At 55.0% G+C, this 110,327-nt stretch carries 94 protein-coding genes and 2 pseudogenes (1 of these 96 cut by a window edge); 57 read left to right on the plus strand and 39 right to left on the minus strand.

The genetic code is table 11. The features are described from left to right. The 6 genes and pseudogenes from JWF83_RS12890 to JWF83_RS12915 form a co-directional block, all read left to right on the plus strand. Positions 1 to 850: the 3' portion of an ABC transporter permease gene (locus tag JWF83_RS12890; protein ID WP_413650618.1), read on the plus strand. Its footprint begins 2 nt before the window's first position; 850 of the gene's 852 nt are visible here — the last part of the coding sequence; its start codon straddles the left edge of the window (only 1 of its three bases is visible, at position 1); it ends in the stop codon at positions 848 to 850. After that, complete coding sequence (locus JWF83_RS12895; RefSeq protein ID WP_413650619.1) at positions 850 to 1,611, plus strand: ABC transporter ATP-binding protein; 762 nt, start codon at positions 850 to 852, stop codon at positions 1,609 to 1,611. Before JWF83_RS12890 ends, JWF83_RS12895 begins: the two co-directional genes overlap by 1 nt. A gap of 14 nt (positions 1,612 to 1,625) precedes the next feature. Continuing rightward, positions 1,626 to 2,959, plus strand: a pseudogene (gene hisD / locus JWF83_RS12900) (histidinol dehydrogenase). Beyond that, positions 2,952 to 4,238 (plus strand): hypothetical protein, encoded by a 1,287-nt coding sequence (locus JWF83_RS12905; protein ID WP_413650620.1) that lies wholly within the window; start codon positions 2,952 to 2,954, stop codon positions 4,236 to 4,238. Before hisD ends, JWF83_RS12905 begins: the two are co-directional and overlap by 8 nt. Positions 4,239 to 4,248: 10 nt before the next feature. Beyond that, on the plus strand, positions 4,249 to 5,214 hold the full coding sequence (locus JWF83_RS12910; RefSeq protein WP_413650622.1) for a zinc-dependent alcohol dehydrogenase: 966 nt from the start codon (positions 4,249 to 4,251) through the stop codon (positions 5,212 to 5,214). Then, positions 5,211 to 5,972 (plus strand): SDR family NAD(P)-dependent oxidoreductase, encoded by a 762-nt coding sequence (locus JWF83_RS12915; protein WP_413650623.1) that lies wholly within the window; start codon positions 5,211 to 5,213, stop codon positions 5,970 to 5,972. Before JWF83_RS12910 ends, JWF83_RS12915 begins: the two co-directional genes overlap by 4 nt. Positions 5,973 to 6,007: 35 nt before the next feature. Here JWF83_RS12915 and JWF83_RS12920 read toward each other — a convergent pair whose 3' ends face one another. From JWF83_RS12920 to hutH, 4 genes are all read right to left on the minus strand, one after another. After that, positions 6,008 to 7,144, minus strand: coding sequence for an alpha-hydroxy acid oxidase (locus JWF83_RS12920; protein ID WP_413650624.1), 1,137 nt, complete (start codon positions 7,142 to 7,144; stop codon positions 6,008 to 6,010). After that, the gene (gene hisC, locus JWF83_RS12925; protein WP_413650625.1) at positions 7,141 to 8,253 is read right to left on the minus strand and encodes a histidinol-phosphate transaminase; all 1,113 of its coding nucleotides are present in this window, start codon (positions 8,251 to 8,253) and stop codon (positions 7,141 to 7,143) included. Before hisC ends, JWF83_RS12920 begins: the two co-directional genes overlap by 4 nt. Before the next feature lie 70 nt (positions 8,254 to 8,323). Beyond that, positions 8,324 to 10,009: a urocanate hydratase gene (gene hutU, locus JWF83_RS12930; RefSeq protein WP_413650627.1), complete on the minus strand. Its 1,686-nt coding sequence runs from the start codon at positions 10,007 to 10,009 to the stop codon at positions 8,324 to 8,326. A gap of 26 nt (positions 10,010 to 10,035) precedes the next feature. Further along, positions 10,036 to 11,580, minus strand: a complete 1,545-nt coding sequence (gene hutH, locus JWF83_RS12935; RefSeq protein ID WP_413650628.1) for a histidine ammonia-lyase — start codon at positions 11,578 to 11,580, stop codon at positions 10,036 to 10,038. Positions 11,581 to 11,932: 352 nt separating this feature from the next. On the opposite strand from hutH, the gene hutC (JWF83_RS12940) reads away from it, so the two are divergent. Beyond that, a complete protein-coding gene (gene hutC, locus JWF83_RS12940; protein WP_413650630.1) occupies positions 11,933 to 12,688 on the plus strand; it encodes a histidine utilization repressor in 756 nt (251 codons plus the stop codon). A gap of 44 nt (positions 12,689 to 12,732) precedes the next feature. On the opposite strand, the gene JWF83_RS12945 is transcribed toward hutC (JWF83_RS12940), so the two are convergent. Together JWF83_RS12945 and JWF83_RS12950 are read right to left on the minus strand one after the other, a co-directional pair. Next, positions 12,733 to 13,269, minus strand: coding sequence for a HutD family protein (locus JWF83_RS12945; protein WP_413650631.1), 537 nt, complete (start codon positions 13,267 to 13,269; stop codon positions 12,733 to 12,735). Then, complete coding sequence (locus JWF83_RS12950; RefSeq protein ID WP_413650632.1) at positions 13,266 to 14,621, minus strand: formimidoylglutamate deiminase; 1,356 nt, start codon at positions 14,619 to 14,621, stop codon at positions 13,266 to 13,268. The genes JWF83_RS12945 and JWF83_RS12950 overlap by 4 nt, the downstream gene beginning before the upstream one ends. Before the next feature lie 84 nt (positions 14,622 to 14,705). Between JWF83_RS12950 and hutI the strand changes: the two genes are divergently transcribed. Both hutI and hutG read left to right on the plus strand, forming a co-directional pair. Next, complete coding sequence (gene hutI / locus JWF83_RS12955) at positions 14,706 to 15,923, plus strand: imidazolonepropionase (RefSeq protein ID WP_413650633.1); 1,218 nt, start codon at positions 14,706 to 14,708, stop codon at positions 15,921 to 15,923. Continuing rightward, on the plus strand, positions 15,920 to 16,723 hold the full coding sequence (gene hutG, locus JWF83_RS12960; RefSeq protein WP_413650634.1) for an N-formylglutamate deformylase: 804 nt from the start codon (positions 15,920 to 15,922) through the stop codon (positions 16,721 to 16,723). The genes hutI and hutG overlap by 4 nt, the downstream gene beginning before the upstream one ends. Before the next feature lie 37 nt (positions 16,724 to 16,760). Here the strand turns inward: hutG and hutC (JWF83_RS12965) are convergent, their stop codons facing one another. Beyond that, a complete protein-coding gene (gene hutC, locus JWF83_RS12965; protein ID WP_413650635.1) occupies positions 16,761 to 17,516 on the minus strand; it encodes a histidine utilization repressor in 756 nt (251 codons plus the stop codon). A 421-nt stretch (positions 17,517 to 17,937) separates the two neighbouring features. Between hutC (JWF83_RS12965) and JWF83_RS12970 the strand changes: the two genes are divergently transcribed. The 7 genes and pseudogenes from JWF83_RS12970 to JWF83_RS13000 all read left to right on the plus strand — a co-directional run bounded on the left by JWF83_RS12970 (position 17,938) and on the right by JWF83_RS13000 (position 23,324). Beyond that, the gene (locus JWF83_RS12970; RefSeq protein WP_413650636.1) at positions 17,938 to 18,795 is read left to right on the plus strand and encodes a transporter substrate-binding domain-containing protein; all 858 of its coding nucleotides are present in this window, start codon (positions 17,938 to 17,940) and stop codon (positions 18,793 to 18,795) included. A 13-nt stretch (positions 18,796 to 18,808) separates the two neighbouring features. Then, entirely contained in the window at positions 18,809 to 19,528 is a 720-nt protein-coding gene (locus tag JWF83_RS12975; protein ID WP_413650638.1) for an ABC transporter permease, read from the plus strand. A gap of 14 nt (positions 19,529 to 19,542) precedes the next feature. Beyond that, entirely contained in the window at positions 19,543 to 20,283 is a 741-nt protein-coding gene (locus JWF83_RS12980; protein ID WP_413650639.1) for an ABC transporter permease, read from the plus strand. Beyond that, positions 20,276 to 21,052, plus strand: a complete 777-nt coding sequence (locus tag JWF83_RS12985; protein ID WP_413650641.1) for an ABC transporter ATP-binding protein — start codon at positions 20,276 to 20,278, stop codon at positions 21,050 to 21,052. The genes JWF83_RS12980 and JWF83_RS12985 overlap by 8 nt, the downstream gene beginning before the upstream one ends. A 23-nt stretch (positions 21,053 to 21,075) precedes the next feature. After that, positions 21,076 to 22,563, plus strand: coding sequence for an HAL/PAL/TAL family ammonia-lyase (locus JWF83_RS12990; protein WP_413650728.1), 1,488 nt, complete (start codon positions 21,076 to 21,078; stop codon positions 22,561 to 22,563). A 101-nt stretch (positions 22,564 to 22,664) separates the two neighbouring features. Continuing rightward, positions 22,665 to 23,028 (plus strand): annotated as a pseudogene (locus JWF83_RS12995) (type II toxin-antitoxin system RelE/ParE family toxin). After that, a complete protein-coding gene (locus tag JWF83_RS13000; protein ID WP_413650643.1) occupies positions 23,025 to 23,324 on the plus strand; it encodes a helix-turn-helix domain-containing protein in 300 nt (99 codons plus the stop codon). Before JWF83_RS12995 ends, JWF83_RS13000 begins: the two are co-directional and overlap by 4 nt. A gap of 3 nt (positions 23,325 to 23,327) precedes the next feature. Here JWF83_RS13000 and JWF83_RS13005 read toward each other — a convergent pair whose 3' ends face one another. Beyond that, positions 23,328 to 23,960 (minus strand): flavin reductase family protein, encoded by a 633-nt coding sequence (locus JWF83_RS13005; RefSeq protein WP_413650644.1) that lies wholly within the window; start codon positions 23,958 to 23,960, stop codon positions 23,328 to 23,330. A 178-nt stretch (positions 23,961 to 24,138) separates the two neighbouring features. Between JWF83_RS13005 and rlmF the strand changes: the two genes are divergently transcribed. After that, on the plus strand, positions 24,139 to 25,068 hold the full coding sequence (gene rlmF, locus JWF83_RS13010; protein WP_413650645.1) for a 23S rRNA (adenine(1618)-N(6))-methyltransferase RlmF: 930 nt from the start codon (positions 24,139 to 24,141) through the stop codon (positions 25,066 to 25,068). A 1-nt stretch (position 25,069) separates the two neighbouring features. Here rlmF and JWF83_RS13015 read toward each other — a convergent pair whose 3' ends face one another. The 7 genes from JWF83_RS13015 to rhtA form a co-directional block, all read right to left on the minus strand. After that, positions 25,070 to 25,408, minus strand: a complete 339-nt coding sequence (locus tag JWF83_RS13015; RefSeq protein WP_413650646.1) for a hypothetical protein — start codon at positions 25,406 to 25,408, stop codon at positions 25,070 to 25,072. Between the two features lie 16 nt (positions 25,409 to 25,424). Then, entirely contained in the window at positions 25,425 to 26,147 is a 723-nt protein-coding gene (gene glnQ / locus JWF83_RS13020) for a glutamine ABC transporter ATP-binding protein GlnQ (RefSeq protein ID WP_413650647.1), read from the minus strand. Further along, positions 26,144 to 26,803, minus strand: a complete 660-nt coding sequence (gene glnP, locus JWF83_RS13025) for a glutamine ABC transporter permease GlnP (RefSeq protein WP_413650649.1) — start codon at positions 26,801 to 26,803, stop codon at positions 26,144 to 26,146. Before glnP ends, glnQ begins: the two co-directional genes overlap by 4 nt. A 149-nt stretch (positions 26,804 to 26,952) precedes the next feature. Next, entirely contained in the window at positions 26,953 to 27,699 is a 747-nt protein-coding gene (gene glnH / locus JWF83_RS13030) for a glutamine ABC transporter substrate-binding protein GlnH (protein ID WP_413650730.1), read from the minus strand. A 294-nt stretch (positions 27,700 to 27,993) separates the two neighbouring features. After that, positions 27,994 to 28,257: a DksA/TraR family C4-type zinc finger protein gene (locus JWF83_RS13035; protein WP_413650650.1), complete on the minus strand. Its 264-nt coding sequence runs from the start codon at positions 28,255 to 28,257 to the stop codon at positions 27,994 to 27,996. 94 nt (positions 28,258 to 28,351) lie between these two features. Continuing rightward, the gene (gene dps / locus JWF83_RS13040) at positions 28,352 to 28,855 is read right to left on the minus strand and encodes a DNA starvation/stationary phase protection protein Dps (RefSeq protein WP_413650731.1); all 504 of its coding nucleotides are present in this window, start codon (positions 28,853 to 28,855) and stop codon (positions 28,352 to 28,354) included. A gap of 392 nt (positions 28,856 to 29,247) precedes the next feature. Continuing rightward, positions 29,248 to 30,150 carry a threonine/homoserine exporter RhtA gene (rhtA, locus tag JWF83_RS13045; RefSeq protein ID WP_413650651.1) on the minus strand — a complete coding sequence of 301 codons (903 nt, stop codon included), beginning with the start codon at positions 30,148 to 30,150 and terminating at the stop codon, positions 29,248 to 29,250. Between the two features lie 365 nt (positions 30,151 to 30,515). Between rhtA and ompX the strand changes: the two genes are divergently transcribed. Next, entirely contained in the window at positions 30,516 to 31,025 is a 510-nt protein-coding gene (ompX, locus tag JWF83_RS13050) for an outer membrane protein OmpX (RefSeq protein WP_413650652.1), read from the plus strand. Positions 31,026 to 31,113: 88 nt separating this feature from the next. On the opposite strand, the gene JWF83_RS13055 is transcribed toward ompX, so the two are convergent. Then, on the minus strand, positions 31,114 to 32,694 hold the full coding sequence (locus tag JWF83_RS13055; RefSeq protein WP_413650653.1) for a sulfatase-like hydrolase/transferase: 1,581 nt from the start codon (positions 32,692 to 32,694) through the stop codon (positions 31,114 to 31,116). A gap of 673 nt (positions 32,695 to 33,367) precedes the next feature. On the opposite strand from JWF83_RS13055, the gene mntR reads away from it, so the two are divergent. The 8 genes from mntR (at position 33,368) to JWF83_RS13095 (ending at position 45,801) form a co-directional block, all read left to right on the plus strand. Further along, positions 33,368 to 33,829: a manganese-binding transcriptional regulator MntR gene (mntR, locus tag JWF83_RS13060; protein ID WP_413650654.1), complete on the plus strand. Its 462-nt coding sequence runs from the start codon at positions 33,368 to 33,370 to the stop codon at positions 33,827 to 33,829. 29 nt (positions 33,830 to 33,858) lie between these two features. Next, a complete protein-coding gene (locus JWF83_RS13065; RefSeq protein ID WP_413650655.1) occupies positions 33,859 to 34,974 on the plus strand; it encodes an SLC13 family permease in 1,116 nt (371 codons plus the stop codon). 116 nt (positions 34,975 to 35,090) lie between these two features. Next, the gene (locus tag JWF83_RS13070; protein WP_413650656.1) at positions 35,091 to 36,230 is read left to right on the plus strand and encodes an HlyD family secretion protein; all 1,140 of its coding nucleotides are present in this window, start codon (positions 35,091 to 35,093) and stop codon (positions 36,228 to 36,230) included. Next, positions 36,227 to 37,795 carry a DHA2 family efflux MFS transporter permease subunit gene (locus tag JWF83_RS13075; protein WP_413650657.1) on the plus strand — a complete coding sequence of 523 codons (1,569 nt, stop codon included), beginning with the start codon at positions 36,227 to 36,229 and terminating at the stop codon, positions 37,793 to 37,795. Before JWF83_RS13070 ends, JWF83_RS13075 begins: the two co-directional genes overlap by 4 nt. Position 37,796: 1 nt before the next feature. Next, the gene (locus tag JWF83_RS13080) at positions 37,797 to 39,326 is read left to right on the plus strand and encodes an efflux transporter outer membrane subunit (RefSeq protein WP_413650658.1); all 1,530 of its coding nucleotides are present in this window, start codon (positions 37,797 to 37,799) and stop codon (positions 39,324 to 39,326) included. A gap of 355 nt (positions 39,327 to 39,681) precedes the next feature. After that, the gene (locus tag JWF83_RS13085; protein WP_413650660.1) at positions 39,682 to 41,166 is read left to right on the plus strand and encodes a sugar porter family MFS transporter; all 1,485 of its coding nucleotides are present in this window, start codon (positions 39,682 to 39,684) and stop codon (positions 41,164 to 41,166) included. Between the two features lie 264 nt (positions 41,167 to 41,430). Further along, on the plus strand, positions 41,431 to 44,070 hold the full coding sequence (locus tag JWF83_RS13090) for a hypothetical protein (RefSeq protein ID WP_413650661.1): 2,640 nt from the start codon (positions 41,431 to 41,433) through the stop codon (positions 44,068 to 44,070). Between the two features lie 135 nt (positions 44,071 to 44,205). Beyond that, positions 44,206 to 45,801, plus strand: a complete 1,596-nt coding sequence (locus JWF83_RS13095) for an ABC-F family ATPase (RefSeq protein ID WP_413650663.1) — start codon at positions 44,206 to 44,208, stop codon at positions 45,799 to 45,801. A 72-nt stretch (positions 45,802 to 45,873) separates the two neighbouring features. On the opposite strand, the gene moeB is transcribed toward JWF83_RS13095, so the two are convergent. After that, positions 45,874 to 46,635 carry a molybdopterin-synthase adenylyltransferase MoeB gene (gene moeB, locus JWF83_RS13100; RefSeq protein WP_413650664.1) on the minus strand — a complete coding sequence of 254 codons (762 nt, stop codon included), beginning with the start codon at positions 46,633 to 46,635 and terminating at the stop codon, positions 45,874 to 45,876. 1 nt (position 46,636) lies between these two features. Next, positions 46,637 to 47,872 (minus strand): molybdopterin molybdotransferase MoeA, encoded by a 1,236-nt coding sequence (gene moeA / locus JWF83_RS13105; protein WP_413650665.1) that lies wholly within the window; start codon positions 47,870 to 47,872, stop codon positions 46,637 to 46,639. 277 nt (positions 47,873 to 48,149) lie between these two features. Here moeA and JWF83_RS13110 point away from each other — a divergent pair, with 277 nt between their 5' ends. The 8 genes from JWF83_RS13110 to JWF83_RS13145 all read left to right on the plus strand — a co-directional run bounded on the left by JWF83_RS13110 (position 48,150) and on the right by JWF83_RS13145 (position 58,515). After that, positions 48,150 to 49,115, plus strand: coding sequence for an isoaspartyl peptidase/L-asparaginase (locus tag JWF83_RS13110; RefSeq protein ID WP_413650666.1), 966 nt, complete (start codon positions 48,150 to 48,152; stop codon positions 49,113 to 49,115). A 9-nt stretch (positions 49,116 to 49,124) separates the two neighbouring features. Next, complete coding sequence (gene gsiA, locus JWF83_RS13115; protein WP_413650667.1) at positions 49,125 to 50,987, plus strand: glutathione ABC transporter ATP-binding protein GsiA; 1,863 nt, start codon at positions 49,125 to 49,127, stop codon at positions 50,985 to 50,987. Positions 50,988 to 51,115: 128 nt separating this feature from the next. Further along, positions 51,116 to 52,654: a glutathione ABC transporter substrate-binding protein GsiB gene (gene gsiB, locus JWF83_RS13120; protein WP_413650668.1), complete on the plus strand. Its 1,539-nt coding sequence runs from the start codon at positions 51,116 to 51,118 to the stop codon at positions 52,652 to 52,654. A gap of 53 nt (positions 52,655 to 52,707) precedes the next feature. Further along, the gene (gene gsiC / locus JWF83_RS13125; RefSeq protein WP_413650670.1) at positions 52,708 to 53,628 is read left to right on the plus strand and encodes a glutathione ABC transporter permease GsiC; all 921 of its coding nucleotides are present in this window, start codon (positions 52,708 to 52,710) and stop codon (positions 53,626 to 53,628) included. 9 nt (positions 53,629 to 53,637) lie between these two features. Beyond that, positions 53,638 to 54,543: a glutathione ABC transporter permease GsiD gene (gene gsiD, locus JWF83_RS13130; protein WP_413650671.1), complete on the plus strand. Its 906-nt coding sequence runs from the start codon at positions 53,638 to 53,640 to the stop codon at positions 54,541 to 54,543. A gap of 837 nt (positions 54,544 to 55,380) precedes the next feature. Continuing rightward, positions 55,381 to 56,373 (plus strand): sugar phosphate isomerase/epimerase family protein, encoded by a 993-nt coding sequence (locus JWF83_RS13135; protein WP_413650672.1) that lies wholly within the window; start codon positions 55,381 to 55,383, stop codon positions 56,371 to 56,373. 287 nt (positions 56,374 to 56,660) lie between these two features. Then, a complete protein-coding gene (locus JWF83_RS13140) occupies positions 56,661 to 57,329 on the plus strand; it encodes a DUF3313 domain-containing protein (protein WP_413650673.1) in 669 nt (222 codons plus the stop codon). Between the two features lie 79 nt (positions 57,330 to 57,408). Further along, positions 57,409 to 58,515, plus strand: coding sequence for a PQQ-dependent sugar dehydrogenase (locus JWF83_RS13145; RefSeq protein WP_413650674.1), 1,107 nt, complete (start codon positions 57,409 to 57,411; stop codon positions 58,513 to 58,515). A gap of 45 nt (positions 58,516 to 58,560) precedes the next feature. Here JWF83_RS13145 and JWF83_RS13150 read toward each other — a convergent pair whose 3' ends face one another. Then, positions 58,561 to 59,217, minus strand: a complete 657-nt coding sequence (locus JWF83_RS13150) for an HAD family hydrolase (protein ID WP_413650675.1) — start codon at positions 59,215 to 59,217, stop codon at positions 58,561 to 58,563. Between the two features lie 280 nt (positions 59,218 to 59,497). On the opposite strand from JWF83_RS13150, the gene JWF83_RS13155 reads away from it, so the two are divergent. Beyond that, on the plus strand, positions 59,498 to 60,703 hold the full coding sequence (locus JWF83_RS13155; RefSeq protein ID WP_413650676.1) for a serine hydrolase: 1,206 nt from the start codon (positions 59,498 to 59,500) through the stop codon (positions 60,701 to 60,703). 37 nt (positions 60,704 to 60,740) lie between these two features. Here JWF83_RS13155 and JWF83_RS13160 read toward each other — a convergent pair whose 3' ends face one another. The 4 genes from JWF83_RS13160 to JWF83_RS13175 form a co-directional block, all read right to left on the minus strand. Further along, on the minus strand, positions 60,741 to 62,027 hold the full coding sequence (locus JWF83_RS13160) for an HAAAP family serine/threonine permease (RefSeq protein WP_413650677.1): 1,287 nt from the start codon (positions 62,025 to 62,027) through the stop codon (positions 60,741 to 60,743). A 575-nt stretch (positions 62,028 to 62,602) separates the two neighbouring features. Beyond that, on the minus strand, positions 62,603 to 63,208 hold the full coding sequence (ybjG, locus tag JWF83_RS13165; protein WP_413650678.1) for an undecaprenyl-diphosphate phosphatase: 606 nt from the start codon (positions 63,206 to 63,208) through the stop codon (positions 62,603 to 62,605). Between the two features lie 3 nt (positions 63,209 to 63,211). Continuing rightward, positions 63,212 to 63,946 (minus strand): phosphatase PAP2 family protein, encoded by a 735-nt coding sequence (locus JWF83_RS13170; RefSeq protein ID WP_413650679.1) that lies wholly within the window; start codon positions 63,944 to 63,946, stop codon positions 63,212 to 63,214. A gap of 310 nt (positions 63,947 to 64,256) precedes the next feature. Then, positions 64,257 to 65,945 carry an aspartate:alanine antiporter gene (locus tag JWF83_RS13175; protein WP_413650680.1) on the minus strand — a complete coding sequence of 563 codons (1,689 nt, stop codon included), beginning with the start codon at positions 65,943 to 65,945 and terminating at the stop codon, positions 64,257 to 64,259. 272 nt (positions 65,946 to 66,217) lie between these two features. Between JWF83_RS13175 and ybjM the strand changes: the two genes are divergently transcribed. Further along, on the plus strand, positions 66,218 to 66,592 hold the full coding sequence (gene ybjM, locus JWF83_RS13180) for an inner membrane protein YbjM (RefSeq protein ID WP_413650681.1): 375 nt from the start codon (positions 66,218 to 66,220) through the stop codon (positions 66,590 to 66,592). A 61-nt stretch (positions 66,593 to 66,653) separates the two neighbouring features. On the opposite strand, the gene JWF83_RS13185 is transcribed toward ybjM, so the two are convergent. After that, entirely contained in the window at positions 66,654 to 66,917 is a 264-nt protein-coding gene (locus JWF83_RS13185; protein WP_413650682.1) for a GrxA family glutaredoxin, read from the minus strand. A 236-nt stretch (positions 66,918 to 67,153) separates the two neighbouring features. Here JWF83_RS13185 and JWF83_RS13190 point away from each other — a divergent pair, with 236 nt between their 5' ends. From JWF83_RS13190 to rlmC, 10 genes are all read left to right on the plus strand, one after another. Then, positions 67,154 to 67,444 carry a YbjC family protein gene (locus JWF83_RS13190; RefSeq protein WP_413650683.1) on the plus strand — a complete coding sequence of 97 codons (291 nt, stop codon included), beginning with the start codon at positions 67,154 to 67,156 and terminating at the stop codon, positions 67,442 to 67,444. After that, the gene (nfsA, locus tag JWF83_RS13195; RefSeq protein WP_413650684.1) at positions 67,428 to 68,150 is read left to right on the plus strand and encodes an oxygen-insensitive NADPH nitroreductase; all 723 of its coding nucleotides are present in this window, start codon (positions 67,428 to 67,430) and stop codon (positions 68,148 to 68,150) included. The genes JWF83_RS13190 and nfsA overlap by 17 nt, the downstream gene beginning before the upstream one ends. A gap of 23 nt (positions 68,151 to 68,173) precedes the next feature. Further along, the gene (gene rimK, locus JWF83_RS13200; protein ID WP_413650685.1) at positions 68,174 to 69,076 is read left to right on the plus strand and encodes a 30S ribosomal protein S6--L-glutamate ligase; all 903 of its coding nucleotides are present in this window, start codon (positions 68,174 to 68,176) and stop codon (positions 69,074 to 69,076) included. 87 nt (positions 69,077 to 69,163) lie between these two features. Further along, entirely contained in the window at positions 69,164 to 69,643 is a 480-nt protein-coding gene (locus JWF83_RS13205) for a YbjN domain-containing protein (RefSeq protein WP_413650686.1), read from the plus strand. Positions 69,644 to 70,141: 498 nt separating this feature from the next. Continuing rightward, positions 70,142 to 71,251: a spermidine/putrescine ABC transporter substrate-binding protein PotF gene (gene potF / locus JWF83_RS13210; RefSeq protein WP_413650687.1), complete on the plus strand. Its 1,110-nt coding sequence runs from the start codon at positions 70,142 to 70,144 to the stop codon at positions 71,249 to 71,251. A 177-nt stretch (positions 71,252 to 71,428) separates the two neighbouring features. Beyond that, complete coding sequence (gene potG / locus JWF83_RS13215) at positions 71,429 to 72,562, plus strand: putrescine ABC transporter ATP-binding subunit PotG (protein WP_413650732.1); 1,134 nt, start codon at positions 71,429 to 71,431, stop codon at positions 72,560 to 72,562. Between the two features lie 12 nt (positions 72,563 to 72,574). Continuing rightward, complete coding sequence (potH, locus tag JWF83_RS13220) at positions 72,575 to 73,531, plus strand: putrescine ABC transporter permease PotH (RefSeq protein WP_413650688.1); 957 nt, start codon at positions 72,575 to 72,577, stop codon at positions 73,529 to 73,531. Continuing rightward, positions 73,528 to 74,373 (plus strand): putrescine ABC transporter permease PotI, encoded by an 846-nt coding sequence (gene potI, locus JWF83_RS13225; protein ID WP_413650690.1) that lies wholly within the window; start codon positions 73,528 to 73,530, stop codon positions 74,371 to 74,373. The genes potH and potI overlap by 4 nt, the downstream gene beginning before the upstream one ends. A 116-nt stretch (positions 74,374 to 74,489) precedes the next feature. After that, positions 74,490 to 74,969: a YbjO family protein gene (locus tag JWF83_RS13230; protein WP_413650691.1), complete on the plus strand. Its 480-nt coding sequence runs from the start codon at positions 74,490 to 74,492 to the stop codon at positions 74,967 to 74,969. A 61-nt stretch (positions 74,970 to 75,030) separates the two neighbouring features. Further along, on the plus strand, positions 75,031 to 76,161 hold the full coding sequence (gene rlmC, locus JWF83_RS13235; RefSeq protein ID WP_413650692.1) for a 23S rRNA (uracil(747)-C(5))-methyltransferase RlmC: 1,131 nt from the start codon (positions 75,031 to 75,033) through the stop codon (positions 76,159 to 76,161). Between the two features lie 109 nt (positions 76,162 to 76,270). Here rlmC and JWF83_RS13240 read toward each other — a convergent pair whose 3' ends face one another. Beyond that, a complete protein-coding gene (locus tag JWF83_RS13240; RefSeq protein WP_413650694.1) occupies positions 76,271 to 77,002 on the minus strand; it encodes an arginine ABC transporter substrate-binding protein in 732 nt (243 codons plus the stop codon). Positions 77,003 to 77,878: 876 nt separating this feature from the next. Between JWF83_RS13240 and JWF83_RS13245 the strand changes: the two genes are divergently transcribed. Next, on the plus strand, positions 77,879 to 78,619 hold the full coding sequence (locus tag JWF83_RS13245) for a hypothetical protein (protein WP_413650695.1): 741 nt from the start codon (positions 77,879 to 77,881) through the stop codon (positions 78,617 to 78,619). A gap of 150 nt (positions 78,620 to 78,769) precedes the next feature. Beyond that, the gene (locus JWF83_RS13250) at positions 78,770 to 81,943 is read left to right on the plus strand and encodes a hypothetical protein (protein ID WP_413650697.1); all 3,174 of its coding nucleotides are present in this window, start codon (positions 78,770 to 78,772) and stop codon (positions 81,941 to 81,943) included. A 38-nt stretch (positions 81,944 to 81,981) separates the two neighbouring features. Here JWF83_RS13250 and artM read toward each other — a convergent pair whose 3' ends face one another. The 5 genes from artM to JWF83_RS13275 all read right to left on the minus strand — a co-directional run bounded on the left by artM (position 81,982) and on the right by JWF83_RS13275 (position 85,605). Beyond that, the gene (gene artM, locus JWF83_RS13255) at positions 81,982 to 82,653 is read right to left on the minus strand and encodes an arginine ABC transporter permease ArtM (RefSeq protein ID WP_413650699.1); all 672 of its coding nucleotides are present in this window, start codon (positions 82,651 to 82,653) and stop codon (positions 81,982 to 81,984) included. After that, positions 82,653 to 83,369, minus strand: a complete 717-nt coding sequence (artQ, locus tag JWF83_RS13260) for an arginine ABC transporter permease ArtQ (RefSeq protein ID WP_413650700.1) — start codon at positions 83,367 to 83,369, stop codon at positions 82,653 to 82,655. Before artQ ends, artM begins: the two co-directional genes overlap by 1 nt. A 4-nt stretch (positions 83,370 to 83,373) precedes the next feature. Then, a complete protein-coding gene (gene artJ / locus JWF83_RS13265) occupies positions 83,374 to 84,105 on the minus strand; it encodes an arginine ABC transporter substrate-binding protein (RefSeq protein ID WP_413650734.1) in 732 nt (243 codons plus the stop codon). 14 nt (positions 84,106 to 84,119) lie between these two features. Beyond that, positions 84,120 to 84,848 (minus strand): arginine ABC transporter ATP-binding protein ArtP, encoded by a 729-nt coding sequence (gene artP / locus JWF83_RS13270; RefSeq protein ID WP_413650701.1) that lies wholly within the window; start codon positions 84,846 to 84,848, stop codon positions 84,120 to 84,122. A 214-nt stretch (positions 84,849 to 85,062) separates the two neighbouring features. Next, positions 85,063 to 85,605: a lipoprotein gene (locus JWF83_RS13275; protein ID WP_413650702.1), complete on the minus strand. Its 543-nt coding sequence runs from the start codon at positions 85,603 to 85,605 to the stop codon at positions 85,063 to 85,065. Positions 85,606 to 85,731: 126 nt separating this feature from the next. Here JWF83_RS13275 and JWF83_RS13280 point away from each other — a divergent pair, with 126 nt between their 5' ends. Beyond that, complete coding sequence (locus JWF83_RS13280) at positions 85,732 to 86,565, plus strand: N-acetylmuramoyl-L-alanine amidase (RefSeq protein ID WP_413650703.1); 834 nt, start codon at positions 85,732 to 85,734, stop codon at positions 86,563 to 86,565. A gap of 501 nt (positions 86,566 to 87,066) precedes the next feature. On the opposite strand, the gene ltaE is transcribed toward JWF83_RS13280, so the two are convergent. The 3 genes from ltaE to JWF83_RS13295 all read right to left on the minus strand — a co-directional run bounded on the left by ltaE (position 87,067) and on the right by JWF83_RS13295 (position 90,910). After that, positions 87,067 to 88,068: a low-specificity L-threonine aldolase gene (gene ltaE / locus JWF83_RS13285; RefSeq protein ID WP_413650704.1), complete on the minus strand. Its 1,002-nt coding sequence runs from the start codon at positions 88,066 to 88,068 to the stop codon at positions 87,067 to 87,069. Positions 88,069 to 88,127: 59 nt separating this feature from the next. After that, positions 88,128 to 89,849: a ubiquinone-dependent pyruvate dehydrogenase gene (gene poxB, locus JWF83_RS13290; RefSeq protein ID WP_413650706.1), complete on the minus strand. Its 1,722-nt coding sequence runs from the start codon at positions 89,847 to 89,849 to the stop codon at positions 88,128 to 88,130. A gap of 161 nt (positions 89,850 to 90,010) precedes the next feature. Continuing rightward, a complete protein-coding gene (locus JWF83_RS13295) occupies positions 90,011 to 90,910 on the minus strand; it encodes a lysine exporter LysO family protein (protein WP_413650707.1) in 900 nt (299 codons plus the stop codon). Positions 90,911 to 91,051: 141 nt separating this feature from the next. Between JWF83_RS13295 and JWF83_RS13300 the strand changes: the two genes are divergently transcribed. After that, positions 91,052 to 92,713 carry a DUF2813 domain-containing protein gene (locus JWF83_RS13300; RefSeq protein WP_413650708.1) on the plus strand — a complete coding sequence of 554 codons (1,662 nt, stop codon included), beginning with the start codon at positions 91,052 to 91,054 and terminating at the stop codon, positions 92,711 to 92,713. Between the two features lie 128 nt (positions 92,714 to 92,841). Here JWF83_RS13300 and cspD read toward each other — a convergent pair whose 3' ends face one another. After that, a complete protein-coding gene (gene cspD / locus JWF83_RS13305) occupies positions 92,842 to 93,069 on the minus strand; it encodes a cold shock-like protein CspD (RefSeq protein WP_413650709.1) in 228 nt (75 codons plus the stop codon). Positions 93,070 to 93,388: 319 nt separating this feature from the next. Between cspD and clpS the strand changes: the two genes are divergently transcribed. After that, positions 93,389 to 93,709 (plus strand): ATP-dependent Clp protease adapter ClpS, encoded by a 321-nt coding sequence (gene clpS / locus JWF83_RS13310; RefSeq protein ID WP_413650710.1) that lies wholly within the window; start codon positions 93,389 to 93,391, stop codon positions 93,707 to 93,709. A gap of 58 nt (positions 93,710 to 93,767) precedes the next feature. After that, positions 93,768 to 96,044 carry an ATP-dependent Clp protease ATP-binding subunit ClpA gene (gene clpA / locus JWF83_RS13315; protein WP_413650711.1) on the plus strand — a complete coding sequence of 759 codons (2,277 nt, stop codon included), beginning with the start codon at positions 93,768 to 93,770 and terminating at the stop codon, positions 96,042 to 96,044. Between the two features lie 140 nt (positions 96,045 to 96,184). Here the strand turns inward: clpA and infA are convergent, their stop codons facing one another. The 5 genes from infA to trxB form a co-directional block, all read right to left on the minus strand. After that, complete coding sequence (gene infA, locus JWF83_RS13320; protein WP_002211347.1) at positions 96,185 to 96,403, minus strand: translation initiation factor IF-1; 219 nt, start codon at positions 96,401 to 96,403, stop codon at positions 96,185 to 96,187. A gap of 359 nt (positions 96,404 to 96,762) precedes the next feature. After that, positions 96,763 to 97,455 (minus strand): leucyl/phenylalanyl-tRNA--protein transferase, encoded by a 693-nt coding sequence (gene aat, locus JWF83_RS13325; protein ID WP_413650712.1) that lies wholly within the window; start codon positions 97,453 to 97,455, stop codon positions 96,763 to 96,765. 35 nt (positions 97,456 to 97,490) lie between these two features. Beyond that, positions 97,491 to 99,221: a heme ABC transporter ATP-binding protein/permease CydC gene (gene cydC / locus JWF83_RS13330; protein ID WP_413650713.1), complete on the minus strand. Its 1,731-nt coding sequence runs from the start codon at positions 99,219 to 99,221 to the stop codon at positions 97,491 to 97,493. Further along, positions 99,218 to 100,990, minus strand: coding sequence for a heme ABC transporter permease/ATP-binding protein CydD (cydD, locus tag JWF83_RS13335; protein ID WP_413650715.1), 1,773 nt, complete (start codon positions 100,988 to 100,990; stop codon positions 99,218 to 99,220). The genes cydC and cydD overlap by 4 nt, the downstream gene beginning before the upstream one ends. A 156-nt stretch (positions 100,991 to 101,146) precedes the next feature. Beyond that, positions 101,147 to 102,115, minus strand: a complete 969-nt coding sequence (trxB, locus tag JWF83_RS13340; protein ID WP_413650716.1) for a thioredoxin-disulfide reductase — start codon at positions 102,113 to 102,115, stop codon at positions 101,147 to 101,149. A gap of 525 nt (positions 102,116 to 102,640) precedes the next feature. Between trxB and lrp the strand changes: the two genes are divergently transcribed. The 5 genes from lrp to serS all read left to right on the plus strand — a co-directional run bounded on the left by lrp (position 102,641) and on the right by serS (position 110,110). Next, positions 102,641 to 103,135: a leucine-responsive transcriptional regulator Lrp gene (gene lrp, locus JWF83_RS13345; protein ID WP_006118610.1), complete on the plus strand. Its 495-nt coding sequence runs from the start codon at positions 102,641 to 102,643 to the stop codon at positions 103,133 to 103,135. A 119-nt stretch (positions 103,136 to 103,254) separates the two neighbouring features. Further along, positions 103,255 to 106,614, plus strand: a complete 3,360-nt coding sequence (locus JWF83_RS13350; protein WP_413650717.1) for a DNA translocase FtsK 4TM domain-containing protein — start codon at positions 103,255 to 103,257, stop codon at positions 106,612 to 106,614. Between the two features lie 137 nt (positions 106,615 to 106,751). After that, positions 106,752 to 107,363: an outer membrane lipoprotein chaperone LolA gene (lolA, locus tag JWF83_RS13355; RefSeq protein ID WP_413650718.1), complete on the plus strand. Its 612-nt coding sequence runs from the start codon at positions 106,752 to 106,754 to the stop codon at positions 107,361 to 107,363. Positions 107,364 to 107,370: 7 nt separating this feature from the next. Next, positions 107,371 to 108,714 (plus strand): replication-associated recombination protein A, encoded by a 1,344-nt coding sequence (locus JWF83_RS13360; RefSeq protein ID WP_413650719.1) that lies wholly within the window; start codon positions 107,371 to 107,373, stop codon positions 108,712 to 108,714. Positions 108,715 to 108,817: 103 nt separating this feature from the next. After that, positions 108,818 to 110,110: a serine--tRNA ligase gene (serS, locus tag JWF83_RS13365; protein WP_413650720.1), complete on the plus strand. Its 1,293-nt coding sequence runs from the start codon at positions 108,818 to 108,820 to the stop codon at positions 110,108 to 110,110. Positions 110,111 to 110,327 lie beyond the last annotated feature (217 nt).

Here is a 110,327-nt window from a genome sequence, read left to right on the forward strand (position 1 = left end):
GAGTTCGTTAAAGCTGGAGGGCGCCAGCCCGCCATCAAAGAGCAGGCCGCGTCGCCGTCGCTGGAGTCTGATGACTATCGGCAAAGCGCCGACGCAGAGTCAGTTTCTGACGATTGCCATTCTGGTGTTTGTGCTGCTGATTGGCAGCTGGTGGCTGGCGACCAGTAGCGGGGCGATCCCGCCACTGTTTCTGCCGGGACTGGATCGCGTCTGGCAGCGCATGATGGCCTTAGTGGCTAACGGTACGCTGTGGGGCGATGTACAAAGCAGCCTGTACCGCATTGTGATCGCCTTTGCCATCTCATCGCTGATGGCGGTGGTCATTGGCGTGCTGGCGGGATGCTATGGGCTGTTTAAAGCGATTGTCGAACCGCTGGTGGACTTTATTCGTTATATGCCGGTGGTGGCGTTTGTGCCGCTGACCATTCTCTGGAGCGGTACCGATGACTTCCAGAAGTTTCTGGTGATCTGGATCGGCACCTTTTTCCAGCAGGTACTGATGATGATTGATGCGGTAAAACGGGTGCCGATCGATTTTATCGGTCTCGGCCGCACGCTGGGGATGCCGGATCGCAAAATCCTGTTTCGTATTGTCCTGCCGGCGGCGTTTCCGGCGATCTGGGATGCGTTGCGCATCAGTCTCGGCTGGGCGTGGACCTGGCTGGTACTGGCCGAGCTGGTGGCTTCCACTTCCGGTCTCGGCTACCGCATTGTGGTGTCACAGCGCTACTTCCAGACCGACACCATTATCGGTTATATCCTGCTGCTGGGGTTACTCGGTTTGATCACCGACCAGTTGATGCGTGCCGCCGAGCGCGTGCTGTTCCGCTATAACCGGAGACGTTCCTGATGGCGACATTAACCTTAAATAATCTCGATAAGAGCTTCTCATTGGGGAAAACGCGGCGCCAGGTACTGCACGGTATCGATCTAACCCTCAATGATAACGAATTTGTGTCGATTGTCGGCTCCTCAGGCTGCGGGAAAAGCACTCTGTTATCGATTGCTGCCGGGCTGGAAGAGTTCGACAGTGGCGATGTGCTGGTTGATGGCCGCCCGATTACCGGCCCCGGCATTGACCGTGGCGTGGTTTTCCAGTCCTACACTCTGCTGCCATGGCTGACCGCCCGCCAGAATATTGAATTTGCCCTGAAAGCGGCGGGTACCCCTGGCAGCCAGTGTCGCGATATTGCTCAACAGCATCTTGAGCTGGTCAAGCTGGGTAATTCCGGCGATCGCTGGCCGGGCGAGCTTTCCGGGGGGATGAAACAGCGCGTTGCCATTGCGCGCGCGCTCTCTTACCGGCCAAAAATCCTGCTGATGGATGAGCCTTTTGGCGCGCTGGACGCCATGACGCGCCATCAGATGCAACAGTTGCTGATTGAGATCTGGGAAAAGCATCGTCTGACGGTGATGTTTGTGACCCATGATATCGAAGAGGCGGTCTGGCTGTCGGACCGTATTGTGGTGATGGGACCTGGGGTTATTGATTCCACGTTTGATGTCAATCTGCCACGTCCGCGTCTGGAAACCATGAACCGCGAAGCGGAATTTATTGACCTGCAACATCGCGTGCTGGATCGCATTCGCCAGCCTGCGCTCGCTAACTAATGAAGGAATTGATGATGTCTGTAACTTTTCACGATCTTTCGGCCGCCGATCATCTGCCGGCCGCGCTGTTTAAACGTACTGAATCGGACCTTTCTTTTTTCAGCGAGCGCGTCACGCCGATTATTGCCGCGGTGAAGGCGGAAGGCGATGCGGCGCTGATCCGCTTTGGTCGCGAGTTTGATGGCGTGCAGCCGGCGCATTTTGCGCTGCGCGCGCAAGAGAGCGAGTTTGACGAAGCCTTTGCCCGTATGGATCCACAGGTGATTGAGTCGATTCGCTTCTCGGTAGAGAACGTACGCGCCTTCCACGAAGCGCAGAAGCCGGAAGAGATGTGGCTGAAAGAGATGCGGCCGGGCGCTTTTGCCGGTGACCGGCATGTGCCAATTGATGCCGTCGCCTGCTATGTGCCGCGTGGGAAAGGTTCATTCCCCAGCGTGCTGATTATGACCGCCGTACCGGCGGTGGNGTGGTGGCCGGTGTGCCGCGCGCCATCGTGATTACTCCGCCCGGCCCGGACGGCAAAGTTGACGATGCCACCCTGGTGGCCGCGCGGCTGGTAGGGATTAAAGAAATTTATAAATGCGGCGGCGCGCAGGGCGTGGCGGCGGTGGCATACGGTACCGAAAGCGTGCCGAAATGCCTGAAAATTGTCGGTCCCGGCAGCCCGTGGGTGGTTGCCGCCAAGCGTCAGCTTACTCATCTGCTGGATCCCGGCGTGCCGGCTGGCCCGAGTGAGAGCCTGATCCTGGCGGATGACAGCGTCGATGGCGCGCTGGCGGCACTTGATCTGCTGATCGAGTCCGAACATGGTCCGGACTCTTCCGCTTATCTGGTGACCTCCAGCCGGCGGGTGGCGGAACAGGCGATTGCCGCACTGCCTGGCTACTGGGCGCAGCAAACCGAGAAACGTGCGGAGTTCTCGCAGAAAGTACTCTGCGGCGAGCACGGCGGCGTGGTACTGACCAAAGATTTCGCCACCGCGGTGGAGTTTGTTAATCAGTACGCCCCCGAACATCTGGAGATCCTGACGGCGGAACCGATGGCGGTAATGACGCAGATCCGCAATGCCGGTGAGATCCTGCTGGGTAAATATACCCCGATCACCCTCGGCAACTTTGTGCTCGGACCTAATGCGGTGCTGCCAACCAATGGCGCGGCGAAGACCGCCGGACCCTTGTCGGTGTTCGATTATATGAAACGTATCTCGGTCGGGTATGTCACCGCTGCGGGTTACCAGCCACTGGCTGATAAAGCCAAATGCTTTGCCGAGTATGAGGGCTTTCCGGGCCATGCGCTGGCGGTTTCTTCACTGCGCAATACCCTGCTGGAAGGGGATAAGGATGCCTGAAAACCATCGCGAGCCGCTCGCCGCGCAAGCCCGCACGCTGGCGCGCGCCGGTGAGTGGCAACAGGCCAGCGATAAATTGTGTCAGTTAATTGGCGAAGTGACCGGCACCCGCGCGCTGGCGTTGCAGATTAACCGTGACCAGTACAGCCTGAACTCGCTTAATGGCCGCGTTACGCTGGCTGACGATCGCACGCTGTTTTTTAAATATCACCACGAAGAGGGTGAAGACCACACGATTGAGGAGTATTACCGCGCGGAGCTGTTACGTGAACATGGCTTTCGCGTGGATGTTCCGCTGTATGCCTGTGGCGAGCCGGGGCGGCAGATTCTGCTATACCGTCTGCGTGACGATCGGCGTCTGGCGGATGTGTGCCGCGATATTGAAATGCAGCCGTCGGAGGCGACTGAGCAGCAGGTGATCGCTGCCCAGCGGCGTGCCGATGCGGAAATCCTGCAACATACCTTGCCGACGCTGAAGCCGGGACGCGCCGCTGAAGTGGCCGCCGAGCCGATTCATCAGCTGTTTTATCACCGGCTGATCACCGCTGGCGAGCAGCCGGGGCTGGGTGGTCGGGTAAAGCAGTTCTATGTCGATAAAAGCTTTCAGCTCGCCGATCGGCAACTGAGCTGGCAAACCCTGAGCAATCTGCAATGGGAAATTAACGGCGTACGTTACAGCCATACGCTGCGACAGCTGTTTCTCGAAGCCGCCACCCTGCTGGCGCCCGCCGCGCTGGCGCAGCATGGCGTGCTGGTGGCCCATGGCGATGCCCACAATGCCAATGTCTGGTTTGAAACCCGCGGCGGCGCGGCCGAACTGGTCAGTTTCGACCCGGCTTTTGCCGGCAGCCATATTCCGGCGCTGCTGGCGGAGATTAAAGCCACTTTCCACAATATCTTTGCCCATCCCTGCTGGTTATATGAACCGGCGCTGGCTGGCGACCTGTATCAGGTACAGGTGGCGCGCGTCGGCGATACTCTGCAGGTAAACCATAACTGGCAGCTGACTTCATTGCGTGCGGCGTTTTTGCGTAGCAAAGGGGAGCTGTACTGGCAGCCGTTGCTGGCTGAGCTGAAAGCGCGCGGGCTGCTGCCGGCTAACTGGCAACGGATTATGCGGCTGGCGCTGTTTTGCTGTCCGACGCTGGTGCTCGATCTGCGCGCCGGCGGCGCCAGCGGGCATACGCCGACCAGTTCGGCATTAGGGCTGGCGCTGGCGGTGATGCTGGGCAGTGAAGGCGATGATGAATTTCAACGCTGGCTGCAGCAGCTGGTGTGAGGAGAACCTGATGAAAGCAGTACGCTTATATGGCGTTGGCGATCTGCGCGTTGAGTCGGTGGCGCTGCCTGAAATGGCCGCCGATCGGCTGCGTCTGAAAGTGCTGGCAGCGGGGATTTGCGGTTCCGATTTGCATAATTATCGCAGCGGAAAATGGCTGGCTCAACTGCCGGTGACCCCGGGCCATGAACTCTGTGGCGAAGTGCTGGAAGTGGGCGCTGAGGTGACCGGTTTTCAGCCGGGCGATCGGGTGGTAGCCGATTCCCGCGTCTGGTGCGGTGAATGTCCTGCCTGCCAGCGCCACAGCTTTAATCTTTGTACCCGGCTGGGTTTTGTCGGCGAAGTCTGTGATGGTGGTTTTGCCGAACAGGTCGTCTTGCCGCCTCAGGGGCTGCTGAAAGTCCCGGCGGATATCCCACCGGCGGTAGCGGTACTTAGCGAACCGCTGGGGGTAGCGCTGCGCGTGGTGAATCAGCTGCGCATTCCCGCCGGTGCGCGGGTGCGGGTGGCCGGCGGCGGGACTATTGGCGGCCTGACGGCGCTGTTATTACATGAAGTGGCGCATTGTCAGGTGCAGTTATCAGAACCTAATCCGGCACGTTTTCAGCTGCTGGCGGATTTAATCCCGCTACAGCCGCTGGGGGAGTTTGACTATGCGGTGGAAGCGACCGGCATTAGCCATGTATTGCAGCAACTGGTGACGGAGATCACTGCCGGCGGGCGGATTGCGCTGGTTGGACTGTTTCATCACCACGCCGACTTCGATTTTAATACGCTGGTGGAGCGTGAGATCGCTCTGGTCGGCTGCAGCGTATTTGCCGACGAGCAGCGTCAGGCACTGGCACTGTTGCCGCAACTGGCGGATAAACTGGCGACGCTGACGGCGCCTGCTGTCGCGCTGGATGAGCTGCCGCAAACCTATGTTGATCTGCTTGCCGGCAATAGCCGCTGGTTAAAATCCTGGGTGCAACCATGAATGCGACGATGCAACGCTTTTCATTATCCGGCAAACGGGCGCTGATTACCGGCGGTACGCGCGGCATTGGCTTTGCGCTGGCCGCGGGGCTGGCGCAGGCCGGGGCACAGGTCATTATCAGCGGCCGGCAACAGTCGACGCTGGATGCTGCTGTGGCGCAGTTACGGCAGATTGATGTTACCGCCAGCGGTATTCTGCTGGATGTGACGCAACCTGACCGGATCCGTGCCGCCTTTGCGACGCTGGATGCGCCGGATATTCTGATCAATAACGCCGGAACCGAGCAGATTTGTCCGTCGCTGGAGGTGGATGAAGCGCTGTGGCAGCGGATTGTCGATACCAATCTGAAAGGGGCATTTTTCTGCGCGCAGGCCGCCGCGCGGCTGATGGCTACTAACGGCGGTGGTGCGATAGTTAATCTCTGTTCCCTGACCAGTAAGGTGGGCGTCCCCGGCGCGGCAGCCTATGGCGCGTCAAAATCCGGTCTGGTCGGCCTGACCCATACGCTTAGCAGCGAGTGGGCTACGCTGGGGATCCGGGTCAACGCTATTGGTCCGGGCTATTTCAGCACCGATATGACTGAAGTGTTTTATCAGGACCGCGCATGGTGCACGGCGATGCTGGCGAAAATTCCGCTGGGCCGGTTTGGTGAGCTGGAGGATCTGACCGGCGCGGCGATTTTTCTCTGTTCCGATGCCGCGCGTTATATCACCGGACAGGTACTGTACGTCGATGGCGGCTATTTAGCGTCGATCTGAGTACTGACCAGCTTAACCGGCCAGTACTCAGCCAATCAGCGCTGGCGCAGCAAATGCGGCCCGAGTTGCGCCAGATGAGTACAACCGAGCTGCGCCATGGTGCGGTCGATTTCGGCGCGCAACAGCGATAACGCCTGTTCCACGCCGGCTTCGCCGCTAACCGCCACCGCATACAGTAGCGGGCGGCCAATCAGCACCGCACTGGCGCCCAGCGCCAGTGCTTTCACCACCTCGCTGCCACGACGAAAACCACTGTCGATTAAAATCGTGGCGGCAGCGCCCAATGCGGCGCGGATTTCTGCCAGCATCAGCAGCGGGCTGATGCTGCCGTCCAGCTGACGACCGCCGTGGTTAGACAGCACAATCCCCTGTGCGCCGCTGGCCATCGCCTGCTGTGCATCTGCTACCGTCAGAATCCCTTTAATCAACAGTGGTCCCTGCCACTGGCTGCGCAGCCAGCTAATCGTCTGCCAGTCCAGCCGGGTATCCATCTGCGCGGCGAAATAGCTCGCGCCGCCGACGCCGCGCTGATACTGCGGCGGCAGATAGGGCTGCAGATTGCCAAAACCGGGCATGCCCTGTGGTTTCAGCGTACGCCACACCCAGCCAGGTTTGGTGGCGACATTCAGCAGGCTGGGAACGGAGAGTTTCATTGGGCGGCGATAATGACGTTTATCGCGCTCGCGATTACCAAAATGCACCGCATCGACGGAGACCACCAGCGTGCTGCAACCGGCTTTACGCGCCCGCTTCAGCAGGTCGCTGGTAACCTCGCGATCCTTTAACACATACAGCTGAAACCAGTGGTTACCGCTACCGTCAGCAGCAATTTCCTCCATCGCTGCTGTCGATACGGTACTCTGAATATAAGTAATACCGGCTTTGCGCGCGGCGCGCGCCAGCATCAGATCGGCCTGGTAGCGTAGCATGCCGTTGTAACCGGTCGGCGCAATCAACAGCGGCGCGCTGAGTTTTTCGCTGCCAAGCTGCAGGCTGAGATCGCGCTGGCTGGCATCCTGTAGTACCGGCGGCACAAACTGCCAGCGGTCAAAGACCTCACGGTTATGCCGCAAGGTGATCTCATCTTCCGCGCCGCCATCGACGTAGCTAAAGGCGAAGGCGGGCAGTACGCGTTTTGCCTGCTGGCGCCAGTCGTTAAGGTTAAGGATCATAGTATCTGCCTGAGCGCGGTGATAAAACGCTGGTTATCGGCCGCGCTGCCTATCGATACGCGGACCCAGTCGCGGTAGCCGGGTTCCAGCCAGGGTTTCACAATAATGCCAAAGGCTAACAGTTTTTTCGCCAGCTCAGCGCCGTCACCGGCGACGCGGAAAAACAGAAAGTTGGCTTCCGACGGCGCGATTTGCCGCACCAGCGGTTTCAGCTCTGCCGCCAGCCAGTGGCGTTGCTCAACTACCCAGGCGGCGCTGTCGCGCACATGTTGCTGATCGTCGAGTGCCACCAGGGCGGCGGCCTGCGCGGCGCGATTGATATTAAACGGCGTGCGCACACGATTTAGCAGATCCACCAGCAGCGGATCGCTGGCCAGACCATAGCCGATGCGTAAACCGGCAAGGCCATAGGCTTTGGAGAAGGTACGCAGCACAATCCACGGGCGTGATTGCTGGCGCAGCAGCGTCAGGCTGTCCGGGTAATCTTCCCGCTGGGCGCAGTATTCGAAATAGGCTTCATCCACCACCAGCAGCGCATTCTGTGGCGCGGCGTCAATCAGGCGCTGAAAGCCGCGCCGATCGAGCATGCAGCCCACCGGGTTGGAGGGATTACTGAAGATCACCAGTTTTGCCGGCGCCGCCAGTGCGCTTTCCCATGCCGGAAGGTCATACTCCATCTGCTGATTAACCGCCACCAGATCGACCTGCGCGCCCATCAGCTGTGGATAGATCTGATGCAGACCAAAAGAGGGCAGCAGGGTGACGACGCGGTCACCGCGATTAACAAAGGCGAGACACAGTAACTTCAGTAGCTCTTCCGAGCCGTTGCCGATGGCAATGCAGTCGGCGGCAATCGCGGTTTGCGCTGCCAGCGCAGCTCGCAGCTCGCTGCTGGCGGCATCGGGATAGATGGCGCTGCGCTGATTGCTGTGGTTTAGCGCTTCCAGCACTCTGGCGCTGGCGCCTAACGGGTTTTCATTACTGGCGAGGCGGGAAATGGTCTCCACTTGCCAGGTTTTTCTTACTGCTTCATCTGAAAGCCCGGCGTTGTACACGCCGAGTTCCAGCACATCCTTGCGTGCTAAAGAGTGGAGTGTGTTGCTGAGCATAAAACCCCCGAAGCAACGGGCCGGCCAGTGCCGGCCCGTGAGGAAAGTGTGGCAATTGTCAGCGGCTGGGCTATTTCACCATTGGCAGATTGAGCTGATGCTGCTGCGCACAGGATTGCGCCAGCGGGTAACCGGCATCCGCATGGCGCATAACGCCGGTGGCCGGGTCATTCCACAGCACGCGTGACAGACGCACGTCGGCCTCTTTACTGCCGTCACAAACGATAACCATCCCGGCATGTTGCGAGAAGCCCATCCCGACGCCGCCACCGTGATGCAGGCTCACCCAGGTGGCGCCGCCTGCGGTATTCAGCAGGGCATTGAGTAACGGCCAGTCGGATACCGCATCGGAGCCATCTTTCATCGCTTCGGTTTCGCGGTTCGGCGAAGCCACGGAGCCGCAGTCGAGATGGTCGCGACCAATCACGATCGGCGCTTTCAGTTCGCCATTGCGCACCATTTCGTTAAAGGCCAGACCGGCAAGATGGCGTTCGCCAAGGCCCAGCCAGCAGATCCGCGCCGGTAAACCCTGGAAGGCGATGCGTTCCTGCGCCATATCCAGCCAGCGGTGCAGGCTGGCATGGTGCGGGAACAGCTCTTTCAGTTTAGCGTCGGTTTTATAGATATCTTCCGGGTCACCGGAGAGCGCCACCCAGCGGAACGGTCCTTTGCCCTCGCAAAACAGCGGACGAATATAGGCGGGTACAAAGCCCGGGAAATCAAAGGCGTCTTTGACGCCCTCATCCAGCGCCACCTGACGGATATTGTTGCCGTAGTCAACGGTAGGGATCCCCATATGACAGAAATCGAGCATCGCCTGTACATGGACCGCCATCGATGCCCGCGCGGCTTTCTCTACCGCTTTCGCATCGCTGATACGCTCGCTGGCCCAGCGTTCGGTATCCCAGCCGATCGGCAGATAGCCGTTAATCGGGTCATGAGCGGAAGTCTGATCGGTGACGATATCCGGCTTCATCCCGCCGGCTTTGGCGCGTTTTACCAGTTCCGGCAGAATTTCCGCCGCATTACCCAGCAGACCTACGGAGATGGCGCGTTTTTCACTATTGGCATCGGCGATCATTTGCAGCGCTTCATCAATGCTGAAGGCTTTATAATCGAGATAGCGGGTACGCAGACGGAAGTCGATACGTGACTCCTGGCACTCTACCGCCAGTACCGATGCGCCGGCCAGAACCCCGGCCAGCGGTTGCGCGCCGCCCATGCCGCCCAGTCCGGCGGTCAGGATCCATTTGCCGCTCAGATCGCTGTTGTAATGCTGACGTCCCGCTTCGACAAAGGTTTCATAGGTGCCCTGCACAATGCCCTGCGCGCCAATATAGATCCATGAACCGGCAGTCATCTGGCCATACATCATCAACCCGGCTTTATCCAGCTCGTGGAAGTGATCCCATGTTGCCCAGTGCGGCACCAGGTTGGAGTTGGCAATCAGTACGCGTGGCGCATCGGCATGGGTGCGGAACACACCAACCGGTTTGCCGGACTGTACCAGCAAGGTCTCTTCCGGCTGTAAAGCCCGCAGCGAACGCAGGATCTGCTCAAAGCACTCCCAGTTACGCGCCGCTTTACCAATGCCGCCGTATACCACCAGATCTTCCGGGCGTTCGGCGACATCGGGATCAAGGTTATTCTGGATCATGCGATACGCGGCTTCGATCAGCCAGTTGGCACAGTGCAGTTCATTACCGTGCGGGGCGCGGACTTCACGGGCAACGGCCTGGCTTAGGGATTCACTCATTATTTCCTTCTCCTGAATAGGTTGGCTTAGCGTGTGTGGCCTGGCAGCAGGGCGGCGATATGCGCTGGCCAGCTGTCGCTGCTTGCCCAGAGGCGCATCTGTTCGATATCCGGCGCCATCAGACGATCTTTATCGAGGAAGGCGACGCGCTTACGCAGCCGTGTCATCTCATGTTCAATCATTGGCGAGCTTTGCAGCGGACGATGAAAATCAATCCCCTGTGCTGCCGCCATCGCTTCTATCCCCACTACGGCGGCGGTGTTAAAGCACATGTCGCCTAAGCGACGTGCGGCATAGGTCGCCATGGAGACATGATCTTCCTGATTGGCGGAGGTTGGCAGGCTGTCGACGCTGCCCGGATGGGCCAGCGATTTGTTTTCTGAAGCCAGCGCCGCGGCGGTGACCTGGGCAATCATAAAGCCGGAGTTGACGCCGCCGTCATTGACCAGGAATGGCGGCAGGCCGGAAAGGCCGGTATCCAACAGCAGCGCCATACGACGTTCAGAAATGGCGCCGATCTCCGCCACCGCCAGCGCGATAATATCGGCGGCAAATGCCACCGGTTCGGCATGGAAGTTACCACCGGAGATCACCTCGCCGCTGTCCGGAAACACCAGCGGGTTATCCGAGGCGGCATTGGCTTCAATCTGTAATATGCGGGCGGAGTGGTTGAGGTTATCAAGGCAGGCGCCCATTACCTGCGGCACACAGCGAATTGAGTAGGGGTCCTGTACGCGGCCGCAATTGGCATGGGAATCAAGGATTTCGCTGCCTGCCAGCAGTTCAGAGACCGCCGCGGCAACCGCTATTTGTCCACTCTGGCCGCGCGCCTGGTGAATACGACTGTCGAAAGGTTTAATCGAGCCTTTAATCGCTTCCAGGGAGAGCGCACCGGCCACCAGTCCGGCGGCAAACACTTTTTCCGCTTCAAACAGGCCGCGCAGCGCCAGCGAGGTGGAGACCTGGGTGCCATTCAGCAGTGCCAGTCCCTCTTTCGGGCCGAGGACAAACGGCTCCAGTCCGGCCAGTTTCAGGCCGTCAACCGCAGGGATCAGTTCACCGTTAACGCGTACTTCGCCTTCGCCGAGTAGCATTAATGACAGATGCGCTAACGGCGCCAGATCGCCGGAGGCGCCGACCGAACCTTTTTCCGGAATGCAGGGCATGATGCCGGCGTTAAACAGGCTAATCAGCGCATCAATCAGGGCGATACGCACCCCGGAGTGGCCGCGGGCCAGGCTGATAACTTTGGTCGCCATCACCAGACGCACCACATTATCCGGCAACAGATCGCCCAGACCCACACTGTGCGACAACACCAGATTGCGCTGTAATTCGGCCAGACGTTCTGCCGGAATGGTGGTTTGCGCCAGTTTGCCAAAGCCAGTGTTAATGCCGTAAGTAACCTTGCCCGAGCTGACGATGGCGGTGACGGTATCGTGTGCTTTCAGCACTTCATCACGCGCGCCGTCATCAAGCCGGAGGGTTACGCCGCCATGGTAAATGGCGTTGAGCATCGCCAGATCAACCGCACCGGGTATCAGACGACATTCTTGCGTACTGAGCGACATAGTATACTCCTGTCTATACAAGTTCTGCGAAGAGAAAACCCGGACATTGCCGGGTCTCACCGGCTGCTGGCATCAGCAACAGGTTAAGTAAATGTTGAACTATACTAAGTGAAGCATAAGTGTATAGTCTTGTCTATACAACCAAGCAATCACTGTGCCAACCCGATCACAAAACCGATTTGGCGCCAGGCGCGGGTTGTCAGGGGCATTGGCAGGGTTCACAGCAGGAAATTGCACCAGCATAAGGCAACGGTTGCACATTATGCGGGCATGACTGCACAATTCAGATGTATATACATTTGCGCTGCCAACCAGTAAACTGATGTTATTACGTTTATTAAGGATTTCTCATATGGTCGAGCAGACTGCCATTTCGCAACTCGCAGCAGCCATGAGCGATCAGCCTGCGCCGATCTATCAGCGAGTCAAACAGGCGATCGTCAGCCAGATCAGTGAAGGCGTGTGGAAAGCGAATCAGCGGGTGCCGTCGGAAAGCGAGCTGGTGAACCGGCTGGGCGTCAGCCGCATGACCATCAACCGTGCGCTGCGTGAACTGACCAGCGAAGGCTATCTGATCCGTATGCAGGGGGTCGGCACTTTTGTCGCCGAGACCAAAGGCTATACCGCAATGCTGGAAGTGCATAATATCGCCGAAGAGATCGCCCAGCGTGGCCATAAACACAGCAGCAAAATCCTCTCACTCAGCGAAATAAAAGCGGATCCGGAGCAGGCGGCGGTGCTGGGGCTGGCCACCGGCCAGTCGATTTTCCATTCGCTGATTATTCATTATGAAAATGAGTTGCCGGTACAGCTGGAAGATCGGCTGGTGAATCCGTTAATGGCGCCGGATTATCTGCAACAGGATTACGCTAATCAAACGCCTTACACCTATCTGATGCATGTGGCGCCGCTGACCGCCGGTGAGCATATTGTCGAAGCGGTACTGCCGGATATGCGCCAGCGTAAGCATCTGGCGCTGGATGAACATGAACCCTGTCTGTTGATCCGCCGTCAGACCTGGAGCGATGCGAAAATCGTTACCTACGCCAAACTGCTCTATCCCGGCTCACGCTATAAGCTGCTGGGGCGTTTTAAAGGGCATGGCTAAGGCGGTACGGGTCGCATTAAGGTGGCCCGTACCAATGTATGGCACTAACCGCGAATATCGGCAAATAACAGTAAGGCACCGGCAGAAAGTGGAGTGATAGCATCACCGATTTCCGTCCACCAGGCGCCCTCCGCGCGCGACAAGCGTTTTTCGCCCGCCTGCCACTCCCCGGCAATCACCCAGCACACGCCCATCTCACTGCGCTGCGCCGTACTGCTGACGACCACCCTGGCACTGAATTGCTCACGCCGGGTCATAATATTAAAGTCGAGACTGGCGTTGCCGAATAGCTGTGCGCGTATCGCTTCCTCACCGCGAAAGCAAAATGGCTGATTCAGCAGCAGCGCCTGCGGCGGCCGATGCGGCGTATGCAGTTCAACCTTTTCGCCTTCAATCAGGGTGATCACCCGATCAACGCCGGGAAACCGCGAGAAGTCGCCGCTGGCGGCGATAGTGGCAATGCTGGCGCGCCAGCCAAACTCGCCGCTGTCCGGTGGAAAGCTGACGATTTCACGGGTTTCGCCGCCGCCGTTGCGCCATTTACTGACCGGCAGTGTCGCCGTCTGGTAGAAATTCATCATTGCAACGCCTTCATCACGGCGGCAAAACGGCGATCGCTTTCTGCCTGTAGCGCATGCTGACCTGCGGCGATCTGTTGTTTACCGGCGACCCAGACATCGCGGATCTGCGAACGGTTACCGGCAAACAGCCAGCGATTCAGCAGGGCGTGGTCCGGGCAGCTGTCCAGCCAGCCATCCTGCTCCAGCACCAGCCAGTCGGCGCGCTGCCCCACCGCCAGCGTGCCAATATTGACGCCACAGGCTTGCGCGCCGCCGGCCGCGGCCTGAGTATATAGCAGGTCGCCCACCGAGTTTTGCTGTGGGTTAACGATGCGGTTGCGGCGGCGATCGCGCAGGCGCTGGGCATACTCCAGCCAGCGCAGCTCTTCGACCACATCCAGCGAAACATGGCTGTCGGAACCAATGCCCCAACGGCCGCCCTGCGCAATATAGTCGCTGGCCGGGAAAATACCGTCGCCAAGGTTGGCTTCGGTGGTGGGGCACAGCCCGGCTACCGCGCCGCTGCGCGCAAGGCGGTCGATCTCTCCCTGATCGAGATGGGTGGCATGGATCAGGCACCAGCGCGAATTAACCTCAAAGCGGTCCAGCAGCCAGTTAACCGGGCGTTCGCCACTCCAGGCCAGCGAGTCATTGACCTCTTTCTCCTGTTCGGCAATATGAATATGTACCGGCAGCGACGCGGAGCTGGCGGCCAGTACCTCTGCCATTTGCTGCTGTGATACCGCCCGTAGCGAATGGAAACAGAGCCCCTGATTCTGCAGCGGCTTGTGCTGCAGCAGGGCGCTAAGATTTTCCTGCTGACGCAGATAGCGCTCCGCATCCTGAATAAAGCGTTTTTGCCCGGCCTGCGGCGGCTGCGCGCCAAAACCGGCATAACTGTACAGCACTGGCAAGAGCGTCTGACCGATACCGACTTGCTCCGCCGCGGCGATCAACTGCTGCAGCATTTCATCCTGCGGATAGGGGGCACCGTTAAGGTCATGATGCAAATAGTGGAATTCGGCTACCTGGGTATAACCGCCTTTCAGCATATCGATATACAGATGCCGGGCAATATCACCCACCTGTTGCGGAGAGAGGCGTTGCACCATGCGGTACATCAAATCGCGCCAGGTCCAGAAGCTATCCTGCGGATCGCCCGCCACTTCGGCCAGTCCGGCCATGGCGCGCTGGAAGGCATGCGAGTGCAAATTGGCTATCGCCGGGATCACGCTACCGGGCAGGGTGATGGCCCCGGCGGCCTCACTGTTGTCGCTGATGCTGGAGATAACACCCAGCGCATCGACTTCAATACGTACCGCGTGTTTCCAGCCGGTGGCCAGCAGTGCGCGCGACGCAAAATAACTCGACATGGTTGATCCTCAGGCTATGTGGTTGTATATACATATACATACTTTAGCAGTTTCTGTAAATGGTACGACAGACGGGGAGAGCAGATGGCAGCCAAATTAGAGTGTGACAGTTTGTGGTACGGGGCCGATCTGGTCACCATGCGTGACGGCCAGTATAACCTGATCGCTGATGGCGCCATGGCGGTCGCTAACGGGCAGATCGTGTGGATCGGCGCGCGCGCAGAGGCGGCGGCGATTCAGGCCAGCGAGCGCACGGATTTTGGCGGCGGCATCATTACGCCCGGACTGATCGACTGCCATACGCATCTGGTATTTGGCGGCGATCGCAGCGCCGAGTTTGAACAGCGCCTGAATGGCGTCAGCTATGCCGAGATTGCCGCCCGCGGCGGCGGGATTATTTCCACGGTGCGCGCCACCCGCGCGGCGTCGCTGGATGAGCTGGTCAGCAGCGCACGCTGGCGTATCGATCGTCTGCTGGCGGAAGGGGTCACCACGCTGGAGATCAAATCCGGCTATGGTCTCGATGAAGCGAGTGAACTGCGCATGTTGCAGGCTATCCGCCTGCTGGCGCAACAGATCCCGGCCGATGTGCAGGCTACCTGCCTGGCGGCGCACGCCTTCCCGCCGGAATTTAAACATAATCCTGATGGCTGGATCGATATTATCTGTCAGCGTCTGTTACCTGAGGTCAAAGCGCGGCAACTGGCGGATGCCGTTGATGCCTTTTGTGAGCACCTGGCATTTTCTCCGGCGCAGGTTAGCCGGGTATTTGCACGCGCCCACGAACTGGGTCTGCCGGTAAAACTGCATGCCGAGCAGTTGTCATCCCTCGGCGGCAGCGCGCTGGCGGCGCGTTTTAATGCGTTATCGGCCGATCATCTTGAGTATGCCAGCGAAAGTGATGTGCAGGCGATGGCGCAACATGGCACGGTGGCGGTACTGCTGCCGGGCGCTTTTTATCTGTTGCGCGAAACGCAGCGTCCGCCGGTGGAACTGTTCCGTCAGTACCAGGTGCCGATGGCGCTGGCCAGCGATGCCAATCCCGGGACCTCACCGGCATTATCGCTGCGCTTAATGCTGAATATGGCCTGCACGCTGTTTGGTTTTACCCCGGAAGAAGCGCTGGCGGGGGTTACCCTCAACGGTGCGAAAGCGCTGGGGCTGGAGAAAAGCCACGGCACGCTGGAAAGCGGTAAAGTCGCCAATTTCGTCCATTGGCCGCTGGCACGTCCGGCGGAGTTAGTTTACTGGCTGGGCGGACAACTGCCCTGTCAGGTTATCTATCGAGGAGAAGCGCAATGACCCCTTATCAGTTCTCAGCCGGCACGCTGCCGTTGCTGATCAGCATTCCCCACGCCGGTACCGCACTGACGCCTGAAGTTGAAGCCGGGCTCAGTGATGCTGCGCGCGGTTTACCGGATACCGACTGGCATATTCCGCAACTGTATGATTTCGCGCAACAGATGGGCGCCAGCCTGCTGGTCGGCAACTATTCGCGGTTTGTTATCGATCTTAACCGTCCGGCGGATGATCAGCCGCTGTATAGCACCGCCACCACCGGGCTGTATCCGGAAACCCTGTTTGACGGTACGCCGACGTTTAAGCCGGGTATGACACCCGGCGCAGAGCAACGTCAGGGCTACCTGCGGCAACTGTGGACGCCTTATCACGACAAACTTCAGCAGGAGCTGGCCCGGCTGAAACAGCAGTTTGGCTATGTATTGCTGTTCGATGCCCACTCGATTGCTTCGGTGATCCCGCGCCTGTTTGATGGCCGTCTGCCGGATCTCAATCTTGGCACCAATGGCGGCGAGAGCTGTAGCCCGGAGATGAGCGCGGCCTTTACCCGCTGTTGCGCCGCACAGTCACGTTTCAGCTGGGTGCTCAACGGACGCTTTAAGGGCGGTTATATTACCCGTGCTTACGGCCAGCCGGCGGCACAGCAGTATGCGTTACAGCTGGAGCTGGCACAGTGTAATTATATGGATGAGCAGCCGCCGTTTGGCTGGCGCGGCGATCGGGCAGCAGAATTGCAGCCGCTGTTAAAACAGTTAATTGACAGCATGCTGGAGCAGGGGGCACAACAGCACAAACGCGCGTAAACTGCGGTTGGGGAGGCCGGGTGCCTCCCATACTGCTTCAGCTTTGTTGCTGAAAACGACCAAACATTTTATAGCGTGCGCCCGGATAGAGCAGCCGTGCCGAGGTGACCACCGCCTGATGATGCCAGGTGCGACGCTGAATCTGCAGACAGGGTTCGGTGGTGTCAATATGCAGCAGCCGCTGCTCTTCCGCACTGGCATTTACCGCCTCAACCACATGCTCGCCGGCGGTGAGTGGCGCAATCTGCGTCAGATAGGCAAACGGCGTGCTGCGGGTAAAATCCTGCGCCAGATACAGCGGCGCCACCTGCGGATTCACCAGCCGATCTTCCAGCTGTACCGGCAACGCATTTTCAAAATGCACCATGCGCGAGCGAAACAGCAGCGCGCCAATCTCCAGCCCGAAAGCCTGGGCGGTAGCGGCAGTTGCCTGTTCGCTACGCAGCAGCAATACCTCGCTGGTATGACGGTGGCCGCGATTTTCAATTTCATCGGCAATATTGTGCACCTCCAGCATCGGGGTGAAAGCTTTGATCTCGGCGACAAAGGTGCCAACCCCCTGTAAACGCAGCAGATAGCCTTCGGTGGTTAACTCGCGCAGGGCACGATTAATGGTCATGCGGCTGACGCCCAGTTCACTCACCAGATCACTTTCCGATGGCACGCGCTGGTTGGGTTGCCAGTGGCCGCGGCGAATAAGATTGATAATGCCCTGTTTCAGTTGCTGATACAGCGGGGCGGGTTCGTCGCTGGCGAGGCGAATCATTGCCGATAATCTTTGATACTCAGACACAGCGTTAACCTTTTCAGAGGGTTTGTTACAGAGTCTACACCAGATATGGTGTCTGTATATGTCTATACAACAACGCTCGCGGCCTGCTTTTCCCGATGATTTATTGCAGTGCATCCTGCCTTATATTGGTGCAAGGCAACGCGCGGACGGCGGCGGCCACACGGCGATAATATGGTTAAAATAAATATAAATCATATGGTTATAATGTATTAATGAAACTGGCATAGTAATTGCTGAGCTTGTATGTACAAGACATAACAACTAATGTTAACAAGTTAATAACAGAACCTGAGTCACAACTTTATCTCTTAGCGAGTGAATTATTGGGTGTTAGGTTGTATATACATGACATAACACCCGCAACCCGTGACAGTTATACCCATACGGTCATCCGACCCCCATTGATATCCAGGAGCGCTTGATGAAACACACTTTGTTATTCCGTCGATTACTGGTCAGCAGTCTGGTGACTTCGGCGTTACTCTGCGCACTACCGGCTCAGGCCAAAGAGTGGAAGTCGATCACTATCGCCACCGAAGGGAGTTACGAGCCGTGGAACCTGACGCTGCCGGGCGGCAAGCTGAGCGGTTTTGAGCCGGAACTGATAGCCGATCTCTGTCAGCGTATGCAGATGGAGTGCAAACTGGTGGTGCAGAACTGGGATGGCATGATCGCCGGGATGCAGGCGGGAAAATATGACGTGATTATGGATGCGATTGTCATTACGCCGGACCGTAAAAAAGTGATCGATTTCACCGTGCCTTATGCCTCAACCCCGGCCAGCTTTATCACCCGTAAAGGGCAGCTGTTGCCGGAAGCCACCGGCCCGGCGGCGACGATTAAACTGCATGATGACGCCAAAGAGATCGAACCCGCCATTGCCAGTCTGAAGCAGGCGCTAAAGGGTAAAACCATTGGTATTGCTTCCGGCACCGTCTATACGCCATTTATTGATGCCTATTTTAAAGATGTCGCCACGGTGCGTGAATATAACGCATCTGCTGACGCGATCCTTGATTTGCAGGCGGAACGTATTGATGCGGTATTTGATGATGTGACATTTGCTCAGTCGATTCTTAGCAAAGCGGAAAATAAGGATCTGGCCTTCAGTGGTCCGAAGTTAAGCGGCCCGATCTGGGGCGAGGGCGAGGCGCTGGGGATCCGCAAATCGGATGGCGCTTTAAAAGCCAAACTGGATGCAGCCATCAGGGCGGCGCTGGCCGACGGCACGGTGAAAAAGTTAAGCGAGAAGTGGTTTAAAACTGACGTAACGCCATAAGCGAGGTGCGGTAATGATGGCCATGTTGGGTTTTGGTGAGAATGGCTGGGGCGGTTTACTCCTCAGCGCGACGTTAACCACCTTACTGCTGTCGATGGTTGCCCTGTTGATCGGGGCAGTTGTCGGTGCCGGTGTGGCGGCAACGCGGCTATCACCCCGACGTCCGGTGCGCTGGTTAGGCGACAGCTACTCGGTGATTTTTCGCGGTATACCCGAGCTGCTGATTATCTATCTGTTTTATTTTGGCGGCTCCGGGCTGGTATCCCAAATTGGTCAGCTGTTTGGCGCCGAGGGCTTTATCGAAGTACCGCCGTTTCTGATTGGCGCGCTGGCGATTGGTCTGATCTCCGGTTCCTATCAGGGCGAGGTTTATCGCGCGGCCAGACTGGCGCTGGCCGCAGGTGAAATCGAAGCAGCATATGCCATTGGGATGCCAAAGTGGCGCGTGCTGCAGCGGATTATTGTGCCGCAGGTGGCGCGTTATGCGCTGCCGGGCCTGTCTAACGTCTGGCAGATGAGCCTGAAAGACTCGGCGCTGATTTCCGTCACCGGCATTGTTGAGCTGATGCGCGCCAGTCAGGTGGCCGCCGGATCAACCCGGCAATATTTTACCTTCTATATGATTGGCGCGGCCTGCTATCTGGTGCTGACGGTGTTGTCGAACAGTGCGTTTCGTCGGGCTGAGAAACGCCTTGGCCGCGCCCATCAAAGTCGCACTGCGGCGCAGAACTGAGTCAGGAGTCTCCGATGATTGATTTGCCGTTTCTTACCGACACCTTGCTAAAACTGTCGGCGGCGCTGCCGGTGACCCTCGGGCTGTTTTTTGCCTCGTTTCTGGTCGGCGGTGTGCTGGCGCTGCTGATCCTGGCGCTAAGGATGAGTAAAAACTGGCTGCTGAGTGGTTTTGCCCGGGCTTATATTCTGGTGTTTCGCGGTTCACCACTGCTCATTCAGCTGTTTCTGATCTACTACGGCCTCGGTCAGTTCGACGTCATCCGCCACAGCTTTGTCTGGCCGGTGTTACGCGAACCCTTTGCCTGTGCGGTGGTGGCGCTGGCGCTGTGCACTGCCTCCTATACCGCGGAGATTTTCCGTGGCGGCCTGCTGGCGATCCCGTCCGGACAGATTGAAGCCGGGCTGGCTTGTGGTATGTCGCGCTGGCTGCTGCTGCGGCGCATTATTGCGCCGATTATGCTGCGTTATGCCTTGCCGGCGTATTCCACCGAAGCGATCCTGCTGGTGAAGTCCACCGCGCTGGCCAGCCTGGTAACGGTATGGGATGTCACCGGTGTGGCGCAGCAGATTATTCAGCGCACCTATCGCACCATGGAAGTATTTATCTGTGCTGCGCTGATCTATTTGATTCTTAACTTTATTATCGTCCAGGTTTACGCCTGGATTGAGCGTCGTCTGTCGCCACGTCTGCGCCCACTGCACGGGGCGCCGCAGCCAGCCACGACTGTGATTGCCGGAGATAAACATGACTGATACCCCCCCGATTACCCTCTCAATGCTGGATATCCGTAAGTCATTTGGACAACTGGAGGTGCTAAAGGGCATTTCCCTTGAGGCACGTAAAGGGGATGTGATCTCGATTCTGGGCGCCAGCGGATCGGGTAAAAGTACCTTTCTGCGCTGTATCAACCTGCTGGAGACGCCGGATTCCGGCGTGGTCAGCGTCAGTGGCGAAACCATTGAGATGAAACGGCACAGTCGTGGTCACCAGCTGGCGGCCAGCCATAAACAGGTTGAACTGATCCGCTCGCGGCTGGGGATGGTGTTCCAGGGGTTTAATCTGTGGTCGCACATGACGGTGCTGCAGAATGTGATTGAAGGGCCGCACTATGTCCTGAAGAGAAGCCGCAAGCAGTGTATTGAGCAGGCAGAGCAGATTCTTGATCGCGTCGGTTTACTCAACCGCAAAGACTTTTATCCTGCTCAGCTGTCAGGCGGCCAGCAGCAGAGGGTGGCGATTGCCCGCGCGCTGGCGATGGAACCGGAGGTGATGCTGTTTGATGAGCCCACCTCCGCACTGGATCCGGAGCTGGTAGGGGAAGTGCTGAAAGTGATGCGCAGCCTCGCCGAAGAGGGACGCACTATGCTGGTCGTGACGCATGAGATGGGCTTTGCCCGCCATGTTTCCAATCGGGTGGTGTTTATGCATCAGGGGATGATTGATTGCCAGGGGACGCCGGACGAGATGTTTGGCGTCAGCGGTTCGCCGCGTTTCCAGCAGTTTATTTCCAGCCATCACTAAAGCGCGAGGATTATGTGAGCAAAATAGAGCTTATCTGGGGTGATGCGCCGTTGCGCTGGCAGGAGGTAGTGGCGGTAGCGCGCGAGGGCGCGCAACTGCAACTCAGTAGCGCCGCCTGGCAGCGGATTAATAACGCCCGCCAGATTGTTGATAATATTGTCGTCAGCGGCAAGATCGCCTATGGCATTAATACCGGCTTAGGGGCGTTATGCAATATTACGCTGAGTGACGATCAGCTCAGTCAGCTGTCGCGCAATACACTGCTCAGCCATGCCTGCGGCGTGGGGCCACTGCTGAGTGATGAGCAGGCGCGGGCGATAATCTGTGCGGCGATTGCTAATTACAGTCACGGTAAGTCCGGTATTTCCGCGCCGGTGGTTAGCGCGCTGCTGGCGCTGCTTAATCATCAGATTACGCCAAATATTCCGTCGCAGGGGTCGGTCGGTTATCTGACCCATATGGCCCATGTCGGGCTGGCGCTGATTGGCGTCGGCAATGTCAGCTATCGCGGCCAGCAGGTCAGTGCGCTTGAGGCACTGCAGGCGGAAGGGCTAACTCCCTGCCCGCTGGGGGCGAAAGAGGGGTTAAGCCTGGTCAATGGCACGCCGTGTATGACCGGCCTCTGCTGTCTGGCGCTGGACGATGCCAGCCGCATGCTGGACTGGGCGGATGTGACGGGCGCTATGAGTTTTGAAGCGCTGCGCGGTCAGGCGGATGCGTTTGATGCCGAGATCCTGGCGCTGAAAGCCAGCGACGGGATCCAGCGCGTTGGGCAGCGCTTGCGCCAGTTGATCGCTGGCAGTGCAATTATTGCCGAAAGCCACGGAGTACGTACACAGGATGCCCTGAGCCTGCGCTCGATACCGCAGATCCACGGCGCCTGTCGCGATCAGTTTGACCATGCGGAACGGCAGATTGTCACCGAACTGAATGCGGCAACGGATAACCCGCTGGTGTTGGGTACGCCGGATACCTGGCGCGTGGTATCGCAGGCCAACCCCCACGGCGAATCGGTGGCGATGGCGGCCGATCTGCTGGCGATGGCGCTGGCGGAGATTGGCAGCGTGGCGGAGCGCCGTATCGATCGTCTGATCAACCCGCTGGTCAGCGGCCTGCCAGCGTTTCTGGTGGCGCAACCGGGGGTGAATTCCGGCATGATGATTGCGCAGTATGTGGCGGCGTCGCTGTGCGGCGAAAATCGCCAGCTGGCGCAACCGGCGGTGCTGGATAATTTTGTCACTTCCGCACTGCAGGAAGACCATCTGAGTCTTGGCACCAGTTCCGCGCTTAAGCTGTTAAAGCTGGCGGCGAACCTGTATCAGATCCTGGCGATTGAGTACCTGCTGGCGGCACAGGCGCTTGATTTTCATGGTGCGGAAAAGGCCGGGCAGGGCACCCGGCAGGCGTGGCAAAAACTGCGCGCCCAGGTGGCCACCTGGCAGGAGGACCGCTGGCTGGCGCCGGAAATTGCTAAAGCGGTGGCGGTGATTAAAACGCAGCGGGTGGAGTAAATTAACGCCAGACCGGCCGTCTCAGATCACAACGCAGTTCTTCACTAATCAGTTGAAATATAAACTACAATTTATATTATAGCTGGCATAAACTCTGGTTTATGAGGGATGCTGTGGATACATGGATGGTAGATACCACCGACTATTTTGACGAGTGGTTAAGTGAACAGGATGACGACATGATTGATGATGTGCTGGCAAGCCTGAAACTGCTTGAGCAGTTTGGTCCGATGCTGGGGCGGCCTGATGTTGATCAGATCAAGGGATCGGATTTTCCCAATATGAAAGAACTGCGCGTGCAGAGCAACGGCCGGTCAGAGCCTTTTTGCTTTCGATCCGCAGAGACAGGCTATCATCTTATGTGCCGCAGACAAGAGCGGTCGCCAGGAAAAACGATTTTATACTGAGATGATCACCAGGGCTGATGCGGAATACAGAAAGCACCTGACAGGGCTGAAAAAATGACAAAACTCAATGAATTGATTGCAAAACGTTCTCCCGCTTCGCAGGAGCGTATTCAGCAAAAAGCCGGGGCGATGATCCTGGAGATTCGTCTGCGTCAGCTGCGTGAAGAACTGGCGCTGTCGCAGACGGAACTGGCGGGGATGATGGGCGTCAGCCAGCCGGCAATTGCCGCTATTGAGGCGCGCGGTGAAGAAATAAAACTCTCCAGCCTGAAAAAATACATTGAGGCTCTGGGGGGAAAGCTGAGCCTGAATGTGGAAATGCCGACCGGGTCGGGCCGTATTTATCATCTTTGAAGGTTAACGCGCCCGCGCATCCGGCCGTATCAGATCAAAACGCAGTTCTTCACTAATGCCGTAGTAGGCGCTCGGGCCACCGGCACGTAAAATCGGCTGTGCGCGTGCGGTCTGATAGATGCCGTTTTCCAGCAAATCGCTGTCAATATGGATCGCCACCACTTCTCCAAGAACCAGCCAGCTGGTAATGGCAGCGCCTGCGGCGTCCTGCAACTGAATACACTGCGTCAGCTTACACTCAAAGTTAACCGGACTTTCGGCTACCATACTGGCCTGCACCTGACTGGCGGCGCATGGCGTCAGGCCGGCAAAGCTAAACTCATCTTCACCGTGGGGCAGCGAAGCCGAACTTTGGTTCATGGCCTGCGCCAGCGGGCGGGTGGCCAGATTCCAGACAAATTCACCGGTGTCGGTGATATTTTGCACACTATCTTTCCAGCCGCTGCTGGCAAAACCAATAATCGGTGGATGATAGTTAAAGCAGTTAAAGAAGCTGTAAGGCGCCAGGTTGCGCTGGCCGGCTTGATTAACCGAACTGATCCAGCCAATCGGGCGCGGACCAATAATCGCATTCAGCGGATCGTGCGGTAGTCCGTGACCGGCGCGCGGTTGATAAGAGTAACGTTGGCGAGACATAACATTCCTTAATCCGGGGATAATTTGCTTATCATAGCGGGTTTAACGCAGAAAAAACGACGGCAATGGTTTACGGGTTTTGCCAAAGCGGGTATCGTACGCGCCCACTTATCCGGATTGGTTCAGTCGCTGCCTTGCGGCAACGCCAGTGACTTTGGGTAAAACATGAGAGAAGCCGATGAAAAAGCCTGCTGAGAAAAATGTTCTTCACCCGCGTAACCGCCATCGCGGACGTTATGACTTTGACGCGCTTAAAGCGTGCCACCCTGCGCTGGTGCCTTTTGTTCAGGTGAATCAGTATGGCGATGAGTCGGTCGATTTCGCCGATCCGGCGGCGGTCAGGGTGCTGAATCAGGCGCTGCTGCATCACTACTATCAGATTGCGAACTGGGCGATTCCCGACGGTTTTCTCTGTCCGCCGGTGCCAGGCCGCGCCGATTATCTGCATCATCTGGCCGACCTGCTGGCGGAAGAGCATCAGTCGGTGGTGCCGCGTAATATTACCGTGCTGGATATTGGCTGCGGAGCGAACTGCATCTATCCGCTGATCGGTTATCAGGAGTACGGCTGGCGCTTCACCGGTACCGAGAGCAATGAGCAGGCTATGAAGGCCGCCAACGCGATTATCGCTGCAAATCCGGGGCTGAACCGCGGTATTCGTTTACGTCGCCAGAAAGAGGATAGCGCCATCTTCCGTGGCGTGGTGCATAAAAACGATTTCTACCACGCCAGCATTTGTAATCCGCCGTTCCACGCCTCGGCCAGTGACGCGCGTCAGGGCAGCCAGCGTAAGCTGCGTAACCTTGGGCTGGATCGCAATGCGCCGCTGAACTTTGGCGGCCAGCAGGATGAGTTATGGTGCGAAGGGGGCGAAACCGCCTTTATCACGCGCATGATCCATGAGAGTGTCGATTTCGCCCGTCAGTGCATCTGGTTTACTTCGCTGGTCTCGCGTAAAGAGAATCTGCCGGAACTGCGTCGGGTGCTGGAAGAAGTTGAAGCGGTACAGGTGCGGATTGTCGATATGGCGCAGGGGCAGAAACAGAGCCGGTTTATCGCCTGGAGCTTTTTCGATAAACCGGCCAGAAGCCGTCTGTTAACCCGATAAATTACTCCGGGGCGGCTAATGCCTGCGTACCGGCCGCCCCCTCAATATTATTGCCGGTCTGTAGCATCTGCACCGTCTGGCACGGCGGTTTAATACCGGCCGCATCAAAATGCTTGTTCACCATATCATCCAGCGCACCGTCTCCTGTAGCGGCGCCAAAAACAGCGTCGATCTGAAAGCATAGCTGAGCAGGGTAACAGGCAGGTGAAAGCCGGGGGATCGGTGCAGCAGATACTGCCTTGCCAGTTGCCTGACAAGACATACTTTTCAGATATTCAAGGGTCGGTGCGGCATTGATGCCGCCCGAGCCAATGAGTTGCCGTTGCCATGATGACGGCATTTCGCCGCCGGCAATATTATGAAACGTGTTGTAAGAACTCTTGCAGACGGGCGCTTGGCGGATTGCTAATCAGCGTGTCCGGATCGCCATCTTCGGCAATTCGGCCTTTATCGATAAAGATCAGACGCGATGCCACTTTTTGCGCAAAGCCGACTTCATGGGTGACGATCACCATGGTCATACCTTCTTCCGCCAGATCCTGCATCACCTTGAGAACTTCATGACGCAGTTCCGGATCCAGTGCGGAGGTGGGTTCATCAAACAGCATCAGTTTCGGCTTCACTGCCAGCGCACGGGCAATGGCGACGCGCTGCTGCTGACCGCCGGAGAGTTCAGACGGAAAGTGGTGCGCACGTTCGGCGAGACCGACTTTACCCAGCAGCTCTTTCGCCAGTTGCAGCGCATCGGCTTTCTTCGCGCCACGTACGCGAATCGGTCCAAAGGCCACGTTGTCCAGCGCGCTCATCTGCGGGAACAGATGGAACTGCTGGAACACCATGCCGGCTTCCTGACGAATCAGGCGCTCGTCGACTTTGGGATCGTTAACCTTCAGGCCATCAACGATCAGTTCACCGCTGGTGATCTCTTCCAGTTTATTAATGCAGCGCAGCAGGGTGGATTTGCCGGAGCCACTTGGCCCGATAATCACTACCACTTCACCCTGATTAATTTTCAGGTCAATATTGTGCAGCACCTGGGTTTGACCGAAATGTTTGGAGACGTTTTTAAATTCAATCACAGGATTTTCATCCTTTTCTCAATGCGACGCAGAACGAAACTCAGCACCAGCGTAATAATCAGATAGATAACCGCAACCGCACTCCAGATCTCCAGCGCGCGGAAGTTACCAGCAATAATTTCCTGTCCCTGGCGCGTCAGTTCCGCCACGCCAATCACGATAAACAGCGAGGTGTCTTTGATACTGACAATCCACTGGTTACCCAGCGGAGGCAGCATACGGCGCAGCGCCAGCGGCATAATCACGTAACGCAGGGTTTCGCGACGTGACAGACCAAGCGCCAGGCCTGCTTCACGGAAGCCGTTGTGAATCGACAGTACGGCGCCACGGGTGATTTCTGCGATGTAGGCGCCGGAGTTGATAATAATGGTCACTACCGCCGCGCTGAACGGATCTATCCGCAGATCCGTAAAGGCCATCGGCAGGGCGAAGTAGATAAACATCACCTGCACCACAATCGGCGTACCACGAATCAGCTCAATAAATACCAGCGCGATATTACTGGAAAGCCAGCCGCCATAAGCGCGGGCAAAACCGGCAATCAGACCGATAATCAGGCCGCCAACCAGACCGAGGACCGAAATCCACAGAGTCATTTGGGCGCCTTCAAGCAGGACAGGAAGAGCTGGCCAGATGGCGCTCCAGTCAAACTGCATAATACTTTCTCCCGAACGAAAACAGTTTTTGTTGAAATGGAAAAACGCAGGAACGCAATGCCGTTCCTGACGTTAATGGCCCCGGCAGGCGTACGGGGGCGGGTTATGCCGCCCGATCCGAACCGGAGCCACAGGGCTAAACAGAATTATTATTTAGGTTCGCTGCCGAACCATTTTTTATAGATAGTGTTGTAGGTGCCGTTGTCATGCAGGGCCTTCAGCGCGCCATTGACTTTCACGCGCAGATCATCGCTGCCTTTCGGGAAGGCGATACCGTACTGCTGTGCTTCAAGAGACTGGCCGACCGCTTTAAACTGGCCTTTACCTGCGGTATTGATGAAATAGAGGATATTTGGCGTGTCGTGCAGCACCGCATCAGCACGATTGGTGCCTAACTCCATGTAGGCATTGTCGATATTCGGGAACTGGCGCAGGTCTTTGGTTTTGATGTGCTGTTTCGCGTAATCGACGGAGCCGGTGCCGCTTTTCACTGCCACCACTTTACCGTTCAGGTCATCAATACTTTTCACGTCGTTGTTGTTGGCTTTCACCATCACCAGCAGGCCGCTTTTATAGTAGCCGTCGGAGAATTCAATCGCCTTTTTACGCTCTTCAGTAATGGTGATACCGGCCAGCGCCAGGTCGATATTGCGGGTCTGCAGCGCAGGAATGATGCCGCTGAAGTCCATTGGCTTCAGGGTATATTCAATGTTCAGTTGTTTAGCGATGGCATCCCACAGATCGATATCGAAACCGACATATTTATCACCCTGTTTGAACTCAAACGGGACGAACGCAGTATCTGTCGCGACGATCAGTTTCTTGTCTGCAGCCGTGGAAGAGACAGCAAATGCCAGCGCCAGCGCGGCAAGGGAAACCTTAAAAATCGACTTCATCATCTTATCCTTATCATTGAATCGGGGATCTCCCCGTTGTTGTGATGCCCGCTGCCATATGAAAATATTATGCCAACTTTTCATATTGTTTAAAAACAGCAGGTTAATCCATCCGGTGGACAACAATTCTTTAGCTTTACGTGCTGCGCACCATAATAGAGCACCAAAATAGTGCACGCAGATCATTATGGTGCATCGGCAGCGATCTAACTAAAGCATTAAATCGGGTGAACAATGAACAGGATAGTTATAAATATGTTAACAGGCTCAAATTTCTGGATTAATAATTGAAAATTAGCGCAGCTGGCTGTCCTTACTGCCGCGCCGGTTGTACAGCGATGCGCTCTGTTGATTATCGTGCGTCTGTTGACAGCCGATACAATATTGCACCCCGGGCAGGGCAAGACGTCGCGCTTGCGGGATGGCTTCGCCACACTGCTGGCAATATTCGGCGCTGACCCCCAGATGCAGCTGTTTGCGCGCCCGCTGTACGGCGTCATCAATGGTGGAATCAATTTGCTGTTGAACTGCATCGTCCGATGCCCATCCGCTTGCCATGTTTTCTCTCCACAATGCAAAAAGCGGATGAGCACTCTCATCCGCCTTCAGGCCTGCATACCATGGCGGCTGTTTCAGCCGCCGCTATTGGCGCTTATTCAATATTGGACTCGATAAACCACAGGAATTTATCAAGGTCACGGGATGCGGCGGTAAAGATATCGGCACTGTCTTCATCTTCGACTTCACTAATCGCTTTACGCACATCATTCGCTACAATGCCATAGCGATCGGCCAGCGCTTTCAGATGGTCCTGTACGCTATGGATATTCAGTGGATAGCTTTTCAGCGGGGTTTTATCATTCACAATCTGGGTGGTACCCAGCGCCACGCCCCCTAACTGCACCACACGCTCGGCGACGGTATCCTGATGATCGGTAATCGCGGTACGGAATCCGTCCAGCATTTCATGCACGGCGATAAAGTTAGCGCCACGCATGTTCCAGTGTGCCTGCTTGGTAATCAGTGACAGATCGATAAGCTCAGTAACCACACGATTGAGCACCTCGATGGTGGCTTTTTTGTCGCTATCGGCCACGTCATTACGGGTAAAAATCAGATCGGAAGATTTTGCTTTAACCAGTTTTGCGGTACTCATCATTAATATCCTCTTAATGTGGGTTGTGCTGAAAAGTATGAGAATAAGTATAGCACCGCTGATTAATCTTGCAGGAAAGTTACTGCCTATTGGTCAGATAGTAATAACCTGTTGCCGGAAACAGCGATTTCCGACGCGGCGGAAATATAATTATCTGTAGTGTTGATAATATTTATCATTCGCAGTTATTTTATAAATTTTTGATTTTTATATATTTATTACTTTACGGGTTAATTTCTGTCGTGCGGGAAACGTTATTTAATGTCGAAGCGTGACAGAATATGACTGTCACGGTGATTTCATCATCCGATAAAGCGCAAATAATGGCGGCAGACAAGGGTTATTAATTCAGCCGCCTGCGCCGGACGACGTCTGAATATTCTCAGCGGACGCTATTCACGAATATCGCTGAGCGGATCGAGCGCTGCTTTCGGCGGCCGCAGCGTGAGAGTGGCGCCAATCGAGGCCACGATAATCGCCAGCAACCCCAGCCACTGCACCAGCGTCAGCACTTCACCGAGAAACAGGATACCCGAAATGGCCGCCATTGCCGGTTCCAGACTCATCATGGTGCCAAAGGTGCGTGCCGGCAGTCGCGTTAGGGCGATCATCTCCAGCGAGTAAGGCAGAGCGCTCGATAGCACGGCAACCGCCAGCGCCAGCGGGAGCAGGGCAAGTTGCCAGATACCGCTGGCGGCAAAGCTGAGGCCAATCGGTACAAATACGATGGCGGCGATCACCGACCCCATCGCCACGCTGGCCGCACCGTGTTCGGTTCCGGCCTTTTGTCCGGCGACGATATATACCGCCCAGCAGGCGCCGGCGCCTATTGCCAGCGCGGCGCCTTTAGCATCTACGCTGGCGATAGCCTCGCCGAGCGGCAGCAGAAACCATAAACCAAGTACCGCCAGCAATACCCAGACAAAATCAAGCGCCCGGCGTGAACCCAGCAGCGCCAGCGTCAGCGGACCGGTAAATTCCAGCGCCACCGCAATGCCTAATGGCACGGTGCGGATAGCCAGATAGAACAGGTAATTCATGGCGCCCAGCGCCATGCCATAGACCAGCAGTGGCGCCAGCTGTCTGCGGCTAAAACGCATGCGCCAGGGTTTAAAAATAATCGACAGAATCATCGCGCCCAGCCCGAGGCGCAGCGCGGTCATGCCCGGCGCGCCCACCAGCGGAAACAGGGTTTTCGCCAGCGCCGCGCCGCCCTGAATCGAGATCATGGCGATCAGCAACACCAAAATGGGAAGCCAGACGGGTGACGACGGCGGCGATTGCGGTGATGACATCCTGAAAACCTACCTTTAAATCCATTGGGCTATGCAAATCAGAGCGACAGTGTAATCGAGCGGGCAGCTAAAAAATGCTTTCTGGCAAAAAAATGTCGGCCGTATCGTCAAAAACAGAGCTGTTTCAGTAAAGAAGTGTCAGATTTATTTAAGATTTATCTCAATGAACCTTTTTTTACAGGCGGGGGTTGTTCCGGTTATACTGCCATTAACATAAGCAAAAAGAATGACATACGAAACTTCATTAACTTTCTGTTACAGCAAACATTCTGTTAGACAACAATAATCAGGCAGAGTTTCTCCCTGTTTTTTGTTATATTTTCAGCGTTGTCAGGAGAATAAGTACTTTCACATTTGAGGTGGTTATGAAAAAAATTGCATGTCTTTCAGCACTGGCTTGTGTACTGGCTGTATCTGCGGGTTCTGCAATGGCGCAGAGCACCGTTACCGGTGGTTACGCACAAAGCGATGCCCAGGGTGTGGCTAACAAAGCTAACGGTTTCAACCTGAAATATCGCTACGAAAACGGCAGCGATCCACTGGGTTGGATCGGTTCTTTCACCTATACCGAAAAAGATCGCACCACTGATGGTTATTACAACAAAGGTCAGTACTACGGTGTGACTGCGGGTCCTGCTTACCGTCTGAATGACTGGGCAAGCATCTACGGTGTTGTAGGTGTGGGCTATGGTAAAGTGAACGTTAACGGTGCAAACCGTGATAAATATGACGGCAGCGATTACGGTTTCTCCTACGGTGCCGGTCTGCAGTTCAACCCAATTCAGAACGTTGCTCTGGATGTCGGTTACGAGCAGAGCCGTATCCGCAGTGTAGACGTTGGCACCTGGATCGTTGGTGCAGGTTACAGCTTCTAAGTTGGCTGAACCTTTCCGGCTGTTGCCGGACTGAGAAAAAATCCGCCCTGGTGGCGGATTTTTTTATGGGTAAATGCCGTAACCGCCCTCAGGGTGCAAAGGCATCCTGGCCGAGCAGGCGATAGTCGACACGTTTCAGGGCAAAGTTAGTGACATACACCGGCTTTGCTTTCTCCTGTGAGATAAAACGATACTCCGACACCACCTGTTTGCTGCTGATCCCGGTCCACTGTGAAAACAGTTGCAGGAAGTCATTGGCTGAGCGCGCCGCCTTAATTATCTGATGAGTGGTATCCTGGCTTGAGCTGATAAACAGCGGCACCTGGAAATTTTGCTGATACTTATCGTCATGGGTCAGATACTCATTTTTGCTGCCTTTCTCTTTAAACGCCATCCCGTGATCGGAGAAGTAGAGCAGCGAATAGCTTAAGCCGCTGCTCAGCAGCTGCTGTTGTAACTGCTGCAAAAAGCCGTCGGTCTGGCTGATGCTGTAGAGATAGCAGGAGGTCTCCGGCGAATGCACAAAGTGCTGGTACTTACCCCTGGTACGATCACAGGTTTTCGGATGGGAACCCATAATATGGAATACCATCAGACGCGGGGCATCCAGCGGCTGTTGTAACGCCTCTGCGGTGAGTTTTAGTAAATCCTCATCAGTGCTGGTTTTATCCGCTTCAAAATCACCCTGCTTCAAAAAATGAACATGGTCGGCACGGCGTGCGATGCTGGCGATCGGCGTGTCAAACTTACCAATTTGCCCCTGATTAGATAGCCACCAGGTCTCAAAACCGGCGCGATTTGCCAGGGTAATAATATTGTCCTGATACTGTGGCTTGCCATCAACTACGCGATTCAGGGTTAATCCCAGCGACTTTTGTGTGGAAGAGGCGGCCGAGGTGTAATTAACAAAGTACTGGCCGGGCAGCTGGCTGGCAAAGGGGGTATTATCCCATTTGCCGCCAAAGGCGCCCAGCGCATCACGACGCGCGCTTTCACCAATGACGATCACATACAACTGATGGGTAGGTTTTACCCCGGTGACGGTCCAGCTATCCTGCAACGATGTCAGCTGATTCATCCGCACCATCTCATCATCGACCGACAGTTTACTCACCAGCGTATCTTTAACAAAACGCGCCAGCGGAAAACCGGCATCGGTAAGGCTGAACGGATAGCCTGCCAGCTTATTCAGCGCAGGTTGTGTCAAACTGGCCACCAGCGCAAAAGCCAGACAGGCGGTTTCGAGATGAGACCATGAATGAGCCGGCTGCGGCTTGCGGCGTAGCGCCAGCAGACCGATCAGCAAAATCCCGACGCCAATGGCGTAATCCAGCGGCGGGAAGATCGCCAGAATTTCACTGGCTTCGCCAACGTTAGTCGAATGCAGTGACAGCAGGGTATTAAAATTGGGAGGGCCGTAAGCCTGACCAAACGGATAATAGAAACTGGCCAGCAGTGCACAAAGGGTGACGGCAATTTTCTGGCAGCGCAGCGCGCGGTTGGCCAGCAGTATCAGGATGGCAGTGAACGCAAAGGTATACAGCAGGCTGAGCGAGTAGCCGAACGCCAGGTTGATCAGCAGAGAGAACAGCAGGTACAGCCCAACATAGGGGCTAAACAGCTCGCGACAACCTGTCACGGCAGCTGTTTTAATCAGGGTCAGATTCATTTTTTATCTTATAGGGATGCAATCAACGCATCTTCAGCCAATATCTGAAGACGTAATTAAGCCTGAAATACTCGTTGTGAATGGGGAGGGAGGACAGTGGGAGCATCCATTTCTGCCAGCACTCTCACGAAAGGCATGGCAAGATAATCCTCGCTTTCGGGAATGGCAACCAGTAGTGAATAATGTTTCTGTGAAGCAGGATACACATTTAGCGCAGCGGTGCGCAGGCAGGATTAAGATGCCTTATTTTCAGGCTTTTTTGCGGTGGTCAGCATCTCTAACAGCATCAGACGCAGGGTAAACGGCGAACGACAAAACAGCCGTAATAATAAGGGTGCTTTCATGCTGGTGACCTCCTGTGACATCCGAACTTTCATCACCTTGTTACATACTTGCATTGCGATTCCTCATGCTTAACGGCGGCTGAGCAGCAGGCAGAGCCCGGCGACGAATAGCAGAAACATCATTAACAGCAGGAAGGGTTCATTCATGATCTTGACCTCCACAGTGAGATGATGAGCTGATTGCTTTATACACAGGTATAGCACAGGCTATACCCCATAGCCAGTGCTATTTATCGGAATATTTGTGCTTCTTTGAGCTTCGTTTACAATGTGGCACCAACAGGCCTGCAAGCTGGTCAAAACGCAGGTTAATAAGAAGAGGAAGTTTAATGAGTCGTCGTGTCAAACCCACAGTTGCCAGCCTTAACGGTCCGCTGAAAGATATCGAAGAGCATGTCGAAGGCTTTCGTCAGGTTCGCGAGGCGCATCGCCGCGAGCTGATTGATGACTATGTTGAATTGATCTCCGATCTGATCCGTGAATTAGGCGAAGCGCGCCAGGTAGATATGGCCGCGCGGCTGGGCGTCTCCCAGCCAACGGTAGCCAAGATGCTGAAACGGCTGGGAACCGCCGGCCTGGTTGAACAGGTGCCTTATCGTGGGGTCTTTCTGACGGTCGAGGGGGAGAAACTGGCGGAAGAGAGTCGCCAGCGCCACCATATCGTCGAGACGTTTCTGCTGGCGCTGGGCATCAGTCCCGATACCGCGCGCCGCGATGCCGAAGGTATTGAGCATCATGTCAGTGATGAAACGCTGGCGGTGTTCCAGCGATTTTTCCAAAACCATGGTTAATTCCCGCCACTCCTGACCTGTGAGCCACCATGGCAACATTGCTGAAGCCGTTTCTGCACGACCGTTTTCTTCATCTGTTAGTGGTTCTTGGCGCGCTATTAGCCGGTTTCGCCCGCTTTAAGCTGCCTGAACTGTCGCAGGCAGTCGACTGGAATACCATTATCACGCTGTGTGGCTTGCTGATGCTGACCAAAGGCATTGAAGCCAGCGGCTATTTTGACATTCTGGGACGGCGGCTGATTGGCCGTTTCCAGCATGAGCGCACACTGGCGCTGTTTATGGTGGCGGGTGCGGCGTTGCTTTCCACCTTTCTCACCAATGATGTGGCGCTGTTTATCCTCGTGCCGCTGACCCTGACGCTGCGCAAATTCTCCAGCCTGCCGGTTTCACGTCTGATTATTTTTGAAGCGCTGGCCGTTAATGCTGGTTCGCTGCTGACGCCAATCGGCAATCCGCAAAATATCCTGTTATGGAGCCACGGACAGACCAGCTTTGCCGGTTTTATCCTGCAGATGCTGCCGCTGGCGCTGGCGCTCACCGGCAGCCTGCTGTTGGTAACCTGGTTTAGTTTTGCTAAAAAGAAGATTCAGCGTCATGCCGAAGATCAGGTCAACGGCTGGCAGCGTCGGCTGCTGTTCAGCGCGCTGGCGATGTATCTGCTGTTTATTATCGCGCTGGAGCTAAAGCTGGCCATCTGGGGCCTGCTGCTGGTACTGCTGGTGTTTCTGTTTATTGCCAGGCGGGTACTGCTGACCATCGACTGGAGTTTACTGGCGGTATTTATCGCCATGTTTATCGATGTGTTTCTGATTACCCGTCTGCCGCTGCTGCAAGCGCCACTGCAGCATGTTTCGCAGCTCGGTGAGGGCGGTATCGGGTTGCTGGCTATCGGACTGTCGCAGATTATCAGTAATGTGCCGACAACCATTCTGTTGCTCAACACGCTGCCGGCCAGCACGCTATTTGCCTGGGCTGTCAATATTGGCGGCTTTGGTCTGCTGCCCGGCTCGCTGGCCAATCTGATTGCGCTACGCATGGCGAAAGATCGCCGCATCTGGTGGCATTTCCATCTGTTCTCAATTCCGATGTTATTGTGGGCGATGCTGGTGGGCTGGGGGCTTTTTTTGCTTATCGATGCGATCTAGTTTCGGGCTATTCCGGAAGTGTCAATAAATCCTGGCATTTGTCAGTTTTCTCCCTATGGTTAATAACAGTTTGGTCTTAACGGGCGCGGATGAGCCCGCAGTAAACTGTGAGAACTATGACAACTTCAGAGAAAATGCCGTCAGAAAACGATGCGCGTCAGCCAGACGACAATCAGCACTCACCCTCCGCCAGTCACACCAGTAATGAGCCGCCGCGTCAGCGACCGGGCAAGAAGCCGCTGATTATTCTGGCGGTGGTGGTGGGGGTGATGCTGATTGTGGCGCTGTGGTACTGGCTCGCCAATCGCAATATTGAAACCACTGATGATGCCTTTACCGAAGGGAATGCGGTTACCATCGCGCCAAAAACCTCCGGTTACATAGTTAAATTACTGGTCAGTGATAACCAGCGGGTGAAGCAGGGCGATTTGCTGGCGCAAATCGACCCACGCGATAGCGCGGCACAGCGCGATCAGGCAAAGGCGCAGTTAGGGCTGGCTACCGCGCAGCTACATCAGGCGCAGGCGCAGTTGGCGTTATCGCGTGTGCAGTATCCGGCGCAGCGCGATCAGGCCTTAGCCGACCAGGCCAGAGCCGAAGCCAACTTCCTTAATGCGCAGGCGGATTACCGGCGTTTACGCGGCGTCGATCCCCGCGCCACCTCACAGCGCAATATTGACAGTGCCAGCGCCCAGCTGCGCGCGGCACAGGCGCAGTTACAGAGCGCCAAAGCCCAAGTGGAAGTCGCCTCGCAGGTGGAGCTGCAAATTCGTCAGCAGGAAACCAACGTTGAGGCGCGCCAGCAGCAGGTTGAGCAGGCGCGGGCGCAACTGACGACCGCCGAACTGAATTTTTCCTGGAGCGATGTGCGCGCCCCTTACGATGGTTTTGTCACCAAACGAAATGTGCAGCCCGGCACCCTGGTGCAGGCGGGCAGCGCGCTATTTTCGCTGGTGTCGACCGATGTATGGGTGAGTGCCAACTACAAAGAGTCGCAGCTGGAGCGGATGCGTCCGGGTAATAAAGTGGAGATCGCGATTGATGCCTGGCCGGATATGAAGCTGGAAGGGCATGTCGACAGTATTCAGATGGGTTCCGGCTCGCGTTTTTCGACTTTCCCGGCGGAGAATGCCACCGGCAACTTTGTCAAAATCGTCCAGCGCGTACCGGTAAAAATCGTTATCGACAAAGGTCTGGATGCCAGCCGCCCCCTGCCGCTGGGCCTGTCAGTTGAGCCAAAGGTCCATCTGGAATGAGTCATAGCGAGAGCTGGCAACCCGCCAGTAATCCCTGGCTGGTCGCCATTACCGTTACGCTGGCGGTATTTATGGAGATCCTCGACACCACCATTGTCAATGTGGCGCTGCCGCACGTGGCCGGTTCACTCTCCTCCAGCTACAGCGAATCGACCTGGGTGCTGACCTCTTACCTGGTGGCTAACGGTATTGTGTTGCCCATTTCGGCTTTTCTCAGCCGGGTGTTTGGCCGCAAACAGTTTTTTATGATCTGCATTGTGATGTTTACCCTCTGCTCATTTCTGTGCGGTATCGCGACCGAGCTGTGGCAAATCATTCTGTTCCGCGTATTGCAGGGCTTTTTTGGCGGCGGGTTGCAGCCGGTACAGCAGTCGGTGCTGCTGGATTATTTTAAAGCTGAAGATCGCGGCAAAGCTTTCGGCTTATCGTCGATTGCCATTATTGTGGCGCCGATTGTCGGCCCGACGCTGGGGGGCTGGATCACCGATAACTACAGCTGGCGCTGGGTATTCTTTATCAATATTCCGGTCGGTATCCTGACGGTGCTTGCCATCTACCAACTGCTGGAAGATCCGCCGTGGGAACGCAAATGGGCGCAAGGCAGGCTGCGCATTGACTATATTGGTATCAGTTTAATTACCCTTGGTCTTGGCTGCCTGCAGGTGATGCTCGATCGCGGCGAAGATGATGACTGGTTCTCTTCCGGCTTTATTCAGCTGTTTGCGCTGCTGACCGCCATTGGTCTGGTTGGCGCGATTTACTGGCTGATGTATGCGAAAAAACCGGTGGTGGAAATTCATTGCCTGAAGGATCGAAACTTTGCCATCTCCTGCCTGCTGATGGCGGGGATGGCGATGATTCTGTATGGCAGCTCAGTTGTTCTGCCACAGCTGGCGCAGCAGGATTTAGGTTATACCGCCACCTGGTCCGGGTTAGTGCTGTCACCGGGCGCGGTGCTGGTGGTGATGACCATCCCGCTGGTGCTAAAACTGATGCCGCTGGTACAGACGCGCTGGATTATCGCCTTTGGCTTTACCTGTCTGTGTCTGTCGATGTTCTGGTCGGCGCGACTCACACCGTCGGTAGATTTCACCACGCTGTGTCTGATGCGCAGCGCGCAGTCACTCGGGCTGGGCTTCCTGTTTGTGCCACTCACCACCATTGCTTTTATTTCCATTCCGCAACGGCTGAATGCGGATGCCGCCGCACTGTTTACTATGTTCCGCAATGTTGCCGGCTCTGTCGGCATCTCGCTCTCCACCGCGGCGATCACCGACCGTGCCCAGGTGCGCAGTGCCAGTATGGTGCACAACATGTCACCGCTTAATGAACCCTTTAATCTCACCGTCGAGCGCTGGGCGCAGGCGATCCGCGATTTTACCGGCGCGGTGGGCGATCCGCTGACGCTGGCCAGCGGTCAGCTGTACCGGGAAATGGTGGCGCAGGCGCGCATTCTCGCTTATATCGATGTGTTTATCGGGCTGGGGATTGTGGCGTTGTTTTTGATTCCATTTTGTTTGCTGCTATCGCCGATTAAGAGCGAAGGCAGTGCAGGAGCACACTGATATGAACCTTTCTTCGCTGGCGCGGGCAGGAGGAGCGATTGCCCTCAGCGTGGCGATCGTCGCCTGCTCGGTTGGCCCTGACTGGCGGGCGCCAAAGAGTGATACGGCCGCCAGCTATCACGCTATGAAAGCGGGCGATCTCTCTTCACCGCAGGCGGCCGCCATCCAGCCGCAGTGGTGGAAATCCTTTCATGATGCGCAGCTGGACAGTTTGATCAACCGCGCCATCGCCGGCAATTTATCCCTGCAACAGGCGGTGCTGCGTATCGCGGGTGCGCGTGAGCAACTCGGGCAGGCGCGCGGCGGCTGGTTTCCCACGGTCAGTGCCAAAGCGGGCGTAACGCGCCAGCAGCTGGGGGTGAAGGGCGAACTGGAGTCCAACGGCGTGTATGACAGTGTCGGCGAAGTCGATCCGGAACTGCGTTCTGCGCTTGATGGCCTGACGAAACCGATCACCCTCTACCAGGGGAGCTTTGACGCCGCCTGGGAGCTGGATTTATGGGGCAAAGTTCGACGCCAGGTCGAGATGGCCAGTGCCCAACAGCAGGAGTCGCTGGAGAATCGTAATGATGCGCTGGTATCGTTGCAGGCCGAAGTGGCGCGCGCTTATTTGCAGCTGCGCGGCGCCCAGGCCATCAGCCAGACCTTACAAACCCAGGTCGATGTGGCGCAGCAAACTCTGGAACTGACGCAGAGCCAGCAGCGTAACGGGCTGGCGGCGCAAATGGATGTGGAAAATGCCCGTGCCGGGGTAAGTTCCCTGCAGGCCCGTCTGCCGCAGTATCAGGCGCAGGCGCAGCAGGCGATAAACAGCCTTTCGGTGCTTATTGGCAAGCCGCCAGGCGCGCTGGATGCCGAGTTGTCTGATCCTGCCGCGCTGCCGACACTGCCAGCCGTGGTGCCGGTCGGCGTGCCTTCAACGCTGGCGCGGCGTCGCCCGGATGTGCGCGAGGCCGAAGCCACGCTGCATGCCGCCACCGCCAATATCGGCGTCTCAGTTGCGCAGCTGTTCCCCAGCTTCTCGTTAACCGGGGAGGTCGGTATGCGTAACAGCCACGCCAGCTATCTGGATAACTGGAGCAGTAATTTTTACAGCTTTGGCCCGTCGGTATCGATTCCGATTTTCCAGGGCGGCCGTTTAGTCTCGGGGGTCAAACTGGCACGGGCGCAGCAGGCCAGTGCGGCGCTCAGCTACCGGCAGACGGTATTGAATGCACTACAGGATGTGGAAAATGCGCTGGTCAGTTATCGCACCGATCAGCAACAGTCCGCCCGGCTGGATGAGACGGTGCAGGCGTTGCAAAATGCCTTTAATCTGGCCAGTGATAGCTATCGTCAGGGGCTCTCCAGCTTTATTGATGTGCTGGATACTCAGCGTCAGCTGGCGCAGGCCCGGCAGCAGGCAGCGCAGGCGCGCGTGCAAACCAGCCTTGATCTGGTGGCGCTGTATAAAGCGCTGGGCGGTGGCTGGGAACCGTATCAACAGGTGGACTTGCCGCAGTATCCGGTGTTTGGCCCGGCAGGCCAGTAAGGTTATCACCCTCCTCAGTTCTCTCCGTTTGCCAGATGTCGGGCGGCATACAGGCCGCCCGGCAGTCGCCCAGGTTCTTTTTGCTACCGCAATGAAACTAAAATTCCTCTTTTATTATTTGCGAAATAATAAATTTATTTCTGATGGAAAAATTTGCATGAATGCAACTTTTTAAATTTGTATATGCGATATTTATCACATTATTATCGGTAGCTTATGACCTGTGTTGCAAATTTTAATTCCATTGTTAATAAAAATGAAAATATTGAACTAAGTTGTGTAATGGCAGGTGATTCATTAACATTTCTGTATCACCCGAGTATCCCTATAACCCGATACCGGAGACGAAGCCATCATGGCAAAAGAACAATATCTTTCGCAAGGCAGGGCGTCAGGACCTAATAGCAGCACGCCCGCTGAACCTTTTGTAACGGTGATCGCCGCGATTGCCACCCTCGGGGGCTTGCTATTCGGCTATGACACCGGCGTTATCTCAGGCGCATTGCTGTTTATGGGCGCTGAGCTGCATCTCACCCCGTTTACCACCGGATTGGTGACCAGTTCATTACTGTTCGGCGCCGCTTTCGGCGCACTGGCTTCCGGCCATTTTGCCGCGGCGGCCGGGCGTAAAAAAATCATCGTGATCCTGGCGGTCATTTTTGCCAGCGGGGCACTCGGTACCGCACTGGCGCCGGATGTTAACTGGATGATTTTCTTCCGTCTGGTATTGGGTATCGCCGTGGGCGGCGCAGCAGCCACCGTGCCGGTGTATATTGCCGAGATAGCGCCGGCCAATAAGCGTGGTCAGCTGGTAACGCTGCAGGAATTAATGATTGTTTCCGGTCAGATGTTGGCATATATCTCCAATGCCGGTTTCCATGAAATCTGGGGTGGTGAGCAGAGCTGGCGCTGGATGCTGGCGATCGCCACTGTCCCGGCGGTTCTGCTGTGGTTTGGGATGATGTTTATGCCAGATACCCCGCGCTGGTATGCGATGAAGGGGCGGCTGTCTGAAGCGCGCGCCGTGCTGGAGCGTACCCGCGCCAAAGAGGATGTGGAGTGGGAACTGATTGAGATTGTCGAGACGCTGGAAGAGCAACGCGATCGCGGTAAACCGCGTCTGCGCGATCTGAAAACCCCCTGGCTGTTTAAACTGTTTCTGATTGGTGTTGGCGTGGCAGTGATCCAGCAGCTGACCGGCGTCAATACCATTATGTATTATGCCCCGACCATGCTGACGGCGGTGGGAATGAGTACCGATGCGGCGCTGACCGCCACCATTGCCAACGGCGTGATCTCGGTGCTAATGACGTTTGTCGGCATCTGGCTGTTAGGCAAAATGGGGCGTCGCAGCATGGTGAAGCTGGGACAGTTTGGCTGTACCGCCTGTCTGTTTTTTATTGGCGCGGTAAGTTATCTGATGCCGGAAACGGTTAACGGCCAGCCGGATGTGCTGCGGGGTTATATGGTACTGCTCGGCATGCTGATGTTTCTGAGTTTCCAGCAGGGGGCGCTGTCGCCGGTCACCTGGCTGCTGCTGTCGGAGATCTTCCCGACCAGGATGCGCGGTATCTTTATGGGCGGCGCGGTGTTTGCGATGTGGATAGCTAACTTTGCCATTTCCATGGCTTTTCCGCTGCTGCTGGCCAGCGTCGGGCTGGCAGGCACCTTCTTTATCTTCGGCGTTATCGGCGTGGCCGGCGCGATATTTGTAGTGAAATGTATCCCGGAAACGCGTAACCGCAGCCTGGAGCAGATTGAGCACTATCTGCATGACTGGCTAAGTGATGATGCCGAAACTAAACCACTGGTTGCGCCGGGAAAACGTACCGCGGCTTAATCTGTGTCCTGTTTACCGGCAATAATGCCCGCTCTTTGCGGGTATTATTATCTTCGTCATAAATAAAAAATCGTCACTTTCTAATTCTGGCGTGAGGGTAGAGGAATATTTTTAAAATTAAACCGTTAATGAGGTAATTAATAGAATTTTGATAAATTTTTGCCATTTTATTTACGCTCAACTTAAATTTTTATGTCACGGCTATTTAAACCGGTGTCTGGCTACAGTGACATAACAGGCTAGCTAAATAATATGGGGTATTTTATGCGTAAAAATCATAACGACTCACCTTTTAAACCGCGCAAACCACGCCAGCGGAATCACTCGTGTTGCGATGAGGGTAAAGAGCCGCCGGAGGTGAGCAGCGAACAGCATGGCGGTGTCTGCTTTGATGCGCAGCGCGAGGAACAGACGATTAACGGATTATTTAGCCGCTGGCTGGCGGCCGATAGCCTGCGCGACGGCAGTGCGCAGTTCCACGGTCGGGCGGCATGGCAACTCAGCGCAGATACCCTTAATCGCCAGCTTGGCAATAGTATTTACAGTAGCGACCCTCCTGAAAATAAGCCTGACCAGCGGGCGGCAGCCAAGCTGGATACGCTGGAGCAGGCATTTAGCGCCTGGCGGCAGCAGGCTGACTATCTTGGCGATCAAGGGCAGGCGCAAAGCGAAAATCTCAGCCATTTACTTAGCCTGCTCAATGAAGCGGAGATCGCGCTATTTAACCCCGACGATCAGCCGTATAAAACCCTGCCCAGTTTCCCACGTTATCTCTATTTACTCAGCCATATTTTGCAGGAGAACGTCAGAACTGGCGCGCTGGATGAAGATGCGGCGATGATAGAAGATTATTTGCAACGCGCAGAAGCCTATTTAGATGGGGTAATGGTCAGCGCCTTTGAGGATCGCCGTGGTTATATTCACTGGTATCAAAATGGGCCAAGGAAAGAGCTGGTCTATATTTATGATGAGTTTACCGCACAATCGCTAACCGAATGGGCGCCACTCAGCAATGAGGTCGCAGCCTATATGGCGGTGGCGCGTGATGTCTTGCGCGATCGCATCGCCGATGCCTGGGTGGCGGAGTTGCATATTGAAGAGATGCAGGCGGCGCTGGCGCAGGTGTTTTCCGCCAGCGAAATGCCGCTTAGCTGGGCGCAACGGCGGGAACAGCTGATTTATCTGGAGAAACACTATCTTGCGGTGCCGGACAGCGCTGCGGCGCAAAGCAGCGATCAGCAGGCGGTTTCCTTCCCTGCGCCGCAGATGCCGGAAGTTTATGGCCTGATTTTGCCCGATATTCGCGCACGCTATCTGCCAGGCGTCAGCGCCCGTTCGCCAGAACGGCTGTTTGTGTCTCAGCCGAGATGGGAAGATATTTTCCCGGATAATGGTGAGTATCTGACGCGAATGATTATGAACGGTATGGTAACCAATATGATGCGCGGCTTAATGGGCGCCGCCTTTCCCGCCACTATCGCCGGCGGAGGATTACTGGGCGCGGTTGCCCCAATGATTCATATGATACTGGGACTCTTCTGGCCAAAACCAAAAGCGATCACCATGCAGCAGGTGATCAAGGAGATTGAACTCAGATTAAACGCGGCACTGACCGAACACTATATCAATGACCTGCTACTGAAGTTCAGAGGGGCGGCGGGCGCTTATGAGTCGCAGATGCAAGTGCTGGAAGATCTGAATAAGGGAAATGATGATAAAGCCACCTGGAGTATGGGTGATTTTCAGCGCTGGCAATCGGTATTTGACCAATTTTATAACTTGACTCTCCATATGTATGACAATAAATATAACTTCCAGTATCAGGTTAGCCAGATATTTCCTTCTTTTGCCACCCTGGCGATGAGTGTGCTTTCTGGCGCGATATTAACCTACAAAAAAGGTGATAATATTAGCTTCTTTATCAGCCGTTATGAGTATTTTCTTAATGGCTGGTACGAATATATGCAACGCCTGATGGAACAGAGCTGGAATAATATTAATCGGGTGGATACTAAAAATCTCGATCGTTTTAAAATCGGGAGTAACTGGCATGTGGTGGATCTCTATTCAAGAAATAAACTGGGCGGGTTTGTTAATACTTACTATCTGACGCAAACGCATCTGTTTCAACATTTGTCGCCGGCGATGGATATGTTTAAAGTCCGGGTCAAAATGTGGCTGACCAACAATAGTGGTTTGCGCGCACTTTGCCAGGCCTATGATGCGACGGCCAGCGCCTATAACCGCGCTTATGGAAAAAGTCTCCCCTCCAACTCTGTGGCCTATATTTATGACTTTGTGTTAGGGGATGCATGGTATGCCGCCGGAATGAACCACCACCAGGCTGCCAATCAGCTGGAGAATGTTGACGGTGGGGGCGCTTATTACAAACAACTTTATCCGGCTCTGGAAAATGTCTATATCCGCTTTGGTCGGCAGGCCAAACGCAATGACTGTTTTATGGGGATTACCACTAATCAGCCTTACCCGGCCAGACGCTATTATGGCCCGGGTGACTATGCCGATCTTGCCACCCGTAATGAAGATGGTTCGGTCATTGAATGGACGGGCTATCAGTTTACCTGTCCGCGCGGGTACTTTGTTGTCCTCTATTCAGAGATTAACTTTGGCGAATATAAAGATCCCGGCAGCGATGTGGTGAAATATCGCGGCACCTCACGGGACCTGCCGAACTACTTAGATATCGAGCAAAGTTTTCCGGAGGGGATAAAAGCCAAAAGTATGAAAGTCCGTATCGATGTTCGTTACTGGCAAGCCGGTACTGGCAGGCCCTACAACCGGCTTGGCAGGGTACAGTTCACTGAATGGGCCGATATCACCACCCCGGATGGCAAGCTGACGGTGCTGAAAGATATTGCGCAGGCGGATATGGATAATAGCTGATAACCGGGCTGGCGTGGACAAAGAGGATTGTGGTGCGTGGCGTAAAGGGGAGGCAGGCTGTATTCGCCGCCCCTTTTTTTATGGCATAATGCGCGCTGACTCACATTTTAATTCTCCAACCGTAAGGCAATCCCTGTGCTAGTTTCCAGCAACGTCACCATGCAGTTTGGCAGTAAGCCGCTGTTCGAAAACATCTCTGTCAAATTTGGCGGCGGTAACCGCTACGGCCTGATTGGCGCTAACGGCAGCGGCAAATCCACCTTTATGAAAATTCTCGGCGGCGATTTAGTGCCCTCCGCCGGTAACGTTTCCCTCGATCCTAACGAGCGCATCGGTAAGCTGCGTCAGGATCAGTTCGCCTTTGAAAAATACAGCGTGCTCGACACGGTGATTATGGGGCATGGCGAGCTGTGGGAAGTGAAGGAACAGCGCGACAGCATTTATGCCCTGCCGGAAATGAGCGAAGAGGACGGCTATAAAGTCGCCGATCTGGAAGTGAAATATGGCGAGATGGATGGCTACACCGCCGAAGCCCGCGCCGGTGAACTGCTGCTCGGCGTGGGTATTCCGCTGGAACAGCACTATGGTCCGATGAGCGAAGTGGCCCCCGGCTGGAAACTGCGTGTCCTGTTAGCCCAGGCGCTGTTCTCTAATCCGGAAATTCTGCTGCTCGACGAACCTACCAACAACCTGGATATCGACACCATTCGCTGGCTGGAGCAGGTGCTGAATGAACGTAACAGCACCATGATTATCATTTCCCATGACCGCCACTTCCTGAATATGGTGTGCACCCATATGGCGGATCTGGATTACGGCGAGCTGCGCGTCTATCCGGGTAACTACGACGAATATATGACTGCCGCCACTCAGGCGCGCGAACGTCTGCTGTCGGATAACGCCAAGAAGAAAGCACAGATTAACGAACTGCAGTCCTTTGTCAGCCGCTTTAGCGCCAACGCCTCGAAATCCCGTCAGGCGACGTCACGTGCCAAACAGATTGACAAGATTAAGCTGGACGAAGTCAAAGCCTCCAGCCGCCAGAACCCATTTATTCGTTTCGAGCAGGAGAAAAAACTGTTCCGCAACGCACTGGAACTGGAAACGCTGACCAAAGGTTTCGATAACGGCCCGCTGTTTAAAAACGTCAATCTGCTGCTGGAAGTGGGCGAGAAAGTCGCCATTATCGGTCCGAACGGTATCGGTAAAACCACTTTCCTGAAAACCCTGGTGGGCGATTTGCTGCCGGATAACGGTACGGTGAAATGGTCTGAGAATGCGCGCATTGGCTATTATGCGCAGGATCACGCCCATGACTTTGACAACGATCTGAACGTGTTTGACTGGATGAGTCAGTGGAAGCAGGGCAGTGATGATGAGCAGGTGGTGCGCGGTATTCTTGGCCGTCTGCTGTTCACCCAGGATGATATTAAGAAACCGGCGAAGGTGCTGTCCGGTGGCGAGAAAGGACGCATGCTGTTTGGCAAACTGATGATGGAACGTCCGAATATCCTGATTATGGATGAGCCGACAAACCACCTGGATATGGAATCGATCGAAGCGCTGAATATGGCGCTGGAGATGTACGAAGGCACGCTGGTGTTTGTTTCGCACGACCGTGAATTTGTCAGCTCACTGGCCAGCCGCGTCATCGAGATTACCCCGAGCCGACTGATCGACTTTACCGGCAACTACGAAGATTATCTGCGCAGTAAAGGTGTGGATAACTAAGCGTGTGCTGCGGGAGGCATTTGTGCCTCCCGTACGCTGTGTCAGATCCCCAGCGGTATGTCTGAAACAGCGTCAGCGATGGTTCTGGCCGCAGACTTCGCAAGCGGGATCTTTATTCAGCGTGAGCTGGCGAAATTCCAGCGTCATGGCATCGTACAGCAGTAATTTTCCCGCCACACTGCTGCCATAGGCAGCCAGCACCCGGATCGCCTCCATCGCCTGTAACGCGCCGATCACCCCAACCAGCGGCGCCATGACGCCAGCTTCGACGCAGGTCAGCGCGCTGCTGCCAAACAGACGACTGATACAGCGGTAGCAGGGCTCATGCTCCTGCCAGCTAAAGACGCTAATCTGGCCCTCCATACGAATGGCGGCGCCCGATACCAGCGGTATCTTAGCGGCAAAGCACAGGCGGTTCAGCTGCTCACGGGTGTCGAGATTATCACTGCAATCAAGCACCAGATCGCAGGCTTTCAGCCGCTTTTTTAATCCGCTATCATCAAGGCGGGCGTTTACCGCTTCGATATTAATCAGCGGATTAATCGCCGCCAGCCGCTGACGTGCCGATTCAACTTTGGGCATGCCTATTTCGGCATCGGTATGCAGGATCTGGCGCTGCAAATTGGAACGCGATACGCTGTCGAAATCGAGCAGCGTCAGGGAACCGACCCCGGCCGATGCCAGATACTGCGACGCGGCGCAACCAAGGCCACCAAGGCCGACAATCAGCACGCGCGCCGCTTTGAGTTTCTCCTGACCATCAAAATCAAAGTCGCGCAGCACAATCTGACGGTTGTAACGCAGGGTCTCCTCGTCGCTCAGTGCACTCTGCATCTCAGCCTCCCAGCAGTGCGTTAAATGGCTCGATCTCTACCCATTCCCCCGGCTGCACCGTTGCGCGTTCGCGCTCCAGCACAATAAAACAGTTTGCCTGGCTAAAGGAGCTGAACACATGCGATCCCTGATGTCCGGTACTGCGCACCTGCAGATCGCCTTCGGTAGTGCGGCTAAATACCCCGCGCTGAAAGTCGAGACGGCCGGGGGTCTTTTTCAGCACTTCGCTGGCGCGTGCCCGCATCCGCGCTGGCAAAGCCTCACCCTGCTGACCGGTCAGACATGCCAGTAACGGCTGCACCAGCTGGTAAAAAGTGACGGCGGCGGAAACCGGATTGCCCGGCAGGCCACAGAACCAGCTGTCTGGCAGACGGCCAAAGGCAAAAGGTTTACCCGGCTTCATCGCCAGTTTCCAGAAGCTAATCTCGCCCAGCTCATCCAGTATCTGTTTAGTGTAATCCGCTTCCCCCACCGAGACGCCGCCGCTGCTGATGACGACGTCAGCCGCGGCATTCGCCTGCTGAAAGGCGGCACGCAATGCGCCGGGGTCATCTTTAATAATACCGAGATCGAGCACTTCGCAGCCCAGCGCATCCAGCATCAGATGCACCGCGAAGCGGTTAGTGTCATAGATTTGTCCGGCCGCCAGTGGCTCGCCTACCGGCTGCAGCTCATCGCCGGTGGAGAATACCGCCACGCGCAGTTTACGTAACACTCTGACGGTAGCGATGCCGAGAGAAGCCAGTAACGGCAGCTCGGCAGCCCCGAGTCTGACGCCTGCCGCCAGTACGCTGGCCCCCTGGCGGATATCCTCGCCTGCCAGGCGAATATTCAGTCCCTGCCGGATCGGGGCGAGAATTCGGATCCCCTGATCGCTACTTTCGGTCTGCTCCTGCATCACTACCGCATCGGTACCGGGCGGTAGCGCTGCGCCGGTCATAATGCGAATGCAACTGCCTGCCGGCCACTCTCCCTGATAAGGAGCGCCAGCAAATGCTTTCCCGGCGACGGTCAACGGGTGATCACGGTTGAAATCCGCCGCGCGTAACGCATAGCCATCCATTGCCGAGTTGGCGAAAGGCGGCACATCCAGCGGTGAGACCACCGCTTCAGCGGTAATCCGGCCAGCGGCGGCAGTGATGGCGACCGTCTCGCTGTCGCGAAGCGGGGAAATTTGCGCCAGCATGCGGCTGCGTGCATCTTCCAGGGAGAGAAGTCCCGCAGTAAAGAGTTCCATTGTATCTCCAGATCGGGCCAGCCTGCTGACCCGTAACCACTCAGATGCGTTCTATTATGGCGCGAAATACCAGGTGGGTCACGCGCCGGTTCGGCGGCACCGCGTGCGTGGAAGCGCCATCGGTGCTTACATAGAACTGATTGTTATTATCAATCTGCACACATTCCGCTTTACATCGCTTTGCAGGCTACCTATAGTCAAAAATCGCTGAATTTTTGATAAACCTCAGCTAACTCAGTGTTTTTCATGCTGATTTAACGCACAGGGCCACGGGATTATGAGCAGAGCAGTAATCGCCATTCATGGCGGTGCCGGCGCGATTTCACGCGCGGCAATGAGCGCAGAAAAAGAACAACTCTATCTTCAGGCGCTTTCAGCGGTGGTCGCCAGCGGCCAGGCGATACTGGCGGCGGGCGGCAGCGCGCTGGATGCGGTAACCGAAGCGGTGCGCCTGCTGGAAGAGTGCCCGTTGTTTAATGCCGGTAAAGGCTCAGTATTTACCCATCAGGGGACTCACGAGCTGGATGCCTGTGTAATGGATGGCCGTTCGCTGGAGGTGGGCGCGGTGGCTGGCGTCTCGCGTATTCGTAACCCGGTACTGGCGGCACGGGCGGTACTGGAACACAGCCCGCATGTGCTGTTTATTGGCGCCGGGGCGGAAGCGTTTGCCGCTGAGCAGCAGCTGGAGACGGTGGAACCCGACTTTTTCTCCACGCCTGAGCGCTGGGAGCAACTACAACGTGCGTTAGCCAGCAAGCAGACGCTGCTCGATCATGATGGCGCAGCTCAGAGCGGCGGCGCCGATCCGCTGGATAACGATCGCAAATTTGGCACCGTAGGTGCGGTGGCGCTCGATCAGCACGGCAATCTGGCCGCGGCGACGTCAACCGGCGGTATGACGAATAAACAGGCCGGCCGGGTCGGTGACTCGCCGCTGGCCGGCGCCGGTTGTTACGCCAATAACGCCAATGTGGCGGTCTCCTGTACCGGTACCGGGGAAGTATTTATTCGCACTCTCGCGGCATACGATATCGCCGCGCTAATGGAATACAGCGGTTTGTCGCTGAAACAGGCCAGCGACCGCGTGGTGATGGAAAAAATCCCACGGCTCGGCGGCAGCGGCGGTATTGTTGCCGTGGATAGTGATGGCAATGTGGCCCTGCCGTTTAACAGCGAAGGCATGTATCGCGGCTATGGCTACGTCGGCGATCGGGCGGTGGTTGGTATCTATCGCACAGAGTAAGGAGCGGGCATGACCGGATCTACAGCAAAGATGCAGCTGTCAGCAGAACAGGTGCTTGCGGTGCGTAATCTTAGTGTCAGCTTTACTCAGGAAGGGGTGACAACCCACGCGGTACGTCAGTTGTCACTGGCCGTAAAACGTGGCGAAACCCTGGCGATTGTCGGTGAATCCGGTTCCGGTAAGTCGGTGACCTCGCTGGCGCTGATGCGCCTGATTGAGCAGGGCGGCGGCAGTCTGGATAGCGGTGAAATTTGGCTGCGCCGCCGTAATGGCGCGGTGATCGATCTGGCGCAAATGCGTCAGTCGCAGATGCGTGGTATTCGCGGCGCTGATATGGCGATGATTTTTCAGGAGCCAATGACATCGCTGAATCCGGTGTTTCCGGTCGGGGAGCAGATTGCCGAATCCATTCGTCTCCATCAGGGCTTAAATCATCGTCAGGCGCTGGCGGAAGCGCAACGGATGCTCGATTTGGTGCGTATCCCGGAAGCAAAAAACGTTCTGGCACGCTTTCCGCACCAGCTCTCCGGCGGGATGCGTCAGCGGGTGATGATTGCCATGGCGCTATCCTGCAAACCGGCGCTGCTGATTGCGGATGAACCCACCACCGCGCTGGATGTCACCATTCAGGCGCAGATTTTGCAGCTGATACGCGTGCTGCAAAAAGAGATGGAAATGGCGGTAATTTTTATCACCCACGATATGGGCGTGGTGGCGGAAATGGCCGATCGCGTGCAGGTGATGTATCGCGGGGAAGTGGTGGAAACCGCGCCGGTGAATGATATTTTCCGTCAGCCGCAGCAGGTCTATACCCGCGCGTTACTGGCGGCGGTGCCAAAACTGGGGGCGATGACCGGCCAGCCGTTCCCGGCAAAATTCCCGCTGGTGAATGCACAGGATCCCCAACCGCCGATACCACAGGATACCGTGGTGCAGAACGCCGGGCCGATTTTGCAGGTGCGCGATCTGGTGACCCGCTTTGATGTGCGCAGCGGTATCTTTAATCGTGTCAGACGGCAGGTGCATGCGGTGGAAAAGGTCAGCTTTGACCTGAATCCTGGCGAAACCCTGGCGCTGGTCGGCGAGTCGGGCTGCGGCAAGTCGACTACCGGACGTTCGCTGCTGCGGCTGGTGGAGAGTCAGAGCGGCAGTATTACTTTTGCCGGCAGACGCATCGACCAGCTGAAAAACAGCGAGCTGTCGCATTTGCGCCGCGATATTCAGTTTATTTTTCAGGATCCCTATGCTTCGCTCGATCCACGGCTGACCGTGGGGTACTCGATTATGGAGCCGTTGCTGGTTCACGGCGTAATGAAAGGGCGCGAAGCCGAAGCGCGCGTCGCCTGGTTGCTGGAGAAGGTGGGGTTGTTGCCGGAACATGCGCGGCGCTATCCGCACGAGTTTTCCGGCGGCCAGCGCCAGCGCATCTGTATTGCGCGCGCGCTGGCGCTGAATCCGAAAGTGGTGATTGCCGATGAGTCGGTATCGGCGCTTGACGTGTCGATTCAGGCGCAGATTATCAATTTGATGCTCGATCTGCAGCGCGAGTTCGGCATCGCATTTCTGTTTATTTCGCATGATATGGCGGTGGTGGAACGTATCAGCCATCGCGTGGCGGTGATGTACCTTGGGCAAATTGTTGAAATTGGCCCGCGCCAGGCGGTATTTGAGCGCCCACAGCACCCCTATACCCGCAAACTGATGTCGGCAGTACCGGTGGCAGATCCCGGCCATCGTCGCCGTGAGCGTGCCTTACTGGTCGATGAAATGCCCAGCCCGATTCGCGAACTGGGTGATGAACCGGAAGTGGCGCCACTGGTGGAAGTCAGCGCCGGACATTATGTCGCGCGCCATGCGATTAGCGGTACCTGAATCTGTAGCGGGGGTCATTCATTGCTCCCCTATAGCGTTGATAAACCCGGCCCCGGGGCGGCATTACTGCCGTCCGCCTGAAACGAAGGGCAATACTACCCAAAGGGACTACAGGAGATAAATGCAACATGACGATTCCACACACGCGTAAATGGCTGGTAACCGCGGGCTTGATCGGCAGTTTTGCTGCAGTTCCGGCCTGGGCGGCAAAGGATGCGGTGATTGCAGTCGCATCCAATTTCACCACCCTTGACCCTTATGATGCCAACGATACCTTATCGCAGGCGGTAGCCAAGTCCTTCTATCAGGGACTGTTTGGCTTTGATAAGGATATGAAGCTGACCAATGTGCTGGCGGAAAGCTATCAGACCAGCGCAGATGGTTTAACCTATACCATTAAACTGCGCCCGGGAGTGAAGTTCCAGGATGGCAGCGATTTCAATGCCGAAGCGGTAAAGGCTAACCTCGATCGCGCCAGTAATCCGGACAATCATCTGAAGCGCTATAACCTGTTTAAATACATCGCCTCCACCAGCGCGGTTGATGCCGGTACGGTTAAAATTACTCTGAAGCAGCCGTTCTCTGCCTTTATTAATAACCTGGCGCATCCGGCGGCGGTGATGATCTCTCCCGACGCGTTGAAAAAATATGGCAAGGATATCGGTTTCCATCCGGTGGGAACCGGTCCGTATCAGTTTGTCACCTGGAACCAGACCGACTTTGTGAAAGTGAAGAAGTGGGATGGCTACTGGAAGAAAGGCTATCCAAAACTCGACAGCATAACCTGGCGTCCGGTGGTGGATAATAACAGCCGTGCGGCCATGATGCAGACCGGCGAGGCTAACTTCGCCTTCCCGATCCCGTTTGAGCAGGCAAAAGTGTTGCAGGGTAACGGCAAACTGGATCTGGTCACTTCGCCATCGATTATGCAGCGTTATATCAGCTTTAACGTTACGCAGAAGCCGTTTGATAACCCGAAAGTGCGTGAAGCGATTAACTACGCAATTAACCGTCAGGCGCTGGTGAAAGTGGCGTTTAGCGGCTATGCCACGCCTGCGACCGGGATTGTGCCGCCATCCATCGACTTTGCGCAGACCTACCCGGCCATTGCTTATAATCCGGCCAAAGCGCGCGAGCTGCTGAAAGAGGCGGGTTACCCGAATGGATTTACCACTACCCTGTGGTCTTCCCATAACCACAGTACGGCGCAGAAAGTACTGCAGTTTACCCAGCAACAGCTGGCGCAGGTGGGAATTAAAGCCGAGGTGACCGCCATGGATGCCGGTCAGCGAGCGGCCGAAGTCGAGGGTAAAGGCCAGAAAGAGAGCGGCGTACGGATGTTCTATACCGGCTGGTCGGCATCCACCGGCGAAGCTGACTGGGCGCTGACGCCGCTGTTTGCCACCTCATCCTGGCCGCCAGCGATCTTTAATACCGCCTTCTACAGCAACCCGCAGGTGGATAAAGATCTGGCCGATGCGCTGCAAACTACCGATCGGGCGCAGAAAGCGAAACTGTATAAAGATGCGCAGGATCGTATCTGGAACGATCATGCCTGGGCGCCGCTGGTGGTTGAACAGTTAGTTTCGGCGAACAGCAAAACGCTGACCGGTTTCTATGTGATGCCGGACACCTCGTTTAGCTTCGATGAAGCCGATCTGAAGTAATGCCGACCCCTGCCAGTCGTTCGCGGCTGGCAGGGCAACGCGCAGGAAGATGCATGCTTAACTATTTTATTAAACGCTTACTGGGACTGATCCCCACACTGCTGATTGTGGCGGTGCTGGTATTTCTGTTCGTGCATATGTTGCCGGGCGATCCGGCGCGGTTGATCGCCGGGCAGGATGCCGATGCGACGGTGGTGGCGATGGTGCGTCATCAACTGGGACTGGATCTGCCGCTACCGCAACAGTTCTGGCGTTTTATGCTTAATGCGTTGCAGGGGGATTTTGGCGATTCAATGGTATCAAAGCGGCCGGTAGCGGAAGAGATCGCCTCGCGCTTTATGCCGACCTTATGGCTGACGCTGAGCAGTATGGTATGGGCGGTGATTTTTGGCATGGCGACCGGTGTGATCTCTGCCGTCTGGCGTAACCGCTGGCCGGATCGTCTTGGGATGACACTGGCGGTTTCCGGTATCTCTTTTCCCGCGTTTGCCCTTGGCATGCTGCTGATGCAGATCTTCTCCGTTGAGCTGGGCTGGCTGCCCACCGTCGGCGCGGACAGCTGGAAACACTATATATTGCCCTCTATTACCCTTGGCGCTGCGGTTGCGGCGGTGATGGCGCGTTTTACCCGCGCCTCTTTTGTCGAGGTGATGCAGGAAGATTATATGCGCACCGCGCGCGCTAAAGGGGTCAGTGAATTGCTGGTGGTGATCAAACATGGTCTGCGCAATGCGATGATCCCGGTGATTACCATGATGGGCCTGCAGTTCGGTTTTTTGCTCGGCGGCTCGATTGTCGTCGAAGTGGTGTTTAACTGGCCTGGCCTTGGACGCTTGTTGGTGGATTCCGTCGCGATGCGTGACTATCCGGTCATTCAGGCTGAGGTACTGCTGTTCTCCCTGGAATTTATTCTGATCAATCTGATCGTCGATATGCTGTATGCCGCCATTAATCCGGCTATTCGCTACAAATAAGGAAGCGCAATGAAAAACTGGCGACGTGAAGCGGCGCTTAAGGCGATGCCAGCACTCACAGCAAATCGCGTGCGCACGCCCTGGCGGGAATTCTGGCGACGTTTTCGTCGTCAGCATGTGGCGATGATTGCCGGGTTGTTTGTCCTGTTGTTGCTGGTGGTGGCATTTATTGCGCCATGGATCGCCCCGTTTGATGCGGAGAACTATTTTGATTACGACCGGCTGAACGAAGGACCGTCGATGCTGCACTGGCTGGGGGTGGATTCCCTTGGTCGCGATATTTTCAGTCGGGTACTGGTTGGAACGCGCATTTCGCTGATTGCCGGATTTTTCTCGGTGGCGATAGGTGCGGTAATCGGCACGCTGCTTGGGCTGCTGGCCGGCTATTATGAAGGCTGGTGGGATCGGGTGATTATGCGTATCTGTGATGTGCTGTTTGCTTTTCCCGGCATTCTGCTGGCGATTGCGGTAGTGGCGGTGATGGGCAGCGGCATGTCGAATGTGATTGTGGCGGTGGCGATCTTCAGTATTCCGGCCTTTGCCCGCCTGGTGCGTGGCAATACACTGGTGATCAAGCATCAGACGTTTATCGAGTCAGCGCGCAGCATTGGCGCATCGGATGTCACCATTATTCTGCGTCATATTCTGCCTGGTACGGTGTCATCGATCGTGGTCTATTTCACCATGCGTATTGGCACCTCGATTATTACCGCCGCCAGCCTCTCTTTCCTTGGTCTTGGCGCCCAGCCGCCGACGCCGGAGTGGGGGGCGATGTTAAACGAAGCGCGTGCCGATATGGTGATGGCGCCGCATGTGGCGATTTTCCCCAGCCTGGCGATTTTTCTCACCGTGCTGGCGTTTAACTTATTAGGTGATGGTTTGCGCGATGCGCTGGATCCCAGGCTTAAGACCTGAGATCCGGCGCCTGCCATTAATGGCTCCCGTGTGGCATAAGACAGCGGGCGGAAACGGTTATCTGAAACCCCGTTCTGTAGGGGAAGACAGCGGGCGGAATAAATCCCGCCCCTACGGTTATCTGAAACCCTGTTCTGTAGGGGAAGACAGCGGGCGGAATAAATCCCGCCCTACGGTTATCTGAAATCCTGTCCTGTAGGGGAAGACAGCGGGCGGAATAAATCCCGCCCCTACGGTTAGCTGAAATCCTGTTCTGTAGGGGAAGACAGCGGGCGGAATAAATCCCGCCCCTACGGTTATCTGAAATCCTGTTCTGTAGGGGAAGACAGCGGGCGGAATAAATCCCGCCCCTACGGTTATCTGAAACCCTGTTCTGTAGGGGAAGACAGCGGGCGGAATAAATCCCGCCCTTACGGTTATCTGAAACCCTGTTCTGTTGTAGGGGAGCCATTTATGGCTCCCGTCACATTTATGGCTCCCCGCGGCATAACGGCGGCAAAATAAAATCCTGTGATGGTTATCACTTTTTCGCTGCCGGAAGATAGCTGTACCAAAAGATATGCGCGACAATCATTGAATAAATAAACGGTATTGAATATTTATTCAAGGATGAAGAGGGAAGTAGTAAAAAATGCTGGCAGCACCCTGCAGTGGCTCAGCAGCAGCACCTTTTTTTGACCTCTTTGAATATATATTCAAATGCGAATTTATATGTAATGGCGCCCCGCGCGCTCGTATGGCCAGCTAAGAGAGAAGCGTAAGGGCGGAGCCATGGCATCGCGCCGGGCTCCGCAATAACAATATTTGATAACAGGCTGATCTGGAGAATATCTTACTATGAGTACCTACAACTATCCTAAGTTCGGTGCCGGTTTATGGCATTTTGCTAACTATATCGATCGCTATGCGGTTGATGGTTATGGCCCGGCGCTCAGCACTATCGATCAGATAATGCTGGCGAAACAGGTGGAAGATTTATCCTATGTCGACTTGCCTTATCCGTTTACGCCCGGCGTTAGCCTGAGCGAAGTTAAGGATGCGCTGAAACAGACCGGATTAAAGGCCATCGGCATTACCCCGGAGATCTACTTGCGTAAATTCTCGCGCGGGGCTTTTACTAACCCGGATCCGGCGACGCGGGCTCAGGCGTTTGAACTGATGAACGAAGCCGCTGGCGTGGTGCGCGAAGTCGGGGCCAATTATGTCAAAGTTTGGCCGGGTCAGGATGGCTGGGATTACCCGTTCCAGGTTGACCATAAGAACCTGTGGAAACTGGCGGTGGATGGTATGCGCGATCTGGCAGGCGCCAATCCGGATGTTAAATTTGCCATCGAATATAAACCGCGTGAACCCCGGGTTAAAATGACCTGGGACTCTGCTGCCAGAACCCTGCTGGGGATTGATGATATTGGTCTGGACAATGTTGGGGTGCTGCTCGACTTTGGTCATGCGCTGTTTGCTGGCGAGTCTCCGGCGGACTCCGCGCAGCTGATTATCGATCGTGGCCGCCTGTTCGGCATGGACGTTAACGATAACCTGCGTGGCTGGGACGATGACCTGGTGGTGGGTACGGTGCATATGACGGAGATCTTTGAATTCTTCTATGTGCTGAAAATCAATAACTGGGATGGTGTCTGGCAGCTGGATCAGTTCCCGTTCCGTGAAGACCACGTTGATGCGGCAAACCTCTCGATCCGCTTCCTCAAACATATCTATCGCGCGCTGGATAAGCTGGATATCACCGCACTACAGGCGGCCCAGGCGGAGCAAAATCCACTGGCGGCACAGCGCATCGTGCAGAACGCGTTACTGACTTCGATTCAGGAGTAGTCCCGGTAGTTGCTTTCCTTTAACGGCGGGAGATCTCCCGCCCTGCATCTTTCAGTGTGCGTGCAGCTGGTTTGATTTATTATTTTTTGAACGTCTGGCGGGGGAGGTGATGAGTATTACCCGCTGTTCATTTCCAGGCAGTGCATTAAATGATGCCGTGTGAAACCTTTCATCTTACTCAAGCCGACTGGGCAATATATGTTTTGCTGGTGAATCGCCGCTTTGTTTCTATGCTGTAAGAGTTAAAGATTATTAACCGATACTCTTCAGTCACTAAGGAAACATCTATGTCTATTCGGAGCAAGGTGCTGTTGGCAGGCGTAGTCGCTTTTAGTGTGGTTCTTTCCGGTTGTACCTCAAAGGTGGCAGATAGTGAACACTACTCCGGCTTTTTACCAGACTACAGCAAGCTGCGGCCGGCGCAGTCGGCGACAGGTAACCCGACGCTGAGATGGGTCTCGCCGGATTTTAAATCGGCTGACTACCGCGGCATTGTCTTCACCCCGGTGATCTATTATCCGCAGGCGGCACCCAATGCACGTGTCAGTCAGCAGACGCTGGATCAAATCAGAAACTATACCGACCAGCAGCTGCGTGCGGCAGTGGCAAAACGCAAACCGCTGGTAAGCCAGGCAGGCCCGGGTACCTTAGTGATGAAAACCGCGATCACTGCGGTAGCCGCGGAAAATGAAGGTGTACAGTTTTATGAAGTGGTGCCGGTTGCGGCGGTAATCGCCGGCACCATGGCCGCTTCAGGTCATCGTACCCAGCAGAGCACACTGTTCCTTGAAGTGCAGCTGATCGACGCCGGCAGCGGTAAGCCGGTAATTGAAGTGGTGCGTAAAGGTATTGGTAAAAATGTCGCCAACAGTAATACGCCGATCAGCTTTGAGGATCTGAAAATGCCGATCAATGCCATGATCGAGGATACGGTGAATTTTAATGTCGCTCAGTAATTAAGTTAATGTAAAGGTATCACCGTCCAGGCGTGACTGGCGCTACGTTTATAGCTGCACTGATAAAACGGAGGAGCCTATGTCACGCCTGTTGCCAACACTGCTGGTTAGCATTTCACTACTTATTTCTGCGCCGCTGCGGGCGGCTGAGATTAAAGTTGAACAGTTGCTGGATGGGTTGGATCATCCCTGGTCGCTGGCCTTTCTACCCGATAAGCAGCATCTGCTGATCACTGAACGTTCTGGCCAGTTGCGCCTGTGGAGCCAGCAAGGCGGTCTGTCGCAGCCGATTAGCGGCGTGCCAAAGGTGTGGGCGCAACGGCAGGGCGGTTTGCTTGATGTGGTGCTGGCCCCGGATTTTGCGCAAAGCCGTCGCGTCTGGCTGAGTTTTACCGAGGGGGGCAGCAACGGTGCCGGTGGCGCATCGGTAGGTTATGGCGTGTTAAGTGATGACAGCCGCCAGCTGCGTGATTTTAAAACGGTACTGCGTCAGCAGCCGCTGTCTGGCGGCGCGAATCTTGGCACGCGGATGGTGTTTGACGGCGACGGCTATCTGTATGTGGTGTTTGGCGATAACTTTCAAAGCGCCAGTGCGCAGGATCTGAATAAATTGCAGGGGAAGATTGTGCGCCTGACGGCAGATGGCGGCATCCCGCAGGACAACCCTTTTATCGGCCGGCAAAATGCCCGCGCGGAGATTTGGGCCTATGGCTTACGCAATCCACAGGGCGTGGCCTTTAACCCCTGGACGAAACAGCTGTGGGAAAGCGAGCATGGCCCGCGTGGCGGTGATGAAGTGAATATCATCCGCAAAGGCAAAAACTACGGCTGGCCGCTGGCGACCTGGGGCCTGGATTACAGCGGCGCCAAAGTGCCGGAGTCAAAAGGAGGGATCGTCGGCGGTACGGAACAGCCGGTTTTTTACTGGAAAGTGTCGCCGGCCATCAGTGGCATGGCGTTCTATAACAGCAGCCGTTTCCCGGAGTGGCAAAATTCCCTGTTTATTGGTGCGCTGAAACAGCAAAGCCTGATCCGCCTGTCGGTTAACGGTGACAAGCTGATCGAGCAGGAGCGTCTGCTGGAGGATCGCCATCAGCGTATTCGCGACGTGCGCGTCGGACCGGACGGTTTTCTGTATGTGTTAACCGATGAAAGCGACGGTAAATTACTCAGGCTGGGTCTGTAACCGTAGCCGCAACGCGGTGGCCAGCCAGGCTGGCCACTTGTACCGTTATCTCACCCAGCGACAGACTTCCCAGCCGCGATTCAGCGCTTCCTGATGCAGCAACTCATCGGGGTTAATCACATGGGCGTGATCTGCGTGCTCCAGCATGGGTAAATCATTCATCGAATCACTGTAGGCCCAGGTGTGTTTAAACGTCTGGTCCGTTTGCAGCGCTTTCCAGTCACTCAGGCGGGTGACTTTGCCCTCTTTGTAGGTCATGGTGCCGTATGTTGAGCCACTATAACGGTCATCAACAATTTCCACGCCAATTGCCAGCGCGCCATGGGCGCCAAGCTGTTGCGCAATCGGCACCACCAGATGCTCCCCACTGGCGGAAATCACCATCACGGTATCGCCACGTTGCTGATGCCAGGCCATACGTTCACGTGCTGAAGGATAGACGCGCGGCAAAATATCGCGCTGGATAAAGCGGCGTACCCAGCCGGATACGGTTAGCGTCGCCAGCCCGGTTAGCGGCGCCAGGGTGGTGCTCATATACTCTTCCATTGATAGCGAGCCCTGATAGTACTGCGCCATTAATGCCCGTTCCTGTTCAATCAATGCTTCCGGCGCAAAGCCCTGGGATACCATCCAGCGCAGCCACAGACCGGTACTGTCTTCGCAAATCAGGGTTTCATCAAGGTCGAAAAGCGCTAAATCCATGGTCGTTCTCCTCTGGCAAACTCAAATCAGGTTAGCGGATTTTTGTGACGGGCTTAACTTTTCTGCGAAAAATCGGAATTTAACCCAGGGCTGCTGACGGCGCACTGTGCGGTAAATCAACGGTATCGGGCGGCAAAGCCCAGAATTATCTAATAAACTCTATAAAACTTTACCGTCATACTGTTTTTTTCTGACCGCTGAAGGGTTAGCGTATTAGGTTAAGTGCTGTTTGATAACGCGTTAAAACCTTTATTTTTTAAATGGATACTCTGGTATTACCATGAATAAAACTCGCCTCTCTGTCAGTGTCCGGGCACTGGCTGCAAGCACCACCCTGTTACTGGTGACGTCTGGTGTTGCCGTCGCCGAACAGGCTCCCGCCGCTCCGCAAATTGACGCCAAAGCATGGATTTTAATGGATTACGCCAGCGGCAAAGTGCTGGCCGAAGCGAAAGCCGATGAGCGCCTCGACCCCGCCAGCCTGACCAAAATGATGGCCAGCTATGTCACCGGCCAGGCGATTAAGTCCGGCAAAATCACCAACGACGATATGGTGACCGTCGGTAAAGATGCCTGGGCCACCGGCAACCCGCTTTTGCAGGGGTCGTCGCTGATGTTCCTTAAGCCTGGTGACCGCATTCCGGTATCTGAGCTGAACAAAGGCATTGTTATCCAGTCCGGCAATGATGCCAGTATTGCCCTGGCGGATTATGTTGCCGGGAGTCAGGACGCGTTTGTCGGCCTGATGAATAACTATGTTAAAGCCCTTGGCCTGCAAAATACCCACTTTAAAACGGTCCATGGTCTCGACTCTGAGGGTCAGTATAGTACCGCGCGTGATATGGCGCTTATCGGCCAGGCATTAATTCGCGATGTACCGGAAGAGTACGCATTGCATAAAGAGAAAGAGTTTACTTTCAATAAAATACGGCAAATTAACCGCAATCGCCTGCTCTGGAGCAGTAACCTTAAGGTCGATGGGATTAAAACCGGTCACACCTCTGGCGCGGGCAATAACCTTGTCGCCTCGGCAACCGACGGGGATATGCGCCTGATTTCGGTGGTACTGGGCGCGGCGACTGATGGGATTCGTTTCCGCGAAAGTGAGAAGTTGCTGACCTGGGGTTTCCGTTTTTATGAAACCGTGACGCCGATTAAGGCGAATACCGCTTTCACTACTCAGCGAATCTGGTTTGGCGATCGTAGCCAGGCCAATCTTGGCGTGGAAAAAGACGCGGCGATCACCATACCGAAAGGGCAGATGAAAAACCTGAAGGCCAGTTTTACCCTCACTGCATCGCAACTTCAGGCGCCACTGAAGAAATATCAACAGGTGGGCACCATTGATTTTCAGCTGGATGGAAAAACCATTGAGCAGCGGCCGCTGGTGGTTCTGGACGATGTGCCGGAAGCGGGCTTCTTTGGCCGCATCTGGGATTTTGTGATGATGAAGATTGATGGGTTGTTTGGAAAATGGTTTTCCTGATGTGCAGGGGAGGCATTGATGCCTCCCGTTGCAAGCATTAAGCAGCCAGATTAAACACAATCCCTGAGATGGCGATCAGACCGACCAGAACGACAAACAGGTTGCTGGCGGCGCCGCTGTATTTGCGCATCGCCGGAACTTTGTTAATGGCATACATTGGCATCAGGAACAGCAGCACGGCAATAATCGGGCCGCCGAGGGTTTCAATCATGCCGAGAATACTTGGGTTCAGACTGGCAACAATCCAGGTGGTGATCAGCATAAACACCGCAGTATAACGATTCAGTTTATGTTCACCGATCTGCTTACCGCGGCTGCGCAGTGATTTCACCACCAGACCATTAAAGCCTTCGCGTGCGCCGAGATAGTGACCAAGGAAGGATTTGGTGATCGCCACGATGGCAATGATCGGCGCCAGCCAGGCCATCATCGGCGTATCAAAGTGGTTAGCCAGATAAGAGAGAATCGAGATATTCTGTGCTTTCGCTTCCGCCAGGTTTGCCGGCGTCAGGCTCAGCACGCAACTGAAGACAAAGAACATCACGGTAATCACCATCATCAGATGGCTGAAGGCCAGAATACGTGAACACTTGCTATCGGCGGCATCACCGTACTCTTCGCGTTTTGCTACCGCAAAGGCAGAAATAATCGGTGAGTGGTTGAAGGAGAACACCATAACCGGGATCGCCAGCCATAGCGTGACTATCAGTCCGTGACCGCTACCTGCCAGGGAAACATGGTCGAAAATTGCACTGCTCCAGTTAGGGATCAACCAGAGAGCCAGCAGCATCAGTACGGCGACAAAGGGAAAGACCAGCAAACTCATGGTCTTTACAATCATCTCTTTACCAAAGCGCACGATAGTCATCAGGCCCGCCAGTAAAATCAGCGCCAGCAGGGCACGCGGTGGCGCCTGCAGATGCAGCTGATGGGTAATAAAACTATCGACGGTGTTGGTGATCGCCACGCTGTAAACCAGCAGGATAGGATAGATCGCCAGGAAATAGAGCAGGGTTATCAGTTTACCGGCGCCGACGCCGAAATGCTCTTCCACCACTTCGGTAATATCCGCGCCAGGCTTGCTGCCGGAGAGTACAAAGCGGCACAGGCCGCGATGGGCGAAAAAGGTCATCGGGAAAGCCAGCAGGGCCATAATCACCAGCGGGATCAGCCCGCCGATGCCGGCATTAATCGGCAGAAACAGCACGCCTGCGCCAATCGCCGTGCCATATAAGCCCAACATCCACATGGTGTCGCTTTTGCGCCACGTCATCACGCTTTGCTGTTTATCATCCGTAAGAACAGCGGTTTGAGACGAATTCATTACCTTCTCCTGTATTGTCCGTAATAAAAAACAATTAATTCATCACCAGCGATTTATCCTGACTGGCTTATGCCGAATTAATCGCCAACAGCTGAAGGGGTTAGCCATAGCTATTTTTTATGGCGCACACTCTACCATCGCAATAAGCAGATAGCAGCGTCAGTTTGTCTTTAGCAGGTGATCAGGATCACAACTGCGCCAATAAATTCAGCGTATTTGACTGGATGAGTGGTTTTATCGTTGGTTTATCTGCTGGATGGTTTTTATTTACTGGTTGTTAATACTGTATTTTATCTGTCCGCTAATAATTATATATCCTCTGTTTTGCTGTTTTTTTATGCGTCATAGGGAATTATTTGATTTAAATCAAAGTATTAATATAAGAGTAACTTATGACGAGAGTAAATAATATCCGGTTTGCGCAACGGTGGATCAATTACTCATCCGCCAATCCGTTTATTGCGCAATAAGTCTGTTAGTTCAAAACGATATTATTTACCCGGGTTGTAATTGGCCGCGGCGGGATTTAATAAGGTGAGGGAAGCGCGGCCCGTATTATTACGGGCCGGCTGAGATTAATCGCGCACCCAGCCTTTGCGGATCGGCAACGCAAACACTAAGCGGTATAGCTGACTGAGCAGCTGCAGTATGCGGGTACCGTAGAACTGCCACGCCATCTGGGAAAACAGGCAGCCCAGCATGCCGACCAGCAGGCCGCCGACCATATCCAGTGGCCAGTGCACACCGAGATAGATCCGTGACCAGGCGATAGCGCTGGCGGTAGCCATTAAAACGGCCCCGGACCAGCGCCGATGCCAGAGAGTAAACGCCAGCGCAAAGGTGAAAATGGTGGTGCCATGGTCGCTTGGATAAGAACAGTCAGGCGCATGTTGCAGGAACTGATGCCCGAAGCCAAGAGTGAACGGACGCGGATGGGGAAACAGCAAGCTGAGACACCAGGCGATAGCCAGCGCATAGAGCAGCGCGATACCGGTTTTCAGCGCCAGTTCGCGTTGCGATCGCAGGCGATCTGTTGGTCCCCATAACCACAGCGCAATAATCAGTAGCGGGACAATAGCGATCAAATCTCGCGCCAGAAAAGTTGCCAGCGAGATCAGCCACGGCGGCGACTCCGGGGTGGCGTTAATCCACAGAAACAGCGTTCGGTTTAGCGTTTCCATTATTCATTTCCTCTTCCTGTTCAGCAGATACGAAACGCATCCGAAAGTTAAAAGTTGTGCCAGCCAGACCCACCACCCGGCCCACAGGTTATGGGACAAAAAGTGCGCGCCGCGCATCACCTGACCAAAGCCCATCAGCAGCCCCAGAACAACGGCAGCGAACCAGCAGCACCACGCCAGTTTCGGACGTTGCGGCCAGAACAGGAAAAACAGCGCCATCAGACTGAAACCGCTGGAGGCATGGCCGCCAGGAAAACAGCGTCCGGGGCCGCTATTCAGCGGTGTATGGCTGAGGAGCGGATAAGACACGGCTTTACCGCCAAACTCCACCAGATCCCAGGGGCACGAATGCGCACTGCTGATTTTTAATACGCCAACCGCCAGCGCGCCGACGCCGATCAGTAATGCCACCAGAATCAGCAATGGCTGGCGCCGGATCACGCCTTTGAACAGCACGACCACACCAATGGCGATCACCAGATACTTCAGCAGGCGATGGTTAATCAAATCCAGCCAGTGGCTATCTTTCCACGGGAACTGTTGAGTGATGGGATCAAACCAGGCGCGCGACAGCGTCATATCGAGGGTTTCGCTGCGCGAGAACCAGAGAAACAACAGCCCGAATAAAACCAGTAAAACTAGCTGGATAGCGTAAAAGCGTTGCGGCAACAGGTAAATGGATTTTGTCCTAATCGACAGTGCTGTTGCGCTTTGGTTTAATTTTGGTGTCGGTTTCATTGCATTTTAATGATGGGGAAACAAGGAATTAAGCATAGTGACGTGGTTCGCTTAAGGAAACATTAAGCGGGAATATTGGTCAAAAAATCGACATGGCGGAAATGTGCTGGCGGCGGTGCCGGTTGCGTAATCGGATGGCGGCCGTCGGAAAGCAATATCAGACTGGCGGAGAGATCTGCCGTTCAGCAATAAAAAAACCCGCTAATCATACGATTAACGGGCTCCACAATTTGGGATTTCAAAGAAAAGCAGTGGCACTAATTAAGACTCTGCCCCTGAGTAAAAGTTCTACACAATTTATAATTATTTTCTAACTACCTAAAATCGGCCAGATAATGACGATCAGGGTCCCCGCCAGGGTCAGTAAAACATTAGCAATGGCATAGGTTCCGGCATAACCCAACGCCGGAATATTGCTGCGTGCGGTATCACTGATGATCTCCATGGCAGGTGCGCAGGTGCGGGCGCCCATAATCGCGCCAAACAGCAGGGCGCGGTTCATCCGCAATACCCAGGCGCCAAACAGGAAGCAGATCACCACCGGCACCAGACTCACCGCCAGGCCTGCGACCAGCATCTGCCAGCCGGCGCTGCCCAGACCGTGGGTAATGCCGCTGCCGGCGCTCAGCCCGACGCCAGCCATAAATACCATCAGGCCAAATTCCTTCACCATGGTCAGTGCCCCCTGGGGGATGTAGCCAAAGGTTGGATGGTTAGCGCGTAAAAAGCCGAGCATAATACCGGCGAACAGCAGACCTGCCGCATTACCGATACCAAAACTAAAGGTACTGAACTGGAAGGTGATCATGCCGATCATCAAACCAATAATAAAGAAGGAGCAGAACGCCAGCAGGTCGGTGAGCTGACTGTGAATCGAAATAAAGCCAATGCGGTCGGCGACGGTTTTTACCCGCCGGGCTTCACCGCTCACCTGCAACACATCACCTTTATTCAGCATAATGCTGTCGTCGATCGGCATCTCAATCTGGCTGCGGATCACCCGGTTCAGGAAGCAGCCATGGTCGGTGAGTTTTAACTGACTGAGGCGTTTGTTAACCGCATTATTATTTTTGACCACGATCTCTTCGGTGACAATGCGCATATCCAGCAGGTCGCGGTCGAACACCTCTTTGCCATTGCGGAAACTGGTATCAAGGCGTGAGTGTGCATCCGGGTAGCCGACCAGCGAGATCTCGTCGCCGGGCTGCAATACCGCATCACCGTCCGGGCTGGCGAGAATACCATTGCGGCGGATACGCTCAATATAGCAACCGGTTTGGCGGTAAATGCCCAGCTCGCGCAGATTCTTGCCGCCAGCCCAGGCGACCAGTTCCGGCCCGACACGATAGGCACGGATCACCGGCAGGTAGACCTTGCGCATGCTGTCGGTATCGAGACCGCGCTCACGCGCAATCTGTTGCGCGCAGGTGGGGAGATCCTGGTGCTGTAGCTTCGGCAGATAGCGTGCGCCGAAGATCAGGCTGACCAGCCCCACCAGGTAGGTGAGGGCGTAGCCAAGGCTAAGGTTGTCCTGCATTCTGCTCAGGGCCTGTGCGTCGCCGATGGTTTGCCGCAGGGTGTCGCCTGCGCCCACCAATACCGGTGTCGAGGTCATCGAGCCGGCCAGCATCCCGGCGGTCAAGCCGATATCCCAGCCCAGCAGTTTGCCAAGGCCGAGTGCCGTGCACATGGCGCTGACCACCATCACCACCGCCAGCATCAGATAATTTTTACCGTCGCGGAAAAAGATGGAAAAAAAGTTTGGCCCGGCCTCAACGCCGACGCAAAAAATAAATAGCATAAAGCCGAGATTAAGCGCCTCGGTATTTATTGCGAAGTGCTGTTGTCCGAGTAGCAACGAGACCACTAAAACGCCAATGGAATTACCCAGTTGTACAGAACCTAAGCGTAATTTGCCTAAGCACAGGCCCAATGCTAATACTACAAATAATAACAGGATGTAATTCCCGCTTAACAATTCTGCGACGTTTATGTTCACGGCTTAACTTCTTGTTTACCAGCAACTTGTTGATAGAAATAGATTTATGCGCTAACGTTTATCTGACTGATAACCGAACAGCAACGCTGTTTAGCGTCCGGTTTTAAGTTTCTGCAAGGATAAATTAAAGCGGGAATATTTTAGTCATATATTTATTGTTCAGCCAGTAAAAACAGCGTGTTTTTGTATTTTCTGCTTTACCTTTTTTATTGAATTAACAGGGCAGTTAATTTAATGGCAGTCTACTGAACTGAATCAACTGAGGACAAGCTATGCTACTACAAGGCGTCCGGGTACCGGGCGTGATAACTTGTATGATGCTTTTCTGTGCGGTGTTTATCATCGTGCGGTTCGGCATCACCATTGATCGCCCCGGAGAACCCAGGGTACAACCCGGCTTGTTGTTGTTTATTATTCCTGGCGTACTGGCCGGACTGACCGCGCGTGAGGCGCCGCTGGTGGTTGCGCTTGGCGGCGCGCTGCTGGCGATCCCGATCTGTCTGCTGCTGTCATTTAGCCATTTTGTGGTCGATTCGGGCTTCTGGCAGGAACTGGCGTGGTATGCCAGCGCGTTATTCTGGTGTGGTTCCGGCGCGCTGGTGATCATGCTGTGGCGGGCGATGTTTGGTACCCGACCACATTCCTGAACCGCCAGCGGCATAAAAAAACCGGGTATCGCTACCCGGTTTTTTTTGTTTTACGCCAGTGTTACTGGAACAGATTCAGATGTTCTTTGGCATAAGCTTCGAAATCGGTGCAGCCACCAATATGTTTTTGATCAAGGAAAATCTGCGGTACGGTTTCCACCGGTTTACCGACGGTTTTTTCCAGATCGGCTTTGGTGATGCCTTCTGCATGGATATCAATATAGCGGAAGTTAAAATCTTCACGCTCTGCGGTCAGTTTCTCAGCCAGCTCTTTTGCGCGCACACAGTAAGGGCAGCCCGGACGGCCAAAAATCACTGCAAACATAGATAGCTCCTCAAAGGTTAGATTCTGTTCTGTGATTACAATCACAGTTTATCGCTTAATGCATTTATGATGCCCGCTTCGTTTGCTGAAAGGAAGAAGGAATTGCCTGTTAATCTGATTTGTCCAGGCTATGCAGAAGTCGCTTGATTAGGCTTTAATATGTCAGCTGTCAGGCGGTTATATATTACTGCCCCATCAACAGGGGGCGTCAATCGCAGCCGTTTAAGGAGATTAATATGCGCGCATTCGCCCGACTGCCCAAAACAGTGCTGGTACTGGAAGCGCTGGGGATTGTGCTGCTGGTGCTGGCGATGCTGTCGGTAAACCAGTGGCTGACGTTGCCTGACGGGTTGAGCGGCAAGTGGGCCGCCACGCTGATGTTTTTTGCCGGTGTCCTGCTGATGCTGCCTGCTGCCGCCACCCTGATGTGGCGCACCGCGCAGGCGCTGGCACCGCAGTTACTCGGTACCCGAAAAACTGCTAATCCATCCACCAAGACCGGAGATTCTGATGACGCCGACCATTGATTTATTGCGTTCGCATCGCTCGATTCGTGCCTTTAGCGAACAGCCGATTACCGACGCACAACGCGCGGCGATTATTGCCGCTGCGCAGTCGGCCTCGACCTCAAGTTTTTTGCAGTGCTCGTCGATTATTCGTATTACTGAACCTGAGCTGCGCCAGCAGCTGGTTGAGCTGAGTGGCGGACAGCAGTATGTCGCGCAGGCGGCGGAGTTTTGGGTATTCTGCGCCGACTTTAATCGCCATCTGCAGATTTGCCCTGATGCGCAGCTGGGGCTGGCGGAACAGCTGCTGCTGGGCTGTATCGATACCGCCCTGATGGGACAAAACGCGATGGTCGCCGCCGAATCCTTAGGGCTCGGCGGGGTGTTTATTGGCGGTATTCGTAACAATATTGCCGCGGTCAGCAAACTGCTGGCGGTGCCGCAGCATGTACTGCCACTGTTTGGCATGTGCCTTGGCTGGCCGGATCAGCAACCGGATGTTAAACCGCGCATGCCAGCCAGCATGCTGGTGCATGAAAACCGTTATCAGCCAATTGATGCCACGGTACTGGACGCATATGACCAGCAACTGCTTGACTACTATCAGCAGCGTGACAGTCATCGCCGCACCGATAGCTGGAGTGCGCATATTCAGCGCACCATTATTAAAGAAAACCGCCCGTTTATTCTGGATTTCCTGCATCAGCAGGGCTGGGCGACACGCTAAATCTGCTTCTGTGAGGCTAGCTGGTGAAAATAGCGATTCTATCCCGTGACGGGAATCTCTACTCCTGTAAACGGCTGCGCGAAGCGGCGCAGGGGCGGGGACATCAGGTTGAGATTATTGACCCGCTCTCCTGTTATATGAATATCAACCCGGCGTCGGCGGCGCTGCACTATCGTGGCCGCCCGCTCGGCCACTTTGACGCGGTGATCCCGCGCATTGGTCCGGCCACTACCTTTTACGGCATGGCGGTATTGCGTCAGTTTGAAATGTGCGGCAGCTATCCGCTCAATGAGTCGGTGGCGATTACCCGTGCGCGCGACAAATTACGTTCCCTGCAGTTGCTGGCGCGACAGGGCATTGATATGCCGGTTACCGGCTTTGCCCATTCGCCGGATGATACCCGGGATTTAATCGATATGGTGGGCGGCGCGCCACTGGTGGTTAAACTGGTAGAAGGGACGCAGGGAATTGGCGTGGTACTGGCGGAAACCCGCCAGGCGGCGGAAAGTGTTATTGACGCCTTTCGCGGCCTGAACGCGCACATTCTGGTGCAGGAGTATATCAAGGAAGCGCAAGGTTGCGACATCCGCTGTCTGGTGATTGGTGAGCAGGTGGTGGGAGCAATCGAGCGTCAGGCGAAGGAGGGGGATTTCCGCTCGAACCTGCATCGTGGCGGCACTGCCCGCCGCGTGGAGATCAGCGAACGGGAACGGCAAATCGCGGTGAAAGCCGCGACTACCCTTGGGCTGGATGTGGCCGGGGTCGATATTTTGCGCGCCGCCCGCGGGCCGTTAGTGATGGAAGTGAACGCCTCACCCGGCCTCGAAGGGGTGGAAAATATTACCGGGCTGGATATCGCCGGCCTGATGATCCAGTGGGTTGAATGCCATGCACAGCCTGGCTTCAGTCTGAAAACCGGTGGTTAAGTGCCATATTTTACTTATCAGCATAGTGTTCGCGGCACTTTTTCCGTAAGCTGTGCGCTCTTCAATTGCAGCATGAGGCAGTAGGTTATGGATTCACTCGTCGTTCCAGATATTGACGTGTTACGACGTTGGCTGGATCAGCAAAGTATCACCTGGTTTGAGTGCGATGCCTGCCAGGCACTTCATCTGCCGCATATGCAAAATTTTGACGGCGTTTTCGATGCTAAGCTCGATCTGGTCGATGACGTCATTCTGTTTTCCGCGCTGGCGGAAGTGAAGCCAACCGCGCTGATCCCGCTGGTGGGCGATCTGTCGCAGATTAATGCCAGTTCGCTGACGGTTAAAGCTTTCCTCGATATTCAGGATGATAATCTGCCGAAACTGATTGTCTGCCAGTCGATGACCATCACCGCCGGACTGACCATGGGGCAGTTTTCGCACTTTATGAAGCAGAGCGAAGAGCAGATTTCGATGGTGATCCTCGAAGCCTTTGCCAATAATTTACTGGTGGTTGGCGAAGACGACGATCGCACCGCGATTATCACCCGGCAGACAATGTTGCACTAAAGCTGTTCACTTCTGACTAAATGCCGCTTTTTGCGGCATTTTTTGTTTTTATCTCACCACTTTTTATTCTGCATTTTGCCCTTAATTGCCAGATATTTCGCGTCGCTTATGCCGCATATGGCGTATCACATAGAAGAAACATGCATAAAAAATCGATAAAAGGCGTTTTTTACGCTGAGGGCTGGCCTGTATCTGTCTGTGGGGCTATTCTTGCGGGGCTGCATATTGCGTGCAACGTCAAAGCAGGTAGATACCCGCCATACTTCAGGCTGCAGGTGCATCGGCGTTAAAGGCGGCATTTATGGTTTCCGCTAATCGGCGCCTTGGCGGTGTCCGGCAACGTGAATTATTCAGGGCATAGGTTTTTTCTATTAAACACCAGATGAATATTGATTCATTGTGGGCCTGCGTTTTTACACTTTATGATCAGAGAAGCGCGCTTCGCCAATCGCTTGTTCTGCATAGTTGTGATTGACCCTGTTCAGGAGGAAGGAAAACATGTTCAACCAACGTAAAAAATGGTTGTCAGCCGTGGTTGCTGGGGTGCTGATGGCGGTATCCGCTGGCACGATGGCAGAACAAAAGACGCTGCACGTATATAACTGGTCAGATTATATCGCTCCGGATACCGTCGCTAATTTCGAAAAGCAGACCGGTATCAAAGTGGTATATGACGTATTTGACTCCAATGAAGTGCTGGAAGGGAAACTGATGGCCGGTAGTACCGGTTATGATGTGGTTGTGCCTTCCTCCAGCTTCCTGGCGCGTCAGCTGCAATCCGGCGTATTTCAGCCGCTGGATAAGAGTAAGCTGCCAAACTACAAAAACCTCGATCCTGATCTGATGAAAAAATTAGAGCAGCACGATCCGGGCAATAAATATGCAATTCCGTATCTGTGGGCCACCACCGGTATCGGTTATAACGTGGAAAAAGTGAAAGCGGCGCTGGGTAAAGATGCCCCGGTCGACAGCTGGGATTTGGTGCTGAAACCTGAGAATCTGGCAAAACTGAAAAGTTGCGGCGTCTCTTTCCTCGACGCGCCGGAAGAGATTTTCGCTACCGTGCTGAATTATCTGGGTAAAGATCCTAACAGCAGCGATGCGAAAGATTACTCCGGGGCGGCAACCGACCTACTGCTGAAACTGCGTCCGAGTATCCGTTATTTCCACTCGTCGCAGTACATTAACGATCTGGCTAACGGCAACACCTGTGTGGCTATCGGCTGGGCAGGGGATATTCTGCAGGCAAAAGACCGCGCAGTTGAAGCCAAAAACGGCGTTGATATTGGCTACAGCATTCCTAAAGAGGGCGCGCTGGCGTTCTTCGATATGCTGGCTATTCCGAAAGACGCGAAAAATGTTGATGAAGCCTATCAGTTCATCAATTACCTGATGGAGCCGCAAGTGATCGCCGAGATCTCCAACAAGATGTTTTACGCCAGCGGCAATAAAGCCTCCGTACCATTGGTGAATGCCGATATTCGTAATAATCCGGGCATCTATCCAACCGATGCGGCAATGGCCAAACTGTTTATTCTGAAAGTGCAGGATCCGAAACTTGACCGTGTACGTACCCGTGCATGGACTAAAGTTAAAAGTGGTAAATAACGCCTGATCGCGGCGCCAGAAATGGCTCCGCCGGGTGTTGCAGATACCCCGTTGTACGGGCGGTATTGATGCCGCCCGCCTGATGGATAAAAAACAACAGAGGTTCTGTACTGGCCTCTGTTGTGTCATTTAACGGCCTGGCCGTTTATTCCCGCTTCGCACCGGAGAGTAATGTTAGTGAACGACGCGATCCCTCGTCCGCAAAATAAAACCGCAAAGGCGTTAACGCCGCTGCTGGAAATCCGCAATCTGACCAAATCATTTGATGGTCAGCACGCCGTTGATGATGTCAGCCTGACCATCTACAAAGGGGAGATTTTTGCCCTGCTGGGTCCATCCGGCTGCGGTAAGTCGACATTACTGCGTATGCTGGCTGGTTTTGAGCCGCCGACTCAGGGGACGATTTGGCTCGACGGACAAGATTTGTCGCATGTGCCGCCTTATCAGCGCCCGATTAATATGATGTTTCAGTCCTATGCCCTGTTTCCCCATATGACGGTGGAGCAGAATATTGCCTTTGGGCTGAAGCAGGACAAACTGGCCAAAGCGGAGATTAGCAGCCGGGTTGAGGAGATGCTGGCGCTGGTGCATATGCAGGAGTATGCCAAACGTAAGCCCCACCAGCTCTCTGGCGGTCAGCGTCAGCGTGTGGCGCTGGCGCGCAGTCTGGCCAAGCGGCCTAAGCTACTGCTGCTGGATGAACCTATGGGGGCGCTGGATAAGAAACTGCGTGACCGCATGCAGCTGGAAGTGGTCGATATTCTTGAGCGCGTCGGCGCGACCTGCGTGATGGTGACCCATGACCAGGAAGAGGCGATGACCATGGCCGGGCGTATTGCGATTATGAATCGCGGTAAGTTCGAACAGATTGGCGAGCCGGAAGAGATTTATGAGCATCCAACCAGCCGCTACAGCGCAGAATTTATCGGCTCGGTAAATGTGTTTGAGGGCCTGCTGCGCGACCGCCAGGAAGACGGGCTGGTGATTGACAGTCCGGGACTGGTTAATCCGCTGAAAGTCGACTCTGACGCCTCGGTAATGGATAACGTGCCGGTATTTATTGCGCTGCGTCCGGAAAAAGTGATGCTGTGCGATCAGCCGCCGGCCGATGGCTGTAACTTTGCCGTCGGTGAAGTGGAGCATATTGCCTATCTTGGCGACCTGTCGATTTATCATGTGCGCTTGCGTAGCGGCCAGATGATCTCCGCCCAGTTACAGAATGCCCACCGCTTCCGCAAAGGTGCGCCGACCTGGGGTGATGAAGTACATCTCTGTTGGGATACCGACAGCTGTGTGGTACTGACGGTCTGAGTTGAGGGATGTATGAGCCAATATAGCGAACGTACCACTGAACCACCGGCAGAGACGGCAACCCCCGGGGTGTCCGCACGACTGCTGCAGAAACATGGCCGCAAACTGGTGATCGCGCTGCCTTATTTGTGGCTGATCCTGCTGTTTATGTTGCCATTCTTAATTGTTCTGAAGATCAGTTTCGCCGAGGTCGCTCGCGCGATCCCGCCCTATACCGACCTGATGAGCTGGGCTGACGATCAGTTCAGCCTGGTGTTGAATCTGGCTAACTATTTTCAGCTGACCGAAGATCCGCTCTATTTCGATGCCTATATGCAGTCGCTGAAACTGGCGGCGGTGTCGACCATTATCTGTCTGCTGATCGGCTATCCACTGGCATGGGCGGTAGCGCAAAGTAAACCATCGGTGCGAAATATCCTGCTGTTGCTGGTTATTTTACCCTCCTGGACGTCATTCCTGGTGCGGGTCTATGCGCTGATGGGGCTACTGAACAACAACGGCATTCTTAACCGTTTTCTGCTGTGGCTGGGGGTGATCGATCATCCGCTGGTGATCCTCTACACCAATATTTCAGTGTATATCGGCATTATCTACTGCTACCTGCCGTTTATGGTGCTGCCAATCTATACCGCCCTGACGCGTATCGATTATTCACTGGTGGAAGCCTCGCTGGATCTCGGCGCCGGACCGTTAAAAACCTTCTTTAAAGTGATTGTGCCGCTGACCAAAGGCGGAATTATTGCCGGGTCGATGCTGGTGTTTATTCCGGCAGTGGGGGAATACGTGATCCCGGAACTGCTGGGAGGCCCGGATAGCATTATGATTGGCCGCATTATCTGGCAGGAGTTCTTTAATAACCGTGACTGGCCGGTGGCGTCGGCGCTGGCGGTGATTATTCTGTTGATCCTGATCCTGCCGATTATCTGGTTCCATAAGCATCAGAATAAAGAGATGGGAGACAAGGCATGAATAATCTTCCTGCGGTGCGTTCGCCGTGGCGAACCGCGATTCTGGTGATCTGCTTCAGCCTGCTATACGCGCCGATGCTGTTGCTGGTGGTCTATTCGTTTAACAGTTCACAGCTGGTCACGGTGTGGGAAAGCTTTTCGTTCCACTGGTATCGGGTGCTGTTTCAGGATGACGCGATGATCAGCGCCGTAACCCTCAGCCTGACAATTGCCGCCCTGGCCGCCACCGCTGCCGTGGTGCTGGGCACCATCGCGGCGGTAGTGATTGTGCGCTTTGGCCGTTTTCGTGGTTCTACCGGCTTTGCCTTTATGCTGACGGCGCCGCTGGTGATGCCGGATGTTATCACCGGTCTGTCCCTGTTGCTGCTGTTTGTCGCCATGGGGCACGCTATCGGCTGGCCGAGCGATCGCGGTATGCTCACCATCTGGCTGGCGCATGTCACCTTCTGTACCGCGTATGTGGCCGTGGTGATTAACTCGCGCCTGCGTGAGCTGGATCGCTCGATCGAAGAGGCGGCGATGGACCTCGGCGCGACGCCGTTAAAGGTGTTCTTTGTGATTACCGTACCGATGATCGCCCCGGCGATTGTGACCGGCTGGCTGCTGGCCTTTACCCTGTCGCTTGATGACCTGGTGATCGCCAGTTTTGTTACCGGCCCGGGCGCCACCACCTTGCCAATGCAGATTTTCGCCACGGTACGTCGTGGAGTGAACCCGGAAATCAACGCGCTGGCTTCACTGATCCTGTTTGTGGTCGGGATTGTCGGTTTTATCGCCTGGCGCTTTATGGCCCATGAAGAAAAACAGCGGGTGCGCGATATTCAGAAAGCAAGACGTGGCTGAAAAGGCAATATTTTGTCACTATAATGATCGTCACAAGGGGTGACCCTTAAGGAGCGGCTTTTCGGCCGCTCTTGTTGATCATTGGCCCAATACTCTGGGCCTGCAGGAGAGAGTGGATGTCGGATGTATTCAGAGCGGGAAAAGGTATGATGAAACCGCGCTCCGCGACTCCAGTACCGGTATTGATTGCCGGCAGTGCGATTATCGCTACACGTATCCTTAACGTGTTATTGCTGGTCAATGAACTGGGTTATGAGGAAATTGCGGATTTCGTTCACCGTAGTGCCCAGGCCTGGGATTCAACCCTGATCTTTATTGCCAGCCAGTTGATCTTTTTTATTGAACTGCGCTGCGCCATCGTGCTGATGCGCGGCAGTAACCGCGGACGCTGGGGTTACGCCATTACGCAGCTGATAGTGATACTGTATATGCTGGTGGCTTCACTTGGCTGGGTCTATCCCGAAATCTTCAGTATTAGCGGTGAAAGCAATGGTGAAATCATTCATGACCTGCTTCAGCAAAAAATCCCGGATCTGCTGGTACTGATCCTGTTGTTTATGCCTGCCAGTAGCCGGAAGTTTTTTCGCAAGGATTAGCCCGCAGTGCTACAATCCCCGGCCGCATTCTGGCGTTTATCACTACTACACAGGCTTTATCATGCACTGCGCGCTTTATGAGGCGGATCGTTGTCGTTCCTGCCAGTGGCTGGAAAAATCGTACCCGCAACAACTCTCTGCGAAACAGGCCCATCTCGAACAGCTACTGGCTGAGCGGACGGTGGCGCAATGGCGTCAGCCGGTGACCTCGGCCCTGCAGGGGTTTCGCAATAAAGCCAAAATGGTGGTCAGCGGCAGTGTTGAACGTCCACTGTTAGGCATGCTGCACCGCGACGGCTCGCCGGTCGATCTCACCGCCTGTCCGCTCTATCCGTCATCGTTTGACGCGGTTTTCGCCCGGCTGAAACCCTTTATCGCCCGCGCGGGCCTGACGCCGTATAACGTCGCGCGTAAGCGCGGCGAGCTGAAATATATCCTGCTGACGGAAAGTACCCAACAGGGCGCACTGATGCTGCGTTTTGTGCTGCGTTCGCACAGCAAACTGGCGCAGCTGAAAGCCGCATTGCCGTGGCTGCTGCAGCAGTTACCGCAGCTTAGCGTGATATCGGCCAATATTCAGCCGGTGCATATGGCGATCCTCGAAGGCGATGAAGAGATCGCATTAAGCGATAATCAGCTGCTGGCGGAACGGTTAAATCATGTGCCGCTGTTTATACGCCCGCAAAGTTTCTTTCAGACTAACCCACAGGTCGCCGCTGCGCTGTATGCCAGCGCCCGCGCCTGGGTGGCGGAACTGGCGGTCACGCAGATGTGGGATCTGTTCTGCGGCGTCGGGGGATTTGGCCTGCATTGCGCTACGCCAGAGATGACCTTAACCGGGATTGAGATCAGTGCCGGGGCTATCGCCTGCGCCCGTCGTTCGGCAGCTATTATGGGGCTGGATAAAGTGCAGTTTGCCGCGCTGGATTCAACGCAGTTTGCTACTGCCAACGGCGTGGTGCCGGAACTGGTGCTGGTGAATCCGCCGCGCCGGGGTATTGGTGCGGAACTTTGCGACTATTTAAGCCGTATGGCGCCGCAATCTATCCTCTATTCGAGCTGTAATGCGCAGACCATGGCCAGCGATATTGCACGTCTGCCCAATTATCAAATCGAGCGGGTGCAGCTGTTTGATATGTTCCCGCATACCGCCCATTACGAAGTGCTGACGCTGCTAAAGAGAACGCGGTAAAGGGCAGGTCAGACAGTGTTGGCGCTTACGGTATCCCGGAGCATTTGCAGAACATCACCCAGGTAAGCGTTACCCCTGTCTGACCCGCCAGATTGGGCGGGCAGGGTAGTTATTGCGGGAACCAGTGGTCGCTGATTTTCTGGTAAGTGCCATCAGCTTTAATCGCCGTCAGCGCGCCATTCAGTTTCTCCAGCAGTGCGCTATTATCCGGACGCACTGCAATACCTAATCCACTGCCAAAGTATTGCGCATCAGTGATATGTTCGCCAACTGTCGCCAGACTCGGATTGTTTTTCAGCCACTCATTGACCACGGCGGTATCGCCAAATACCCCATCGAGACGACCATTTTTCAGATCGAGAATCGCATTCTGATAGCTGTCATAGGCCACCGCGGTGACTTCGTGATGCTTATCCTGCAGGTATTTCTGATGGGTGGTGCCGTTTTCCATCCCGACGCGTTTCCCCTTCAGATCGTCAATGTTGCTGAATCTGCCTTTTTGCGCAATCACTACTGCGGAGTTGGCATAATAAGGCTGCGTAAAGCTGACCTGCTTGCTGCGCTCGGGAGTGATGTCCATCCCGGAAATTACCGCGTCGTAGCGGCGAAATTTCAGCGCCGGGATCAGACTGTCGAACGGGTTATTGCTAAAGCTGCACTCGGCCTGCATCTGCTTACACAGGGCTTTGGCGAGGTCAATATCAAAACCGACGATTTGGTTGTTACTATCCAGGGATTCAAATGGCGGATAGGTGGCGGAAGAGGCAAAACGAATTTTCTCCGCTGCGCTGGCGCTGAAAGCGACACTGGCAAGCAGAGCGGTCAGTAACAATTTTTTCATCGGTCAAGCTCCTGTTTCTCTTTATCATTATGCTGCCCTCTGGCGAGAAATAAGATGCCACTAAATGCATTAATATGCAATATTTGTGTATATATAATTAAAAAATGGCGATTTTTGCCCGTTTTTAGCCACTTTCATGCTGAAGTCTGGCGGCAGGGAACTACGAAAACAGCGAAAATAAGACGCTTTTCTACAACATAATTATCGTCTGCCGCCTGCGCCGACAGGATCTGCATGCGACAGGCATCAGGTTGTGCGGCGATGGTTATTATATTTTACTGTCGGTAGCGGACACGGAAGGCTCAACCGGGAAGAAGTCAGTGGAGCGGGGCAATATCATCAACAGAAGGAACTGTTATGCGTGAAATTGATGCTAATCATCGTCCGGGGCCGGCTATCTCCGCTCATGTCAACAATCCCGCGGGCGATCAATTTCCCCACAATGCGTTGCAGCAGGTGTCTAATACTTCGCTATCACTGGTGACGCCCGCTTTACCGCCGCTTCAGCAGCCAGAAAACCTCTTCTTATCATTACCTGGTCAGCCGCGGCGCGAGTTAAATCTCTGCAGCAATGCTAACGCTGTCGCATCTGCGCCACCCCATGTAATCAGGCCGTTACAGGATCAAAATGGTGATACTGTCGGCATCATCAGCGGTAATAAATTTGTGCCGGATGATGGCCGCCCGGCGCAGACCATTGCGCTGGAGGTTTTTTTTCAGCGGCAAAGCGCCGTAGCTGAGCAAACTCGTGAAAATGCGGACCACAGGTCAGTCAATGCGGCCAGCGAAATCATGCACACCATCAGGGCCGATCAGCCGGTGGTCAGTGACATTATTACGCTGCCCCTGCGGCTGTCTGAGCAGGATAAAGCGCTGGTGAACCGCTGCGTTGAGCAATATGCCCGTTCAACCAGCGCCGATAGCAGTTATGCCGTGCACTATTATGCTGTGGGCAGCCGGGATAAAGATGTCACTCAGATAGTGATCAAGGTATTCGATAAGGCGTTTCGCCCCATGGTTCTGGCAAAGGGGGATACGCTTAAGTACCGTTGGAACCTCACGCTAAGACTGCTGAAGTGGTTAAAAGAGGCGGAAGAGCAAGGAAAAAATGTCCACGGCCAGGCCATGGAAAATGTCAGGTATTTAAACCCGGACGCTATCGAGTTGAATGCCGCCAGCGGCGAAATTAAGCTGGGGTTAAAATGGCATCTGCTTAATTTTCTGGGCGCGAATAATCATGAAATTGATAAATATCTGCAGCAGACATTTACCCGTTATAATTATCTGGCACCGGAAGTCTCTGCGGAAGTTATTTCTGATGCCCCTGCCCATCGTAGTGAAAAAGCTGCGATATTTAGCACATGTATGCTAATAAATAAAATTATAAAGTTTTCTTATATAATTAACAGCATCGGGACCTCAGAGGCCAGACAGGCAGATATAGCCAATGCGAAGGCAATGAACTTCGGCAAAAATGCACGCGCTACCGCCGCAGAACTTTTTACCGCATTTAATCAGCTTGATCCCGATATGCGGCAGCAAATTGAACTGGAAGAAAATGGGATGGACTCTGAGTTACTGAAGATTTTTCGGGAAACCTTGCTGAAAGATAATTGATGGTTGTGCAGGAAATAAATAACAGTGAAGGATGGTCAGGACGTTTTTTTATAATCCGGGTGAAAGTTATTTATTTATAATTGTTACCTGCCTTATCGGCGTAAGCGGGTTATATCCGTTGCAGTATGATAAACAAAAGGAATTGACATAATGAGTGATATTGGTCCAGCCTTTCCACCGGCTTTAACCACTTCCCAGCCACACAACTATTATCGCGTTGTAAATACCGCTAGTGTCGGAAACCAGCAGCGGATTAGTGGTTTCAGCCGTTCGCTGGTAGAGATCTCTAACGTCCCCCTCCAGCCCACGTCATTTTTGCAACGGCAGTATTGGCCGTCAGCACCCGTATTATCGAATTTATCGAATAACAACTTAGCACCACCGCCACTCACTCCGGACCTGCAGGCAGGACATCGGTTCTTATCGGCAACCGCAGGATCTGGCCAGCCGCCTGCACGGTCAGCCACTCCGCTACAGCGCTTACTTCCCCCCTTGCCTGCTTCATTCACATTGCCGCAGTTATCCAGTAACACTCTGACTCCGGGCCGGGCCGGGCAGTTAACGCGGCACGCCGGTAACAGCGCTATTCAGCCCGCGCAGGTAGAAACGAGGCTTGCTCCTGTCGCCATCCTCGCAGGGAAAAGATTTAATGGCGCCGAAAGTCTTATCCCGTTGTCGGATCTGGGCAAGGCGCTGCGTGTAATGCTCGAATGCTCCAGCTTTACCATGGAAAATTTTTTGGTTCTGTTTACATATATGGCAGGCAGAGAGAGTATCGCAAACAGTGAGATTCCAGCCTATCAGTTTCTGCCGGCCAACCTCGCGGACTGGTTCAGCGTAATCAACCCGCAGCAGTATAACAGACTGGCACAGGCGATGATTCAACTGGGTAGAGTGGCCGGTAACGCCAAAGACCCGCAATTTAAAGATCAGGTTGCGCGCTTTGTCGCCGATTTTCGTTCTTATGGTGGCGACAAATTACTGTCAGAGCGGACCTTTTTTGCCACTAATAGTCTTATCCACGGGGGAACAGATAGCGGCCTGCAGAAGCCTGGCTGGTTGCTGAATGATTTTTATGCGCGGCAAAGCAAAAGTGGGCAGACCGCCGAAAAATTGCCGGATGACGCCATGGCCGCAACCCGAAAAACTCTGCGTACCATTGAGCTATGGACGGAGCAGCCGGTGGTTACGCAAAGATTACCACTGCGTATATGTTTATCAGAGTTGGAAAAAAACCTGATTAACCAGCGTGTTGAACGGTATGTCGCCGCAGCGAATATGCAAAATAGCTACGAGGTATGCTACGAGGATATCAATGTTGACGGGCATACGGTTACGCAACTGTCCATCAAGAGCTGGGACACCGAATTTAAACCCCTAAGTAAGATGGAGGATTATTCGCTAAAACAACGCTGGCAGTTCGCAAAGGGAATGCTGACTTTTGTGAAGGAGATTGCCGAAAATAAAACTTTCTGTGGGGAACCGCTGAATAAATTAAGGTATCTGCCCGGCGATTTTCTGGAAAAAAATGATGCAACCGGCCAGGTCAGGCTGTCGATGACTGGGTTTTTGCTTAACTGCCTGAGCGCAGAAAATCCCGATATCGATAAATTTGTCTACGACAGGATTGAGACTGGTGTGGCTCCTGAAGTTTTGAAGCAGATAACCGGCAACAGTCGGTCATCCAACACAGATAGCGCCTATATCTATAGCGCCGGATATATTACAAACCACGCTTTGCAGCTTAATGAACTTTATGAAAAAAGTCTTATTAATACGCCGCAAGAGAAAGAAGCCGCTCTGGTGCTTGCAAATGCCATGTCCCGCACTTTGGCGCGGCGCGCCACGGCAGCACAATTGTTTAATGCCATTCAGCAACTCGCACCATTAATGCAGCAGCAAATTAAGCAGGAAGAGAAACAACACCATCAGGCGGTCCCACTGCTGGCGTATCAGAGCGGAAATAGTGTCGGGGTAATGGCCGGGGAAAGGTTTATTGGGGTTGACAGGCCATCGCTTATCCCGGTAGCCGATCGCCATCAGGCACTGCGAACGATGCTGGAAAATTCCGGCTTTGAGCAGCATCACCTGCTGGCTCCGGTGCTATATATGCTCAATAACACTATTCCGGCAGCCGGGTTTCTGCCGGAAAATGTCACGTCGTGGTTTGGCACTATACAGCCGCAGCAGTATGAGAAGTGGTGTCAGGCGTTTATTCAGCTGGGAAGAGAGGTGGCTGATTCCCGTAATCAGGATTATAAAAATGAGGTGGCGGCCTTTATTAGCGAATTAAGCAAGCAGGATCGCGCAGCTGCGTTGTTGCCGCCAGCGGTGTTGGCTGCCTGTGTGGATCTCATTGAGGGGCGCACCGGAGATCTGCAGTTGATGGCAGCTACAATCAGTGATTTTTATACGCAGAACATCGGGAGTGTGCGGAGAGCGCAACCAGCCAATGATGATTCGCTGGCCGCCACCCGGGAAACCCTGCGCGATATGTTGCATGAGAAGGCCGATAGCACCCAGCGAATTTATCTCGATACCGCGTTATCTCAGGAAGATAAGGCGAAAATAACAGCGATTGTCAGGAGCTATATACTGTCGACCGCTGAGTCGGAGAGCAGCTATGCGGTGCAGTGTTATGACACCACAGTTGGCAATCGGGATATAACCAGACTGGTGATTAAAACCTGGAGCAGTAATTTTAAGCCGCTGCGTAAGATGGAGGGCGGTTCTCTGCAAAAACGCTGGGCATTCGCTAAGTCATTGCTGACTTTCGCTACCCGCATTGAACAGGAGAACAATATTTATGGCCAGCCGCTGACAAACTTAAGGCATCCGTATAGCCAATTTATGCTGTTCAATGCTGAGAAGGGTGAAATGCAATTTTCGTTAGCCGGGTTGCTGCTGAATTGCCTGAGTGCGGAAAATGCCGCCGTTGATAAGTATCTGGCGCAATCGGATGATGTTCTTATGGCTCGTGAAGTCAGGGAGCAGATAGAAAAACGCAGGACCGGTAATCAGGTAGACAATTCCTATGTTTATAGTGTGGCGCAGGCCATCGAAATGTCGCTGCATCTGACGTATCTGGATCGAAGGAATGTTTTGCCGGGCGCTGAATGGCATAAGGTAAATCAGCGGTTAAACGAGATAGGCAACGGTTTTTTTACAAAGCGCGGCAAGGTCGCAGATATGTTAGCGGCTTTTGCCGTACTTGAACCCTTTATGCAACAGCAAATTGCGCTGGAGCAGCAGAATCAGCCATCAGATTTCTTAACGGCTTTAGACTACGGGATTAAAAAGGAACATTATTCGTTGTTTGACTGATCTGCGCTTATGCCGCCCGCGGCCGGGCGGCATAACGCTTACTGGCTACGCTGCTCGAAAGCTAACGCACGTCGTTCGATCAGACGCATCAGTAACGTCAGCAAACCGTTAACGACCAGATAGATTAATCCGGCGGCGGCAAACACCGTGACATCATAAGTGCGACCATACAGCAGTTGCCCATGTCCCATCACTTCCATCAGTGTGATGGTATAGGCCAGCGAGGTGCTCTTAAAGACCAGCACCACCTCATTGGAATAGGAGGAGAGGGCGCGTTTAAAGGCATAGGGCAGCAAAATGCGCAGCGTGTCTTTGCGGTTCATCCCCAGCGCGGCGCAGGATTGCCACTGACCCGCCGGGATCGCGCGCACCGCGCCGTAGAACAGCTGTGTGGTATAGGCGGCGCTGTTAAGCGACAGCGCCAGCAGGGCGCACAGCCACGGCTGCGAGAGAAAATGCCACAGCCACGGCATCTGCTGGATCGCCGGGAACTGCCCCGGACCGTAGTAGATGAGAAAGATCTGCACCAGCAATGGCGTACCGGTAAATAGCGTGATATAGCCTTTCACCGCCTGACTCAGCAGCGGCAGCTTGAGCGCCAGCACCACGGTAAAGGCTAACGACAGCAGCAGCGCCAGAATCAGCGAGGTGACCGTCAGCGTCAGGCTGGTATGCAGCCCTTTGAACAACTCAGGTAAATACTCAAGCATCAGCTATTTCCCTGTTCAAAGCGCGTGGTGCGCAGCTCAATACGTTTCAGGACAAACTGACTGAACAGTGTGATAAGCAGATAAATAACCGCGGCAATCATATACCAGGTAAAAGGCTCCTGAGTGCGGGTGGCGATGCTTTTGGTCTGTAACATAATGTCGTTGACGCTAATCAGTGAAACCAGCGCGGTATCTTTCAGCAGCACCAGCCACTGATTACCCAGCCCCGGCAGCGCGTGCCGCCACATTTGCGGCATAATCAGCCGGAAAAATATCGCCGTCTTTTTCATGCCCAGCGCCTGTCCCGACTCCCACTGGCCAGTCGGTACTGCTTTCAGCGCGCCGCGCAGGGTCTGCGAGGCATAGGACGAGTAAAGGATGGACAGCGCAATTACGCCGCAAAGAAACGGGCTGACGTCGAAGTTTTCAATTTGCATCTGTACCGGCAGGCGGAACAGGCCGAAATTCAGGGTAAAACCGTCAGACAGGGTCAGCAGCAGTTGCGAGGCGCCAAAATAGATAAACAGCACTACCAGAATTTCCGGCAGGCCGCGAAACAGGGTGACCAGACCCGTGCCGATCCAGGCCACCGGGCGCCAGCGGGCGGATTCCCAGACGGCGAAAACCATCGCCAGGACCAGCCCGACTACCAGCGCACAAACGGCAAGGCCGACGGTCATCGCGGCGGCGCTTGCAAGAGGGGTAAGTTCGTTCATTTAATTACTGCTGAAACCATTTCTGGTAGATGGTTTTGTAAGTGCCATCGGCTTTCACTTTATCCAGCGCGGCGTTGAATTTGCCCTGCAGTTCGGTGTTGCCCTGACGCAATGCGATGCCGAGACCGGTGCCGAAGTAAGCTTTATCCGTCACTTTCTCGCCGAGGGCCGCCAGGTTCTGATTCTGCTTCAGCCACTCATTAACTACTGCGGTATCGCCGAATACCGCATCAATACGGCCATTTTTCAGATCGAGAATCGCATTCTGATAGCTGTCATAGGGCACAGTCGTTACGCCAGACTGCTTTTCGGTCAGGTATTTTTGATGGGTGGTGCCATTCTGGACGCCAACCCGCTTACCTTTCAGCGCCGCGACATTGGCCACTTTGCCTTTCTGAACAATAAAGATCGCCGAGTTATCGTAATAAGGTTTGCTAAACAGCACCTGCTTTTCACGCTCTGCGGTGATATCCATACCGGCCATGACCGCATCGAAACGGCGGAATTTCAGGCTGGGGATCAGGCTGTCAAACGCCTGGTTGGTGAAGGTGCAGGTCGCGTCGATCTCTTTGCATAGCGCATTGGCCAGATCAACGTCAAAACCCTGAATTTTATTCTGCGAATCGACGAACTCAAACGGCGGGTAACTGGCTTCGGTGGCGAAACGGATAGTCTGCGCAGCGGTCGCGCTCAGGCTCATTCCTGCCAGTAAGGCGGCGAGTATCACTTTTTTCATCATTATGTCCTGAATCAGTGCGAAAGATAGTTGGCAAACTCATCGGTTTGCGGCTGTGTAAAGCGGCTGGCATCGCCCTGTTCCACCACAAAGCCATTTTCCATATAAACCACCCGGCTGGCAGTTTTACGGGCAACTTCAACTTCGTGAGTGACGATAACCTGCGTAATGTTGGTCTGCGCCAGTTCGCGAATAATACTGACGATCTGGGCGGTAATTTCCGGATCCAGCGCGGCGGTGGGTTCATCAAACAGCAATACCGCCGGTTCCATCATTAGCGCACGGGCAATCGCCACGCGCTGCTGCTGACCACCGGAAAGGTGCAGCGGAAAACGGTCGACAAACGGCGTCAGACGCAGACGGTCGAGCAACTTATCGGCGCGGGCATGCGCCTGATCTTTGCTCAGCCCAAGCACGCGGCAGGGCGCTTCAATCAGGTTCTGCATCACGGTCAGATGAGGCCAGAGATTATATTGCTGGAACACCATGCCGACGTTCTGGCGCAATTCGCGAATCGCGCTGTCGCCGGGGGTTTTGCTGAAATCGAAGTTATTACCAGCGATGCTCAGGGTGCCTGAGCGCGGCATCTCGAGTAAATTCAGCACGCGCAAAAGCGAGCTCTTGCCAGCGCCACTGGGGCCAAGCAGAACCAGAGTTTCACCTTCAGGACATTCCAGTTGAATATCGAACAGCGCCTGGTGGGCGCCGTAATAGCAGTTAATACCGTTTAGTTGAATACTCATGCGCAAATAATGAATAGCAATTGATGTCGTGGATCTTAACGTCCGCAGAATAGTTATGCAATCTTCGTGCGTTAAAATTTATTTATGGTAAGTCATGTTAATAAAGCGTAGCACAAGATAGCGTAAAGCAGTGGCGAAGCGCTGCGGTCGCCCATTTTTTAGCGGGTAAAATGGCTTTAAGGCGCCGGATTATCGCGGCGCGCTTAATAATGCATTATTTTTCGATGGTTTGACTCAGGCTACCGCCAGCGGGATGCGGCCAGCTGGCAACATAACGCACATCATCCACGGCCCAGCAACTGCCCTCACGGACCATCAGCACTTCATCCTGCCACTCCAGCGCTTTGTCGCCATCGCGGCGTAAACTGACGCGCAGCGGAATATTGCGTGCGTCGTGATTGGGAATGGTTGAGGCATCCGCTACGCTGGCAGATGTCGGCCCGGCAGCCAGGCTGGAGAACAGATCGCCCTGCCGCAGATCGGCGGATTTATCGTTTTGCGCATTGGCCCGCAGCAGTTTCTGATACAGGGCGTCACTCAGATATGGGCGGTACTGCGCCAGTAGTTGCGCGTCTGGCAGACCCTGAGTGGGGTGTTCCGTGCGCAGGGCGTAAAATTTTTGCGCCACCACATCCGGCCCGCCCTCGGTGCAGGGACCGGTGCGGCTGCCGTTATCCTGGTACGCCGGTTCTGGCGTGCTACAGGCACTCAGCAATAGCGCAGCTGGCAACAGCACGGCGAAGGCTCTGTTTTTCATTTCTATTTCCTTATGGTTAACTGGCAAGACCTAAAGTATAGCCACGGTTTTCAACCTCACGGGCACTGAAGCAGAAAAGGAGAGCATGATGAAACTTTCACCTGGAATGGTGGTGAGGACCGGTTGATGCGCTACTGGGTTGGAATACTGGTGCTGTTACTGAGCGCCTGCTCATCGAACGGGATTGAGCAACGCGATGGCTATCAGGTGGATACCCGCCAGGCGGCGCTGGGCGCGCGGCCACGCATTAAAGTGCTGGTAATCCATTACACCGCAGAAGATTTTCCGCGTTCACTGGCCACCCTCACCGATCGTGAAGTCAGCGTGCATTATCTGATCCCCGATCGGCCACCGCTGAAGAGAGGGCAGCCACTTATCTGGCAACTGGTACCTGAGCAGCAGCTTGCCTGGCATGCCGGCCCGAGTTTCTGGCGCGGTGCGACGCGGATTAACGACACCTCAATTGGCATTGAACTGGTGAATGCCGGTCCGCTGCATCAGCTTGTCGCTCCGGTGTGGACCCCGTTTACCGCGCAGCAGATCGCCGTCCTGCAACCGCTAATGCGCGATATTGTACGGCGCTATAACATCAGGCCGGAGAATATTGTCGGACACAGCGATATCGCGCCGCAGCGCAAGCAGGATCCCGGCCCGCTGTTCCCGTGGGCGATGCTGGCACAACAGGGACTGGGCGCCTGGCCTGACACGCAGCGGGTAGGTTACTGGCTGAAGGGGCGTGATCCGGCGCAGCCAGTGCCGGTGGAAGATCTGCTGGATGTGCTGGCGCGCTATGGGTATGAAGTGACGCCGGGGATGAGTGCGCAGCAGCAGCGTAAGGTGATTGCCGCTTTCCAGATGCATTTCCGTCCATCTGACTATCGTGGCCTGGCGGATGCGCAGACCGAGGCGATTGCGAAAGCGCTGGTGGATAAATATCACAGCGCTTCGTCCGCGCCGTAGCTGAGGTGGCGTCCGTGCCAATAGCTGCACTGCTGCCACCATCGGGACGGGAGCCATTAATGGCTCCCCTACAGCAGGGGCTGGCATTCTTCTGTAGGGGCGGCATTTATTACTTCCGTATCAATGGTTTGCACGGTTGCCACCATCGGGGCGGGAGCCATAAATGGCTCCCCTACAGCAGGGGCGGCATTCTTCTGTAGGGGCGGCATTTATGCCGCCCGTATCAATGGCTTGCACGGTTGCCGTCATCGGGACGGGAGCCATTAATGGCTCCCCTACAGCAGGGGCAGGCATTTATGCCGCCCGTATCGATGGTTTGCACGGTTGCCGCCATCGGGGCGGGAGCCATAAATGGCTCCCCTACAGCAGGGGCGGCATTTATGCCGCCCGTATCAATGGTTTGCACGGTTGCCGCCATCGGGGCGGGAGCCATTAATGGCTCCCCTACAGCAGGGGAAGGCATTTATGCCGCCCCTGCCGCTGATTGGCTCCGGGCAGATATCAGGCCGCCAGAAATGCCTGCCAGTGGGCTACCAGTTGCTCCAGCGCATGACGATCCACATCCAGATGGGTCACCAGCCGCGTCACCGGCGCAGCGCTGATGATGATCCCGCGCGCCTGCAGATAATTTTGCAGCCCCGACACCTGCTCCGCCGGCACGCGGACAAATACCATATTGGTATCCTGACGGCGCACATCGACGCCGATGGCCGTTAACTGCTCAGCCAGCCAGCGGGCATTGTCGTGATCCTGTTTCAGACGCGCCACATTATGCTCAAGGGCATACAGGCCTGCCGCCGCAAGGATCCCGGCCTGGCGCATCGCCCCGCCGGTCATTTTACGCCAGCGACGAGCGCGCTGAATATATTCAGCATCGCCGCACAGCAGGGAACCTACCGGCGTGCCCAGCCCTTTGGAAAGGCAAATGGTCAGGGTGTCGCAGTAACGTGCCACCTCTTCCAGGCTAATATTCAGCGCCACTACGGCGTTAAAAATCCGCGCGCCGTCGATATGCAGCGCCAGCTGGTGCTGTCGGGTAAAGGCCCAGGCTTCCTGCAGATAGGATAACGGCAGCACTTTGCCATTATGGGTATTTTCCAGACTGAGCAGTTTGGTGCGGGCGAAATGGAAATCATCGGGCTTGATCACCGAAGCCACTACGTCGAGCGGCAGGGTGCCATCGGCAGCGGCGAGGATCGGCTGCGGCTGAATACTGCCGAGCACCGCAGCGCCGCCCGCTTCATATTTATAATTATGCGCCAGCTGGCCGACGATATACTCCTCGCCACGCTGGCAGTGGCAGAGCAGAGCCACCAGATTGGCCTGGGTGCCGGTGGGCAAAAACAGCGCGGCCTGCTTGCCGCTGAGACGCGCTGCTTCAGCTTCCAGGGCATTAACGGTAGGATCATCACCGTATACATCATCACCGGTTTCTGCCGACATCATCGCAGACAGCATGGCGCTACCCGGGCGGGTAACCGTATCACTGCGTAAATCGATCACTGTTGCTCTCCTTAAAAAAACGGGCGCCGCAGCGCCCGTAACAGATACCTATTGATGTTTTACCGCAGCCAGTTGGTTTTCGCCAGTTCCACCACTTCATCGCCCCGGCCATTGATAATCGCGCGCAGCATATACAGGCTGAAACCTTTGGCCTGTTCCAGTTTAATTTGCGGCGGCATCGCCAGCTCTTCGGTGGCGGTAATCACATCCACCAGTACCGGTCCGTCATGAGCAAACGCCTGTTCCAGCGCCTGGTTAATTTCCGATGCTTTTTCCACGCGAATGCCTTTTACCCCGCAGGCCTGCGCTATCGCTGCGAAGTCAGGATTTTGCAGTTCCGTGCCGTCGGTCAGATAGCCCCCGGCTTTCATCTCCATCGCGACAAAGCCCAGCACGCTATTATTAAATACCACGATTTTTATCGGCAGCTTCAGTTGGGCAACGGTCAGAAAATCCCCCATCAGCATACTAAAACCACCGTCGCCGCACATAGCGACCACCTGACGGTCGCGGTTCAGCGCCTGTACCCCCAGCGCCTGCGGCATGGCATTGGCCATCGATCCGTGGTTAAAGGATCCCAGCAGTCGGCGTTTGCCATTCATCTGCAGATAACGCGCGGCCCAGACGGTGGGGGTGCCGACATCGCAGGTAAAGATCGCATCGTCGCTGGCGTAATGGCTGATCTGCTGCGCCAGATATTGCGGATGAATCGCCAGCTTATCGTTGGCGGTCGCCAGGTCATCCAGCCCTTTACGCGCATCGGCATAGTGTTCCAGTGCCTGATCGAGGAAATCACGATCGGACTTATTCTCCAGCTGCGGCAGCAGGGCGCCGAGCGTGGCTTTGATATCGCCAATCAGCGCCATATCGACACGACTGTGGGCGCCAAGACTACCGGGATTAATATCGATCTGAATAATTTTGGCATCCGCCGGATAGAAGGCGCGATACGGAAAGCGGGTGCCCAGCAGCACCAGGGTATCGGCATTCATCATCGCGTGATAGCCGGAGGAAAAGCCAATTAGCCCGGTCATGCCGACGCTGTAAGGGTTATCGTACTCAATATGCTCTTTGCCACGCAGCGCGTGAACCACCGGGGCTTTTAAGATTTGCGCCAGTTTTACCACCTCGTCATGGGCGCCGGCACAACCGCTGCCGCACATTAAGGTGATATTTTTCGCCTGATTAAGGCAGTCGGCCAGTTTTGTCAGCTGTTGCGCTGTCGGCTGGATCACCGGCTGTTGCAGTGGATACCAGCTGGCGCTGGCGTCTTCCGGCGCCGGTTTTAACGCGATGTCACCGGGCAGCACCACCACCGACACGCCACGATTGAGAATCGCTTTGCGCATCGCAATACCTAACACCTGCGGCAGCTGCTCCGGATTGGATACCAGTTCACAGTAATGGCTGCATTCACGGAACAGCTCCTGCGGATGGGTCTCCTGGAAATAGCCACTGCCAATTTCACTGGAGGGAATATGGGCGGCGATCGCCAGTACCGGTACCTGATTGCGGTGGCAGTCAAACAGGCCATTAATCAGATGCAGGTTGCCCGGCCCGCAAGAGCCGGCGCAGACCGCCAGCTCACCGCTAATGTGTGCTTCGGCGCCAGCGGCAAAAGCGGCAACTTCCTCATGACGCGTCGGCATCCATTCAATGGTGCCCATACGGTTCAGACTGTCGCTCAGGCCATTAAGCGAGTCCCCGGTAACCCCCCAGATGCGTTTTACGCCAGCGCTTTCTAAGGTTTTCGCGACCAGTGCTGCAACGGTTTGTTTCATCCTCTTCTCCCTGTGTTTATCAACGCATAGCGTTATGCGACAAATAAATTAACCAGGAAAAGCATAGTCCACGACAGCAAAACGGGACGGGCGTCTGATGCGCTAAAGTGTGAAAGAATATTGAGGTCGCGGGGCCGGCAAGCCCCGCAGCGGCAAGGGTGTCAGGAGGAGAACAGGGCGATGAATACCGGCGCCAGCAGGCTGAGGGCAAAGCCATGCACAATCGCCGCCGGAACAATCTCAATACCGCCACTGCGCTGCAGCACCGGCAGGGTAAAGTCCATTGAAGTGGCGCCGCACAAGCCCAGTGCGACGGATCGATGCTGACGGATCAGGGTGGGGATCAGCATAATCGCCAGCAACTCACGCAGCAGATCGTTAAAGAACGCCGCGCTGCCGATCACCGGGCCGAAAGCTTCGGTCAGCAGGATGCCGGAGAGTGAATACCAGCCATAACCGGAAGCCAGCGCCAGACCGGTTCTCAGTGGTAACCCCAGCAGAGCGGCGGCAATCAGACCGCCGAGCAGCGCACTGAGCGCCACTACGGTCGCCACCAGCATCCCGCGGCGGTTGAGCACAATCTGGCGCAGCGTCATACCGCTACCGCGTAGCTGCAGGCCGACCAGCAATAGCAGCAGGAGCAACGCATACTCACTGGCCTGAGAGGCATAGTGCAGCGGCGCCCATTGCGTTAATCCCAGCACAAAGCCGACAATCACCACGCCACACAGTTTAAGTGATTCCAGCGCCATATGCAGACGGGAAGGCAGGGCTTGCTGTTTATGCTGATGGCGCCAGGGGCTACGGCGTTCCAGCAGCCACAGCGCCAGCAGGTTACAGAGCATAATGCAGATAACGCTGACCGCCGCATAGTGAAAGATGGCCAGCAAATTACTGCTCAGGTTATCGAGAAACGCCAGGCTAATGCCCATCACAAACAAGATGACATACACCATCCAGCTCAGCAGACGGTTGATGATGCGTAATAACGCAGGGCGCTTTAACGGCAGAAGATAGCCAACAATCAGTGGCAGAAGAATAATCAGTAATCCCGAGTACATCGCGCCGGATCGTCCATGTCAGATAAAAAGTGGCAACACGCTATCCAAAAATATCTGTTGAGTAAAGCAATGTTCGCTACGCTGACTTGACCTGCGCAGCGGTTGCGACCATTCTCAAGTAAAAGCAGGGGAAATGCGTCTATGATTCTGGAAAACATCGAAATTATCGGCTTCCGCGGTCTTAACCGACTGACGCTGGCACTGGAAAATAATAATGTGCTGCTTGGTGAAAATGCCTGGGGTAAGTCGAGTCTGCTGGATGCGCTGACGCTATTACTCTCACCGCAGCGCACGCTATACCAGTTTACCGTCGATGATTTCCACTTTCCGCCTGGCAACCTCAACCAGCGCGAGCGCCATTTGCAGGTCACCTTTATCTTCCGCGAAGGCGAGGCGGGTCATTATCGGGCGCCACGCTATCAGGCGCTGGCACCCTTGTGGCAGCGCGGTAACGATGGTTTACAGCGTATTATTTATCGGGTTAGCGGCGATCTTAACGACCAGCGACAGGTTACTACCGCTCACTATTTCCTCGACCATTCCCGGCAACGGCTGAGTGGGGAGCCGCATCAGGTACATGCGCTGATTGCTCTGCATCCGGTATTGCGCCTGCGCGATGCGCGACTGACTCGTCGTCTGCGCCATGAAACGCCGCCAGCAGAGCATCAGCCGGATCTCGCTATGCTGGCACGACAAATCGATGCGCTGACTCACGATCTGGTGTCGCGACCTGAACATCTGAGCGACGGCGCGCTGCGTGACGGGCTGAATACCATGCAGCAGTTGCTGGAGCACTATTTTGCGGTGCAATCCCCGGAGCAGAGTCCGCCACCGGGTCGGGTATCGCACCATGCACGCGAATCGCGTCAGGGCTGGCGCTATCTGAATCATGTGAACCAACTGATCGCCGAAGCCGACAGCCGCAGCCGACGGCTGATTGTATTGCAGATGTTTGCCCTACTGGCGCAGGCGCGTGGCGCGCATCAACTGGGTCCTGACGCGCGTCCGCTGCTGCTGGTAGAAGACCCGGAGGCGCGGTTACATCCGATTATGCTCTCTGTGGCCTGGGGACTGCTGGAGTTGCTGCCGTTGCAAAAAATCACCACCACTAACTCTTCGGAACTGCTGTCGCAGGTGCCGATGGAGCAGGTATGCCGCCTGGTGCGCGAACCGACCCGGGTGGCGGCGTGGCGGCTGGGGCCGGATGGAATGAGTACGGAAGATAGCCGCCGTATCGCTTTTCATATCCGCTTCAGCCGTCCCTCTTCACTGTTTGCCCGCTGCTGGTTGCTGGTTGAAGGTGAGACCGAAGTTTGGATCATCAATGAGCTGGCGCGCCAGTGCGGCCACCATTTTGCGGCTGAAGGGGTGAAGGTGATTGAGTTTGCCCAGTCCGGTTTACGGCCATTGCTGAAATTCGCCCAGCGGATGGGCATTGAGTGGTACGTGCTGACCGATGGCGATGAGGCGGGGAAAAAGTACGCCGCCGCCGCGCGCAGTATGTTCGGCCAGCGCCATGAGGCTGAGAACGATCATCTTACGCAATTACCGGCACTGGATATGGAGCATTTTCTGTATAAGCAGGGATTTAGCGAGGTCTATCATCGTACTGCGCGTTTGCCGGTCAATGTGCCGATGAATCTGCGGCGCATTATCACTAAAGCGATTCAGCGCTCATCCAAACCGGATCTGGCTATCGCGGTGGCAATGGAGGCGGCGGAACGCGGCCCTGAGTCGATTCCGCCGCTGTTGCGCCAGATGTTTACCCGGGTGCTGTGGCTGGCTCGTGGTCAGGCCGATTAGCCGCGGGGTTGAAAAGCGCAAAAGCGTCCCAATTTTATTTTCAGAGTCGGATATCAGTCGTAAATAAAAATGCCAGCAACTGCGGCTGGCATTTTTCGGTAGGGTTGTACAGAATAAGTAAGAAATGGTCAGGCACTGACTGTTGCCGCCACTTCTACTGGAACGATAAGGCTGGCATGATTGCCTTTTGGGCCTTCATGCACATCAAATTTGACTTGTTGCCCGGCTTTCAGCGTTCTGTAACCATCCATCTGAATCGTCGAGTAGTGCGCGAAGATATCATCGCCGCCACCGACCGGACAGATAAAGCCGAAGCCTTTGGCGTTATTGAACCATTTAACAGTACCCGTCTCCATGCTTCTACATCCCTCGCAAGACATTTTATAAGTGAGGTGAACTGGCTTTCAGCCCAAGCTGCTTAAAACTCAATCAGCTTATGCCTGTACAATGTAGATAAAATGGCCAGAGCGTCAAGCTTCCGCGGCTATGAGACGGGGATCAAATCCTCAAAATTTGAGGCAGTTAACGCTATTGCGAATTTTGTGATGAAGGTCGCGCATAAGGTTATTCGGAGAAATTTTCATCCGCGCTGGACAACGTGTCGGGCGTGTTAAACTTAACGCAGGGCATGATAGTCTGATGCCGACAAGCAACGTACACTGATGACGGATTACTATGGGAAACACTAATGATTGGCTTAACTTTGAACATCTTGCAGAAGACAAGCTGCGGGAAGGACTTAAGCCACCTTCAATGTATAAAGTTATACTCAATAATGACGATTATACACCTATGGAATTTGTTATTGACGTACTGCAAAAGTTCTTTTCTTATGATGTTGAACGTGCAACGCAACTGATGCTTACGGTTCACTATCGCGGCAAGGCAATTTGTGGCGTTTTTACCGCCGAAGTCGCTGAGACCAAAGTCGCGCACGTGAACCAGTATGCCAAGGAACATGAGCATCCGTTGCTATGTACGCTGGAAAAGGCCTGATCGGTTTTCCACTCCATTCGGGAGTTGTCCGTCAGGCAATAATTGGGGGAGGTGCCTAATGCTCAATCAAGAACTGGAACTCAGTTTAAACATGGCTTTCGCCAGAGCGCGCGAGCACCGTCATGAGTTTATGACCGTCGAGCATCTGTTGCTGGCTTTGCTCAGCAACCCGTCGGCCAGAGAGGCATTGGAAGCCTGCACGGTGGATATTGTTGCTCTGCGTCTTGAGCTCGAAGCCTTCATCGAACAGACCACTCCGGTGCTGCCAGCCAGTGAAGAGGAGCGTGATACACAGCCAACGCTCAGCTTCCAGCGCGTGTTGCAGCGTGCGGTATTCCATGTTCAGTCATCGGGACGCAGTGAAGTCTCGGGGGCGAACGTGCTGGTGGCGATTTTCAGCGAACAGGAATCGCAGGCGGCTTATTTGTTGCGTAAGCACGAAGTCAGTCGTCTGGATGTGGTGAACTTCATCTCCCACGGTACGCGTAAAGATGAACCGGGCCAGGCGCCTGGTTCAGAAAATCCGGTAAACGAAGAGCAGGCAGGCGGGGAGGAACGTATGGAAAACTTCACCACCAATCTTAATCAGCTTGCTCGCGTAGGCGGTATTGACCCGCTGATCGGGCGCGATAAAGAACTGGAACGTGCTATTCAGGTTCTGTGCCGCCGTCGCAAGAATAACCCGCTACTGGTGGGGGAGTCAGGCGTGGGTAAAACCGCGATTGCCGAAGGGCTGGCCTGGCGCATTGTGCAGGGCGACGTACCGGAAGTGATTAAAGACTGCACCATCTATTCGCTGGATATTGGTTCGCTGTTAGCCGGCACCAAGTACCGTGGTGACTTTGAAAAACGTTTTAAAGCGTTGCTGAAGCAGCTGGAACAGGATACCAGCAGCATTCTGTTTATCGATGAGATCCACACCATTATCGGTGCCGGGGCGGCCTCTGGCGGCCAGGTCGATGCCGCTAACCTGATCAAACCGCTGCTGTCGAGCGGCAAAATCCGGGTGATGGGTTCCACCACTTATCAGGAATTCAGCAATATCTTTGAAAAAGATCGTGCGCTGGCACGTCGTTTCCAGAAAATCGATATTACTGAACCATCTATCGATGAAACGGTGCAGATCATTAACGGTCTGAAGACCAAGTACGAAGCGCATCATGATGTGCGTTATACCGCGAAAGCGGTGCGTGCTGCGGTTGAGCTGGCGGTGAAATATATTAACGACCGTCATCTGCCGGACAAAGCGATCGATGTGATCGATGAAGCTGGCGCGCGCAGTCGACTGATGCCGGTAAGCAAACGCAAGAAAACCGTTAACGTGTCAGATATTGAGACCGTGGTCGCGCGTATTGCGCGTATTCCGGAGAAGAGTGTTTCAGCAACCGACCGTGATACGCTGAAAACCCTCGGTGACCGGCTGAAAATGCTGGTGTTCGGTCAGGATAATGCCATCGAAGCTTTAACCGAAGCGATTAAAATGAGTCGTGCCGGTTTGGGGCAGGATCGTAAACCGGTTGGTTCCTTCCTGTTTGCTGGCCCTACCGGTGTCGGTAAAACTGAAGTTACCGTGCAGCTGGCAAAAGCGCTGGGAATCGAACTGCTGCGTTTCGATATGTCCGAGTATATGGAGCGTCACACCGTTAGCCGTCTTATCGGTGCGCCTCCGGGTTATGTCGGCTTCGATCAGGGCGGTCTGTTAACCGACGCGGTGATCAAGCATCCACATGCGGTATTGCTGCTGGATGAGATCGAGAAGGCACATCCGGACGTGTTTAACCTGCTGCTGCAGGTGATGGATAACGGGATGCTGACCGACAATAACGGTCGCAAAGCGGACTTCCGTAATGTGATCGTGGTGATGACCACCAATGCCGGCGTGCGTGAAACCGAGCGTAAATCCATCGGCCTGATCCATCAGGATAACAGCACCGATGCGATGGAAGAGATCAAGAAAATGTTCTCGCCGGAATTCCGCAACCGTCTCGACAATATTATTTGGTTCAAACACCTGTCGCCGGAAGTGATTCATCAGGTGGTCGACAAGTTTATTGTTGAGCTGCAGGCGCAACTGGATCCGAAAGGCGTGTCACTGGAAGTCAGTGATGAAGCACGGGCATGGCTGGCGACCAAAGGCTATGACAAAGCGATGGGCGCCCGTCCAATGGCGCGCACCGTGCAGGAGAGCCTGAAAAAACCGCTGGCGAACGAGCTGCTGTTTGGTTCGCTGGTGGATGGCGGATCGGTTTCCGTGGCGCTGGATAAAGAGAATAACCAGCTGACCTATCACTTCCTGAGTGCTGAGAAGCATAAGACCGAAGGGACCGTGCATTAACCTACTGTAGCGGCGGCATTGATGCCGCCGGTGCTGAAAACGCTGCACTACACCTGAAACAATAAAGGCCGGATAATTAAATTATCCGGCCTTTTTTATATGTGTCGCGGGCTTAATGCCGCGACACCGGGTGGGGCAAATCAGCGACTACGGAAGACAATGCGGCCTTTGCTCAGGTCGTACGGGGTCAGCTCTACAGTGACTTTGTCGCCCGTCAGGATGCGGATATAGTTTTTGCGCATTTTACCGGAGATATGAGCGGTAACCACGTGCCCGTTTTCCAATTCAACGCGGAACATGGTGTTAGGTAACGTATCAAGTACGGTACCTTGCATTTCAATATTGTCTTCTTTGGCCATCGAATCCTCTGGGTATGACTACCTTTATTTTAACCGGCAAGATAATGCCGAATTTCAGGTATTATGTAAACAATAGTTGGTGATGTCACCAGCACTCACTGCCCTGAACGCACATTACGTACAGAAGGCAGCAGGTGTATAATCTGGGGGTGATGACGTCTGCGGGGGAATAGCGGGCTAAGAATCTGTTTTAAGTCTGCATCAGTCGCACAATTAAAACAGTTCTGAAACGGTGCGTTGAGATTCCCAGCCTGGTAATTCCGCTCCACTGATGAAGCAGCGAACAGCGGACGACATACCAAACGCGCATATTATAGCACTGTTATCAGCAAATGCGTGGAAAACCTCATTTTCACCGGTTAAAAAAGCTGTTGTACTTGCCAGCACTGGTCGCTAACTGGCTGTTGTGCCAGCGCATTCAGCCACGCCAGCCAGGCGACGCGTGGGATCTCTTCAGCGCCCAATGAGGCGGTATGCGAATTTAGCACCTGGCAATCAATCAGTTTACCGCCACACTGACTAAAATGCTGACTGAATACCAGCAGCGCGGTTTTTGAGGCATTTTCGCAGCGACTGAACATCGATTCACCGCAAAATATCTGGCCAAGCGCCATGCCGTACATCCCGCCGACCAGCTCATCTTCTTGCCAGACTTCAATCGACTGGGCATGGCCCATTTCATACAGTTTTAGCCAGGCGCGTTTCACTTCCGGGGTAATCCAGGTGCCTTCATCACGCTCGCTGGCGCAGCCCTCGATTACCGCATAAAACGCCTGATTCAGCGTAACGCGGTAAGGCGAACGGCGATGAAAGCGTTTCATGCTACGGCTAAGATGAAACTGCTCGGGAAATAGCACCGCGCGCGGATCCGGCGACCACCAGAGAATCGGATCGCCATGGGAAAACCACGGAAAAATACCGCGGTGATAAGCGTTAAGCAGACGCGCCGGGCTGAGATCGCCACCCATCGCCAGCAGGCCATTGGGTTCTCTCAGTGCCATTTCCGGCGGGGGGAAATTTAACGATTCGCGTGAGAGTTGAATCAGTCTCATGGTCTCTTTATTCCCGCAGAACTTACAAGCTAAGACTATAGCGCAAAGCGTTGGTGAAAATGCCAGTATCGGCCGCGTTTTAAGATTAATTCGCGGTGATCCCCTTGCTCAATCATTTCACCCTGATCCATCACACAGATACGGTCAAGCTGTTCCAGTCCCTGCAGGCGGTGGGTAACCATAATCATCGTCTTGTCACGACTGACCTGCCACAACAGCGTAAGAATTTGACGTTCGGTTTCCGCATCCAGCCCTTCGGTCGGCTCATCCAACAGTAACAGGTCGCCGTTATGTAACAGGGCGCGGGCAATGCCAAGACGGCGCAGCTCGCCGCCGGAGAGCTGACGTCCACCTTCACCCAGCCAGGCATTCAGTCCCTCTTCATTTTCCAGCAGCTTACCGAGGCCGACCTGCTGCAATACCGCCGCCAGACGGTCATCGTCACTGTCGGCGGCGGCCAGCCGCAGGTTGTCACGCAATGTCTGGCTAAACAGATGTACGCGCTGGCTGACCACGCTGGTGGCGGCGCGCAGCGAAGCTTCATCCCAGTCGCTCAGCGGAATACCGTTTAACCGGATGGCGCCGCTTTGGGGATCCCAGGCGCGGGTCAGCAGCTGCAGCAGCGTGGATTTGCCGCAGCCGGTGCGTCCCAATAGCGCAATCTTTTCGCCACGCGCCACGCTAAGCGACAGTGCGTTAATTGCCGGACGGTTGCCGCCAGGATAGCTAAAGCTGACGTCATGCAGTTCGATCGCCGCGCCGGTGGTGGTGGCGATCGGCTGTGAGGTAAACTGCACTGCCGGCGGCTGGTCGATAATCTGGCTCACGCGCAACGCGGAAGCAACGACCTGGCCTAAATGCTGAAACGCACCGGCAACCGGCGCCAGCGCTTCGAAGGCCGCAAGGGCACAGAAGACAAACAGCGCGATCAGGGCGCCTGGCGCCGCCAGCTCACCGACACCGGCGGCGCTCAGCCACAGTAACAGTGTGACGGTAACGCCGCTGATGAGCAGCATTAGCGCCTGCGACAGACCGCTCAGGCTGGCCTGCCGGCGTTGCGCCTGCTGCCATTGCTGCTCGGTGTGATCAAGCCGGCTGCGAAACGCACGGGCGGCGCCATAGATTTTCAGTTCGGCGGCGCCCAGCAACCAGCCGGTCAGCTGCTGACGGTAGTCGCCGCGCAGCCGGGTAATCGCCTCACCGGCCGGACGCCCGGCGCGATAAAATAGCGGCGGCAGCAGCAGCAGAGTCAACAGCATAATCAGCCCGAGGGTCAGGGCGAGCTGCATATCGAGAAAGCTAAGCGCGAAGGTGACCACCAGAATAACCATCAGGGCGCCAGCCAGCGGTGAAATAACCCGCAGATAGAGATGGTCGAGGGTATCAACATCGGCAACCAGACGGTTGAGCAATTCACCCTGACGAAAACGGGCAATACCCGCAGGGGAGAGCGGCAGCAGTTTACTGAAGGTAAATACCCGCAGGTGTTGCAGCACGCGGAAAGTGCCGTCGTGACTGACCAGACGCTCAAAATAGCGCGCTGCGGTGCGTGAGATCGCCGCGCCGCGTACCCCGGCGGCGGGCAGCATATAGTTAAAACTGTACAGACCGGCAACCCCTGCCAGTGAGGATGCCGCCAGGAACCAGCCGGAGAGTGTCAGCAGGCTAATGCTGGCTAACAGGGTAATAATCGCCAGCAACACGCCGAGCGTCAGCAACAGCAGATGGCGGCGATAAAGTTTCAGAAATGGCAGAAGGGCTTTCATAATTCGACAACTCCCTGGCGCTGAGATAACAGGTCAGCAAAGGCACCGGCTTGCATCACCAGATCGATATGACGGCCTTGCTGGATCAGCTGGCCATCGCGCATGACCCAGATTTCATCCCACTGCGCCAGCTGGTTTAACTGGTGGGTGACCAGTAGCGTGGTTTGCTGATGAGAAGCCTGTTCCAGCGCGCGCATAACATGTTGTTCACTGTCGCTGTCGAGACTGGCGGCAGGTTCATCGAGCAATAATAATTTTGCTGGTTTCAGCAACGCGCGCGCCACCGCGATACGTTGTGCCTGGCCGACCGACAGGCGTGCGGCCTGATCGCCCAGCTCGGTATCCAGACCGTGCGGCAGACGCGCAAGAAATTCATCGACACCGGAAAGGCGAATGGCATCCATAAGCTGTGCTTCATCGACCGCGTCTGTTGGCTGCAGATTCTCACGGATAGTATTGGCGGGTAAGTGCGGATGTTGCCCGACCCAGGCCAGCTGCTGCTGCCAGCTTTCCGCCTTGAGATCGCGCAGTTCGCTGCCATTGACCGTCAGTGAACCCTGATAGGGCAGAAAACCGGACAGCACATTCAGCAGCGAGCTCTTACCTGCGCCGCTCTGTCCCACCAGCGCCACGCGCTGACCGGCATGGAGGGTAAACGAAAGCGGCCCGGCCAGTACCGTGCCATCGGGCGCGGTAATCACCAGTTGATCGGCCACCAGCCGCAGCGGCACACTGCTATCCAGCGGCTGATTACCCTGGGCGATAGTGATCGCATCCGTTTGACTGAGGAAGGTGTGCAGGGCATCTGCCGCGCCGACAGCCTGCGCCTTGGCATGATAAAAGGTGCCGAGATCGCGTAGCGGCTGGAAGAATTCCGGTGCCAGAATCAATACTAAAAAGCCGGCAAACAGCGTTACCCCGGCGCCGTAATGACCAAAGTTCAGTTCACCTAAATAGGAAAAACCAAAGTAAACCGCCACGATGGCAATCGACAGTGAGGCAAAAAACTCCAGTACCGCTGACGAAAGGAATGCCATCCGCAACACTTCCATGGTGCGGCGGCGAAAACTTTCGGAGGCGAGACGAATGCTTTCGGTCTCTGCGCTGGCGCGATGGAACAGACGCAGGGTTTCCAGACCGCGCAGGCGATCGAGAAAATGACCGCTGAGACGCGACAGGGCGAGAAAGTTACGACGGTTGGCATCCGCAGCCCCCATACCGACCAGCGCCATAAACAGGGGGATCAGCGGTGCCGTCGCCAGTAAGATCATACCCGCTGCCCAGTTAACCGGAAAAATAGCGATCAGAATAAAGCAGGGGACCAGTACCGCCAGCGACATCTGCGGCAGATAGCGCGCATAGTAATCCTGCATATCTTCAATTTGTTCTAACAGCAGGCTGGCCCAGCTGCCCGCCGGTTTACCCTGAATCCAGGCAGGGCCAAGGGCATCGAGACGATCCAGCACGGTTTTACGCAGCGTATGGCGAATCGCCTGACCACAGTAAAAACCGACGCGTTCGCGCAGCCAGCTAATCAGCGCCCGGGCGATAAAACAGCCCGGCAGCAGCAGGAAGTCGGTGACCAGCGCGCTGCGCGGCAGCTGCAAAACAATCAGGTTATGCAGCAGTGAGGCCAGCAGCCAGGCCTGCGCAATAATCAGCAGTGCGCTGACGAGACCGAGCAGGAAAGAGAGACGTAACCAACGGCGCGCATGCACGCTCTGTTGCTTCAGCCATTGGGTAAGTTGTTGTTGACGCGTCTTGTTCATCAGTTGCCGTTCTTGCAGAAAAACGAAACTGGCAGCCGTCTGGCAGTGCCATATGGATGACTCAGGGATAAGTCGCAGGCAATGTTACAGGTCATAGCGAAAAAAGGCGACTGATGTGCAGTCGCCTTAAGAAAATTCGATCAGTTTTTTAACAACTTACTTATCGTTGTTAACTAAGCCATCAAGGTAGCGTTCAGCATCCAGCGCCGCCATACAGCCGGTGCCGGCAGAGGTGATCGCCTGACGGTAAATATGGTCCATCACATCACCGGCAGCGAATACGCCGGGAATACTGGTCTGGGTGGCATTGCCATGAATACCCGACTGCACTTTGATGTAGCCGTTTTCCAGCTCCAGCTGGCCATTGAAAATAGCGGTATTCGGGCTGTGGCCGATGGCGACAAACAGGCCCGCCACATCGAGCTGTTCAGTCTCTGCGCTGGCAGAGACCGCGCGCAGGCGCACCCCGGTCACGCCCATCTGGTCGCCCACCACTTCGTCCAGCGTACGGTCGGTATGCAGCACGATATTGCCGTTTTTCACCTTTTCCATTAGCCGATCGATTAGGATCTTTTCTGCACGGAAGCTGTCGCGTCGGTGAATCAGATGCACTTCTGCGGCGATATTGGCGAGATAAAGCGCTTCTTCCACCGCGGTATTGCCGCCGCCAATCACCGCAACTTTCTGGTTGCGATAGAAAAAGCCGTCACAAGTGGCGCAGGCGGACACCCCTTTGCCTTTAAAGGCCTCTTCCGACGGCAAACCGAGATAACGTGCCGATGCGCCGGTAGCGATAATCAATGCATCCGCGGTGTATTCCCCGCTGTCGCCGGTCAGGCGGAACGGGCGCGTCTGCAAATCAACGCGGTGAATATGGTCGAAAATAATCTCGGTATTGAACTTCAGCGCGTGCTCATGCATCCGTTCCATCAGCAGTGGACCGGTTAACTCGCTGGGATCGCCAGGCCAGTTTTCAACGTCAGTGGTGGTGGTCAGCTGACCGCCTTTTTCCAGACCGGTAATCAGTACCGGGTTCAGGTTAGCGCGCGCAGCGTATACTGCAGCGGTATAACCTGCCGGACCTGAGCCCAGAATTAATAACTTACTGTGTTTGGCCGTGCTCATGAGACCCTCATTTGTTAACTGGCAAGCATGGTTTGGGATTGTAGGGAATTTAACGCCGCAAAAAAAGTGTTCTGGAATTTTGTTAGCAATCGATGCAAGAGATTTTGCCGATGAATTGCCGTCGCGCTGCTTTTGTCGCGCAATATCGCGCCAGTTGAGCCGCGCAGCGCTAATCATCAAAGCAAAAATACCCATTAAAAAACAGTAACGCAGCGGGCCTTTTGGCATGTTGTACTGATTTTGTGTGTTTTACTTTGACAATCAGCTGCGCTTTTGCGAAAACATTGTAGGAAGCAGAGGGTTTTTAGGGGGGCTCCGCAGGGTTTAATACCATGTTGCGTGCATTTCTCCGAATAAACTCAGTCTGTCATTGGTAATGACGCATGGTGTGGACAGACAACATGCGTCATGCGGATGGGCGCTGAAAGGCAACAGACTCCATGTCTTCACTTCAAACAACCCTGTTACAGTGATGTTGTGCAGGGTGTGGCAGGCAAAGGGAAGGAATTAAGAGAGACAATAATAATGGTAGACAATAAAAAACGCCCCGGTAAAGATCTCGACAGAATCGACCGCAATATCCTCAATGAGCTGCAGAAGGATGGCCGTATTTCTAATGTCGAGCTTTCCAAACGGGTTGGCTTATCGCCAACGCCGTGCCTTGAGCGCGTTCGTCGTCTGGAACGTCAGGGTTTTATTCTTGGCTATACTGCGCAGCTGAATCCGCATTATCTTGATGCCTCACTGCTGGTTTTTGTTGAGATTACTCTGAATCGTGGTGCGCCCGATGTGTTTGAGCAATTTAACGCCGCAGTACAAAAACTTGAGGAAACTCAAGAGTGTCACCTCGTTTCCGGCGATTTCGACTATCTGTTGAAAACGCGCGTACCGGACATGTCGGCCTATCGCAAACTGCTGGGTGAAACCTTGCTGCGTCTGCCTGGTGTGAACGATACTCGTACCTATGTGGTCATGGAAGAAGTGAAACAAAGTAACCGCTTAGTGATTAAAACGCGGTAACACAGGGCAGGTGCAAAACCTGATAGATTTCGGTACACTCCTGTGAATTCATACAGGTTCAGCGTCGGGCTTGCCCGACGCTGTTGCCTTCTAATTTTACAGGCACCTGGAGAGTACTCTTGAGCCAGGAATACACAGAAGATAAAGAAGTTACCTTGCAGCCGCTGAGTAGCGGACGTCGTTTACTCGAAGCGCTGTTAGTGATTGTTGCTCTTTTCGCCGTCTATTTGATGGTGGCGTTGCTGAGCTTCAACCCTTCCGATCCCAGCTGGTCACAAACCGCCTGGCACGAGCCGATTCATAATCTGGGCGGCGGTGTGGGTGCGTGGCTGGCAGATACCTTATTGTTCATTTTTGGCGTGATGGCTTACGCTATTCCCCCGGTAATCCTCGGTTTGTGCTGGATCACCTTCCGCCAGCGTGATCGGCAGGATTATATCGACTATTTTGCCGTCGCCCTGCGTCTGATCGGTGTACTGGCGCTGATTATTACCACCTGTGGTCTGGCGGCGATTAACGCCGATGATATCTGGTACTTTGCTTCCGGCGGCGTGATTGGCAGCCTGGTCAGTAATGCGATGGCGCCGTGGTTTAGCGGTGCCGGCGGCACCTTAACCCTGCTTTGTATCTGGGCAGCGGGCTTAACGCTGTATACCGGCTGGTCATGGTTAACCATCGCGGAAAAAATCGGCGGCGTGGTGATGGGGGTGCTGACCTTCGCCAGCAACCGTTCACGCAACGAAGAACAGTGGCGTGAAGAGGATGATGATGAGCTGTATGATGTGGCGCCCGTGAAAGCGGCGGCACATGACAGCGATCAGGACGATGTGCTGCTGGCGGCGCCGGATAAAGTCAGCGCCGATTTGCCGGACGATGACGAGCAGGATCCTCTGCTGGCGAAAGCCGCGACGGCCACCCCGGCGGCGACTGCGGTTGCTGCTGAACGTAGCCCAACACCGGCAGCCGCTGCGGCGGCGCCTGCCACCGCGAGCGTGACAACGGCGACTGCGCCAGCCAGTGCCGTTCCGCCGGCCGCGCCTCCGGTTTATCGCTTTGAAATGCCGCAGGAAACGCCGGCGCCTTCCCAGCCGATTCATCATGATGAAGACGCGGGTCCGGCGTTGGGCAACTGGCGCGATACGCCATCGTCTGGCGCATCGCCATTTGATTTCTCGACGCCGCAAAGCGATCCCGCGGCCATTGCGGTTAATCCGCAGCAGGCTACTGGCTTAAGCGATGCGGCGAAAGCGGCATCGGCCGCCACATCGCCGATGTTATTTATGCCAGGCTTCAGCGCCACCAGCGGCGACAGTAATCCGCAGGTGAAACAGGGAATTGGTCCTGAACTTCCGCGGCCGAACCCGGTGAAGTTACCAACCCGGCGGGAACTGGCGTCTTACGGTATTAAGCTGCCTTCGCAGCGTATGGCGGAAGAGAAGGCGAAAGAGCAAGAGTTGCCGCCTCCGGTGGCGGCCGTCCCTGATTATGCTGACCAGGATGAACAGACGCTGCTGGAAGAGTCGCATCTGCGTGAAGCCTTTATGACGCAGCAACAGCAGCGTTACGGCGAAGAATTTGCGCCGGAAGAAGAGGATGAGGAAGCACTGCAACAGGCGATGCTGGCGCGGCAGTTTGCTGAACAGCAGCAGCAGCGCTATACGCAGGAGCAACAGCAGGAAAGCCAGCGGGCGCCGGGATTCACCCTTGATACCTCCGGTGCGTTCGACTTCTCACCGATCGACGATCTGGTCGATAACGGTCCGAGCGAGCCGCTGTTTACGCCGGATGTGGCGCCGGAAGCCGAAGCCGCGCCTGCACAGCCAATTCATCAGCCGGCACCCGCCGCATGGCAGCAGCCTGCGCCGCAACAGCCGGTCGTAGCGCAAACGCCGGTTCCGCCTGCTGCCGCGACCCCGGTCAGCGCGCAACCGCCCGCGTCTGACAGCCTGATTCATCCGTTCCTGATGCGTCACGAGCAGCCAACGTATAAGCCGGTGACGCCGCTGCCGACGCTCGATTTGCTGACCTCCCCGCCGGCGGAAGAAGAGCCGGTGGATATGTTCGAGCTGGAACAAACCGCGCGTCTGGTGGAAGCCCGCCTGGCCGATTACCGGGTGAAAGCCGAAGTCGTCGGTATTTCACCCGGCCCGGTGATTACCCGCTACGAGCTGGATCTGGCTCCTGGCGTGAAAGCGGCACGTATCTCCAACCTGTCCCGTGACCTGGCGCGTTCATTGTCAGCGGTCGCGGTGCGTGTGGTGGAAGTGATACCGGGCAAGCCTTATGTCGGCCTGGAATTACCAAACAAGCGTCGCCAGACCGTATACCTGCGTGAAGTACTGGATTGCGCCAAGTTCCGTGATAATCCGTCGCCGCTCGCAGTGGTATTGGGTAAAGATATTGCCGGACAACCGGTGGTGGCCGATCTTGGTAAGATGCCGCATCTGCTGGTGGCCGGTACTACCGGTTCTGGTAAGTCGGTCGGCGTCAACGCCATGATTATCAGCATGCTGTATAAAGCCACGCCGGAAGAAGTGCGCTTTATTATGATCGATCCGAAAATGCTTGAGCTGTCGGTGTATGAAGGTATTCCTCATCTGCTGACCGAAGTGGTTACCGATATGAAAGATGCGGCCAATGCGTTGCGCTGGAGTGTTGGTGAAATGGAGCGTCGTTATAAGCTGATGTCCGCCCTTGGCGTACGTAATCTGGCGGGTTATAACGAGAAGATTGAGCAAGCTGCAGCGATGGGCCGTCCTATTCCCGATCCGTTCTGGAAGCCGGGCGACAGTATGGATATGACTCCGCCGGTACTGGAAAAACTGCCGTATATCGTAGTAATGGTCGATGAATTCGCCGATCTGATGATGGCGGTCGGTAAAAAGGTTGAAGAGCTGATTGCCCGTCTGGCGCAAAAAGCGCGTGCGGCGGGGATTCACCTGGTTCTGGCAACACAGCGTCCATCCGTGGATGTCATTACCGGCCTGATTAAGGCCAATATTCCGACGCGCATCGCCTTTACCGTGTCGAGTAAAATCGACTCACGCACTATTCTCGATCAGTCCGGCGCTGAGTCGTTACTGGGGATGGGTGATATGCTCTATATGGCGCCAAACTCTTCCATTCCGGTGCGTGTACATGGCGCATTTGTGCGTGATGAAGAAGTGCATGCGGTAGTGCAGGACTGGAAAGCGCGCGGACGCCCACAGTATATCGACAGCATCACCGCTGGCGATGAGAGTGAAGGTGGTAGCCTGGGACTGGAAGGCGATGAAGAGCTGGATCCGTTGTTCGACCAGGCGGTGGCGTTTATTGTTGAAAAGCGTCGTGCGTCGATCTCCGGCGTGCAGCGTCAGTTCCGCATTGGTTACAATCGTGCGGCGCGCATTATTGAACAGATGGAAGCGCAGGGCATTGTCTCATCCCCGGGGCACAACGGTAACCGTGAGGTACTGGCTCCGCCTTCTCATGACATGTAATAAACAGCCGGTTTTGTTGTCTTATCCAGGGAGCCATTAATGGCTCCCCTACGTTGTGTCAGCGATGCTGGCGTAGGGGCGGCACTGATGCCGCCCGTGCCGATGACAGGCACCATACTCAATAACGGAATTTATTAATGAAAAAATTATTACTCTCTTGCTGCCTGATGAGCGCACTGGCATCAGCGGCTGTAATGGCTGATGCTTCCAGTGATTTGCAGCAGCGTCTGGATAAAGTAAAAAGTTTCCACGCCAGCTTTTCGCAAAAAGTGACGGATGCAACCGGCACATCGGTACAGGATGGCGAGGGCGAATTGTGGGTGCAGCGTCCTAACCTGTTTAACTGGCATATGACCGCCCCGGACGAAAGCGTACTGATTTCCGACGGTAAGACCTTGTGGTTCTATAACCCGTTTGTTGAGCAGGTCAGTGCCAGCTGGCTGAAAGACGCCACCAGTAACACGCCATTTATGTTGATTGCGCGTAACCTGTCCAGTGACTGGAAGCAGTACAACATCCGCCAGAAGGGCGATGATTTTGAACTGACGCCAAAAAGCGCTGCCGGTAATCTGAAGCAGTTTACGATTAATGTGTCGCCCAACGGCACCATCAATCAGTTCAGTGCCATCGAGCAGGATGATCAGCGCAGCGCCTATACGCTGAAAACCCAGCAAAACGGTGCGATTAGCCCTGACAAGTTTACTTTTACCCCGCCTAAGGGCGTGACGGTTGACGATCAGCGTCAGTGAGGTTTAAGTGAGTAATCTGTCACTGGATTTTTCCCATAACGAGTTCCAGCCGCTGGCCGCGCGTATGCGGCCCGCGACGCTGGCGCAATATATCGGTCAGCAGCATCTGCTGGCGGCAGGGAAACCGTTGCCGCGTGCTATCGAAGCCGGTCATTTGCACTCAATGATTTTATGGGGACCGCCAGGGACAGGCAAAACCACACTGGCTGAACTTATTGGTCACTATGGCAATGCGGATGTCGAACGTATTTCCGCCGTAACCTCCGGCGTGAAAGAGATCCGCGAGGCCATCGAGCGTGCGCGCCAGAATCGCAATGCCGGACGTCGCACCATCCTGTTTGTCGATGAGGTGCACCGCTTTAATAAAAGTCAGCAGGATGCCTTTCTGCCCCATATTGAAGATGGCACCATTACCTTTATCGGCGCCACCACCGAAAACCCGTCGTTTGAACTCAACTCCGCCCTGCTGTCGCGGGCACGTGTTTATCTGCTGAAATCCCTGACCACTGCCGATATTGAACAGGTGCTGGATCAGGCGATGAATGATAATGAACGTGGTTATGGTCAGCAAAATATTCTGCTGCCTGACAACACTCGCGCCATGATTGCCGAACTGGTCAATGGCGATGCGCGCCGCGCTTTGAACACCCTTGAGATGATGGCCGATATGGCCGAAACCAATACCGCGGGTAAACGCGAACTGACGCCGCAGTTGCTGAATGAGGTGTCCGGCGAACGCAGCGCCCGTTTCGATAATAAGGGCGACCGCTATTACGATTTGATCTCCGCACTGCATAAATCGGTGCGTGGCTCTGCGCCTGATGCGGCGCTCTACTGGTATGCACGTATTATCACCGCCGGTGGCGATCCGCTGTATGTTGCGCGCCGTTTACTGGCGATTGCTTCCGAGGATGTCGGCAATGCCGATCCGCGCGGCATGCAGGTGGCGATTGCCGCCTGGGACTGTTTTACCCGTGTTGGTCCGGCAGAAGGGGAACGCGCCATTGCCCAGGCGATTGTCTACCTGGCCTGCGCACCGAAGAGTAATGCGGTTTATACCGCCTTTAAAGCGGCGATGCGCGATGCGCGTGAGAATCCTGACTACGATGTGCCGGAACATCTGCGTAATGCGCCGACCAAACTAATGAAAGAGATGGGGCTCGGCGCCGAGTACCGTTATGCGCATGATGAAGCTAATGCCTATGCCGCCGGAGAGAACTACTTTCCGCAGCAAATGGCGCAAACACGCTATTATCAGCCGTCTTCACGAGGTCTTGAGGGCAAAATTGCTGAAAAGCTCGCCTGGTTGACTGAACAGGATCAAAATAGCCCGACAAAACGCTACCGCTAATTCAGACGTTGCGGTAAGGTTAGTAACGATTTCAACGCATTCGCCGGAAGTGCGAATGTGTCTTTCCGCAAGTTAACTCAATCACTATAAGCACAGGATAAGCATGCTCGATCCCAATCTGCTGCGTAACGAGCCAGACGCAGTCGCTGAAAAACTGGCACGCCGGGGTTTTAAACTGGATGTGGACACGCTGCGCTCCTTAGAAGAGCGTCGTAAAGTGTTGCAGGTCGAAACTGAAAGTCTGCAGGCTGAGCGTAACTCCCGATCCAAATCCATCGGTCAGGCTAAAGCGCGTGGGGAAGATATCGAGCCGTTGCGTCAGGAAGTGAATGTCCTTGGCGAACGCCTGACTGCAGCCAGCGCAGAGCTGGATGCACTGCAGAATCAAATTCGCGATTACGCCCTGACGATGCCAAATCTGCCTGCGGATGAAGTTCCCCTGGGTAAAGATGACAGCGAAAACCTGGAAATCAGCCGCTGGGGTGAACCGCGCCAGTTTGATTTCCCGGTGCGTGATCATGTCGATCTGGGTGAGATGGCGCAGGGGCTGGATTTTGCCGCCGGCGCCAAACTGACCGGTTCACGTTTTGTGGTGATGAGAGGCCAGATTGCTTATCTGCACCGTGCACTGAGTCAGTTTATGCTCGATCTGCATACCGAGCAGCATGGCTATCTGGAAACTGCAGTGCCTTACCTGGTGAACCACGCTTCGCTATACGGTACCGGCCAGCTGCCTAAGTTCGGTGAAGATCTGTTCCATACGCGTCCGCTGGATGAGGAGTCTGAAAGCAGCAATTATGCGCTGATCCCAACCTCCGAAGTGCCGCTGACTAACCTGGTTCGTGACGAGATCGTGGAAGAAGAGTCTCTGCCGCTGCGGATGACCGCGCATACTCCATGTTTCCGCTCTGAAGCCGGATCTTATGGCCGTGATACCCGCGGTCTGATTCGTATGCACCAGTTCGATAAAGTTGAGATGGTGCAGATCGTCCGTCCGGAAGACTCAATGCAGGCACTGGAAGAGCTGGTCGGCCACGCAGAAAAAGTACTGCAGCTGCTCAATCTGCCATACCGTAAAATGCTGCTGTGTACCGGCGATATGGGCTTTGGTTCCAGCAAAACTTACGATCTGGAAGTCTGGTTACCGGCGCAGAACACCTATCGCGAAATCTCCTCATGTTCCAATATGGGTGATTTCCAGGCGCGCCGCATGCAGGCTCGTTGCCGCAGCAAGACCGAGAAGAAACCACGTCTGGTGCATACCCTCAATGGTTCCGGTCTGGCCGTAGGTCGTACGCTGGTAGCGGTACTGGAGAACTATCAGCAGGCTGATGGACGTATTCAGGTGCCGGAAGTGTTGCGTCCTTATATGCGCGGACTGGAATTTATCGGCTAATGCCCGTCATTCTTCGGGCCGCAGGTGCGTTGGCTGCGCCCGCTCACCCCGGTCACATAGTCATCTATGCTCCCGGGGATTCGCGGGCTTGTCGCCTTCCTGCAACCCGAATTATTTAGGGCATTTATGCCGTCATTCTTCGGGCCGCAGGTGCGTTGGCTGCGCCCGCTCACCCCGGTCACATAGTCATCTATGCTCCCGGGGATTCGCGGGCTTG

The organism is Pantoea sp. B65, assembly GCF_047308185.1.
Lineage (GTDB): Bacteria > Pseudomonadota > Gammaproteobacteria > Enterobacterales > Enterobacteriaceae > Erwinia.

Excerpts from the sequence above, each read along its gene's own strand:
- JWF83_RS12895 (WP_413650619.1), top strand. The coding sequence starts at position 850 with ATGGCGACATTAACCTTAAATAATCTCGATAAGAGCTTCTCATTGGGG.
- JWF83_RS12905 (WP_413650620.1), top strand. The coding sequence starts at position 2,952 with ATGCCTGAAAACCATCGCGAGCCGCTCGCCGCGCAAGCCCGCACGCTG.
- JWF83_RS12910 (WP_413650622.1), top strand. The coding sequence starts at position 4,249 with ATGAAAGCAGTACGCTTATATGGCGTTGGCGATCTGCGCGTTGAGTCG.
- JWF83_RS12915 (WP_413650623.1), top strand. The coding sequence starts at position 5,211 with ATGAATGCGACGATGCAACGCTTTTCATTATCCGGCAAACGGGCGCTG.
- JWF83_RS12920 (WP_413650624.1), bottom strand. The coding sequence starts at position 7,144 with ATGATCCTTAACCTTAACGACTGGCGCCAGCAGGCAAAACGCGTACTG.
- hisC (WP_413650625.1), bottom strand. The coding sequence starts at position 8,253 with ATGCTCAGCAACACACTCCACTCTTTAGCACGCAAGGATGTGCTGGAA.
- hutU (WP_413650627.1), bottom strand. The coding sequence starts at position 10,009 with ATGAGTGAATCCCTAAGCCAGGCCGTTGCCCGTGAAGTCCGCGCCCCG.
- hutH (WP_413650628.1), bottom strand. The coding sequence starts at position 11,580 with ATGTCGCTCAGTACGCAAGAATGTCGTCTGATACCCGGTGCGGTTGAT.
- hutC (WP_413650630.1), top strand. The coding sequence starts at position 11,933 with ATGGTCGAGCAGACTGCCATTTCGCAACTCGCAGCAGCCATGAGCGAT.
- JWF83_RS12945 (WP_413650631.1), bottom strand. The coding sequence starts at position 13,269 with ATGATGAATTTCTACCAGACGGCGACACTGCCGGTCAGTAAATGGCGC.
- JWF83_RS12950 (WP_413650632.1), bottom strand. The coding sequence starts at position 14,621 with ATGTCGAGTTATTTTGCGTCGCGCGCACTGCTGGCCACCGGCTGGAAA.
- hutI (WP_413650633.1), top strand. The coding sequence starts at position 14,706 with ATGGCAGCCAAATTAGAGTGTGACAGTTTGTGGTACGGGGCCGATCTG.
- hutG (WP_413650634.1), top strand. The coding sequence starts at position 15,920 with ATGACCCCTTATCAGTTCTCAGCCGGCACGCTGCCGTTGCTGATCAGC.
- JWF83_RS12970 (WP_413650636.1), top strand. The coding sequence starts at position 17,938 with ATGAAACACACTTTGTTATTCCGTCGATTACTGGTCAGCAGTCTGGTG.
- JWF83_RS12975 (WP_413650638.1), top strand. The coding sequence starts at position 18,809 with ATGATGGCCATGTTGGGTTTTGGTGAGAATGGCTGGGGCGGTTTACTC.
- JWF83_RS12980 (WP_413650639.1), top strand. The coding sequence starts at position 19,543 with ATGATTGATTTGCCGTTTCTTACCGACACCTTGCTAAAACTGTCGGCG.
- JWF83_RS12985 (WP_413650641.1), top strand. The coding sequence starts at position 20,276 with ATGACTGATACCCCCCCGATTACCCTCTCAATGCTGGATATCCGTAAG.
- JWF83_RS13000 (WP_413650643.1), top strand. The coding sequence starts at position 23,025 with ATGACAAAACTCAATGAATTGATTGCAAAACGTTCTCCCGCTTCGCAG.
- JWF83_RS13005 (WP_413650644.1), bottom strand. The coding sequence starts at position 23,960 with ATGTCTCGCCAACGTTACTCTTATCAACCGCGCGCCGGTCACGGACTA.
- rlmF (WP_413650645.1), top strand. The coding sequence starts at position 24,139 with ATGAAAAAGCCTGCTGAGAAAAATGTTCTTCACCCGCGTAACCGCCAT.
- JWF83_RS13015 (WP_413650646.1), bottom strand. The coding sequence starts at position 25,408 with ATGCCGTCATCATGGCAACGGCAACTCATTGGCTCGGGCGGCATCAAT.
- glnP (WP_413650649.1), bottom strand. The coding sequence starts at position 26,803 with ATGCAGTTTGACTGGAGCGCCATCTGGCCAGCTCTTCCTGTCCTGCTT.
- glnH (WP_413650730.1), bottom strand. The coding sequence starts at position 27,699 with ATGAAGTCGATTTTTAAGGTTTCCCTTGCCGCGCTGGCGCTGGCATTT.
- JWF83_RS13035 (WP_413650650.1), bottom strand. The coding sequence starts at position 28,257 with ATGGCAAGCGGATGGGCATCGGACGATGCAGTTCAACAGCAAATTGAT.
- dps (WP_413650731.1), bottom strand. The coding sequence starts at position 28,855 with ATGAGTACCGCAAAACTGGTTAAAGCAAAATCTTCCGATCTGATTTTT.
- rhtA (WP_413650651.1), bottom strand. The coding sequence starts at position 30,150 with ATGTCATCACCGCAATCGCCGCCGTCGTCACCCGTCTGGCTTCCCATT.
- ompX (WP_413650652.1), top strand. The coding sequence starts at position 30,516 with ATGAAAAAAATTGCATGTCTTTCAGCACTGGCTTGTGTACTGGCTGTA.
- JWF83_RS13055 (WP_413650653.1), bottom strand. The coding sequence starts at position 32,694 with ATGAATCTGACCCTGATTAAAACAGCTGCCGTGACAGGTTGTCGCGAG.
- mntR (WP_413650654.1), top strand. The coding sequence starts at position 33,368 with ATGAGTCGTCGTGTCAAACCCACAGTTGCCAGCCTTAACGGTCCGCTG.
- JWF83_RS13065 (WP_413650655.1), top strand. The coding sequence starts at position 33,859 with ATGGCAACATTGCTGAAGCCGTTTCTGCACGACCGTTTTCTTCATCTG.
- JWF83_RS13070 (WP_413650656.1), top strand. The coding sequence starts at position 35,091 with ATGACAACTTCAGAGAAAATGCCGTCAGAAAACGATGCGCGTCAGCCA.
- JWF83_RS13075 (WP_413650657.1), top strand. The coding sequence starts at position 36,227 with ATGAGTCATAGCGAGAGCTGGCAACCCGCCAGTAATCCCTGGCTGGTC.
- JWF83_RS13080 (WP_413650658.1), top strand. The coding sequence starts at position 37,797 with ATGAACCTTTCTTCGCTGGCGCGGGCAGGAGGAGCGATTGCCCTCAGC.
- JWF83_RS13085 (WP_413650660.1), top strand. The coding sequence starts at position 39,682 with ATGGCAAAAGAACAATATCTTTCGCAAGGCAGGGCGTCAGGACCTAAT.
- JWF83_RS13090 (WP_413650661.1), top strand. The coding sequence starts at position 41,431 with ATGCGTAAAAATCATAACGACTCACCTTTTAAACCGCGCAAACCACGC.
- moeB (WP_413650664.1), bottom strand. The coding sequence starts at position 46,635 with ATGCAGAGTGCACTGAGCGACGAGGAGACCCTGCGTTACAACCGTCAG.
- moeA (WP_413650665.1), bottom strand. The coding sequence starts at position 47,872 with ATGGAACTCTTTACTGCGGGACTTCTCTCCCTGGAAGATGCACGCAGC.
- JWF83_RS13110 (WP_413650666.1), top strand. The coding sequence starts at position 48,150 with ATGAGCAGAGCAGTAATCGCCATTCATGGCGGTGCCGGCGCGATTTCA.
- gsiA (WP_413650667.1), top strand. The coding sequence starts at position 49,125 with ATGACCGGATCTACAGCAAAGATGCAGCTGTCAGCAGAACAGGTGCTT.
- gsiB (WP_413650668.1), top strand. The coding sequence starts at position 51,116 with ATGACGATTCCACACACGCGTAAATGGCTGGTAACCGCGGGCTTGATC.
- gsiC (WP_413650670.1), top strand. The coding sequence starts at position 52,708 with ATGCTTAACTATTTTATTAAACGCTTACTGGGACTGATCCCCACACTG.
- gsiD (WP_413650671.1), top strand. The coding sequence starts at position 53,638 with ATGAAAAACTGGCGACGTGAAGCGGCGCTTAAGGCGATGCCAGCACTC.
- JWF83_RS13135 (WP_413650672.1), top strand. The coding sequence starts at position 55,381 with ATGAGTACCTACAACTATCCTAAGTTCGGTGCCGGTTTATGGCATTTT.
- JWF83_RS13140 (WP_413650673.1), top strand. The coding sequence starts at position 56,661 with ATGTCTATTCGGAGCAAGGTGCTGTTGGCAGGCGTAGTCGCTTTTAGT.
- JWF83_RS13145 (WP_413650674.1), top strand. The coding sequence starts at position 57,409 with ATGTCACGCCTGTTGCCAACACTGCTGGTTAGCATTTCACTACTTATT.
- JWF83_RS13150 (WP_413650675.1), bottom strand. The coding sequence starts at position 59,217 with ATGGATTTAGCGCTTTTCGACCTTGATGAAACCCTGATTTGCGAAGAC.
- JWF83_RS13155 (WP_413650676.1), top strand. The coding sequence starts at position 59,498 with ATGAATAAAACTCGCCTCTCTGTCAGTGTCCGGGCACTGGCTGCAAGC.
- JWF83_RS13160 (WP_413650677.1), bottom strand. The coding sequence starts at position 62,027 with ATGAATTCGTCTCAAACCGCTGTTCTTACGGATGATAAACAGCAAAGC.
- ybjG (WP_413650678.1), bottom strand. The coding sequence starts at position 63,208 with ATGGAAACGCTAAACCGAACGCTGTTTCTGTGGATTAACGCCACCCCG.
- JWF83_RS13170 (WP_413650679.1), bottom strand. The coding sequence starts at position 63,946 with ATGAAACCGACACCAAAATTAAACCAAAGCGCAACAGCACTGTCGATT.
- ybjM (WP_413650681.1), top strand. The coding sequence starts at position 66,218 with ATGCTACTACAAGGCGTCCGGGTACCGGGCGTGATAACTTGTATGATG.
- JWF83_RS13185 (WP_413650682.1), bottom strand. The coding sequence starts at position 66,917 with ATGTTTGCAGTGATTTTTGGCCGTCCGGGCTGCCCTTACTGTGTGCGC.
- JWF83_RS13190 (WP_413650683.1), top strand. The coding sequence starts at position 67,154 with ATGCGCGCATTCGCCCGACTGCCCAAAACAGTGCTGGTACTGGAAGCG.
- nfsA (WP_413650684.1), top strand. The coding sequence starts at position 67,428 with ATGACGCCGACCATTGATTTATTGCGTTCGCATCGCTCGATTCGTGCC.
- JWF83_RS13205 (WP_413650686.1), top strand. The coding sequence starts at position 69,164 with ATGGATTCACTCGTCGTTCCAGATATTGACGTGTTACGACGTTGGCTG.
- potF (WP_413650687.1), top strand. The coding sequence starts at position 70,142 with ATGTTCAACCAACGTAAAAAATGGTTGTCAGCCGTGGTTGCTGGGGTG.
- potH (WP_413650688.1), top strand. The coding sequence starts at position 72,575 with ATGAGCCAATATAGCGAACGTACCACTGAACCACCGGCAGAGACGGCA.
- potI (WP_413650690.1), top strand. The coding sequence starts at position 73,528 with ATGAATAATCTTCCTGCGGTGCGTTCGCCGTGGCGAACCGCGATTCTG.
- JWF83_RS13230 (WP_413650691.1), top strand. The coding sequence starts at position 74,490 with ATGTCGGATGTATTCAGAGCGGGAAAAGGTATGATGAAACCGCGCTCC.
- rlmC (WP_413650692.1), top strand. The coding sequence starts at position 75,031 with ATGCACTGCGCGCTTTATGAGGCGGATCGTTGTCGTTCCTGCCAGTGG.
- JWF83_RS13240 (WP_413650694.1), bottom strand. The coding sequence starts at position 77,002 with ATGAAAAAATTGTTACTGACCGCTCTGCTTGCCAGTGTCGCTTTCAGC.
- JWF83_RS13250 (WP_413650697.1), top strand. The coding sequence starts at position 78,770 with ATGAGTGATATTGGTCCAGCCTTTCCACCGGCTTTAACCACTTCCCAG.
- artM (WP_413650699.1), bottom strand. The coding sequence starts at position 82,653 with ATGCTTGAGTATTTACCTGAGTTGTTCAAAGGGCTGCATACCAGCCTG.
- artQ (WP_413650700.1), bottom strand. The coding sequence starts at position 83,369 with ATGAACGAACTTACCCCTCTTGCAAGCGCCGCCGCGATGACCGTCGGC.
- artJ (WP_413650734.1), bottom strand. The coding sequence starts at position 84,105 with ATGAAAAAAGTGATACTCGCCGCCTTACTGGCAGGAATGAGCCTGAGC.
- artP (WP_413650701.1), bottom strand. The coding sequence starts at position 84,848 with ATGAGTATTCAACTAAACGGTATTAACTGCTATTACGGCGCCCACCAG.
- JWF83_RS13275 (WP_413650702.1), bottom strand. The coding sequence starts at position 85,605 with ATGAAAAACAGAGCCTTCGCCGTGCTGTTGCCAGCTGCGCTATTGCTG.
- JWF83_RS13280 (WP_413650703.1), top strand. The coding sequence starts at position 85,732 with ATGCGCTACTGGGTTGGAATACTGGTGCTGTTACTGAGCGCCTGCTCA.
- poxB (WP_413650706.1), bottom strand. The coding sequence starts at position 89,849 with ATGAAACAAACCGTTGCAGCACTGGTCGCGAAAACCTTAGAAAGCGCT.
- JWF83_RS13295 (WP_413650707.1), bottom strand. The coding sequence starts at position 90,910 with ATGTACTCGGGATTACTGATTATTCTTCTGCCACTGATTGTTGGCTAT.
- JWF83_RS13300 (WP_413650708.1), top strand. The coding sequence starts at position 91,052 with ATGATTCTGGAAAACATCGAAATTATCGGCTTCCGCGGTCTTAACCGA.
- cspD (WP_413650709.1), bottom strand. The coding sequence starts at position 93,069 with ATGGAGACGGGTACTGTTAAATGGTTCAATAACGCCAAAGGCTTCGGC.
- clpS (WP_413650710.1), top strand. The coding sequence starts at position 93,389 with ATGGGAAACACTAATGATTGGCTTAACTTTGAACATCTTGCAGAAGAC.
- clpA (WP_413650711.1), top strand. The coding sequence starts at position 93,768 with ATGCTCAATCAAGAACTGGAACTCAGTTTAAACATGGCTTTCGCCAGA.
- infA (WP_002211347.1), bottom strand. The coding sequence starts at position 96,403 with ATGGCCAAAGAAGACAATATTGAAATGCAAGGTACCGTACTTGATACG.
- aat (WP_413650712.1), bottom strand. The coding sequence starts at position 97,455 with ATGAGACTGATTCAACTCTCACGCGAATCGTTAAATTTCCCCCCGCCG.
- cydC (WP_413650713.1), bottom strand. The coding sequence starts at position 99,221 with ATGAAAGCCCTTCTGCCATTTCTGAAACTTTATCGCCGCCATCTGCTG.
- cydD (WP_413650715.1), bottom strand. The coding sequence starts at position 100,990 with ATGAACAAGACGCGTCAACAACAACTTACCCAATGGCTGAAGCAACAG.
- trxB (WP_413650716.1), bottom strand. The coding sequence starts at position 102,115 with ATGAGCACGGCCAAACACAGTAAGTTATTAATTCTGGGCTCAGGTCCG.
- lrp (WP_006118610.1), top strand. The coding sequence starts at position 102,641 with ATGGTAGACAATAAAAAACGCCCCGGTAAAGATCTCGACAGAATCGAC.
- lolA (WP_413650718.1), top strand. The coding sequence starts at position 106,752 with ATGAAAAAATTATTACTCTCTTGCTGCCTGATGAGCGCACTGGCATCA.
- serS (WP_413650720.1), top strand. The coding sequence starts at position 108,818 with ATGCTCGATCCCAATCTGCTGCGTAACGAGCCAGACGCAGTCGCTGAA.